122 protein-coding genes and 1 other annotated feature (2 of these 123 cut by a window edge) are annotated in these 115,343 nt (G+C 45.9%); of the genes, 105 read left to right on the top strand and 17 right to left on the bottom strand.

What is annotated here, in order from left to right; genetic code table 11:
- From J7I83_RS06925 to J7I83_RS06915, 3 genes are all read left to right on the top strand, one after another.
- Positions 1–876, top strand: partial view of a dihydrolipoamide acetyltransferase family protein gene (locus J7I83_RS06925; RefSeq protein WP_215099956.1) — the 3' portion only. 507 nt of this gene lie to the left of the window's left edge; the window shows 876 of its 1,383 coding nt (coding positions 508–1,383); its start codon lies beyond the left edge, outside the window; the stop codon is at positions 874–876.
- A 5-nt stretch (positions 877–881) separates the two neighbouring features.
- Positions 882–2,291, top strand: a complete 1,410-nt coding sequence (gene lpdA / locus J7I83_RS06920; protein WP_215099955.1) for a dihydrolipoyl dehydrogenase — start codon at positions 882–884, stop codon at positions 2,289–2,291.
- Positions 2,292–2,379: 88 nt separating this feature from the next.
- Positions 2,380–3,216, top strand: a complete 837-nt coding sequence (locus J7I83_RS06915; RefSeq protein ID WP_251047497.1) for a polysaccharide deacetylase family protein — start codon at positions 2,380–2,382, stop codon at positions 3,214–3,216.
- 40 nt (positions 3,217–3,256) lie between these two features.
- Here the strand turns inward: J7I83_RS06915 and J7I83_RS06910 are convergent, their stop codons facing one another.
- Positions 3,257–4,726: an aminotransferase class I/II-fold pyridoxal phosphate-dependent enzyme gene (locus tag J7I83_RS06910; RefSeq protein WP_215099954.1), complete on the bottom strand. Its 1,470-nt coding sequence runs from the start codon at positions 4,724–4,726 to the stop codon at positions 3,257–3,259.
- Between the two features lie 135 nt (positions 4,727–4,861).
- On the opposite strand from J7I83_RS06910, the gene J7I83_RS06905 reads away from it, so the two are divergent.
- On the top strand, positions 4,862–5,827 hold the full coding sequence (locus J7I83_RS06905; RefSeq protein WP_215099953.1) for an NAD(P)H-dependent flavin oxidoreductase: 966 nt from the start codon (positions 4,862–4,864) through the stop codon (positions 5,825–5,827).
- Positions 5,828–5,843: 16 nt separating this feature from the next.
- Entirely contained in the window at positions 5,844–6,122 is a 279-nt protein-coding gene (locus tag J7I83_RS06900) for a UPF0223 family protein (RefSeq protein ID WP_215099952.1), read from the top strand.
- Between the two features lie 21 nt (positions 6,123–6,143).
- On the opposite strand, the gene J7I83_RS06895 is transcribed toward J7I83_RS06900, so the two are convergent.
- On the bottom strand, positions 6,144–6,785 hold the full coding sequence (locus tag J7I83_RS06895) for a YktB family protein (protein ID WP_215099951.1): 642 nt from the start codon (positions 6,783–6,785) through the stop codon (positions 6,144–6,146).
- Between the two features lie 171 nt (positions 6,786–6,956).
- Between J7I83_RS06895 and J7I83_RS06890 the strand changes: the two genes are divergently transcribed.
- Both J7I83_RS06890 and J7I83_RS06885 read left to right on the top strand, forming a co-directional pair.
- Positions 6,957–7,151, top strand: coding sequence for a hypothetical protein (locus J7I83_RS06890; RefSeq protein ID WP_215099950.1), 195 nt, complete (start codon positions 6,957–6,959; stop codon positions 7,149–7,151).
- A gap of 86 nt (positions 7,152–7,237) precedes the next feature.
- Positions 7,238–8,029, top strand: coding sequence for an inositol monophosphatase family protein (locus tag J7I83_RS06885; protein WP_215099949.1), 792 nt, complete (start codon positions 7,238–7,240; stop codon positions 8,027–8,029).
- A gap of 34 nt (positions 8,030–8,063) precedes the next feature.
- Here the strand turns inward: J7I83_RS06885 and J7I83_RS06880 are convergent, their stop codons facing one another.
- Positions 8,064–8,261, bottom strand: coding sequence for a YlaF family protein (locus J7I83_RS06880; protein ID WP_251047496.1), 198 nt, complete (start codon positions 8,259–8,261; stop codon positions 8,064–8,066).
- Positions 8,262–8,372: 111 nt separating this feature from the next.
- On the opposite strand from J7I83_RS06880, the gene typA reads away from it, so the two are divergent.
- The gene (typA, locus tag J7I83_RS06875; protein WP_215099948.1) at positions 8,373–10,220 is read left to right on the top strand and encodes a translational GTPase TypA; all 1,848 of its coding nucleotides are present in this window, start codon (positions 8,373–8,375) and stop codon (positions 10,218–10,220) included.
- A gap of 24 nt (positions 10,221–10,244) precedes the next feature.
- On the top strand, positions 10,245–10,574 hold the full coding sequence (locus J7I83_RS06870; RefSeq protein ID WP_215099947.1) for a YlaH-like family protein: 330 nt from the start codon (positions 10,245–10,247) through the stop codon (positions 10,572–10,574).
- Here J7I83_RS06870 and J7I83_RS06865 read toward each other — a convergent pair.
- The 3 genes from J7I83_RS06865 to J7I83_RS06855 are packed head-to-tail and all read right to left on the bottom strand — an operon-like array spanning position 10,568 to position 11,739.
- Positions 10,568–11,017, bottom strand: coding sequence for a hypothetical protein (locus J7I83_RS06865; RefSeq protein WP_215099946.1), 450 nt, complete (start codon positions 11,015–11,017; stop codon positions 10,568–10,570). The genes J7I83_RS06870 and J7I83_RS06865 overlap by 7 nt on opposite strands.
- Positions 11,017–11,220 (bottom strand): YlaI family protein, encoded by a 204-nt coding sequence (locus J7I83_RS06860; RefSeq protein WP_215099945.1) that lies wholly within the window; start codon positions 11,218–11,220, stop codon positions 11,017–11,019. The genes J7I83_RS06865 and J7I83_RS06860 overlap by 1 nt, the downstream gene beginning before the upstream one ends.
- Before the next feature lie 12 nt (positions 11,221–11,232).
- Positions 11,233–11,739 carry a peptidyl-prolyl cis-trans isomerase gene (locus J7I83_RS06855; RefSeq protein WP_215099944.1) on the bottom strand — a complete coding sequence of 169 codons (507 nt, stop codon included), beginning with the start codon at positions 11,737–11,739 and terminating at the stop codon, positions 11,233–11,235.
- A 169-nt stretch (positions 11,740–11,908) separates the two neighbouring features.
- Here J7I83_RS06855 and J7I83_RS06850 point away from each other — a divergent pair, with 169 nt between their 5' ends.
- From J7I83_RS06850 to pyc, 3 genes are all read left to right on the top strand, one after another.
- Positions 11,909–12,190, top strand: a complete 282-nt coding sequence (locus tag J7I83_RS06850; protein ID WP_058384833.1) for an Fpa/YlaN family protein — start codon at positions 11,909–11,911, stop codon at positions 12,188–12,190.
- A gap of 73 nt (positions 12,191–12,263) precedes the next feature.
- Positions 12,264–13,430 (top strand): FtsW/RodA/SpoVE family cell cycle protein, encoded by a 1,167-nt coding sequence (locus tag J7I83_RS06845; protein WP_215099943.1) that lies wholly within the window; start codon positions 12,264–12,266, stop codon positions 13,428–13,430.
- Positions 13,431–13,445: 15 nt separating this feature from the next.
- Positions 13,446–16,886, top strand: coding sequence for a pyruvate carboxylase (pyc, locus tag J7I83_RS06840; RefSeq protein ID WP_215099942.1), 3,441 nt, complete (start codon positions 13,446–13,448; stop codon positions 16,884–16,886).
- 32 nt (positions 16,887–16,918) lie between these two features.
- Here the strand turns inward: pyc and J7I83_RS06835 are convergent, their stop codons facing one another.
- Positions 16,919–17,836 carry a COX15/CtaA family protein gene (locus J7I83_RS06835; RefSeq protein ID WP_215099941.1) on the bottom strand — a complete coding sequence of 306 codons (918 nt, stop codon included), beginning with the start codon at positions 17,834–17,836 and terminating at the stop codon, positions 16,919–16,921.
- Between the two features lie 347 nt (positions 17,837–18,183).
- On the opposite strand from J7I83_RS06835, the gene cyoE reads away from it, so the two are divergent.
- The 7 genes from cyoE (at position 18,184) to J7I83_RS06800 (ending at position 24,772) form a co-directional block, all read left to right on the top strand.
- Positions 18,184–19,101 carry a heme o synthase gene (cyoE, locus tag J7I83_RS06830; protein ID WP_215099940.1) on the top strand — a complete coding sequence of 306 codons (918 nt, stop codon included), beginning with the start codon at positions 18,184–18,186 and terminating at the stop codon, positions 19,099–19,101.
- A 49-nt stretch (positions 19,102–19,150) separates the two neighbouring features.
- The gene (gene coxB, locus J7I83_RS06825) at positions 19,151–20,248 is read left to right on the top strand and encodes a cytochrome c oxidase subunit II (protein ID WP_215099939.1); all 1,098 of its coding nucleotides are present in this window, start codon (positions 19,151–19,153) and stop codon (positions 20,246–20,248) included.
- A gap of 31 nt (positions 20,249–20,279) precedes the next feature.
- Complete coding sequence (locus J7I83_RS06820) at positions 20,280–22,163, top strand: cytochrome c oxidase subunit I (protein ID WP_215099938.1); 1,884 nt, start codon at positions 20,280–20,282, stop codon at positions 22,161–22,163.
- Entirely contained in the window at positions 22,153–22,779 is a 627-nt protein-coding gene (locus J7I83_RS06815) for a cytochrome (ubi)quinol oxidase subunit III (protein ID WP_215099937.1), read from the top strand. Before J7I83_RS06820 ends, J7I83_RS06815 begins: the two co-directional genes overlap by 11 nt.
- Positions 22,779–23,111, top strand: a complete 333-nt coding sequence (ctaF, locus tag J7I83_RS06810; RefSeq protein ID WP_215099936.1) for a cytochrome c oxidase subunit IVB — start codon at positions 22,779–22,781, stop codon at positions 23,109–23,111. Before J7I83_RS06815 ends, ctaF begins: the two co-directional genes overlap by 1 nt.
- Before the next feature lie 250 nt (positions 23,112–23,361).
- On the top strand, positions 23,362–24,285 hold the full coding sequence (gene ctaG, locus J7I83_RS06805; RefSeq protein WP_215099935.1) for a cytochrome c oxidase assembly factor CtaG: 924 nt from the start codon (positions 23,362–23,364) through the stop codon (positions 24,283–24,285).
- 25 nt (positions 24,286–24,310) lie between these two features.
- Positions 24,311–24,772, top strand: a complete 462-nt coding sequence (locus J7I83_RS06800) for a DUF420 domain-containing protein (protein WP_215099934.1) — start codon at positions 24,311–24,313, stop codon at positions 24,770–24,772.
- A gap of 87 nt (positions 24,773–24,859) precedes the next feature.
- Here the strand turns inward: J7I83_RS06800 and ytvI are convergent, their stop codons facing one another.
- Entirely contained in the window at positions 24,860–25,915 is a 1,056-nt protein-coding gene (gene ytvI / locus J7I83_RS06795; RefSeq protein ID WP_215099933.1) for a sporulation integral membrane protein YtvI, read from the bottom strand.
- 80 nt (positions 25,916–25,995) lie between these two features.
- Entirely contained in the window at positions 25,996–26,361 is a 366-nt protein-coding gene (locus J7I83_RS06790; RefSeq protein ID WP_215099932.1) for a YugN family protein, read from the bottom strand.
- Positions 26,362–26,505: 144 nt separating this feature from the next.
- Between J7I83_RS06790 and J7I83_RS06785 the strand changes: the two genes are divergently transcribed.
- Entirely contained in the window at positions 26,506–27,567 is a 1,062-nt protein-coding gene (locus tag J7I83_RS06785) for a CAP domain-containing protein (RefSeq protein WP_215099931.1), read from the top strand.
- Between the two features lie 6 nt (positions 27,568–27,573).
- On the opposite strand, the gene J7I83_RS06780 is transcribed toward J7I83_RS06785, so the two are convergent.
- On the bottom strand, positions 27,574–28,056 hold the full coding sequence (locus tag J7I83_RS06780; RefSeq protein WP_215099930.1) for a PaaI family thioesterase: 483 nt from the start codon (positions 28,054–28,056) through the stop codon (positions 27,574–27,576).
- 75 nt (positions 28,057–28,131) lie between these two features.
- Here J7I83_RS06780 and J7I83_RS06775 point away from each other — a divergent pair, with 75 nt between their 5' ends.
- Positions 28,132–28,578 (top strand): YlbF/YmcA family competence regulator, encoded by a 447-nt coding sequence (locus tag J7I83_RS06775; RefSeq protein ID WP_215099929.1) that lies wholly within the window; start codon positions 28,132–28,134, stop codon positions 28,576–28,578.
- Between the two features lie 65 nt (positions 28,579–28,643).
- Here J7I83_RS06775 and J7I83_RS06770 read toward each other — a convergent pair whose 3' ends face one another.
- Positions 28,644–29,552: a glycerophosphodiester phosphodiesterase family protein gene (locus J7I83_RS06770; protein ID WP_215099928.1), complete on the bottom strand. Its 909-nt coding sequence runs from the start codon at positions 29,550–29,552 to the stop codon at positions 28,644–28,646.
- Between the two features lie 259 nt (positions 29,553–29,811).
- Between J7I83_RS06770 and J7I83_RS06765 the strand changes: the two genes are divergently transcribed.
- Complete coding sequence (locus J7I83_RS06765) at positions 29,812–30,084, top strand: YlbG family protein (RefSeq protein ID WP_215099927.1); 273 nt, start codon at positions 29,812–29,814, stop codon at positions 30,082–30,084.
- Here J7I83_RS06765 and J7I83_RS06760 read toward each other — a convergent pair whose 3' ends face one another.
- Positions 30,085–30,465 (bottom strand): DUF7147 family protein, encoded by a 381-nt coding sequence (locus tag J7I83_RS06760; protein ID WP_215099926.1) that lies wholly within the window; start codon positions 30,463–30,465, stop codon positions 30,085–30,087.
- 83 nt (positions 30,466–30,548) lie between these two features.
- On the opposite strand from J7I83_RS06760, the gene rsmD reads away from it, so the two are divergent.
- From rsmD to J7I83_RS06745, 3 genes are all read left to right on the top strand, one after another.
- On the top strand, positions 30,549–31,124 hold the full coding sequence (rsmD, locus tag J7I83_RS06755; RefSeq protein ID WP_215099925.1) for a 16S rRNA (guanine(966)-N(2))-methyltransferase RsmD: 576 nt from the start codon (positions 30,549–30,551) through the stop codon (positions 31,122–31,124).
- Complete coding sequence (coaD, locus tag J7I83_RS06750) at positions 31,117–31,596, top strand: pantetheine-phosphate adenylyltransferase (RefSeq protein WP_215099924.1); 480 nt, start codon at positions 31,117–31,119, stop codon at positions 31,594–31,596. Before rsmD ends, coaD begins: the two co-directional genes overlap by 8 nt.
- 75 nt (positions 31,597–31,671) lie before the next feature.
- A complete protein-coding gene (locus J7I83_RS06745) occupies positions 31,672–32,697 on the top strand; it encodes a SepM family pheromone-processing serine protease (RefSeq protein WP_215099923.1) in 1,026 nt (341 codons plus the stop codon).
- On the opposite strand, the gene J7I83_RS06740 is transcribed toward J7I83_RS06745, so the two are convergent.
- Complete coding sequence (locus J7I83_RS06740; RefSeq protein ID WP_215099922.1) at positions 32,685–33,884, bottom strand: nucleotidyltransferase; 1,200 nt, start codon at positions 33,882–33,884, stop codon at positions 32,685–32,687. The genes J7I83_RS06745 and J7I83_RS06740 overlap by 13 nt on opposite strands.
- 126 nt (positions 33,885–34,010) lie before the next feature.
- Here J7I83_RS06740 and J7I83_RS06735 point away from each other — a divergent pair, with 126 nt between their 5' ends.
- The 43 genes from J7I83_RS06735 (at position 34,011) to J7I83_RS06525 (ending at position 75,811) form a co-directional block, all read left to right on the top strand.
- The gene (locus tag J7I83_RS06735) at positions 34,011–34,544 is read left to right on the top strand and encodes a YceD family protein (protein WP_215099921.1); all 534 of its coding nucleotides are present in this window, start codon (positions 34,011–34,013) and stop codon (positions 34,542–34,544) included.
- A gap of 24 nt (positions 34,545–34,568) precedes the next feature.
- On the top strand, positions 34,569–34,745 hold the full coding sequence (gene rpmF, locus J7I83_RS06730; protein ID WP_006828847.1) for a 50S ribosomal protein L32: 177 nt from the start codon (positions 34,569–34,571) through the stop codon (positions 34,743–34,745).
- Positions 34,746–34,867: 122 nt separating this feature from the next.
- Positions 34,868–35,620: an enoyl-CoA hydratase/isomerase family protein gene (locus tag J7I83_RS06725; protein WP_215099920.1), complete on the top strand. Its 753-nt coding sequence runs from the start codon at positions 34,868–34,870 to the stop codon at positions 35,618–35,620.
- Positions 35,621–35,954: 334 nt separating this feature from the next.
- Positions 35,955–37,304 carry an acetyl-CoA carboxylase biotin carboxylase subunit gene (locus J7I83_RS06720; RefSeq protein WP_215099919.1) on the top strand — a complete coding sequence of 450 codons (1,350 nt, stop codon included), beginning with the start codon at positions 35,955–35,957 and terminating at the stop codon, positions 37,302–37,304.
- Positions 37,301–37,516, top strand: a complete 216-nt coding sequence (locus tag J7I83_RS06715) for a biotin/lipoyl-containing protein (RefSeq protein WP_215099918.1) — start codon at positions 37,301–37,303, stop codon at positions 37,514–37,516. Before J7I83_RS06720 ends, J7I83_RS06715 begins: the two co-directional genes overlap by 4 nt.
- Positions 37,517–37,543: 27 nt before the next feature.
- Positions 37,544–39,094, top strand: a complete 1,551-nt coding sequence (locus J7I83_RS06710; RefSeq protein ID WP_215099917.1) for an acyl-CoA carboxylase subunit beta — start codon at positions 37,544–37,546, stop codon at positions 39,092–39,094.
- 81 nt (positions 39,095–39,175) lie between these two features.
- Entirely contained in the window at positions 39,176–40,039 is an 864-nt protein-coding gene (locus tag J7I83_RS06705; protein WP_215099916.1) for a ketopantoate reductase family protein, read from the top strand.
- Positions 40,036–40,413 (top strand): DUF3397 domain-containing protein, encoded by a 378-nt coding sequence (locus J7I83_RS06700; protein WP_215099915.1) that lies wholly within the window; start codon positions 40,036–40,038, stop codon positions 40,411–40,413. Before J7I83_RS06705 ends, J7I83_RS06700 begins: the two co-directional genes overlap by 4 nt.
- A 78-nt stretch (positions 40,414–40,491) precedes the next feature.
- The gene (gene bshC, locus J7I83_RS06695; protein WP_215099914.1) at positions 40,492–42,114 is read left to right on the top strand and encodes a bacillithiol biosynthesis cysteine-adding enzyme BshC; all 1,623 of its coding nucleotides are present in this window, start codon (positions 40,492–40,494) and stop codon (positions 42,112–42,114) included.
- Positions 42,115–42,261: 147 nt separating this feature from the next.
- The gene (gene mraZ, locus J7I83_RS06690) at positions 42,262–42,693 is read left to right on the top strand and encodes a division/cell wall cluster transcriptional repressor MraZ (protein WP_215099913.1); all 432 of its coding nucleotides are present in this window, start codon (positions 42,262–42,264) and stop codon (positions 42,691–42,693) included.
- Between the two features lie 20 nt (positions 42,694–42,713).
- Positions 42,714–43,652, top strand: coding sequence for a 16S rRNA (cytosine(1402)-N(4))-methyltransferase RsmH (rsmH, locus tag J7I83_RS06685; RefSeq protein ID WP_215099912.1), 939 nt, complete (start codon positions 42,714–42,716; stop codon positions 43,650–43,652).
- 12 nt (positions 43,653–43,664) lie between these two features.
- On the top strand, positions 43,665–44,024 hold the full coding sequence (gene ftsL, locus J7I83_RS06680; protein ID WP_215099911.1) for a cell division protein FtsL: 360 nt from the start codon (positions 43,665–43,667) through the stop codon (positions 44,022–44,024).
- Positions 44,021–46,309: a penicillin-binding protein gene (locus J7I83_RS06675; protein ID WP_215099910.1), complete on the top strand. Its 2,289-nt coding sequence runs from the start codon at positions 44,021–44,023 to the stop codon at positions 46,307–46,309. Before ftsL ends, J7I83_RS06675 begins: the two co-directional genes overlap by 4 nt.
- Before the next feature lie 25 nt (positions 46,310–46,334).
- Positions 46,335–47,303 carry a phospho-N-acetylmuramoyl-pentapeptide-transferase gene (gene mraY, locus J7I83_RS06670; protein ID WP_215099909.1) on the top strand — a complete coding sequence of 323 codons (969 nt, stop codon included), beginning with the start codon at positions 46,335–46,337 and terminating at the stop codon, positions 47,301–47,303.
- A complete protein-coding gene (murD, locus tag J7I83_RS06665; protein ID WP_215099908.1) occupies positions 47,304–48,668 on the top strand; it encodes a UDP-N-acetylmuramoyl-L-alanine--D-glutamate ligase in 1,365 nt (454 codons plus the stop codon). It begins immediately after the preceding gene.
- Positions 48,669–48,687: 19 nt separating this feature from the next.
- Positions 48,688–49,473 (top strand): cell division protein FtsQ/DivIB, encoded by a 786-nt coding sequence (locus tag J7I83_RS06660; protein WP_215099907.1) that lies wholly within the window; start codon positions 48,688–48,690, stop codon positions 49,471–49,473.
- Entirely contained in the window at positions 49,451–50,176 is a 726-nt protein-coding gene (locus J7I83_RS06655; protein WP_215099906.1) for a DUF881 domain-containing protein, read from the top strand. Before J7I83_RS06660 ends, J7I83_RS06655 begins: the two co-directional genes overlap by 23 nt.
- A 16-nt stretch (positions 50,177–50,192) precedes the next feature.
- On the top strand, positions 50,193–50,909 hold the full coding sequence (locus tag J7I83_RS06650) for a DUF881 domain-containing protein (protein WP_215099905.1): 717 nt from the start codon (positions 50,193–50,195) through the stop codon (positions 50,907–50,909).
- Positions 50,910–50,911: 2 nt separating this feature from the next.
- Positions 50,912–51,274 (top strand): small basic family protein, encoded by a 363-nt coding sequence (locus J7I83_RS06645; protein ID WP_146556527.1) that lies wholly within the window; start codon positions 50,912–50,914, stop codon positions 51,272–51,274.
- A 102-nt stretch (positions 51,275–51,376) separates the two neighbouring features.
- Positions 51,377–52,660: a cell division protein FtsA gene (ftsA, locus tag J7I83_RS06640; protein WP_215099904.1), complete on the top strand. Its 1,284-nt coding sequence runs from the start codon at positions 51,377–51,379 to the stop codon at positions 52,658–52,660.
- 59 nt (positions 52,661–52,719) lie between these two features.
- Positions 52,720–53,913, top strand: a complete 1,194-nt coding sequence (ftsZ, locus tag J7I83_RS06635; protein ID WP_215099903.1) for a cell division protein FtsZ — start codon at positions 52,720–52,722, stop codon at positions 53,911–53,913.
- A gap of 111 nt (positions 53,914–54,024) precedes the next feature.
- Positions 54,025–54,696, top strand: coding sequence for a YggS family pyridoxal phosphate-dependent enzyme (locus J7I83_RS06630; protein ID WP_215099902.1), 672 nt, complete (start codon positions 54,025–54,027; stop codon positions 54,694–54,696).
- Positions 54,693–55,172, top strand: a complete 480-nt coding sequence (locus J7I83_RS06625; RefSeq protein ID WP_215099901.1) for a cell division protein SepF — start codon at positions 54,693–54,695, stop codon at positions 55,170–55,172. Before J7I83_RS06630 ends, J7I83_RS06625 begins: the two co-directional genes overlap by 4 nt.
- Before the next feature lie 20 nt (positions 55,173–55,192).
- On the top strand, positions 55,193–55,456 hold the full coding sequence (locus J7I83_RS06620) for a YggT family protein (protein WP_215099900.1): 264 nt from the start codon (positions 55,193–55,195) through the stop codon (positions 55,454–55,456).
- 66 nt (positions 55,457–55,522) lie between these two features.
- Entirely contained in the window at positions 55,523–56,308 is a 786-nt protein-coding gene (locus J7I83_RS06615; protein WP_215099899.1) for a YlmH family RNA-binding protein, read from the top strand.
- A 94-nt stretch (positions 56,309–56,402) separates the two neighbouring features.
- Entirely contained in the window at positions 56,403–56,924 is a 522-nt protein-coding gene (locus J7I83_RS06610; RefSeq protein ID WP_215099898.1) for a DivIVA domain-containing protein, read from the top strand.
- A gap of 37 nt (positions 56,925–56,961) precedes the next feature.
- Positions 56,962–57,174 (top strand) — a binding site (T-box leader).
- Positions 57,175–57,216: 42 nt separating this feature from the next.
- Entirely contained in the window at positions 57,217–59,979 is a 2,763-nt protein-coding gene (gene ileS / locus J7I83_RS06605) for an isoleucine--tRNA ligase (RefSeq protein ID WP_215099897.1), read from the top strand.
- A gap of 125 nt (positions 59,980–60,104) precedes the next feature.
- Complete coding sequence (lspA, locus tag J7I83_RS06600; RefSeq protein WP_215099896.1) at positions 60,105–60,581, top strand: signal peptidase II; 477 nt, start codon at positions 60,105–60,107, stop codon at positions 60,579–60,581.
- Complete coding sequence (locus tag J7I83_RS06595; protein WP_215099895.1) at positions 60,581–61,492, top strand: RluA family pseudouridine synthase; 912 nt, start codon at positions 60,581–60,583, stop codon at positions 61,490–61,492. Before lspA ends, J7I83_RS06595 begins: the two co-directional genes overlap by 1 nt.
- Positions 61,493–61,685: 193 nt before the next feature.
- Positions 61,686–62,222 (top strand): bifunctional pyr operon transcriptional regulator/uracil phosphoribosyltransferase PyrR, encoded by a 537-nt coding sequence (gene pyrR, locus J7I83_RS06590; protein WP_353048238.1) that lies wholly within the window; start codon positions 61,686–61,688, stop codon positions 62,220–62,222.
- A gap of 27 nt (positions 62,223–62,249) precedes the next feature.
- Positions 62,250–63,536, top strand: coding sequence for a solute carrier family 23 protein (locus J7I83_RS06585; protein ID WP_215099893.1), 1,287 nt, complete (start codon positions 62,250–62,252; stop codon positions 63,534–63,536).
- 132 nt (positions 63,537–63,668) lie between these two features.
- Positions 63,669–64,538, top strand: a complete 870-nt coding sequence (locus tag J7I83_RS06580) for an aspartate carbamoyltransferase catalytic subunit (protein ID WP_215099892.1) — start codon at positions 63,669–63,671, stop codon at positions 64,536–64,538.
- A gap of 1 nt (position 64,539) precedes the next feature.
- On the top strand, positions 64,540–65,817 hold the full coding sequence (locus J7I83_RS06575; RefSeq protein ID WP_215099891.1) for a dihydroorotase: 1,278 nt from the start codon (positions 64,540–64,542) through the stop codon (positions 65,815–65,817).
- The gene (locus tag J7I83_RS06570; RefSeq protein ID WP_215099890.1) at positions 65,814–66,911 is read left to right on the top strand and encodes a carbamoyl phosphate synthase small subunit; all 1,098 of its coding nucleotides are present in this window, start codon (positions 65,814–65,816) and stop codon (positions 66,909–66,911) included. The genes J7I83_RS06575 and J7I83_RS06570 overlap by 4 nt, the downstream gene beginning before the upstream one ends.
- Entirely contained in the window at positions 66,904–70,092 is a 3,189-nt protein-coding gene (gene carB / locus J7I83_RS06565; protein WP_215099889.1) for a carbamoyl-phosphate synthase large subunit, read from the top strand. Before J7I83_RS06570 ends, carB begins: the two co-directional genes overlap by 8 nt.
- Positions 70,089–70,856: a dihydroorotate dehydrogenase electron transfer subunit gene (locus J7I83_RS06560; protein ID WP_215099888.1), complete on the top strand. Its 768-nt coding sequence runs from the start codon at positions 70,089–70,091 to the stop codon at positions 70,854–70,856. The genes carB and J7I83_RS06560 overlap by 4 nt, the downstream gene beginning before the upstream one ends.
- Positions 70,853–71,767, top strand: coding sequence for a dihydroorotate dehydrogenase (locus J7I83_RS06555; RefSeq protein ID WP_215099887.1), 915 nt, complete (start codon positions 70,853–70,855; stop codon positions 71,765–71,767). The genes J7I83_RS06560 and J7I83_RS06555 overlap by 4 nt, the downstream gene beginning before the upstream one ends.
- Positions 71,764–72,453: an orotidine-5'-phosphate decarboxylase gene (gene pyrF / locus J7I83_RS06550; RefSeq protein ID WP_215099886.1), complete on the top strand. Its 690-nt coding sequence runs from the start codon at positions 71,764–71,766 to the stop codon at positions 72,451–72,453. The genes J7I83_RS06555 and pyrF overlap by 4 nt, the downstream gene beginning before the upstream one ends.
- Positions 72,450–73,073 carry an orotate phosphoribosyltransferase gene (gene pyrE / locus J7I83_RS06545; RefSeq protein WP_215099885.1) on the top strand — a complete coding sequence of 208 codons (624 nt, stop codon included), beginning with the start codon at positions 72,450–72,452 and terminating at the stop codon, positions 73,071–73,073. Before pyrF ends, pyrE begins: the two co-directional genes overlap by 4 nt.
- Positions 73,074–73,387: 314 nt before the next feature.
- The gene (locus J7I83_RS06540; RefSeq protein ID WP_215099884.1) at positions 73,388–74,722 is read left to right on the top strand and encodes a D-serine ammonia-lyase; all 1,335 of its coding nucleotides are present in this window, start codon (positions 73,388–73,390) and stop codon (positions 74,720–74,722) included.
- Between the two features lie 4 nt (positions 74,723–74,726).
- Positions 74,727–75,023: a hypothetical protein gene (locus J7I83_RS06535; protein WP_215099883.1), complete on the top strand. Its 297-nt coding sequence runs from the start codon at positions 74,727–74,729 to the stop codon at positions 75,021–75,023.
- Positions 75,023–75,304, top strand: coding sequence for a TIGR04104 family putative zinc finger protein (locus J7I83_RS06530; protein ID WP_215099882.1), 282 nt, complete (start codon positions 75,023–75,025; stop codon positions 75,302–75,304). Before J7I83_RS06535 ends, J7I83_RS06530 begins: the two co-directional genes overlap by 1 nt.
- A 96-nt stretch (positions 75,305–75,400) precedes the next feature.
- A complete protein-coding gene (locus J7I83_RS06525) occupies positions 75,401–75,811 on the top strand; it encodes a VOC family protein (RefSeq protein WP_215099881.1) in 411 nt (136 codons plus the stop codon).
- A 46-nt stretch (positions 75,812–75,857) separates the two neighbouring features.
- On the opposite strand, the gene J7I83_RS06520 is transcribed toward J7I83_RS06525, so the two are convergent.
- The 3 genes from J7I83_RS06520 to J7I83_RS06510 form a co-directional block, all read right to left on the bottom strand.
- Positions 75,858–76,538, bottom strand: a complete 681-nt coding sequence (locus tag J7I83_RS06520; protein ID WP_251047510.1) for an amino acid ABC transporter permease — start codon at positions 76,536–76,538, stop codon at positions 75,858–75,860.
- Positions 76,539–76,550: 12 nt separating this feature from the next.
- A complete protein-coding gene (locus J7I83_RS06515) occupies positions 76,551–77,366 on the bottom strand; it encodes a transporter substrate-binding domain-containing protein (RefSeq protein WP_215100116.1) in 816 nt (271 codons plus the stop codon).
- A gap of 348 nt (positions 77,367–77,714) precedes the next feature.
- Entirely contained in the window at positions 77,715–79,379 is a 1,665-nt protein-coding gene (locus tag J7I83_RS06510; RefSeq protein ID WP_215100115.1) for an Rqc2 family fibronectin-binding protein, read from the bottom strand.
- 122 nt (positions 79,380–79,501) lie between these two features.
- Here J7I83_RS06510 and J7I83_RS06505 point away from each other — a divergent pair, with 122 nt between their 5' ends.
- The 13 genes from J7I83_RS06505 (at position 79,502) to J7I83_RS06445 (ending at position 92,063) form a co-directional block, all read left to right on the top strand.
- A complete protein-coding gene (locus J7I83_RS06505; RefSeq protein WP_251047495.1) occupies positions 79,502–79,771 on the top strand; it encodes an extracellular matrix/biofilm biosynthesis regulator RemA family protein in 270 nt (89 codons plus the stop codon).
- A 1-nt stretch (position 79,772) separates the two neighbouring features.
- Positions 79,773–80,393, top strand: a complete 621-nt coding sequence (gmk, locus tag J7I83_RS06500) for a guanylate kinase (protein WP_215099878.1) — start codon at positions 79,773–79,775, stop codon at positions 80,391–80,393.
- On the top strand, positions 80,393–80,617 hold the full coding sequence (gene rpoZ, locus J7I83_RS06495) for a DNA-directed RNA polymerase subunit omega (RefSeq protein WP_215099877.1): 225 nt from the start codon (positions 80,393–80,395) through the stop codon (positions 80,615–80,617). The genes gmk and rpoZ overlap by 1 nt, the downstream gene beginning before the upstream one ends.
- Positions 80,618–80,691: 74 nt before the next feature.
- Complete coding sequence (gene coaBC, locus J7I83_RS06490; protein ID WP_215099876.1) at positions 80,692–81,897, top strand: bifunctional phosphopantothenoylcysteine decarboxylase/phosphopantothenate--cysteine ligase CoaBC; 1,206 nt, start codon at positions 80,692–80,694, stop codon at positions 81,895–81,897.
- The gene (gene priA, locus J7I83_RS06485; RefSeq protein WP_215099875.1) at positions 81,887–84,283 is read left to right on the top strand and encodes a primosomal protein N'; all 2,397 of its coding nucleotides are present in this window, start codon (positions 81,887–81,889) and stop codon (positions 84,281–84,283) included. Before coaBC ends, priA begins: the two co-directional genes overlap by 11 nt.
- A gap of 19 nt (positions 84,284–84,302) precedes the next feature.
- The gene (gene def / locus J7I83_RS06480; RefSeq protein ID WP_215099874.1) at positions 84,303–84,812 is read left to right on the top strand and encodes a peptide deformylase; all 510 of its coding nucleotides are present in this window, start codon (positions 84,303–84,305) and stop codon (positions 84,810–84,812) included.
- Complete coding sequence (fmt, locus tag J7I83_RS06475) at positions 84,809–85,741, top strand: methionyl-tRNA formyltransferase (protein ID WP_215099873.1); 933 nt, start codon at positions 84,809–84,811, stop codon at positions 85,739–85,741. Before def ends, fmt begins: the two co-directional genes overlap by 4 nt.
- Entirely contained in the window at positions 85,738–87,090 is a 1,353-nt protein-coding gene (gene rsmB / locus J7I83_RS06470; protein WP_215099872.1) for a 16S rRNA (cytosine(967)-C(5))-methyltransferase RsmB, read from the top strand. Before fmt ends, rsmB begins: the two co-directional genes overlap by 4 nt.
- A gap of 33 nt (positions 87,091–87,123) precedes the next feature.
- Positions 87,124–87,873, top strand: coding sequence for a Stp1/IreP family PP2C-type Ser/Thr phosphatase (locus J7I83_RS06465; RefSeq protein ID WP_215099871.1), 750 nt, complete (start codon positions 87,124–87,126; stop codon positions 87,871–87,873).
- A 2-nt stretch (positions 87,874–87,875) separates the two neighbouring features.
- Positions 87,876–89,846, top strand: coding sequence for a Stk1 family PASTA domain-containing Ser/Thr kinase (gene pknB, locus J7I83_RS06460; RefSeq protein WP_215099870.1), 1,971 nt, complete (start codon positions 87,876–87,878; stop codon positions 89,844–89,846).
- A gap of 24 nt (positions 89,847–89,870) precedes the next feature.
- Complete coding sequence (gene rsgA / locus J7I83_RS06455) at positions 89,871–90,767, top strand: ribosome small subunit-dependent GTPase A (RefSeq protein WP_215099869.1); 897 nt, start codon at positions 89,871–89,873, stop codon at positions 90,765–90,767.
- The gene (rpe, locus tag J7I83_RS06450) at positions 90,760–91,425 is read left to right on the top strand and encodes a ribulose-phosphate 3-epimerase (RefSeq protein ID WP_215099868.1); all 666 of its coding nucleotides are present in this window, start codon (positions 90,760–90,762) and stop codon (positions 91,423–91,425) included. The genes rsgA and rpe overlap by 8 nt, the downstream gene beginning before the upstream one ends.
- Complete coding sequence (locus tag J7I83_RS06445; protein ID WP_215099867.1) at positions 91,422–92,063, top strand: thiamine diphosphokinase; 642 nt, start codon at positions 91,422–91,424, stop codon at positions 92,061–92,063. The genes rpe and J7I83_RS06445 overlap by 4 nt, the downstream gene beginning before the upstream one ends.
- Before the next feature lie 159 nt (positions 92,064–92,222).
- On the opposite strand, the gene rpmB is transcribed toward J7I83_RS06445, so the two are convergent.
- Complete coding sequence (gene rpmB, locus J7I83_RS06440; protein ID WP_006828787.1) at positions 92,223–92,411, bottom strand: 50S ribosomal protein L28; 189 nt, start codon at positions 92,409–92,411, stop codon at positions 92,223–92,225.
- 220 nt (positions 92,412–92,631) lie between these two features.
- On the opposite strand from rpmB, the gene J7I83_RS06435 reads away from it, so the two are divergent.
- From J7I83_RS06435 to sucC, 24 genes are all read left to right on the top strand, one after another.
- Entirely contained in the window at positions 92,632–92,994 is a 363-nt protein-coding gene (locus J7I83_RS06435) for an Asp23/Gls24 family envelope stress response protein (RefSeq protein ID WP_215099866.1), read from the top strand.
- An 18-nt stretch (positions 92,995–93,012) separates the two neighbouring features.
- Entirely contained in the window at positions 93,013–94,665 is a 1,653-nt protein-coding gene (locus tag J7I83_RS06430) for a DAK2 domain-containing protein (protein WP_215099865.1), read from the top strand.
- Between the two features lie 419 nt (positions 94,666–95,084).
- Positions 95,085–95,747 carry an L-serine ammonia-lyase, iron-sulfur-dependent subunit beta gene (gene sdaAB, locus J7I83_RS06425; RefSeq protein ID WP_215099864.1) on the top strand — a complete coding sequence of 221 codons (663 nt, stop codon included), beginning with the start codon at positions 95,085–95,087 and terminating at the stop codon, positions 95,745–95,747.
- A gap of 16 nt (positions 95,748–95,763) precedes the next feature.
- Complete coding sequence (gene sdaAA / locus J7I83_RS06420) at positions 95,764–96,663, top strand: L-serine ammonia-lyase, iron-sulfur-dependent, subunit alpha (RefSeq protein ID WP_215099863.1); 900 nt, start codon at positions 95,764–95,766, stop codon at positions 96,661–96,663.
- Complete coding sequence (gene recG / locus J7I83_RS06415; protein WP_215100114.1) at positions 96,653–98,695, top strand: ATP-dependent DNA helicase RecG; 2,043 nt, start codon at positions 96,653–96,655, stop codon at positions 98,693–98,695. The genes sdaAA and recG overlap by 11 nt, the downstream gene beginning before the upstream one ends.
- A 90-nt stretch (positions 98,696–98,785) precedes the next feature.
- Entirely contained in the window at positions 98,786–99,370 is a 585-nt protein-coding gene (fapR, locus tag J7I83_RS06410; RefSeq protein WP_215099862.1) for a transcription factor FapR, read from the top strand.
- Positions 99,367–100,365 (top strand): phosphate acyltransferase PlsX, encoded by a 999-nt coding sequence (plsX, locus tag J7I83_RS06405; protein ID WP_215099861.1) that lies wholly within the window; start codon positions 99,367–99,369, stop codon positions 100,363–100,365. Before fapR ends, plsX begins: the two co-directional genes overlap by 4 nt.
- Positions 100,355–101,293, top strand: a complete 939-nt coding sequence (gene fabD, locus J7I83_RS06400; RefSeq protein ID WP_215099860.1) for an ACP S-malonyltransferase — start codon at positions 100,355–100,357, stop codon at positions 101,291–101,293. Before plsX ends, fabD begins: the two co-directional genes overlap by 11 nt.
- The gene (gene fabG / locus J7I83_RS06395; RefSeq protein WP_215099859.1) at positions 101,290–102,036 is read left to right on the top strand and encodes a 3-oxoacyl-[acyl-carrier-protein] reductase; all 747 of its coding nucleotides are present in this window, start codon (positions 101,290–101,292) and stop codon (positions 102,034–102,036) included. Before fabD ends, fabG begins: the two co-directional genes overlap by 4 nt.
- Positions 102,037–102,076: 40 nt before the next feature.
- The gene (locus tag J7I83_RS06390) at positions 102,077–102,313 is read left to right on the top strand and encodes an acyl carrier protein (protein ID WP_215099858.1); all 237 of its coding nucleotides are present in this window, start codon (positions 102,077–102,079) and stop codon (positions 102,311–102,313) included.
- 296 nt (positions 102,314–102,609) lie between these two features.
- Positions 102,610–103,365, top strand: coding sequence for a ribonuclease III (gene rnc / locus J7I83_RS06385; RefSeq protein WP_285228676.1), 756 nt, complete (start codon positions 102,610–102,612; stop codon positions 103,363–103,365).
- Positions 103,366–103,367: 2 nt separating this feature from the next.
- Positions 103,368–106,916 carry a chromosome segregation protein SMC gene (smc, locus tag J7I83_RS06380; RefSeq protein ID WP_215099857.1) on the top strand — a complete coding sequence of 1,183 codons (3,549 nt, stop codon included), beginning with the start codon at positions 103,368–103,370 and terminating at the stop codon, positions 106,914–106,916.
- Positions 106,917–106,931: 15 nt separating this feature from the next.
- Positions 106,932–107,948, top strand: a complete 1,017-nt coding sequence (ftsY, locus tag J7I83_RS06375; RefSeq protein WP_215099856.1) for a signal recognition particle-docking protein FtsY — start codon at positions 106,932–106,934, stop codon at positions 107,946–107,948.
- A 66-nt stretch (positions 107,949–108,014) separates the two neighbouring features.
- Positions 108,015–108,338, top strand: coding sequence for a putative DNA-binding protein (locus J7I83_RS06370; RefSeq protein WP_215100112.1), 324 nt, complete (start codon positions 108,015–108,017; stop codon positions 108,336–108,338).
- Positions 108,339–108,350: 12 nt separating this feature from the next.
- Positions 108,351–109,709: a signal recognition particle protein gene (gene ffh, locus J7I83_RS06365; protein WP_215099855.1), complete on the top strand. Its 1,359-nt coding sequence runs from the start codon at positions 108,351–108,353 to the stop codon at positions 109,707–109,709.
- Positions 109,710–109,802: 93 nt separating this feature from the next.
- Complete coding sequence (gene rpsP / locus J7I83_RS06360) at positions 109,803–110,075, top strand: 30S ribosomal protein S16 (RefSeq protein ID WP_215099854.1); 273 nt, start codon at positions 109,803–109,805, stop codon at positions 110,073–110,075.
- A 13-nt stretch (positions 110,076–110,088) separates the two neighbouring features.
- Complete coding sequence (locus tag J7I83_RS06355) at positions 110,089–110,322, top strand: KH domain-containing protein (protein WP_215099853.1); 234 nt, start codon at positions 110,089–110,091, stop codon at positions 110,320–110,322.
- A gap of 67 nt (positions 110,323–110,389) precedes the next feature.
- Positions 110,390–110,905 carry a ribosome maturation factor RimM gene (gene rimM, locus J7I83_RS06350; protein WP_215099852.1) on the top strand — a complete coding sequence of 172 codons (516 nt, stop codon included), beginning with the start codon at positions 110,390–110,392 and terminating at the stop codon, positions 110,903–110,905.
- Positions 110,905–111,630, top strand: coding sequence for a tRNA (guanosine(37)-N1)-methyltransferase TrmD (gene trmD / locus J7I83_RS06345; protein WP_215100111.1), 726 nt, complete (start codon positions 110,905–110,907; stop codon positions 111,628–111,630). The genes rimM and trmD overlap by 1 nt, the downstream gene beginning before the upstream one ends.
- Positions 111,631–111,767: 137 nt before the next feature.
- Positions 111,768–112,112, top strand: a complete 345-nt coding sequence (gene rplS, locus J7I83_RS06340; protein WP_215099851.1) for a 50S ribosomal protein L19 — start codon at positions 111,768–111,770, stop codon at positions 112,110–112,112.
- A 99-nt stretch (positions 112,113–112,211) separates the two neighbouring features.
- Positions 112,212–112,769, top strand: coding sequence for a signal peptidase I (gene lepB / locus J7I83_RS06335; protein ID WP_215099850.1), 558 nt, complete (start codon positions 112,212–112,214; stop codon positions 112,767–112,769).
- Between the two features lie 11 nt (positions 112,770–112,780).
- The gene (ylqF, locus tag J7I83_RS06330; RefSeq protein ID WP_215099849.1) at positions 112,781–113,650 is read left to right on the top strand and encodes a ribosome biogenesis GTPase YlqF; all 870 of its coding nucleotides are present in this window, start codon (positions 112,781–112,783) and stop codon (positions 113,648–113,650) included.
- A 187-nt stretch (positions 113,651–113,837) separates the two neighbouring features.
- Positions 113,838–114,617 (top strand): ribonuclease HII, encoded by a 780-nt coding sequence (locus J7I83_RS06325; protein ID WP_215099848.1) that lies wholly within the window; start codon positions 113,838–113,840, stop codon positions 114,615–114,617.
- A 112-nt stretch (positions 114,618–114,729) separates the two neighbouring features.
- Positions 114,730–115,343, top strand: the 5' portion of a protein-coding gene (gene sucC / locus J7I83_RS06320; RefSeq protein WP_215099847.1) for an ADP-forming succinate--CoA ligase subunit beta. It continues 547 nt past the right edge of the window; 614 of the gene's 1,161 nt are visible here — the first part of the coding sequence; the start codon lies at positions 114,730–114,732; the stop codon falls past the right edge of the window.

Raw genomic sequence — 115,343 nt, 5'->3', positions numbered from 1 at the left:
AAACAAGTCTCAGGCTCCGGCAATAATGGCCGTGTATTAAGAGAAGATGTGGAAGCCTTCATGAACGGCGACCAGAAAGCGGCAACACCAGCGGCTTCTGAAGCACCGCAAGAAGCGGCAGCAGAAAGCACTGAAAAAGCTGCACCTAAAGCACCAGCAACTCCTGAAGGTGAATTCCCTGAAACTCGTGAGAAGATGTCCGGTATACGCAAAGCAATCGCTAAAGCGATGGTTTATTCAAAACAGACCGCTCCTCACGTAACCTTGATGGACGAAGTGGATGTTACTGAATTGGTTGCACACCGCAAGAAATTCAAGGACATTGCAGCAGAAAAAGAAATCAAACTGACTTATTTGCCGTATGTGGTAAAAGCGTTGGTCAGCACATTGCGTGAATTCCCAGCCCTGAACACATCATTTGATGATGAAACAAGCGAGATTATCCAGAAGCATTATTTCAATATCGGCATTGCAGCTGATACAGGAAAAGGATTAATGGTTCCAGTTATCAAAAACGCAGACCGCAAGTCGGTATTCGCGATTTCTGATGAAATCAACGGCTTAGCGACTAAAGCGCGTGATGGTAAATTATCCGCTGCTGAAATGAAAGGCGCGTCATGCTCAATCACAAACATCGGTTCTGCTGGCGGGCAATGGTTCACACCTGTCATCAACCATCCGGAAGTGGCAATTCTCGGAATTGGCCGCATTGCGGAAAAGCCTGTAATTAAAAATGGTGAAATTGTAGCAGCACCTGTGTTAGCATTGTCATTGAGCTTCGATCACAGAATGATCGATGGTGCAACAGCACAGCACGCATTAAATCATATTAAACGTTTATTAAGTCAACCTGAATTACTATTAATGGAGGCGTAAAACTTATGGTAGTAGGAGATTTTCCGATCGAAACAGACACGCTCGTAATTGGCTCAGGCCCTGGCGGTTATGTTGCAGCAATCCGTGCAGCACAAACTGGCCAGAAAGTAACAATCGTGGAGAAAGAATACATTGGCGGCGTTTGCTTGAATGTCGGCTGTATCCCTTCAAAAGCGATGATTTCTGTTGGGCACCGTTTTGAGGAAGCTCAGCATTCAGAAGACATGGGAATTGTCGCAAAAGAAGTTTCACTCAACTTTGAAAAAGCGCAAGCATTCAAAGACGGCGTCGTGAAGAAATTGACTGGCGGCGTTGAGTCTCTTCTAAAGGGCAATAAAGTCGAAATCCTGCGTGGCGAAGCTTATTTCGTTGATGAAAACACTGTTCGCATCATGGATGAGAATTCAGCACAAACTTATAAGTTTAAGAATGCGATTATCGCAACTGGATCTCGTCCGGTTGAAATCCCAACTTTTAAATTTACAAAACGCGTGATTAATTCAACTGGAGCTTTGGCACTCTCTGAGCTTCCGAAAAAACTTGTCGTTATCGGCGGCGGGTATATCGGTACAGAGCTTGGTACTGCATTTGCAAACATGGGTTCTGAAGTAACAATCCTTGAAGGCGCACCGGACATCCTTGCTGGGTTTGAAAAGCAAATGACAGCCATCGTCAAAAAAGGATTGAAGAAAAAAGGCGTTGAAGTGATCACTAAAGCATCTGCTAAAGGTGTAGAAGAAACTGATTCTGGCGTTACAGTATCATACGAAGCAGGCGGAGAAGAAAAAACGCTTGAAGCTGACTATGTTCTTGTAACTGTTGGCCGTCGTCCAAATACAGACGAAATGGGTCTTGAAGAATTGAACTTGAACATGTCTGACCGCGGCTTGATCGAAGTCGACAAACAATGCCGCACAAACATCTCCAACATTTATGCAATCGGTGATGTGGTAGCTGGCCTTCAATTGGCGCATAAAGCTTCATATGAAGGTAAAGTTGCTGCAGAAGCTATTGCAGGCGAGAAGTCTGAAGTTGATTATATGGCTATTCCCGCGGTCTGCTTTACAGATCCGGAACTTGCAAGCGTTGGCTTGTCTGAAGAACAGGCAAAAGAAGAAGGATTCGAAGCTGCGGCTGCGAAATTCCCATTCGCTGCAAACGGCCGTGCTCTTTCGTTAAACGCAACTGAAGGATTCGTGAAACTGGTTTCACGTAAATCTGACGGCTTGCTGTTAGGTGCACAAATTGTTGGAGCAGGCGCATCAGATATGATCGCCGAGCTTGGTCTTGCTATCGAAGCTGGAATGACAGTGGAAGATATCGCAATGACGATCCATGCTCACCCAACACTTTCTGAAATCACAATGGAAGCTGCAGAAGTAGCTCTTGGAACGCCAATTCATATCATCAAATAAACAATGGAAGCCGCATTTGCGGCTTCTTTTTTTTTTGGAATGAATCTACTTTCCGTGGTAAGATTTGTTTAGAAAAGGGGTGTTTGGATTGGTACATAGAAAATGGACGGTTCTTGTAGCTGTGATGTTATTACTGGCAGCGTGCGGAGAAAAAAGCGATACTTCTGCTGTTGATGAAAAAGAACCGGCTGTAACCCAGACGGCGAGTAAAGAAGAAAAAGAAACTGAAAAAGCGGTTGAACCGAAAGAAGAGACAGCGATAGAAGAAGAGGCGGAAAAAGTGGCTGTGGCTGAACCGCAATACCGGATCAATTCGGCTAACTGGTCTGTCCAGCCGATTGCGGATGCTGACGAAAAAGTCGTGTTGTTGACAATTGATGATGCGCCGGACAAGCGCGCGATGGAAATGGCAGAAACATTGAAAAGCCAGAATATCCCGGCAATCTTTTTCGTCAATGGCCACTTCTTGGATACGGATGAAGAAAAACAACAGCTGAAAAAACTCCATGAAATGGGATTCGCCATCGGTAATCATACCAATGGCCATCCGAACTTAAGGAATTTGACTGAACAGCAGCAAAGGGAAGAAATTCTGCAACTGAGTGATACGATCGAACAGATCATTGGTGAAAAGCCAAAGTTTTTCCGGGCACCCCACGGAGCCAATACCGATTTCAGCAAACAGCTCGTCCAGGAGCAGAAAATGGTTCTTATGAACTGGACATACGGCTATGACTGGGAACAGCAGTACCAGAACGCTCAATCCTTGACAGATATCATGATCAATACGGAGTTCTTGAACAATGGCGCCAACTTGTTGATGCACGACCGTGAATGGACTTCAGAAGCCCTTCCAGGCATCATTCAAGGCTTGAAAGATAAGGGCTATGGCTTTGTAGATCCTGCAGCTATAGAAGGCATTTAAAAAAGATCCAAGAGCCCCTGCTCTTGGATCTTTTTTGCTTTTATCTGATTGCCTGCTGCTCCTTGATGACGCGCAGCATCTGCAGCGTATCATCTTCCGGTCCCTGTACAGGCAAACCGGCAGCTACGTTCATGTGGATGTAGTTGATGTTTTCTTCCGTGATGATTTCACCGGGAATGAAAATCGGGATGCCCGGCGGGTAAACCATGATGAATTCTGCAGAAATGCGTCCTACAGCCTCATTGATCGAAATGACTTCCGTCGTCGCATAAAAAGCGTCGCGCGGTGTCATGGCAAGCCGCGGAATATCGGGCAGCAGCACAACCGGTTCAATGACAGCAGCCTCACTGTCCAACGCCTCACTCATGCGCTGCAAAGCATTGACCAGCAGATTCAATTCTTTGCGGGTGTCGCCGATAGTGACCAAGCAGAGAATATTATATAGATCGGAAAGCTCGATTTCGATATTGGCGTTTTCTCTCAGCCATTCCTCCGCCTGATGGCCTGTGATGCCCAGATTCTTGACGCTGATCAACAGCTTCGTCGGATCGATATCAAAAGTTGCGGACGAGTTCAGCACTTCTTTGCCGACGCAATATAAGTGAGGAATCTTATTGATGCGCTTACGTGCGTCCTGAGCCAGGCGGATTGCCTGGTCGATCAGGTCGTACCCATGAATCGCCAATTGACGGCGCGCCGTGTCAAGGGATGCCAGAATCGGATAGGAAGTCGATGTTGTTGTCAGCATCGATAGGGTAGACTGTACGCGCTTTGGCGACACTAGGCCTTCCCGGACATTGAGCACAGAACTTTGCGTCATGGATCCACCGAGTTTATGGACCGAAGTCGCCGCCATATCCGCTCCTGCTGCCATTGCTGATACAGGAAGGGATTTGTGGAAGTGGATATGGACACCGTGTGCTTCATCGACAAGAACCGGCACATTGCGTGCATGCGCAATGTCGACAATCCGTTTTAAATCAGCAGCTATGCCAAAGTACGTCGGATTGATGACCAGAACAGCTTTAGCATCCGGGTATTCAATCATCGCTTTTTCTACAGCTTCTGCAGAAATGCCGTGGGAGATGCCGAGTTCGGGATCTACTTCAGGGTGGATGAAAATCGGGATGGCTCCAGCAAAGACGATGGCCGACATAATGGATTTATGGACATTCCGCGGCACAAGAATTTTGTCGTTGGGACCGACCACACTCAGAATCATAGTCATGATGGCGCCGCTTGTACCTTGTACCGAAAAGAATGTATGATCTGCGCCGAATGCTTTGGCAGCCAATTCCTGCGCGTCTTTAATGACGCCTTTTGGAGCATGCAAATCGTCCAGAGGGGCGATATTAATCAAATCAATGGATAAAATATTATCACCGACAAATTCCCGGAATGCGGGATCGACGCCCTGGCCTTTTTTATGGCCGGGAATATGAAATTGGATCGGGTGCCGGTTTCGATGCTTTAAAAGCGCATCAAATAACGGGGTTTCTAATTGAGACAATGATAAGCCCACCTCACTTAATAAAATGAAAACAAAAAGAATTATAGCATGATGCCACCCCCTATAGTAAAAAATAAGAGGATTTCCTGCTGCAGAAGCGAATACATGACATACAGAGAGAAAAGGAGTGAGTGTATGGAATTCAAAACGAGAGTGACAGAGCTGTTGGGAATCCGCTATCCCATCATTCAGGGAGGCTTGGCATATTTAGCTTACGCAGAATTAGCGGCCTCGGTTTCGAATGCTGGAGGTCTTGGACAAATAACGGCAATGAGTCTTTCTACGCCTGAAGAGCTGCGGAAAGAAATTAGGAAAGTGAGAAGATTGACGGACAAGCCTTTTGGTGTTAATTTTGCGATTGGCGATCATGGCCGTGCATTTTCTCATATGCTGGCTGTGGCGATTGAAGAAAAAGTGCCGGTCGTTTCGATGACGGGTGGAAATCCGACGCCGATATTTGAACAGCTGAAAGGAACGGATATCAAAAAGCTGGTCCTGGTGGCTGCCAGAAGACAGGCTGAAAAAGCTGAAAGTCTGGGTGCAGATGCTGTGATGGTCGTCGGCCAGGAGGGCGGCGGACATTTGGGTCGTGACGATATCGGGACAATGGTGTTGATTCCGCAAGTGGTTGATGCCGTGAAAATTCCAGTAATTGCATCGGGTGGAATTGGCGATGGTCGAGGATGGATGGCCGCTCACGCACTTGGGGCTGAAGGAATTGAAATGGGTACGCGCTTTATTGCCACGAAAGAATGTGTACATGCTTCAGCAGCCTATAAAGAGCAGCTGATCAATAGCTCCGAGAATGATACGGTCATCATCAAACGCAGCATCGGTGCTCCGGCGCGGACCTTGCGAAGCGGCTGGACTGACAGGATTCTGGAAATCGAAAGCCAGACACCTACATACGAGGCCTTAAAAGAATATATCAGCGGTGAAGCCAATAAGCGCTTTATCTACGATGGTAAAAAAGATCAGGGCTTTGGCTGGGCCGGGCAAGTCACAGGGCTGATCAAAGATGTTCCGACGGTTCAGGAACTGTTTGAGGACATGGTCAGACAGGCTGGCGAAATCCGCAGAAAATGGGCAATCACTGAATGAAAAGAGGGATGAAAGGATGGATTATTCCTATCCATTTTCAATTGAATGGTCAACAGAAGAAATCATTGATGTCGTAAGTTTTTTCGAGGGCATTGAACTGGCTTATGAAAAAGGCATCAACAGAGAGGATCTGCTGACGCGTTACCGCAAATTCAAGCAGGTAGTTCCTGCGATATCGGAAGAAAAAACTTATTTCCGTGAATTTGAGGAAGAAAGCGGCTATGCCAGTTTCCCGGTTATAAAAGAAATGAAAGCAGGGAATGGCAGCGAAGTCATCAAGATAAAAAAGAAGTGACAGCAAAAAGAACCTGCAGCCTCAGCGGCTGACAGGTTCTTTTATTGGTTGAAGCAAGGCATTATAGACAGGAAGCAGGGCCTCGAAGGTTTCTCCGGCAAATTGGAGAAACTGCTCTTTATTTAAAGAAGCGGCCTGTTCTTTTGTTAAATGGCGGCCGATCACAAATTCGCCTTTTTTAACATCGCGCAGACGGATCAGCAATTTTTCAATTCCTTCATCACCCAATTGGATCAAGGTATCAGACTGCGGCTTCATATGGTCTCCGGAAGCGACAAAGTCATCCGGAAGAAGATCCAATACATCCGAATGCATCAGGTTTTCAGCCATCGCCGGTTTATTCGGCGCTTCATAAATCACCGCAAGGATGACGAATACATGGCTTCCCCACATGCCGATTTGAAAATGGGGAACGGCTTTATATCCTCTTTTGTAAGGGGCGAATGCCACCCAGCTGTCGTTTGGTGGATTGACGGTTCTTCGCATGTGCTTGGCGACATGAGGGAAAAACTCATCTCCGGTGGTTCCGGAGAAGAACGATGAGAACTCAGTGCCAAGCTCTTCGAACTTCGGGCGGATATATTTTTTTAATGCAGCCATCCTGGCATCCAGTCCTGGGGTATTGAAAACTTCAAAATCCTGTTCATTCCAATAAGATTTCAAGTAAATATCCTCCTTATAATTAGGTAATCAGGTTTCATTTTAACGAAGTTCGGGAAAAAAGAATATAAATACGATTCTGCCAATGGATTTCATTTGAATAAGGTGGTATTATAATAATAGTAACAAGACTAGTCAGAATTTTCGGAGTATGATGAGAAAGGGGTGCTCATTATGAAACAGATGATTCAGATAATCCGCAAAGCGGATGTAGAGAAGGAATATGTACACGTGCTGAAACTGGAACTGGACTATGAACTTGCTTCATTGTTTGATGCAATGCAGCAGAAAGACGAACATCAAATGTCAAAAAGCAAGCAACGGCTTCAAGAGATTCACGTAGAACTGGAGGCCCTCCATGCGCTCTAATCCATCTATACATTAAAGGCATCTGCTGAAGTAAGACAGCGGATGCCTTTTTCGTTATACTGGAACAAATGAGGAGGGATACATACATGGATTTGCATGCTATGGACAAATACATAAAATCGCTGATCAAAGAAGCGGGACATCGGATCCGCAATTCATTTTTGTCTGACATCACCATTGAGTCGAAATCGAATGCCAATGATCTGGTGACGAATATCGACAAGGAAATTGAACAGTTTTTCATCGGACGTATCCGCAGAGATTTCCCGGGCCACCGAATTTTCGGAGAAGAAGGCTTTGGAGATGATATCCAAAGTTCGGAAGGCGTTATCTGGCTGCTCGACCCGATTGATGGCACTATGAATTTTGTTCACCAAAAACGGAATTTCGCTATTTCACTGGGCATCTATGAAGATGGGGTCGGCAAGCTAGGCTATATCTACGATGTCGTCAATGATGATTTATATCACGGCGCAAAAGACGGTGGCGCATACTACAACGATGAGCAGCTGCGGCCTCTTATGGAAACGGTGATAACCGAATCAATCGTAGCCATGAATGCCACTTGGGCGGTGCCGAATCGTTATCTTGACCATGAAGCGACTATCCAGTTGATTCGTGATGTCCGGGGAATGCGTTCTTACGGTTCCGCCGCACTCGAACTCGCTTATTTGGCAAGTGGACGTGTTGATGCCTATATCTCTATGAGGTTGTCGCCATGGGATATTGCAGGCGGCATGGTCATTGCGCAGGAAGTAGGCGCAGTAACGACGAATTTCAAGGGCGATCCGGCAAATTTGCTGAAACAGGATACGTTCATCGCTGCCAATCCGGCCATTCACAAGGAGCTGTTAAAAAAATATATCAAAATCAAGTAAAAAAAGATGCGGATTTCCGCATCTTTTTTTATACTTATAGTAAGCCGGCTTCCCGCATTTCTTTTTTCTTTTTGAAACCCATGCCCATGATCAGAATCAGCATCAAGATCGCTGCCAATATCCCCAGTACACTGCGCAGGCCAACAGCTAAGCCGATTCCGACCATCGCCAATATTGCTGCCAGGGAATACAAAACAAAGATCCATTTCGTATTTTTAATTAAGCTTTTCAATCGATTATCCTCCTGTAGCTTACTGCCTGAAATAAAATCTTAGGGTTTTACACCTATATGTGCTATACTAGCACAGTTATAGGCATGAAAAAAGAATATTGGAGTGAAAATATGACTAACTTACGTAACGACTTAAGAAACATTGCAATTATTGCCCACGTTGACCATGGTAAAACAACTTTGGTGGATCAGCTTCTACAACAATCTGGAATTTTCCGTTCAAACGAACATCACGAAGAACGTGCGATGGATTCTAACGATATAGAGAGAGAACGTGGAATTACGATTCTTGCAAAAAACACTGCTATCGAGTACAAAGATGCAAAAATCAACATTTTAGATACTCCTGGACACGCCGATTTTGGCGGAGAAGTTGAACGTATCATGAAAATGGTTGACGGTGTTCTACTAGTAGTAGACGCTTATGAAGGCTGTATGCCACAAACACGATTCGTTTTGAAAAAAGCTCTCGAGCAAAACTTGAAACCAATTGTAGTTGTCAACAAAATTGACCGCGACTTTGCACGTCCTGAAGAAGTAGTTGATGAAGTTATCGAATTGTTCATTGAACTTGAAGCAAATGACGAGCAATTGGAATTCCCTGTTATCTTTGCATCAGCTATGAATGGTACAGCAAGCCTTTCTGCTGATCCTGCGGACCAAGAAGAAACTATGCAGGTTCTTTATGAAGCGATTTTGGAACATGTACCAGCGCCAATCGATAACAGAGATGAGCCACTTCAATTCCAGGTTGCTCTTCTTGATTACAATGACTATGTTGGACGTATCGGTATCGGCCGCGTATTCCGCGGAACGATCGAAGTTGGACAATCGGTTTCTTTAATGAAGCTTGACGGTTCTTTCAAAAACTTCCGAGTCACAAAAATTCATGGTTTCATGGGACTTAAACGCGTTGAAATCCAAAAAGCTGAAGCTGGCGACTTGATTGCCATTTCGGGTATGGAAGATATCAACGTAGGGGAAACGGTTTGTCCTGCAGATCATCAGGAAGCATTGCCGATCCTGCGCATCGATGAGCCGACTTTGCAAATGACTTTCCTTGTCAACAACAGCCCATTTGCAGGTAAAGAAGGTAAATGGATCACTTCAAGAAAAATTCAGGAACGTTTGGATGCTCAGTTACAGACTGATGTATCATTGCGTGTAGATCCTACAGATTCACCTGATGCATGGGTTGTTTCTGGACGCGGAGAATTGCATTTGTCGATCTTGATCGAAAACATGCGCCGTGAAGGATTTGAAATTCAAGTTTCAAAACCTGAAGTTATTGTACGTATGGTCGACGGAGTTCGCTGTGAACCAGTAGAACGCGTTCAAGTGGACGTGCCTGAAGAATATACAGGAAATATCATCGAGTCATTGGGTGAACGTAAAGGCGAAATGTTGGATATGATAAACAACGGCAGCGGACAAGTCCGTCTGGTGTTTAACGTACCGGCTCGTGGATTGATCGGTTACACAACCGAATTCCTGACACATACTCGCGGATACGGAATCATCAACCATACATTCGACAGCTACCAGCCAGTTGCTTCTGGTCGTGTGGGTGGACGTCGACAAGGTGTATTGGTTTCTATGGAGCGCGGAAAAGTTTCAACTTACGGCTTGATGGGAATCGAAGACCGCGGAACTTCATTTGTTGAAGTCGGCGCGGAAATCTACGAAGGCATGATCGTCGGAGAACACAACCGCGACAGCGATTTGACAGTTAACATCGTAAAAATCAAAGCTGCAACAAACATCCGTTCAGCTAACAAAGACCAAACAACAACAATGAAAAAAGCACGTTTGATGAGTCTTGAAGAAGCACTTGAATACTTGAATGATGATGAGTTTTGTGAAATTACACCACAAACGATTCGTTTGCGCAAAAAAATTCTTGATAAAGCTGAACGTGAACGTATGGCTAAGAAAAAGAAAGTTGCCATCGAAGAATAAGTGAATTGGAAGGATGTATAGCCCGTGGACGATCAAGCTTTTGTCTATGAAAATATGTATCCGGTAGCCCGAATTCTATACCAGAGTCTGCCGAGTTATGAAATGGCGGGATACGCATTGTTTGCGGTAATTTTTCTGCTTTCGGCATTCGTTTATAAATTAGGGTTTGCTAAAAAATTACCAATCGGTAAAAATGTATTAATTGGCTTGTTTCTGGCAGTCGGGGGATTGGGGCTTACATTTCTTGCCTTTTTCCTGCCGGTTGTGGAAGGGCTCGTTATTGCAGCGCTCATACTGATTCTCTATAAAATCCGCCTATGGCGCGAAAAACGCGAAAACGCTGTATCTCATTGAGATACAGCGTTTTTGCGTTCAAAGGTTTTGTATAGGATCGGCAATAATAAAGCGTATGTCAAATGGGCAAAGATCCAATACAGAAATGCTCCCCAATCCGTGGCTGACGGCACGTCGGCTTCTACAGCAAGCCAAGACAACAGAAAATAGAGGAATGGAAAAGGTGCGGACATAAGTAAACTGATGATCACCAATTGGCCAAACGAATAGTTGCGCCGTTTCGCGATAAAAACAAATACCACACCGATGATCAGCGCAATGATCATATGGAAAATGAATTCTGTAATCTCGGACCATTGCACATCTCCGATCACCGGAATAAAATCAACGTTCAATAGGAGGGTATATACTTGTTCGCCAGTGACGGACTGAATCCATTTCAGTAAAAGCCCTAAAATCAACCCACTCCAGAAACCAATCCAGATGCCTTTTAAGACCTTCATCAGAAGTCATCCTCGATGCTGCGCGAACTGCGGTAAAAGCGGAAAGAACCGGTTGCTAAGCGCTCTTTGGTTCTTTTGGTGATGCGGTCATGGCATTCATTGCACATGTGGGTGTGGATGGGTCTGTTGCGCAGGCGTTTAGCCTGAAGAGTATCATCCACTAATTCTTCAATTTTATCGCAGATTACGCATTGTACACGCATGCTGAATCACTCCTATTCGACTCGGATGGCTTGGATATCAGTAATCGGATTTTCCTGATTGGAACCATCTGGAAGAAGAACATGGACAGGGCCATTTTCTTTCAGTGGCTTGCCGTGGTCGCTGAACTTGAAGATTAATTGTTTGGCGTGTTCAATCGGAAAATCGAACTCTCCGTGTGCTGTTTCAAAAACAACATGTTTTGCATGTTCATAAGGTTCTGCGTTCAGCAAGAAGGGCTTGAACAGAATGCCGAAAGTTCCTGTCAGCATCTCTTTCTTTTCTTTGCTCTTATAAGTTTTCTCTGAATTCAAGGTCGGCGGCACAGTACTGCCTTCCATGATTTCACGTGACCAGTGTTCGCCCATTCCGCGTTTGTAATCTTCTAGCTCATCTTTTTCGATCCGCTCTTCTTGGAAATATGTTTCCAGATTCAATTTGCGGTCGTCAAAAATCCATACGGTTGGATCCAATATCAGTTTAAATTTTACTTCACCTTTAAAAGGTATGATAAATTCCATGGTAAACCCTCCATTTAAGATAGTCACTCTTTTAACAGTATACCTTTTTATGTCAAGTTCCCAAAGGGATTCGTCTCTTTCAGTATAGAGGCTTGCATTTTCCCTTCTTAAAAGATACACTTTAAACAGGAAAATAGAGAAGAAAACTCATATTAATGGGGGAGTCCTCATGGAACATACAGAAGAACAAACATACCATTTAAAGGCTTTAGAACTCCTTAAGGCCGACGCAGAAAAAATTGAGCAGTTAATCAAGGTGCAAATGGATCATTTGACATTGCCATCTTGTCCTTTATATGAAGAGGTGCTTGACACCCAAATGTTCGGTCTTTCACGTGAAATCGATTTTGCGGTTAAACTGGGGCTCATCGAACGCGAGGCTGGAAAAAATTTAATGGATACGCTGGAAAAGAAACTTTCCATCCTGCACGAAGCGTATACAAATAAATGATCTAAAACTCAAACGATTTCTGTTTGAGTTTTTTTACTAATCCATCATCCATCAAATTAAAAGAGGTATAAAAATGAAATCTTACATCACGAAATACGCAAAGTTCTTCGACTACCCTTTATTTTTCACTTACTTGGCCTTAACGTTATTCGGCTTGATCATGATTTACAGTTCAAGCATGGCTTGGTCTGTCAATTACTACGGCTCAGAACCAGATCGATTTTACATACAGCAATTAATAAATTTGGCAATTGCGTTTCCTGTCTTCGCAGTTGCGGCGGTTTTTCCGTATAAGCATTTTAAAAAGCGATGGATGATGGTAACGATCCTGGCAGTGATCTTTGCAGGTTTGATTGCTGTCCACTTTGTCGGATTTGCAGCCGGAGGCGCCAAAAGCTGGATCAGCCTCGGCTTTGCCAATGTACAGCCTTCTGAAGTGGCAAAAGTCGGTATAATCCTTTATTTAGCTGGTGTTTTTTCCAACAAATACAATAACGGGACAATCAATAAATTGAATGAATCCATCATACCACCGGTCATTATTTTGACGCTGGTTCTGTTTTCCGTATTTCTTGAACCGGATCTTGGCTCTATGCTGATCATCGGTGCAGTCGGTTTGTCCGTCATGTCAGCCAGCGGCGTCCGTCTTAAGCCATTTATCCGGCTTGCCGGCGTTTTTGTGGCAGCAGCATCGATCATTATCGTGCCTTTTGTCATTTTTGCGGGCGACATGATTTTTACTGAAAAGCGTCTTGGCCGCTTGGATGCCTTTTTTAATCCTTTTTCGGACGAATTGGGATTCGGTTTTCAGATCGTTAACGGCTATCTGGCAATCGGTTCCGGCGGATTGAGCGGACTTGGGCTCGGGCAGTCTATTCAGAAGCTCGGTTATCTGCCTGAACCCCATACCGATTTCATCATGTCGGTCATTGCTGAGGAGCTTGGCGTGTTTGGAGTCGTATTTGTTCTTGGCGGTTTAGGATTTATCGTATTGCGGGGGCTTTGGATTGCCATGACCACCCATGATCCGCTGGCCAGAATGCTTGCAGCGGGTGTTGCCAGCATGATCGGAATTCAATCTTTTGTGAATTTAGGCGGCCTGACCGGCATTATTCCATTGACTGGAGTCACACTTCCTTTTATCAGCTATGGCGGAACCTCGGTAATTTTGTTATCTTTAGCTATGGGAGTATTAATGAATGTTTCCATGTTCAATAAATACGAAAAAACGAAAAAGTAAAGGGTGTGCTGTGGTGTGAAGGAGATTAACAAAATCTTGGTGGCCAACCGCGGAGAAATCGCTATTCGGGTTTTCCGCGCTTGTACAGAACTGAAAATTCAAACAGTGGCAATTTACTCACAGGAAGACAGTGGTTCATATCACCGTTACAAAGCGGATGAATCCTATCTCGTGGGCAAAGGGAAAAAACCGATCGATGCTTACTTGGACATTGAAGACATTATCCGCATCGCGAAAGATTCCAATGTGGATGCTATCCATCCTGGATATGGATTTTTGTCTGAAAACGTTCATTTTGCGAGACGTTGTGAAGAAGAAGACATTGTCTTTATCGGTCCGACTTCGCAGCATTTGGATATGTTCGGGGATAAAGTTAAAGCGCGTACGCAGGCAATTGCTGCGGGGATCCCAGTCATTCCAGGCACAGACGGTCCTGTAGAGTCGTTGCAGGAAGTTGAAGAGTTCAGCAAAAAAGCAGGATTTCCGTTAATGATCAAAGCTTCTCTTGGTGGTGGAGGACGAGGAATGCGAATCGTCAAATCACATGAAGAACTAGCATCTTCCTATGAACGAGCTAAGTCTGAGGCAAAAGCGGCTTTTGGTTCCGACGAAATGTATGTCGAAAAATTTGTCGATAAGCCAAAGCACATCGAAGTCCAGATTCTGGGCGATTCAGAAGGCAATGTTATTCACCTCTATGAAAGAGATTGTTCGATTCAGCGCCGTCACCAAAAAGTCGTGGAAATCGCACCTTCCAACTCAATCAGCAACGAATTGCGCAATGAAATTTGTGATGCCGCCGTCAAATTGATGAAAAACATTAACTACATAAATGCGGGCACAGTCGAATTTCTTGTCGCAAACGACGAATTTTACTTTATCGAAGTAAATCCACGTATCCAGGTGGAACATACGATTACAGAAATGATCACTGGAATTGATATTGTCCACGCGCAGATCCATATTGCCAGAGGACATATGATACACAGTGAGGAAATAGGTATTCCAAAGCAGGATAAAATTCCATTATTCGGCTATGCCATCCAATCACGTGTAACGACCGAAGACCCATTGAATGATTTCATGCCGGATGCCGGTAAATTGATGGTTTACCGCTCAGGCGGCGGGTTTGGCGTACGTCTTGATGCAGGCAACGGCTTCCAGGGTGCGGTCATTTCACCTTATTATGATTCACTTCTGGTTAAAGTCTCCACTTGGGCAGTAACATTCAAAGAAGCAGCTGCTAAAATGGACCGCAACTTGCAGGAATTCCGGATTCGCGGAATCAAAACCAATATCCCTTTCCTGGAAAATGTTGTTAAACATGAAAACTTCATTAAAGGCGACTTTGATACCAGCTTTATCGACACGACTCCGGAATTATTCATCTTCCCGGTGCGTCAAGATCGCGGGACAAAGTTACTCAGCTATATTGGCAATGTAACAATCAACGGCTTTCCGGGCATCGAAAAGAAAAAGAAACCGATCTTCGCAGCTCCGCGGAAACCGGAAGTGGACTTGCTGGCTCCGGCGCCAAGCGGCACGAAGCAAATTTTTGACCTGCAAGGCGCTGAAGGATTGACTAAATGGATTCACGAGCAGAAAGATGTCTTAATAACGGACACTACTTTCCGTGATGCGCATCAATCGCTATTGGCTACGCGCGTCCGTTCACATGATCTGTTCGAGATCGCCAAGGAAACGGCGCGTCTGCAAAACGATCTGTTTTCATTGGAAATGTGGGGAGGCGCCACTTTTGACGTATCCTACCGATTCCTGAAAGAAGATCCATGGGAACGCCTTATTAAGCTCCGTGAGGAAATTCCGAATGTTTTGTTCCAAATGCTGTTCCGTGGCGCCAATGCCGTCGGATACAAAAATTATCCGGATAATGTCATTCGTGAGTTTGTTCGAAAATCGGGAGACGCAGGAATCGATGTATTCCGCATCTTTGACAGCCTGAACTGGATCAAAGGAATGGAAGTCGCGATTGATGAAGTTCGCCAATCCGGTAAAATCGCAGAAGCGGCGATTTGCTACACTGGGGATATTTTAGACCCAAGCCGTGACAAATATACGGTTCAGTATTACAAAGAGATGGCAAAAGAATTGGAAGCGGCAGGTGCCCATATCCTGGCAATCAAAGATATGGCCGGTCTTTTGAAGCCGGAAGCGGCCTACCGTTTAGTGTCCGAATTAAAAGATACGGTTTCGCTGCCGATTCACCTTCACACACATGATACAAGCGGCAACGGCATCTATCTCTACTCGAAAGCTATCGAAGCTGGTGTGGACATTGTGGATACGGCTCTTGGATCCATGGCAGGGCTGACATCACAACCAAGCGCCAACTCACTTTATTACGCGACAAGCGGCAGTGGGCGTCAAGTCAGAGCAGATGTCAACGGACTCGAAAAAATGTCCCATTACTGGGAAGATGTCCGCAAATACTATGGCGACTTTGAAAGCGGTATGAACAGCCCGCATTCAGAAGTGTATGTACATGAAATGCCAGGCGGACAATACAGCAATCTCCAGCAGCAGGCAAAAGCGGTAGGGCTAGGCATGCGATGGGAAGAAGTCAAAGCTATGTATTCACGCGTCAACTTATTGTTCGGAGATGTGGTGAAAGTGACGCCTTCCTCTAAAGTTGTAGGAGATATGGCCTTATTCATGGTGCAAAATGAGCTGAATGAAGAAACTGTTATATCCCGCGGGAAAACGATCGATTTCCCAGAATCAGTCATTGAATTTTTTGAAGGCTATATCGGCCAGCCGCATGGCGGATTCCCGAAGGAGCTTCAGAAAGTCATCTTGAAAGAGCGCGAGCCGATTACAGTTCGCCCAGGAGAACTTCTGGAGCCTGCAGACTTCGATGAAATCCAAAAGACTTTGTTTGATAAGCTGGGCCGCCCTGTTACAAGCCACGAGATTTTGGCCCATGCGCTTTATCCGAAAGTATTTGAAGAATATACAACAACCAATATCCAGTTTGGAAAAGTTTCTGTGCTCGACACCTTGACATTCCTATATGGAATGAGATTGGGCGAGGAAATCGAAGTGGAAATTGAAAAAGGCAAAACACTGATGATTAAACTGGTCTCAATTGGCGAGCCGCAAAAAGACGGTACGCGCATCATTTATTTTGAATTGAATGGCCAGCCTCGTGAAGTCAGCATTCAGGATATGACGGTGGAAGCGGACAGCACAGCCAAACCAAAAGCAAATCCAACAAATGAAAGCCATATTGCGGCAACTATGCCCGGCACTGTATTAAAGGTGCTTACGGAAAAAGGGGTCAAAGTGAAACGCGGTGATCATTTGCTGGTGACCGAAGCGATGAAGATGGAGACGACGGTCCAAGCTCCATTTGATGGAACAGTCCAGGACATCCATGTAGTTGCCAATGATGGTATTTCTACAGGTGACCTTTTGATCGAAATGGAGAAAAAATAAAAAATGGCTGGCGCATCTGCGCCAGCCATTTTTTATGAAGTTTTTTTGATTCGGCTGCGTGAAACAAGCAGCACCATATAACATAACAAACCGAAAAGCATGGAAATTAAGAGCGAGTGAAGAAGCGCGATAAACAAGTTCAATTTTGTCAGAACGACCAACATTCCGGTCGTTGCCTGGAGAAGGACGATAATGAAAGCGATGGTCCATCCCCAGTAGATAACACGCTGGTCTTTGTATTGCTTAATAGCATGCCAGGCAATATACCCCAGCCATATTACAATCAAGCCAGCCGCAGCACGGTGTCCCATTTGAACCCATTCATACATATTGTCCGGTAATGCGAACTCTTCGTTTCGGCACAGCGGCCAATCTGAACAAATCAGACTGGACTCGGTGTGGCGGACCAAAGCGCCGGTATAAACTACAATATAGGAGTACAAAGTGACGCCTAAAGTATGGAAGCGCAACTTTTTGCCGATCCGTAAACGTTCTGTATCAAACTTCCGGTCCACTTCGAAAATCAGCAGGGTCAGCAGCAATATGGAAGCGAAAGACAGGAGGGAAATTCCAAAATGAAGAGCAAGGATAAAATCACCTTGTCCCCATAGTACCTGTGCTGCTCCAATCAATGCCTGAAGAACTAAAAAGAAAACGGCCATGATCGCCAAAAATTTTGTTTCTCGTACATGTCCAAATTTTCTCCATGCCCAAATTGCCAGGATGACAATTAGTATGCCGACAACTCCAGTGACAAGGCGGTGGGAAAATTCAATCAGTACTTCAGCTGTAATATTATCGGGAATCAGCTTACCATTGCAATCCGGCCAATTTCGGCCACAGCCCAAACCGCTGTCGGTCTTAGTAACCAGGGCACCACCCAAAAGAATCAATAACATGCCTATGGTAGACGCAACGGCCAACCATTTAATATATCTATTTTGCTTCAAAATACCACCTACTTTTTCTATAGAAAACTTTTCAATGTCTATCTACCTGCATACTCGATAATAGCGAATGTTTCTCCAAAACACAACGAGAAATCAGCAATAGTGGAAAATTTCAAGATTTGGACATATATAAATCGTGATTCACAAACTGTTCAAAAACTATTGATTTTCTATCTTAAAATAGTGTGAAAGTTGATGTATGATTAGAGATGGATATTTGTGAGACCAATTACGTGTAAATCATCTCTTTTATCAGGAAATTTCAGTTATATGTAGAAAAGTGACTGGATTTTAGATATAGTTATGGTTAGCGGAATATGCTTACAACTTTGAAAGGAGGGACTTATATGTCAAACGGTCGGGCAATGTCTGCAGAGACAAATGATGCACCGGAAGCGACTACATTTCTGAAAGACTTTCTGGCACTTATAAAAATTGGAATCGTAAATTCTAATTTGATTACCGTCTTCACAGGTTTGTGGCTCGCCTTCCAGTTTTCTGACAGGCATTTTCTGAATGAACTGGATATTCTTGTCTACACTATTGTCGGTTCAGCACTGATCATTGCGGGTTCTGCAGCTATGAATAACTACATTGACACGGATATAGACCCTTTGATGGAAAGTAAAAAAACGCGTCCGACAGTGACAGGAAGATTCAAGCCATCAGCTGTATTGGCACTAGCTGTTTCTTTCATCGTTATAGGCGAATTATTTCTGTTTTCCGCTTCTGTATCTGCAGGGGTATTTGGAATTGCCGGAGTTTTGGCTTATGTCGTCCTATACTCTATGTGGTCAAAAAGACGCCATGTCAGCAATACGATTGTGGGGAGCATCTCTGGTGCAATTCCGCCACTTATTGGATGGGCTGCTGTGGAACCGACACTCGGTATGGGTGCTTGGGCATTATTTTTGATCATGTTCATTTGGCAGCCACCGCATTTCTATGCGTTGGCTATGAAACGGACAGAAGAGTATCGGGCAGCGAACATTCCTATGCTGCCGGTAATTAAAGGTTTTCACCGAACAAAAAAATCGATGCTTGCATGGGTTGTAATGCTTTTCCCTCTCCCATTCCTATTAATGGAACTTGGGACAGGCTTCATCATCTTAGCGACACTTTTGAATATCGGCTGGCTTGTATTAGCCATTCGTGGATTTAAAGTAGCGGATGACTTGAAATGGGCGAAGACAATGTTTATTTATTCATTGAACTATATGACCATCTTATTTGTCTCAATGATCATTTTTGCTGTCTTCATCTAACGACCATTTCTAAAAAGAAACTATTTAAATGAGAGGGGTATGAAAAGCTATGATGAAAGGAATTAAAAAGTGGCGGCTTTTCGCATTGATGGCCACATTATTGGTTTTTCTTGCGGGATGTGGACGCGAAGAAATTTCGACCTTAATACCAGCGGGCGAAGTTGCACAAGATCAATTTAATCTATTGATCTTATCATCCATCATTATGCTATTTGTAATCATTGTTGTATCGATTATTTTCGTTTTAGCAATCGTTAAGTTCCGCCGTTCTAAAATGGGGGAAGACATGATTCCTGAGCAAGTTGAAGGAAGTGCAAGATTAGAGTTTTTATGGACAGCTGTTCCGATTGTTCTCCTATTGATTCTTGCTGTTCCAACAGTTTACTCAACATTCGATTTGGCTGACGTTTCCACAATGGACGTCCAGGCAGAAGATGGCACTTCATCTAATCTTACAGTCAATGTAACCGCAAAACTTTACTGGTGGGAATTTGAATACCCAGAACAGGGAATTGTAACTTCACAGGAACTGGTCGTACCGACCGATGAACGCGTTTACTTTAACCTGATTTCTGCGGACATCAAACACTCATTCTGGATTCCATCTATTGGCGGTAAATTGGACGTCAACCCTGAAAACGTCAATACCTTCTATCTAACATTCGACCAGCAGTCATCAGAACTTGAAGATGGCGTATTTTATGGTAAATGTGCTGAACTTTGTGGGCCTTCTCACGCATTGATGGATTTCAAAGTGAAATCTGTGGACCGCGAAGAATTTGACCAATGGGTAACTGCAATGCAATCAGAAGAACCTGCTGCTGTCGAAGGCGACCTTGCACTACAAGGTGAAGAATTATTCGGAGCAGATGGTTTGAGCTGTATCGCTTGCCACGCAACTTCAGGTGTTGGCGAAGGCAACATCATGCAAGGGCCTAACATGGCTACATTCGGCGACCGCAACCGGGTTGCAGGATATTTAGAGCACAACGAAGAGAATCTTAAAAACTGGATTGCAGATCCACAGGAATACAAGCCAGGCAACTTGATGCCAGCGGCAGCTTCATTGAATAATGGAGAAGAATTAACTGAACAAGAACTCGATGCTCTTGCAGCCTATTTAATGGGCTTAACAGTTGAAGAGTAGTAATAAAGCTTAAAAAAGGGAGGTATACAGTGTGAGTTCTATTGCTCAAAAAAAGGGCTTCGGCGCTACGATTTGGGACTTCATGACAACGGTCGACCATAAGAAAATCGCGATCCTTTATCTCATCTCAGGTGGTTTCTTCTTCCTGGTTGGTGGTATAGAAGCGATGTTGATCCGTATCCAGCTGGCTAAAGCAGGAAATGATTTCCTAAGTGCTGGACTATATAACGAAATTATTACAATGCACGGTACTACCATGATTTTCTTGGCGTCAATGCCACTATTACTGGCTTTCATGAACGCCATTATGCCTTTGCAAATCGGCGCGCGTGATGTAGCTTTCCCATTCTTGAACTCACTTGGTTTCTGGTTATTTTTCTTTGGTGGTATTTTCTTGAACCTTTCTTGGTTCATGGGAGGCGCACCGGATGCAGGTTGGACGAACTATGCTTCGTTGGCGCTTGCATCAGAAGGACACGGAATTGACTTCTATACACTGGGATTGACGATATCCGGTTTTGGTACGTTGATCGCAGGGATTAACTTCCTGGTTACGATTATCAATATGCGTGCTCCGGGTATGACGTATATGAGAATGCCATTGTTCACTTGGACAACTTTTGTTGCTTCCGCATTGATCTTATTGGCATTCCCACCGCTTACAGTCGGTCTTTTCTTTATGATCTTCGACCGTTTGTTCAACTCAAGTTTCTTTGTAGTTGAAATGGGCGGTAACACGATTATCTGGGAGCATTTATTCTGGATCTTCGGCCACCCTGAGGTTTACATCTTGATTTTGCCGGCTTTCGGTATTTTCTCCGAAATCTTTGCAATCTTCTCCCGTAAACGCCTTTTCGGATACACGGCACTTGTTTTTGCTACGATCCTGATCGGTTTCTACGGATTCATGGTATGGGCTCACCATATGTTCACGGTCGGCTTAGGACCAACAGCTAATGCTGTCTTCGCCTTGGCGACAATGATCATCGCTGTCCCAACCGGAATCAAGATCTTTAACTGGCTATTAACAATTTGGGGAGGAAGCATTTCCTTCACAGTTCCAATGATTTACGCTGTAGCGTTTATTCCTTCATTCGTAGCGGGTGGGGTTACAGGAGTTATGCAAGCAATCGCGCCATTGGATTATCAGCTGCATGATTCTTACTTTATCGTAGCCCACTTCCACTATGTTATTGTCGGTGGTGTTGTACTGGGGATCCTCGCAGGTACACATTTATACTGGCCAAAAATGTTCGGAACAATGCTTAGTGAAAAACTTGGGAAGTGGACTTTCTGGTTCTTCTTCATCGGATTCCACTTAACATTCTTCATCCAGCATTTCTTAGGCTTGATGGGTATGCCTCGCCGTGTTTACACGTTCGGAGCAGACCAGGGCTGGGATTTGTTTAATGCAATCAGTTCAGCGGGCGCTGTATTCATGGCGATCGGCGTTATCATTCTTCTAGTCAATGTTGTGATGACTACGATTAAAAACGAGCGCGTCGGCAATGACCCATGGGGCGATGGCCGTACATTAGAATGGGCAATCCCATCTCCACCGCCATTCTATAACTTTGCTCAAACTCCATTAGTTCGTGGTCTTGATACATTCTGGATCGAAAAAATGGATGGCAACAAAAAAGGAATGATTTTCGCTGAACCTCTCGGCGATATCCATATGCCGAACAATTCAATCATTCCTTTCGTAATTTCACTTGGAATGTTCATCGCTTCATTCGGAGCTTTGTACTTCCTAGATGGTGACAAGCCTTGGGCATTGGCAGTCTTGATCATCGGCCTGTTGATCACATTTGGTTCAATGCTCGTCCGTTCGTTGAAAGATGATCTAGGCTTCTATATTACAAAAGAAGAATTACTGGAAGACGCGAAGGGAGGCAAAACCGATGGACATTAATCAAAAGTACACTCCTCAATCTTGGCCGGATCATCCTGAAACGGCTACGATGGAAGGTAAAAATAAGTTTATTGGTTTCTGGTTGCTTCTTGCTGCGGAGACAGTAACGTTTGCTACACTTTTCGCAACTTACCTTGCATTAAAAGATAAAGGGCCAAGCGGCATGGAATTTTCTGCCGCTGGACTTTTTGAACTGCCGCTGGTCTTTGCGATGACAATGATTCTTTTGACATCTTCATTGACGAGTGTCTATGCTATGTACCATATGAAAAACCATAATTTCAAAGCGATGCAGGCCTGGTTGGGTATTACAGTCCTTCTTGGCGCAACGTTCCTTGGATTGGAGATCTATGAGTTTAACCATTATCTCCATTTAGGATTTGGATTTACGAATAGTGCTTTCAGTTCTGCATTTTATGTTTTGGTCGGAACACATGGTGCCCACGTTCTATTCGGTCTTAGCTGGTTTATCGCCTTAATGCTTCGCAATGCTAAACGTGGGTTGAATATGTACAATGCACCTAAATTCTATCTTGCTTCGTTATACTGGCATTTTATTGACGTCGTATGGGTATTCATCTTTACTGTCGTCTATTTGATGGGAGTGATCGGATAATGGCACACGATACACATATTCATGTTAGAACGCAGTCAGAATTCGAATACGCGAAGAAAAAAAGAGCAGATGAAATGAAAGGCCACTTAGCGACTTTCGCAATAATGATCTTCTTAACATTAATTGCTTTTACAATGGTTGCTGCTGGGTTCTCAACTTATCTGATTGTCCCGATTATTCTTTTAATGGCGGGCATTCAAGTTATTCTTCAACTTTACTATTTCATGCACTTGAGCGGTAAAGGACACGGCATGGTCGCGTTCTTTCTGTTCTGTGGAATATTCGTAGCCTTCATCACAGTTCTTGCTTTAGTAACAATTGTTTGGTGGTAAGCTCATTTTAAACCCCCTTGCCTTTCGAGGTAAGGGGGTTTTCTGTGGTCAACGGGGTTTTTGTAAGCTGAAGACCAAAAAGTCTTAGAGCGCAGTGTGAAGAGAATTTTGGCTATGCTTGTAATCGAGAGCAAGTAGAGGAGTCAAATCGTACATTGACGCATTTTGTATTGTTCATAGTTCGTTCATTGATATAGTTTGCATGCCACTATATAATGAGGATACTTAAGAAAAAAGGAGGTCCCATTACATGCCAATCAGTATTTTCGGGTTTCAAGCTTTGTGGAGTCCCGTTTACTTAGCAGTCCTCGTTTTTGTGACGATTCTATATTTTTTGGCCACTACCAAATGGCGTGGAAAGTTTAAAGGAAATCAGCCGCTTAGCATGAGAGAAGCTGCACTTTTTGTATCAGGCATCGTCCTGCTTTATATTATCAAAGGCTCACCCATGGATTTATATGGTCATATCCTGTTTACAATGCATATGGTTCAGATGGCCTTATTGCTGCTGCTGATTCCGCCTTTGTTAATCATGGGGATACCTACTTATATCTGGAGAGCGTTTATTAGTCTGCCAGTAATCAAACCTCTGTTTAACTTTTTGACTAAACCGATGTTGGCATTGATCTTGTTCGGAATGGTCTTTTCGTTCTATCACATTCCGATGGTTTTTGATTTCGTTAAACAGGATGTATGGATTCATGGAGCTGTGAATGTTGTTTTGTTCACCTCTGCCATATTTTACTGGTGGCCGGTTGTCAATAACCTGGAAGGCATGCATAAGTTTCACGGGTTGAGTAAACTGGCGTATTTATTTGGATTGAGCGTCTTAATGACACCCGCATGCGCATTGATCATCTTCAGTGGCACTCCTTTTTATGCGACTTATACTGATGGAGAGGCTTGGCTCCAGGCAATGGCGTTGTGTGTGCCTGCCGGGACACTGTCGCAATTGAATTTATCGGGTCCTGAGCTATTCTCTACGATGTCAGCGATTGAAGATCAGCGTACGGGTGGAATCACAATGAAAGTACTTCAGGAACTCGTATTTACTGTATTCCTATGGCTTGTATTCTACGAATGGCTGCGTAATGAAACAGAACAGGCAGATGAGATTACAGCAAAAGTTTTAAAGGATCGCGAAGATATGGCTTATCACAGACATAATGCTTAATGAAGCATAAAGGAGAATAACTTAAATGAATTTGCCGCTATTGCCGACTATCAGTACATTTTTTATCGTATTAAGCGCAATTTTGGTAGCGATTGGCTGGAACTTGATCCTTCGCCGCAAAATTGAAGCGCATAAGAAAGTGATGGTGGGAGCGGGTGCTGCGGCACTGACTTTCTTCATCATTTACATGTCCCGTACCATATTCGTCGGAAATACCGCTTTTGGCGGGCCCGATGAATTAAAAATCTTTTATACGGTGTTCTTAATTTTCCATATTACGTTAGCAACAACAGGCGGCGTTATGGGCTTGATCACCATGTATTGGGGATGGAAAAATCAGCTGGCAAAACACCGTAAAATCGGACCGATTACCAGTGTTGTCTGGTTTTCAACGGCGATAACAGGTGTAATGGTTTATTTGCTGCTTTATGTATTTTATGAAGGCGGCCACACAACTTCAGTATTCAAAGCCATTTTAGGCGGATAAAAAAAGGAACCCTCGCTGGGTTCCTTTTTTTTACGATTAGTAGGACGAACCAAGGCATTGGTTTGTCCTACTAATCTTAGTATGTTTTTATACTTTAAAATCAACTTTTATCATGCCGGCTTCACGTGCTGATGTAAAGAGGATGACAATTAGCGGTCCAACAAAGAAGCCAAGGAAACCGATAAGCTGCAGTCCGATGAACATCGCAATTAAAGTCGCTAATGGAGAAAGTCCGATTTGCGTGCCCATGACTTTCGGTTCCACTGTCCGTCGGATGATCAGCAACACCAATGCCAAGATAGCCAATTGTGTTCCTTGAACAATATCTCCAGTAATAAATTGGTAAATGAACCAGGGCGTTAAAACGATAATCGATCCCAAAATAGGAATAAAATCAATCAGCCATATAAGCAGTGACATGACGATGGCATACTCAGGCGTAATAAATGCCAGAGAAACCAGTGAAACGACAAAAATGATGCAGCTCACAAGTAATTGTGCTTTTAAGAAACCGAAAATTACTTTGTTCAATCGTGCAAACATGAAACGGACTTTTTCCGCTGTGGAATCTTTTAAACGTTTGAATAGCATGATTTTCAAATCGGGCAAATCCAGCATGAATAAGAATAAGGCGATGAGAAACACGATAAAACTGACGAGAAAAGAAGGAATGCCAGTCAACAGGTTGGATACAGTATCGTAATTGACGATCGTCAACACCCAATTGCGTATTCCTTCCATAAAGCCTGCCAGTTCGGTTTCAAATGAAGAAACCACTTCGACTGGCATGTCTTCTGTCGAACGGAAAAAGAACCGTTGAAATTCATCCCACATTATGGATAAGGAGTTAGTGTATTCGGGTACCATTTTTGAAAATTGGATAATCTGGCCAACTAACTGTGTAATGATCCAGTAGAGAAGACTGGAAACAACTACCAGAAAAAGGATGAAAACCGATATGACCGAAGATTTTCTATGCCATTTAAACCTTTTATGTATAAAATTCACAAGTGGTTCCAAAAAAATAGCAGTGATCAAAGCGATGATCAACGGAATGGACACTGGCAGTATGTAAATTGAAATTAAAATCAGAGCCGCTAGGACAACCGCGATTGTTACAGTTTTTTTCGTCAACCACTTCACTAGTTAAATCCTCCTTATGAAGTTGAAATATTCAATAGCGTTTAAAAAAACCGCAGTTCAATTGCTGAACTGCGGGATTTTTATACGTTGATCTCGAAAGCCTGAACATCCTTTTTGATGGAGTCCAGTATTCCGATACAAGTTTTGATCAAATGTTCCGGAAATTCTTCATCTTCACCGTATTCAATACCATGCGGATAGTAATGCTTGCCAAGTACTGGCTTCAAAATGCGCATAGTCGCATCGTTTGAATCAACATCTCCGTCAGTAGCATAAGCGAATACGCGCAAATAATAAGTGCCTTCGCGAATGATGAATTTGCGGTCATAAGTGACGCGCTCGTAATCCCACTGACCTTCTTTAGTCATGCCATGTTTGTTCATCATGCTTTCCAGTAATGAGATATCTACGTGAATGTTTTCAAGTCCTGTATTTTCAAAATACATAGGATCTTTCCTCCTCTATAACAAAAAAGACTAAATGCTTCTTTAATAATAGATCATATTTTGGGATGTTGCAATGGCTAGATTGTGTCAGTGTAGAGGCGGCTGTTATAATAATGAAGATATAATAGTAAAGGGGCTGTTCGATTGAAAGACTTGCTGAGAATAATGATTTTTCTATCGATAGTTCTAATCGGTTTATTTTATTTGGATCCTTCAATAAATGAGAATGACGTTCTGGAAGCACCGCGGACAGTAGATCCTTTGCCAAGAGAAAACATTACAGATGAGTCTTTGGATATCGCCCGTCCTTCCACGGGGATTTCAAGCTATGTAGGCGAGTCCAGCGATAAATGGGTCGAACAGTATGGAGAACCAGACCGGAAGGACCCCTCGGCCTATGGATACGAGTGGTGGGTCTATAACGCCAGCTATTCCCACTTCGTCATGACAGGGGTAAAAGACGGTAAGGTGGTTCAGGTCTATACTGCCGGGTCTGCAGTGGATGCGACTCCTTACAAGGTAGGTCAGAATCTGGATGAATTATATCGCTTTACCATACTCGAGAACGAAGTGACGGTTAAATACGGGACGAATATTTATACGTTTAATGTCACTGCAGAGGACATGGACAAACGCATCCTGGTAAAATTTGATGGCGTTTACGCCCAGCTGTATATTGACTCAAAAGATCGGGCTTTAGAGGCTATCCGTTTCATGGACGCAGAAACCTTAATTCGCCACCAGCCATACGATTTCATGTATTCTGGTGAATTATTGCCGGTGCAGACGCCATCCTCTAAACTGCAACAATCAATAGACGAAGCAAATGCTGAACAAACAATCGATTTGGTAAATGTCTACCGGCTGCATCATCAAACAAAGCCTGTGGCTGTCAATCCGCTGGCAACGATGGTTGCGAAAAAAAATAGTGAGGACATGGCAAAGCAGAATTTCTCTTCTGAAGAGATGGAGATCAAAGACTTGCATGGCCGGCTGCAAGAGGCCAATATCGTTTTCGAACAGGCAGCTGTTAATACAGCCACCCGCTATTATGACGCGGCCGAGACCGTGCACGGCTGGATCAACTCAGATGCCCACCGCAATACGCTGCTCAGCGGTGAACACAACCAAACTGGAGTCGGGGTATTCGGAAAATATTATACTCAGATTTTTCTCGAAAAAGAACCTGCTGCTGTAAAGCAATAGCAGGTTTTATTTTTTGGGAATGATAAAAAAAGATCCAGTAGCGGTTGCTATATGCTTTCCGTTTTGTTGGAAGATGTTTCCTTCAAGCACCAATGTGTGCCTGCCCTTGCGGATGATGTGAGCCTGTGCGCTTATGTTGTCTTCATCCGCCACAGCCAGGTAATGGATTGTCAAGTTCGTCGTAACAGCACTGAATCCAGGCGGGCATTTCCGGTTGGCTAGAGTGCCCATTGCTGTATCGAGGAGAACGGCAAGAATTCCACCATGCGGGATACCCACGTTATTATGGATAAAAGCGGTATTTGGTATGGTGACAACAGACGATTGGTCGTCTGTGACACGTGTCATGTTCAGACCGGCACTCAAATAAGTAGTGAATTCACCCTGCTGTTTTTTCTCGAAATTAGTCAGGTAATCGGATAAAATTTTGATGTCTTCAGTACTGCTGTTTTCTAAAATACGGGCAAATTGATCGGTTAGTGGAGTCATGCTGACAATCCTTTCCTGTCTATAGTGAAATACAATAATATCTGCTATGATTAAAGTTCAAAGGAGGAACATGCTATGATTATGACCTATGAATGGGCTGAAATAACGGATTTTGCAGACGAACTAAGCCAAATGATCCTACAATCAGAGCAAGCTGACCTTTACCGGGAAGCTTATAACTCTGTCTATGACGATAAAAATCTTGCGGATGAAATCCATGCCTTCGCCAGATTAAAAGAACAATATGAAGAAGTACAACGTTTTGGCAAATATCATCCGGAATACTCGCGGGTGATGAAGCAGATCCGTGTAGACAAACGGCGATTGGATCTCAATGAAAAAGTTGGGGATCTGCGGTTGGCTGAAAACGAGCTGCAGGATCTGATGGATCAGGTAAGCTTCATCATTGGAAGATCTGTTTCAGAGGCAGTGAAAATCCCATCCTCCAATCCGTTTTTCTCATCGGAATCTTCCTGTGGGACAAGCTGCGGTACAGGCGGTGGCTGTTCTTGTTCAGCATAACTGTATAACAACAAATAGTTCCATAAAAAAAGTGCAACGCTTGCGTTGCACTTTTTTTATATAGGTTATTCTTCCAGTTCTGAAATGAATGACACGGCAAGGTCAGGGCGGTCGGTGATGATGCCTTTTGCTCCTGCACCTATTAATATGTGCATAGCCTCTGGTTCATCGATGATCCAATAATGTACCGGTATATTTAAATTCTCCAGGAATGCAATAAAGCGGGGAGAATCCAACCGGAACACGGATGATTTGACGGGGATCTGGAAAACATCCGCACGCGGCTGATACAAATGGCCAAATTGGCTGTTGTAGGACGCATAGGCTTTTCTGACCTCGTTTTCACCTGCACCGATAGCGACACGGTTTTGTGCATACAAATTGAAACGGTCGATTTGTTCATCGTAGAAAGAAGTCACGGCCACCCGGTCCTTTACCCCGAGTGAATCGATCAGACGCCATAGCTTTGAAGGCACTAAGCTGCCTTCGTATGTTTCAGGGTCATCCTTAATATCGATATTGATATACATCTGCGGGAATTTTTCAATCAGTTCACGGAGCAGCACGACACGTTCATTTTTGCCGCGGTATGAATGCTGTCCGTCTAAATCGATGAAATGATAGCCAAGGTCAAATGCTTTTAACTGGGCAAGGGACATATCCGCCACTCTGCCTGCACCATCTGTCGTGCGATCGACGAATTCGTCGTGAAAAACAAGGATTTCTTCATCTTTAGTCATCCGAATGTCAATTTCAAAACCGTGGACTCCCAGGTCAGCTGAGCGGTTAAACGCTGCTAAGGTATTTTCCGGTGCCAATTTGGCGCCGCCGCGGTGTGCAAGGACGATTGGGCGTTCATAATTCAATACTTCTTTGGCAGGGCGCTGCACTGGATTCGCCAAAGCTTTAGAGCCTGCCCAAGCGGCTGCCCCAACAGCAACGGCCGCTAAGCTGATTTTTGTCTTTTTTCCCATACTTTGTATTACCTCCCTGGAATTCTGTAATAAAAACAGTATAGCGAATTGAGTACTGCACTGTCAGTTTATCCTGCTTTACCGGTCAGTAAAATCCTCACTTCTGCAAGTGGGGAGATCCACTGACAGTTAAAGTCCAATTAAATCAATTAACAATCAGCGGCGGATGAACCCTCCCACTGGATGATGTTTCTCTTTATTCGGTTGCGGCTTTTTTCTTTCCTATGGTATTCTAGAAGCTAAGAAAAGAGGGATACTTATGCATGATCGCCAAGGCCTCATTGTCTATGTGCATCATTTGAAACAAGCTAAATCGCTGCGGAAGTTCGGGCATGTTCACTACATTTCCCGTAAATTGAAATATGTAGTCCTTTATATGGATCAGGATACCATCGAAGCGACCAAAACAAAATTAAATAAATTGCCATATGTAAAACAGGTGCTCGAATCCTACCGTCCATTTCTGAAAACAGAGTATGAAAACGCCAAGCCTGATAAAGCAAAGGAATATGATTATAAAATCGGCCTGTAATTATTGCATCGGCGGAATATAATGGTTTAACCGCAAAACCGAAATCAAATGGTTATGATGAAAATTTTTATTTGCATATACGGATGAATGCTTAACGTCCATTTTAATCGGGGTATGCCCGAGATTTGCAACGGCCTGTTCAAAAACGTCTAAACGTTTGGAATCGACTGGAATTCCTTCGCGGCAAATATAGATCGGCATGAAGTTGCCTTCTGAAGCCGGTTTGAATGCAGCCGCAACCGATAAGACATCCTGCCCTTGTGGATTCTTGGAAACAAAGACAAATCCATGCATAAAGCGTTGTTGATTGCTTGTGATGAGTTCGCGGAGCTCATAAATATCTCCGTACCCTTCTCCGAGTTCAATAAAACGTTGAATCATCATTTCACGTCCTTTCCAGTCTTCATTTTACCATTATGCAATTAAAATGCATCAAGAAAATCATTTAAGTTAGAGGCGATAGTATGCGTGTTGTAGCAGGCTCAGTTAAAGGGATTCCATTGAAGGCGGTGCCGGGCAACTCGACCAGACCGACGACAGACAAAGTCAAGGAATCCATTTTCAATATGATCGGCCCGTTTTTTGACGGAGGGGTGGCTCTGGATTTATTTGCAGGAAGCGGGGGTTTGGGCATTGAAGCCCTTAGCCGCGGAATCGACCAGGTCATTTTCACCGATAAAGACAAGCGGGCTGTAGAAACGATTCAAGCCAATCTGGAAAAAACACGCCTATCCGACCGGGCAGAGGTTTACCGGGCAGATGCAGAGCGTGCAGTCAAGGCGATTAAGAAAAATGGAATACAAGCGAGACTGCTGTTCCTGGATCCGCCTTATCATATGAAAAAATCCTACGACCTCATGGACAAAGCGGGAGAATTGGAAATTGTCACAAAAGATGCCATTATTGTCTGCGAACATGATCGGGAGGTGGAACTTCCGGATCGGACCAGATATTTTGAGCGCTACAAAAAAGAACTATATGGAAGCACCATCATTTCAATTTACCGTTATCAGGGGGAAGAAGGAGAACGTATTGAATAAAATTGCTGTAGTTCCAGGAAGTTTTGACCCAATCACTATGGGGCATCTGGATATCATTAAAAGAGCCTCGAAGATTTTTGATGAAGTGAAAGTGGTCGTCATGAATAACTCTTCGAAAAATCCATTATTCGATGTAAATGAACGCATGGAGTTGATAGCGGAAGTGACGCAGTCGATTCCAAACGTCAAAGTGGATTCATTTTCCGGATTGCTGATCGATTATTCAGTGGAAGTCGAGGCAAATGCTATTATCCGCGGATTACGCGCGGTCAGTGATTTTGAATACGAGATGCAGATAACATCCATGAACCGATTTCTAAATGAAGACATTGAGACTTTGTTTATGGTCTCGAATAATCAGTATTCATTCCTCAGCTCAAGCATTGTCAAAGAAGTGGCAAAATACAAAGGGAATATTACCGGCCTCGTTCCGGAAGTGGTTGAAAAAGCTCTTCACGTAAAATTTCAATAAGTCCCGAATTTCGTGGCTTTTTGCTCACGTGAATCCGGGAAAGCCAAGATCTCATCCGACGAAAGGAAGAACTGCATGAAACACAAACGATTATTTATTTTTGTCATCATGATGGCTCTTGTAGTCTTTCTGTCCTCTTATCAATTAGACGCCTATATTACAAGGCCGGGGGGCGCTTATGAGCTGTCGCCATTGGTTGAAGTAGTCGGCGGCGATAAAGATGACGCGGGAAGCCTCAGCCTGATGACAATTTCGATGCTGACCGCCACCCCTGCTCTCTACTTCTGGTCGCAATTTCAGGATGGCTATAAAATCTTGCCGCCAGAACAGGTCCGAAGCCCTCACGAAAACGATGAAGAATACAATGTACGCCAGTTGAAGCTGATGTCCGACTCACAGGTGAATGCCCTGCAGATTGCATTCGAACAAGCAGAGCTGCCATACGAAATCAGCAATGATGGCGTTTTTGTCCTAAATGTCCTAATGGGAGGAGCGGTGGATGGCGTTTTGGCGCCAGGCGACCGCGTACTTAAGGTCGATGGCAATAACTTTGCTGAAATGCAGGAGCTTATCGATTATTTAAGCGATAAAGAAGATGGAGAAACAGTTGAGGTGCTTTATGAGCGGAAAGATCGTGAAATCAGCACCGAGGTTGAATTAGCTCCATTGCCGACTGATCCGGAGCGGGTCGGCCTTGGAATTTCCTTTGTTGAAGACAAAAGCATTGAAACGACGCCTGAGGTGGAAATCGATTCCGATACAATTGGCGGCCCTTCAGCTGGACTGATGTTCACACTAGAAATCCTCAACCAACTGGTGGATGAGGACATTACGAAAGGCTATGACATCGCCGGCACCGGAACCATGGAAAGCGATGGCTCTGTCGGAAGGATCGGTGGCATCGACCAAAAAATCATGGCGGCCGACTCTGCAGACATCGACATTTTCTTTGCTCCGAATGAACCGGTGGAGGGCGGTGGAGACAGCAATTACACAATTGCTGTTGAAACTGCGGAAAAGATCGGAACAGCGATGGAAATCGTTCCGGTGGATACCGTTGAAGACGCCCTGGCGTTTTTGGAAGAGCTTCAGCCCCGGTAAATCGGTGGTGTCGTAAATTCTTTTTTCATATCAATTGAACCCAGTCCCTGCAGATACATGGCAGTGGCATGAATATCAAGTTTTCCCATCAGACCGTTCAGATCAGCTGCGCGGCTCACCAGGGGAAGCGCGATATTCTTTTTTTTATGGTTTAAATACAGTCTCCCAGTGCGAGACATGCCAAGAAGCCTGATATACTCAGGACGATCAAATGAGCGCAGCAGTTGCCACGTAAAGCCTGTATAAATATGCGTCAGCATCCGCTGGATCCGGGTTCGCGTAAAGCGTTTTGACTTGACAAGTGTAATAAAAGATTCAAAGCTGTCCGCAGTTTTCGCAGACTGGTAGATCAGGTTCTCAATGCCTTCGGTTACTTCAGCATAATGTTTGAGGCGGTCCGGGCCTTCACGCAACACAGTAAAGCGCAGCAAAGGATAAAATGCTTCCCAGCTGCCGAATTTTCCATACTCTTTTTCCACTTTTTTTAATGATACGATTGAAGTTTCCGGCATATAAACCGACAATTGCTCGACCGAATCGCCTTTAAAGAAAGCTTCGCGGATTCCGGTAGCGCTCGCAATCGGCATCCCTGCTTGAATAGGGTCATGGTAATTGGCACCGATTCGTTGAATGGTCAGCGGCTTCATAGCAGAGCCCATATTTTGGGCAGCTTCCAAATAATGGAACCCTAAAATATTATTCGGCTGCGTCAGATCGGCAAAACCTGGTCGAGTGCCGGTCAGCGATAGATAAGCATTGTTCAGGGCTTTCGGGTAGCTGATGCCGGTTTGTACAGCCTCATGGATAAGGTGCTGGTATTCCACCCAATGCTGGGACAGCAGGTGTCGGGAATTCAGGAAAGGAGCAATCTTGCCCTGTTCACTGCCGAAGCAAAAAGAAGAGCAGCCAATCGCATCAAGCAAGGCAATCCCACCTTTGGCAAAATCGGAGGCCTGTGCCGTCGCATAAGCATAAGGAAGCTCAATCACCAAATCGATGCCGGCATCGAGCGCCATTTGTGTCCGGACCCATTTATCGGCAAACGCCGGTTCACCGCGCTGCAGAAACTGTCCACTCATGACTGCAATGACGAGGTCCGCACCTGATTCTGCCCGTGCCTGCTGTGCATGGTGAAGGTGGCCATTATGAAAAGGGTTGTACTCAACAATAATTCCTACAGCTTTCAATCCGCTCACCTCTTTGGTAGAATTAACTTTAGTATACCGATGTTTGAAATAGAGTGACAAGATTTTTTCTTGACATCTTTTTCTGTGCATTATATAATCAACTTTGTTGTCTTGAGGTGATTAATTATGAAAATAGCGATTCAACAGCTTCAAAAGCATCGCAGAGACGGACTGCCAATTGACCAAATGGTCTATTTGGAAGCAGTGAAATCACGGAATAGCGATATTCGGGAAATTTCACCTGTACATGTTACAGGACATTGCACAATTGGTTCGCAACAATTAACGTGCCAACTCCATCTCGAAGGCATGCTCACGCTGCCTTGTGCCAGAACTTGGGAGGATGTTGAGTTTCCGATAAACGTCGATTCGGTTGAAATATTCGATTGGTCTGAAAAAGGCCAGGAGGATAAGCATAGCGAGATTCATGCAGTAGAGACTGAGGTCATTGATCTTCAGCCTATACTGGAAGAACTTGTTTTGCTGGAGATTCCGATTCAAGTGTTTAAGGAAGGCGCCGATCAGGACGTCATAAAAGGCGGAAATGATTGGTCATATTCAACAGACGAAGAGTACGAAGCCGAGAAAGAAGCGGCACCACCAAAACCAGATCCAAGACTTGCTGATTTAGCAAAGTATTTTGATCAGTCAGATGAATAGAATTAGTGTAAGGAGGTGTCACCAATGGCTGTACCAGCTAGAAGAACGTCCAAAACCGCTAAAAGAAAGCGCCGTACACATTTTAAATTGTCAGTGCCGGGCATGGTAATTTGCCCAAGCTGTGGCGAAAGTAAATTGGCTCACCACGTCTGCAAAGCATGTGGATCATACAAAGGGAAAGAAGTAGTAGCAAGCAAATAAAACAGTATTTGCTGCTGAAAGGCTATTGAGAGGCCATGGCTCTCGATAGCCTTTTTCTCTATACATAAGCAAGTGGAGGATTAGTGCCCTTATAGGGAAATTGGCTGAAAAGAGGGATTTTATTGTCTTATACAATCAACCTTAGGGATGGCATCATGACATTTACGATTGACCGGCCCCATGTCCGCAACGCCGTCAATGACGAAGTGACAGCGGGGCTTGAGGAACTAGCCCTCAAAGCACAAGACCCTTCTGTTCGGTTGGTCATCATTACAGCATCCGGCAAACAAGCTTTTTGTTCAGGCGGCGATCTTTCGGTATTCCATGCCCTTCGGACCGAAGAACAGGCCTATGGCATGCTGAAGCGAATGAGCGATGTGCTTTATTCAATCAAAACACTGCCTGTACCGGTAGTGGCGGTCGTTAATGGCACTGCTGTCGGTGGAGGTTGTGAAATTGCTACAGCGTGTGATTACAGGCTTGTGTGGGATCATGCGAAATGCGGCTTTATCCAAGGCACCCTCGCTATTACAAGTGGCTGGGGAGGCGGGACCTACCTGTTGGAAATCTTGCAGCACGACAAAGCCTTAAAAATGCTCAGTGAAGCCAAAGTCTATCCCGCAGCCGAGCTAAAAGAAATGGGCTGGGCATCGGCTGTCATTCACGATGAACAGGACCTTGAAGCATTTTTTGAATCTATGAAAAAAATCCATCCCGACGTCCACCATGCCTATAAGGAAATGGCCATCCGCAAATGGCGGAAGACCGACCTGAAGGAACGCGTCGAACAGGAAGTCAGAAGATGCGCCATCTTGTGGGAGAAAGATGCCCACCACGATGCGGTCGATGGCTTTCTCAATAAAACAAAAAAATGAAATCCCTTTCTTAAGAGGGGTTTCATTTTTTTGTATAAATGGAGTTTAACTAAAAAATTTCTTTTTAAATACAGAAATTTTGAATGGTTTCTCAAATCACTTCGGCCGCTTTGGGTATGGCTCCCATTTCTTAGTGAGCTTCTATTTTCAGTTGTTACATAAGAGATAGGGAACAAAAGAGATAGGGAACAAAATCGAGGAGATTCCCGTGGTATTGCAAAGTGATAACTATTCGATCAACTTAAATAAAAGAAATATTTCAACGAATAGTTGAAATCGCTTACAAAATTCGTATATGCTATAGAAGGGAGAAAACATAGGGGGTATTTCAAATATGAAAAAAATCCTGATCGCGAACCGGGGAGAAATTGCACGCCGAATTATTCGGACATGTGAGCGCCTCGGAATCGAAACGGTCGCCATTCATTCTGAGGCAGATGGGGATCTGCCTTACGTCAGTGAAGCGACCCACGCTGTACTGATCGGTCCGAATCCGGTCGTACAGTCTTACCTGAAAATCGAAAAAATTATTGAAGAAGCCAAGAAACACGAAGTGGATGCCATTCATCCTGGATATGGCTTGCTATCGGAAAATGCTGATTTTGCACGCAAAGTGGCAGAAGCCGGAATGGTCTTTATTGGACCTTCGAGTGATATTATCGAAAAGATGGGGGACAAGATTGAATCCCGCAGAACCATGATACAGGCTGGGGTGCCTGTGGTTCCCGGTACGGAATCCGGCGTAGCGACACTTGAAGAAGCGCTGAAGGAAGCTGAGAAGATGGACTATCCACTGATGCTGAAAGCAAGTGCAGGCGGCGGTGGGATCGGTATGGTGCGCTGTGAAAGCGAGCAAGCGCTCACTCAACAGTTTGCTTCAGTCAAAAACCGCGCCAAGGCCTATTTTGGGGATGATGTCGTCTATCTGGAGAAATTTATTGCCGATGCCCGCCACATTGAAGTTCAGATTTTTGGTGACAATCATGGCAATCTGGTTCATTTGTATGAACGGAATTGTTCGGTCCAGCGCCGCAACCAGAAAGTGATTGAAGAATCGCCTTCACCGAATCTGCCGCAGGATGTGCGTGAGCGCCTGTGTGAAGCAGCATTGCAGGCAGGAAGAGCGGTTGGTTACACGAATGCTGGAACCGTGGAATTTATCATAGATCCAAACAACAATTTTTATTTCCTGGAAATGAATACGCGCCTGCAGGTAGAGCATCCGGTTACCGAAGCAGTGACCGGACTGGATCTGGTCGAATGGCAGTTGACTGTAGCTGACGGGGGAAAACTGCCGGCTCAGGACAGCATAGAAACCAAGGGCCATGCCATTGAGTACCGTGTATACGCCGAAGATCCAAAAACCTTTTTACCTTCTCCTGGAAAGCTTGAAAAGCTTCAATGGGGAGAAGGTGCACGCATTGAAACCGGTTATGAAGAAGGCAATCTAGTGACGCCTTTCTACGACCCGATGATTTCGAAAATCATCATTCACGGAAGCGATCGTGTCGATGCACTTTCAAAATCACAGACTTTTTTCAATCGGGTTACAATCGAAGGCGTGAAAACCAATATTCCGTTATTTAAGGAATTTATCAGGTCAGAAGAATTTATATCAGGCGATTATGCAACGGCAGTATTGCCGCGATGGATGGAAAAATCAAAGGAGGAACACAGGTTATGAAAGAATTAAAAGCATCAATGGCAGGAACTGTATTGAATGTACTGGCAGCAGAAGGGGAAGCAGTAACACCCGGACAGGCTGTTTTGACAATCGAATCGATGAAAATGGAAATTCCTATAGAAGCTGAATTTGGCGGCAAAGTGGAAAAAATTCATGTGGAAGTCGGCGGTTTTGTCAACGAGGGCGATCTGCTGCTGACAGTCGGCGAATAATCGATTCTAAGCAAAGGGGACAGTGAAATGACAAAAACGACTGAAACAACGGGGTACAATGAACGTCTGGAACAAAAGCTGGCGAAGATTTTTGCTGGGGGGCAGCAAAAATACCACGAAAAAATGAAAGAAAGCAATAAATTATTTGTCCGTGACCGCTTGAAACTATTGTTTGACGATGAAAACTACGCGGAAGATGGGCGTTTTGCCAATGTTGAAGCGGAAGATCTGCCTGCTGACGGCGTTGTCACAGCTATCGGCAAAGTGAACGGGGAAACGGTTTGTGTGATGGCCAATGATTCAACGGTCAAAGCAGGATCATGGGGCTCGCGCACGGTTGAAAAAATTATCCGTATCCAGGAAACTGCTGAAAAAATGCAGGTGCCGATGCTGTACCTGGTGGATTCTGCGGGAGCCCGTATCACGGACCAGCTTGATATGTTCCCGAACCGTCGTGGAGCAGGCAAGATTTTTCATAATCAGGTAAGGATGTCTGGAATGGTGCCGCAAGTATGTCTACTGTTTGGTCCATCTGCTGCAGGAGGCGCTTATATTCCTGCTTTCTGTGACATCGTCATCATGGTTGATGGCAATGCCTCGATGTACCTCGGTTCACCGCGCATGGCGGAAAAAGTCATCGGTGAAAAAGTGACGCTTGAAGAAATGGGCGGAGCCCGTATGCATTGCACCGTCAGCGGTGTTGGTGACGTGTTGGTCGCGACAGAAGAAAAAGCCATTTCGGAAGCACGCCGCTATTTGTTGAATTTCCCAGCCAACTTTGCCATCAAGCCTGAAAAGGTTGAGGCAAAAGCGGCGAAAGCAGGACGTTCGCTGGAAGCGATTATTCCAGAAAACCAGAATGCTCCTTTTGATATGTATGAACTGATCGATCAATTGGTCGACGAAGGCAGCTTTTTTGATATCAAAAAGCTGTTCGCGGGAGAATTGATTACAGGAATTGCACGCATTGACGGCCAAGTGGTCGGTATTCTTGCCAATCAGCCAAAGGTTAAGGGCGGAGTACTGTTCGGTGATTCAGCCGATAAAGGCGCGAAGTTCATCAATCTCTGTGATGCCTTCTCAATTCCATTGCTGTTCCTTGCCGACGTGCCGGGCTTCATGATTGGAACAAAAGTTGAACGTGCCGGCATTATCCGCCACGGTGCGAAGTTTATTGCAGCGATGAGTTCGGCAACCGTACCGAAAATTTCTGTCATTGTCCGCAAGGCATATGGAGCCGGACTATACGCCATGGCAGGCCCGGCATTTGAACCGGATGTCTGTATCGCTCTGCCGACAGCGCAAATCGCGGTGATGGGTCCTGAAGCGGCAGTCAATGCCGTTTATTCAAATAAAATTGAAGCAATTGAAGATCCGAAAGAACGTCTTCAATATGTCCAGCAGAAACATCAGGAATACAAAGAGGAAATCGATATTTACCGTCTGGCATCTGAATTGATCGTCGATGAAATTGTGGCACCTCATCAATTGCGTTCAGTGCTTTCCCAGCGCCTATCTTTTTACGAAACAAAAGATTTGCCACTGCCATATCGAAAACATCCGATTTATCCTGTATAATGAAAATTATTGTTGGAAGTCTGCCTAATATGGGCAGGCTTCTTTTTTAAGAAAAATTGTGGCACTGTAAGGAGTGATTCCGTGAATTACGCAATTATCGGAGCTGGAGCAACTGGACTGCTGACAGCTTATCTATTGAAAAAAGCGGGCCATGATGTGCAAGTGATTGCGCAGTATGAAAAACAAGCCGCATTAATTAACAAGCAGGGAATCATACATGGTGAAAATCGCTTGAAAGTTGAAGCCTATACGGATGTTGAACAGATTTCTCCGGAAGCTTTTGTCGTTCTGACGATAAATTATGAAGAACTGCAGCCGATTTTAAGGCTCTTGAAAATCCGCTGTCCCAGCAACAGAATTATTTTTCTGCAGCAAGGCATGCTATTTTTAGAGAAAGCTAGAAACCTATCGCATCGCCACATTGCCGCAGCTATATTGGAAACGGATTGTGTCAAGCTGAGTGACAATGAAATCAGCTTCAGCCGAGCGGCCCAAGTGACGTTGGGGTCGGTCAAGGGAGATTTCGGGGAATTTCAGCCGCTTCTTGAAACTACTGCATGGAAAAGCTCATGGGTGAATAATATTGAAGAACAGCTTTTTGAAAGATTGCTGTTCAGCAGTCTGATCGATCCCTTGACGGCTATAATGAAAATCCGCAATGGTGAACTGATCGTCAATCCGCATGCCTATGAATTGTTCAGAATGCTGTACAATGAATTGTATCTGGCCTTTCCTGAAATTGAGTGGCTGCAGCCGATTGAAAAGGTGGCTGCAATATGTGCAGCAGAGCCCGACAGAGTGTCCGCCATGTTTGCAGACAGACTGGCCGGCGATACGATGGAGGTCGAAGGATTGATGCTGTATGTGTTGAACCACTCTAAACTTGAATTGCCTTTATTTAAATCGTTTTATCATCTTCTAAAAACTGTTGAGGTAGAAAAATGACGCTATTACAAACAATTGGAGCTGTTTTCCTTTACATCCCTTTCCTCCTTTTTATCTTTGTTTATTTTATCTCACTGAAAAGGAGAAAAAAGAAAGCACTGGGACTGGCATCGGATATTACCACATTCCTGCTGTTTTTTTCTGTGCCGGCATCAGTGGACATCCTTTGGGGTTATTCAGTTTCAGCTTTTATTTATTTTATCGCGTTGGTATTGGCGATCATCTTCTTGATCATTGAATGGAGAACCGCCAAAGAAATCGAAATCATTCCGTTTTTCCGGAAACTATGGAGAACCTACTTTCTGCTATTGTCCTCCGTTTATGCCCTTGTGTGGCTGATCGGCCTGGTGATTGTCGTAATTAAATCAATTTAGCAGGCGTATTTTTTTTCTTTAAGAGATGCGTTTGATATAGTAGATTTTAAATGTAAAGGGAAAAGGGGACTTTTTTTCATGAAGGTAGAGGAACAATACGTAGAACCAGCCAGTAAATTGATGAGTGATTATATAAATAGCAGACCGGCTATCCGCCAGTATTTTTCATACGATCCGCAGATGCAGTCTTTCGGAGAGAGATTAAAGAAGCTTCAAAATCATTCTGTCAATCGCCGAAAAGTGGCTGGCATTGTCCGTGATTATATGCGGCACAACGGATTGTCAAAAGCAGCAGAACTGAATTTAGAGAGCTTTGAAAAAGGAGCGCCGGTGGTTGTGACTGGCCAGCAGGCCGGCCTCCTGACAGGTCCCTTATATACGGTACATAAAGCGATATCAGTCATTATTCTGGCAAAGCAGGCTTCTGAACGATTACAGACCAAAGTGGTGCCGGTTTTCTGGATTGCCGGTGAAGACCATGATTTGGCTGAAATCAGCCACCTTTTTCGTGAAGTCAATGGACGGGTGGATAAACTGAATATCCCGCATGCCGAATATGGTAAAAACTCTGCTTCTTCAGCAACGCTCAATAAGCCGAAAATCGCCTCTTTCCTGGAAGAGTATTTTCGCAGTTTGCCTGAAACTGAGCATTCCAAGGAAATTCACGGTTTGGCTTTCAGCCTGCTGGAACGATCTCTTTCTTTTACCGATTTCTTTGCTTCACTTCTTCATTATTTCTTTCAAGAAGAAGGATTGCTGTATATTGATGCGGCAGATGCAGAATTCCGCAAATACGAGTCGCCTTATTTCGCAGAAATGATCGAACGTGCAGAAGAAATTGCAGATACCGTGGCAAATGCCGAGGAGTCACTGATGAAGGATGGCTACGCTGCCGTGATCGGAGCGGAGAAAACTGCAGCTAATCTTTTCATTACGGTAAAAGGCGAGCGTTTATTGCTGGAACGCCAAGGCACCGATTTTGTGGTAAATAACGGCGCTGCTATACGCTACACCAAATCGCAGCTCCTTGAAATTGCCGAGAAAAACCCGGAACTCTTGAGCAATAATGTGGTGACGCGCCCGTTAATGCAGGAAATGGTATTCCCGGTCCTGGCCTTTGTCGGAGGTCCCGGTGAAATCGCTTATTGGGCGGCGTTGAAAGGTGCTTTCGAGTTATTCGGCATGGAGCTTCCGGTCATTATGCCGCGCTTAAGCCTGACATTGGTGAACCGCCAAACCCAGCGTTTGTTGGATAAATACAATCTGGATTTTTCAGCTGTAGTGAACAGCCGGCAAATCATGGGGATGAGAAATGAATTGATGGAGTCGATCCGTGAGCAGGAAGCTGAGGCTTTGATTGATGGACTCCAGCGCCAGATAGAAGAAGCGTATGAGGAGATACAACAGCAATTTTCTTCTATCAGCAAAGGACTGTTGCCGCTTGCCGAAAAAAACCTGCAGTTGCACATCAAGCAATTGAACTTTTTAAAGAATAAGCTGGAAGATGAAGTAGTGCTGCAAAACAGCGTCGAGTTCGGCCACTATGCGGCCATTGAAAACGAATTGCTGCCGAACGGAGGCTTCCAGGAACGTGTCTATAGTCCATTTATCTATATGAATCAATACGGGACAGGACTTGTAAAAGACCTTTTAGCGCTTCCGCTGCAATATGACAAAAATCATAAAATTATTGGGTTGTAATTGTTGAAAGTCTGCATATGCAGGCTTTTTTTATGTCAAAATAACTTGCTGAGATATTTTATTGTAACAAACATGAAATATTTCAAAAACAAGTGGTGACAAGTGGGGGATTGTGGTACATTTATTACAATAAGTGGGGTGAAGGGTATGTTCATGGGCGAATATCAACATAGCGTTGATGCAAAGGGACGGTTGATTGTTCCAGCAAAGTTTCGTGAACTGCTTGGTGAAAATTTCGTTATTACCAGAGGCCTGGATCATTGCTTGTTTGGCTACACGATAGAAGAATGGAAAAAAATTGAAGAAAAGCTGAAAGAGCTTCCGGTTACTAAGAAAGACGCTCGTGCTTTTACACGCTTCTTTTTTTCAGGGGCCACAGAAGTGGAACTTGATAAGCAGGGACGCGTCAATATACCGACGACCTTAATTTCTTATGCGAAACTTGAAAAAGAATGCATCATCTTGGGTGTGTCCAACCGTTTTGAAATATGGGCAAAAGATTCATGGGAAAGCTATTTTGCAGCATCTGAAAATTCCTTTAATGAAATTGCGGAAAATTTAACTGATTTTGACTTTTAAAAGTGAACGGGGGGAATGGATTGTTCAATCACACCACGGTTTTACTGCATGAAACTGTCGATGGTCTGAACGTTCGTCCTGACGGCATATATGTGGATTGTACGCTGGGCGGAGCAGGGCACAGCGAATATTTGGTTCAGCAATTATCTGACCAAGGTCATTTATATTGTTTTGATCAAGACGCGACGGCAATAGCTCATGCAAAAGAAGAACTACACGATTATTTACATAGAATTACATTTATACATGCTAACTTTAAATTCTTGAAAGAAGAATTGGAAATGCACGGAGTGGAGAAAGTCGACGGCATTCTATATGACTTGGGCGTTTCGTCTCCTCAACTGGATACACCAGAACGCGGTTTTAGTTACCACAATGATGCTCCTTTGGATATGCGGATGGATCAAAGTGCTGAGTTAAGCGCTTATCATGTCGTGAATGAATGGTCATTTGAAGATTTAGTCAGGATCTTTTACCGTTATGGCGAAGAAAAATTCTCCAAACAAATCGTTCGGAAAATCGAAGCTGCTAGAGATAAACATCCTATTGAAACGACAGGCCAGTTGGTCGAATGCATTAAAGACGGCATTCCTGCTTTTGCCCGCAGAAAAGGCGGCCATCCGGCGAAACGGGTGTTTCAAGCCATTCGAATCGCAGTAAATGATGAACTTGGTGCAGCTGAGACATCCTTGCAGGATGCAATTGGTCTCTTGGCAATCGGAGGAAGAATTAGTGTCATCACCTTCCACTCACTTGAAGACCGGCTTTGTAAAGCGATATTCAAAGAAGCTTCATCGCTTCCGGAATTGCCACCAAATTTCCCGGTAATACCTGAAGGGATGAAACCTATCCTAAAACTGATTACAAGAAAACCTATCCTGCCATCAGAAGAAGAACTGGAACATAATAATCGGTCAAGATCCGCTAAGCTGCGGATTGCAGAGAAAATAAACGAGTAAGGACGTGTTCAGATGGCGTTGAATGCAAGAACTGAAACCTACATCCAACAGCCGGCCGTTCCTCGAAATCCGAGTCAGCAGCCGGCAAGAAAAAAAGGCTTAATCACTAAAGGCGAGAAAATATTGTATTTAACTTTTGTAGCAGTCTGCATCATGTGCGCTTTACTGGTTCTCCAGAACCAATCTACGATTCAGGCATCTACACAGGAAATCCAAACAATTGAACAATCAGTCAATGAAAAAACGAAGCAAAATACAGACTTGTCGGTACAGGTGAGCGAACTGTCTTCATATGAGCGCATTTGGTCAAAAGCAAAAGAACTTGGCCTAAAATTAAATGAGCAAAATGTAAAGGTAGTGCCTGGACAATGAAAAAAAAGTTTCGATTTCAAGGGGGAGCCTTTCTGCTGTTTTTGTTATTTGCAGGGCTCTTTTTCCTTTTATTGACTAGAATTGTGATGATTCAAGCAACGGGAGAAGTGGAAGGGCAGGAACTTGCGGCCAGAGCGGCTGCTAAGTACAGTCAGGAAGAAGTGCTGACTGCTGAGCGTGGACGTATCATCGACCGTAGTGGAGAAGTGATCGCTGAAGATACTTTAACCTATAAACTGGTGGCGGTGCTTGATGAATCAGCCACCCAAAAGGCCGGCGATCCCCGTCATGTAGTGGATATCGAAGAAGCCGCTGAGAAGTTGGCGGGTTATTTGGATGTTTCCGAAGAAAGCATTCTGGAGACACTGCAGGTAGGTGTGGAAAATGACCGCTATCAGGTGGAATTCGGTTCTGCCGGGCGTGAAATCAGCCATACGCAAATGCTGGAAATGAAGGAAACCGAAATACCTGGTCTTTTATTTGTGCGCGATTTAAAGCGATTATACCCGAATGGCGTATTTGCTTCCCATCTGGTCGGCTATGCTATGAAAGAAGAATTGGAAGACGGCGAAACAAGGACAACGGGAAGAATGGGGCTTGAATCCATACACAACGAAGTTTTGACTGGCCAAAACGGTAAAATAGAGTTTGATACGGATAAATGGGGCTTCCTGCTGCCGAACAGAGAGTCTGCAGTCACTCCGGCTGTAAATGGCTCAGATGTTCAGCTGACCTTGGACAAGACCTTGCAGAACTTTCTGGAAGACGCGATGTCCAGTGTTCAAGAAGAGTATGACCCGACACGGATGATTGCCGTAGTTGCAGATCCGAAAACTGGAGAAATCCTCGCGATGTCACAGCGGCCGACATTCAATCCGAATACGCGTGAAGGCCTGTCTGATAATTGGCTGAACGAAAGTATACAACTGACGATCGAACCGGGCTCTCCGATGAAAATGTTTACATTGGCGGCAGCAATTGAGGAAGGCAAATGGGATCCGAATGCTACCTATAAGTCCGGTACCTATACCTTGCTGGATAGTACGATTGGCGACCATAATAGCGGACGCGGCTGGGGAACCATCTCGTTTCTGGAAGGTTTTCAGCGGTCCTCCAATGTCTCAATGGCATATTTGCTAGAGCGCCTTGGGGCCGACACGTTTATGACTTATGTTGATGCTTTTGGATTCGGCGAGCAGACAGGAATCGATTTGCCGAAAGAGGCATCCGGCACCATACTCGATGAATACCCAATCAATAAATTAACCACAGCATACGGACAAGGATCGACAGTTACACCTATTCAAATGATCCAGGCTGCCTCTGCGATTGCAAATGGCGGCGTCATGATGAAGCCTTATGTCATCGACCAAATCAAGAATGCCGATACAGGAGAAGTCACTGTTAAAAGTGAGCCTGAAAGAGCAGGACAACCTATTTCAGCAGAAACTGCTGAAAAAGTAAAAGAACTATTGGCTTCGACTGTCACGTCCGAAGTTGGTTCGGCCCAAGGATTTGCGCTGCAGGATTATACGGCAGCTGGAAAGACAGGTACTGCTCAAGTTCCGAAAGAAGGCGGCGGCTACCTGGAAGGCAAAAGCAATTATTTGTTTTCTTTCCTTGGGATGGCTCCTGCCGATGATCCCGAACTGCTGATTTATATTGGCGTACAACAGCCTAATTTGCCAACTGATGAATACGGGTCAGTGCCAGTTTCGAAAATTTTCACTTCCGTCATGGAAAATGGGTTGAAGCATATGAACATCCAACCGGAAAACATGGCGGAAGCAACTACCATGCCTGTTGAGGATTACAATGGTCAGCCGGCAACTGATGCAGCTGAAGCATTGCAGGAATTGGGGCTTGAAGCTGTGGTTACGGGAGATTCTGAACAAGTTATCTCCCAATATCCAGAGGCAGGCAACACCGTACTGGACGGTGGGCGGGTTATCCTGAAGACTGCTGGAAAAACAACCTTGCCTGATTTTACAGGATGGTCCAAGCGTGAATTACTCGCTTATCAATCTTTAAGCGGCTTATCACTGGAAATTGCAGGTCAAGGCTATGTTTTGACACAAAGCATTGCAGAAGGCGAAGCAGTAACGGATAATGAGCCTGTGGTAATCGAACTTCATCCTCCTGAAATCTACTATCCTGCTCGGGCGAAAGCCGAAGAGAAAGAAGAGCAGGAGCAGACCGAACAGGGGGCTTTGGAAGACACTGTGCCTGAAACCAACAATGAAGAAGCGGAACTGCAAATACAAACAGACGAAACAACCGAGTAATCTCGGGTTTAAAGGAGCTCTCTAAATGAACGTTTATATATTAATGGGTCTTGGAATTGCTTTATTATTAACAGTGGCACTGATGCCGATTTTCATTCCGTTGTTGAAACGGATGAAGTTCGGCCAAAGCATCCGCGAAGAAGGACCCCAATCACACATGAAGAAAACAGGTACTCCTACTATGGGCGGACTGGTTTTCTTAATCTCCATCATTATCACCGTTCTGCTGGTTGCATGGTTTGCCGGGTTATTGTCTGCAAAAGTCCTGATTTTATTGCTGGTGCTTTTCGGGTACGGCTTGATCGGCTTTCTGGACGACTTTATCAAAGTTGTATTAAAACGGAACCTGGGATTGACTTCGTTGCAGAAGTTGATCGCCCAAATTGTCATCGCGGTCATTTCGTTCTTTGTCCTGAGCGGAATTGATTTTGAAACAGGAGTCACTATTCCTTTTACAAATGTTTCACTTGAATTGTCGTGGCTCTATGTATTCTTTATTGTCTTTTGGCTGGTTGGATTTTCCAACGCAGTCAATTTAACGGATGGACTTGATGGCTTGGTAGCCGGAACAGCATCTATCGCATTTGCGGCGTTTGGTGCGCTTGCGATTTATCAGGATGAAATTGGAATTGCAATTTTCACTTTTTCCGTTACTGGTGGTTTGCTCGGATTTTTGATTTTTAATAAATACCCTGCAAAAGTCTTTATGGGCGATACGGGCTCACTGGCTTTAGGTGGTGCATTGGCAATGGTGTCGATTCTATTAAAGCAGGAGTTATTGCTGCTGCTGATCGGACTGGTATTTGTCATCGAAACAGCTTCGGTTATTTTGCAGGTAGGCAGTTTTAAACTGCGTCAAAAACGAATTTTTAAAATGAGCCCGATTCACCATCATTTCGAATTGAGCGGATGGTCAGAATGGAAAGTGGTACTTGTTTTCTGGTCAGTCGGTCTTATCAGTGCGGCAATCGCAGTCTTTTTGGAGGTAATGTAAATGAAGAAGGCGCCACAATTATATCAAAAGAAAATTCTGGTTCTCGGGCTGGCAAAAAGCGGTTTTACAGCTGCCCGAATCCTTCATAAGCTCGGAGCATTTGTTACCGTCAATGATTCCAAACCTTTTGAACAAAATCCAGAGGCACAGGAATTGTTGAACATAGGTGTTACCGTTATTTGTGGCAGACACCCTGAAGATTTATTGGAAGAAGGTTTTGAACTGGTTGTTAAAAACCCGGGAATTCCATATACTAACGTGCTTATTGAGTCAGCGTTAGAGAAAAACATTCCGGTATGGACTGAAATTGAGCTGGCCTACTTGATCAGCGAAGCACCATTTATCGGAATCACCGGTTCAAACGGAAAAACGACAACCACAACTTTATTGTTCCATATGCTTAACCAAGACAATAAAAACCCGTTGATTGCCGGAAATATCGGAACGGTGGCAAGTGGAGTCGCGGAAAAAGCGAAAGCGGAAAATGTCATCGTGACCGAATTGTCTTCATTCCAACTGAAAGGCACTGTCGCTTTCCGTCCTGAAATCGCAATCATCACAAATTTATATGAAGCACATTTGGATTATCACGGGTCGATCGAAGACTATCGTGCTTCTAAAATGAAACTTACTGAAAATCAGACAGCAGCAGATTATTTCATCTACAATGCAGATCAGCCATTATTGGTAGAACATGCGAAGAACTGCAAAGCCCAACTGGTGCCTTTTACATTGAAAGGCCGGACAACAACCAGCATCAGTGCAGACAATGAATTTGTCTACTGGCAAGGCGAGAAATTGATCGAACGCTCCCAAATTATATTGGGCGGCCAGCATAACCTGGAAAATATCTTAGCCGCTACTGCAGCAACTTTGCTTTTAGGTGGAACAAAAGAAACCATTATACGGGTTCTGACTTCATTTACTGGCGTTAAGCACCGTTCCCAATTTATTGTTGAGTGGCAAGGACGAAGATTTTACAACGATTCAAAGGCAACAAATGCTTTGGCAACAAAGAGCGCGCTGGAAGCTTTTCCTGAAAATATCATATTATTGGCCGGCGGTTTGGAGCGCAGCCATTCCTTAGAGGAAATCCGTCCATACATGGACCGTGTCAAGGCTTTAGTCACCTTTGGGGAGACTGCACAACGTTTTACAGCTTTTGCGGAAGACTGCGGCGTACCGACAATTATCCAAGCGGGAAGAATGGACGATGCCGTTGAGAAGGCCATCAAGCAATCTGACAGCGGAGATACTATTCTATTGTCCCCAGCTTGCGCGAGCTGGGATCAATACGACAGTTTTGAGATTCGTGGGGATGCTTTTATTACCGCGGTCCAACAGATGACGGAAGCGAACGAATAAAAGATAAGGAGCAGCAATTATGGACAAAGTGATTGACATCGAAGAACGCATCCCGACGCTCCGTGAGCGCCGGAAAAAAAGAACCAATCGCAAGTTCGTGGCACTGCTGTTCATTTTTCTCACTTTGCTTGCCGTACTTTTATACAGTCAGTCGAAGTACAGTGAAATCCAGGATATTACCATTGAAGGGGCTGTTCTTTTTGACCAGGAAAGCTACCAGGCAGCAAGTGGATTGAACATCGGAGATTCGATGTGGTCTTTCGATGCTGGAGCTGTGGCACAACAACTGGAAAAGCTGGAATGGATTGAAGAAGCATCGGTCAAAAAAAATTGGTTGACCGGTGTGGAGATCAGTTTGGTGGAATATGTTCAAATGGGTTACTTGGACCGGGGCAACAGTTACCAAATTGTCCTGTCCAATAACCTGGCGCTGGATCAGCCAGTCGCTAATGTTGATGGCCCGATTTATTCGAATTTTGAAAATGATGATAAAAGAAAAAAGTTGATCGACCAATTGACACTGATTGACTCTGAAGTTCTTCAGTTGATTTCACAGGTGATTCTGGATCCAGAGGAAGAAGATGCAGATTACGTGACTTTATATATGAATGATGGAAATGAAATTCGGGGGATTTTAAGCACCTTAGCCGAAAAAATGAATTATTACCCATCAGTCATTGCTCAATTAGAAGACGGGCAACAAGGGGTAATCGACATGGAAGTGGGTATTTTCTTCCGTTCCTATGCAGATGTTTACGGTTTCGCGAAGGAAGGTGCCGAAGATGAAGACCCCGAAGAAGAATAACCGCAAAAGTTTCAGCAAATCGATCGTGTTTTCTCTGGTCTTTCTAGTGTTGGGCTTTATCATGGCCTATTCCTATAGTTTGTCGAGCGCCAACAAAGAAACAAAAGGATTTACAGGAGGCGCATTTTTCGAACAGGAAGAACAGTATCGGGAAGAGCTGATCGATCAGCAGGAACGAAATAAAGACCTGCGCGACGAACTGCAGGAAAAGCAAAGCGGTGTTCAAGAATACGAAAGATCCTTTGCAGATGGGGAAGACCGCTATACGGAATATGCAGCTGAAGCAGAAGAACTGCGAAGATTTTTGGGGCTTGTACCAGTCCAGGGAAACGGTTTAAAAGTGACGCTGCAGGATGGCGACTATAACCCTGATTCAGTTAACCCCAATGATTATATTGTTCACGAAAGCCATGTTTTCCAAGTGATTAATGAGTTGTATATTTCAGGTGCTCAAGCCATCTCTATCAATGGCCAGCGTATCCATGGAAATTCGTATATCGTCTGCACAGGACCGGTCATTACTGTAGATGGCGTGCAATATCCTGCTCCTTTTGTTATTGAAGCCATTGGCGAGCCGGAAGTTTTGACATCTTCAATAGAATTGACCGGCGGTATTATGGATCAATTGATCAATGACAACATCATCGTTACATTAGATGGGGGGCAGGTTATCGAAATGCCTGCTTTGCTGACGGAATCATGAGTAAGGGGGGAGCTGTTTGAAGAAAAGGATCCTTACCCGATTTACAGTAATCATGTTTATCATCGGCTTAATGACAGCCATTCAATACAATACGATCAATGAACCTAATGTCCGTGATACACAGGATGCAGGGAAAATCAGGCAGGAATTGGCAAGAGAAAAGCAACTTCATTCTGATCTGCTGTCGGAAATCGGTTCTTTGGATGATACTTTGGGGAAATACGAAGCGGCTGCAGATGCGAGTCCGGAACAAGCTTTGAGGGAAACCGCAGGCAAGCTAAGAAATGCTGCGGGGCTATCAGAGACAACAGGTCCCGGAATCGAAGTTTTTGTTGAACCTTCATTGGAAGCGGTTGCTATGGGACTTGAGATTGAAAGGATTTCACCAGATCTGCTTATCCGTCTGGTCAACGAAATCAACCGCTATAACGGGCTGTATGTCTCCATTGATGGCAAACGAATTATTAATACAACAGCCATTAGGGATATAAACGGCCAAACGACTGTCAATACAAAAACGGTGGAAACACCGCCATTTTCCATTAAAATTATCTCTGAGTCGATGGAAGACTCGGAAAAGCTGTATAATCATTTATTAGCGTCTCGGATACTGGATGACTTTTACATCGATAACTTGACTTTGACGGTTTCAGAACCAAAAAGTGATCTGGTCATTGAGGCATACGACGGCGCTATAGACACCAAATATTTACAGGCGTCAGAGGGGGAATAGCGATGTGGCTGTCCATTTTAGGTTTAATACTCGGAATATCGCTTGGGCTTCTCACAGACATCCAAATTCCACCGGAATATGCCAATTACTTGTCAATAGCTGTCCTAGCATCTCTCGATACGCTGTTTGGTGGAATCCGTGCTCATTTGCAGCAAGTGTACGATGACAAGGTGTTTGTCTCAGGATTTTTCTTCAATATCGCTTTGGCAGCTGGTCTTGCTTTTCTGGGTGTTCATTTAGGAGTAGATTTATACTTGGCCGCGATTTTTGCGTTCGGTGTCCGACTATTTCAGAATATTGCGGTCATCCGCCGCATCATTTTGGCAAAATGGGCTGAAAAGAAAGAAGTTAGAGAAACAATTTGAATAATCAAAGGAAATTTTTCTAAGTTTTGCGATTTTCTTAGACAAGGTGCACAATTTACAATAGAATATAAGTACAGCAGTTTAATAAGGAGGTGCCACGAATTGAGTCAATCAGAATTATACGTTAGTCTAGATATCGGTTCGTCATCCGTTAAAGTTTTAATCGGGGAAATGGCCAACAAGTCGCTGAATGTAATCGGCGTCGGAAATGTAAAATCTAATGGGATTAAAAAAGGTGCGATTGTTGACATAGATGCGACGGTGCAGTCCATTAAAAAAGCAGTTGATCAGGCAGAACGCATGATCGGCAAGTCAATCCATGAAGTTGTTCTCGGTATTCCGGCCAATAAAGCGGTGTTGCAACCTGTCAAAGGGATCGTAGCAGTGAACAGTGAAAATCGAGAAATCACCGATGATGACCTGGACCGTGTATTGGAAGCCGCTCAAGTTATGTCGATTCCACCGGAACGGGAATTAGTGAACATCATTCCTGAGCAATACATTGTCGATCATTTGGGTGAAATCAAAGATCCACGGGGCATGATTGGTATCCGCCTTGAAATGGATGGTACAATGGTGACAACTTCAAAAACAATTTTGCACAACGTTCTACGCTGTGTGGAAAGAGCTGGGCTTGAAATTCGTGATATTTACGTACAGCCGCTTGCAGCAGGAAGCTACGCATTGACTGAAGACGAGAAAAATCACGGCACAGCGTGTATCGATATCGGTGGAGGTTCTACTTCTATTGCCATCTTCCAAGAAGGCCACTTGACCGCTTCTTCTGTAATTCCAGTTGGAGGCGACCACGTTACAAAAGATTTGTCCATCATTTTAAAGACACCGACGGATCAAGCTGAAAAAATTAAACTTGAACATGGCCATGCATTTTTTGAAGATGCTTCAGAAGATGAAGTCTTTGAAGTTCCGGTCATTGGATCGGATTCAACAGAACAATATAACCAAAAATACATATCTGAAATAATCGGGGTTCGCCTGGAAGAACTTTTCGAACTGATTTTAGATGAATTTTACCGCCTGGGTGTCCAAGACCTTCCAGGAGGAGTCGTTTTAACCGGTGGTATGGCTAAATTGGATGGTTTGCCTGAACTTGCACGTAATATTCTGCAGACGCGTGTCCGTTTGTTTACTCCGGAATTTATCGGAGTCCGTGAACCTCAGTACACGACGGCAGTTGGCCTGATTCAATATGCGTATATGGAAGATGTCTTCTATGGCCGTGTAGGGAATGGCGGAGCTGTTTCAGGAACTGCGAAAATCGAGCACCAAGAAGTACAGCAACCTAAGAAACAAAAACAGCCAAAACAAAATTCTGAAAGTGTCGTAACTAAAGCCAAGAAGATGTTTGATCGATTCTTTGAATAAAATCAACATTGTATCTAGCTTGCAACTACAAAAGCTAAGCAATTTTAGGAGGAAAAAGAATGTTGGAATTTGATACAAATATTGACGCACTGGCCGTAATAAAAGTTATCGGTGTAGGCGGTGGCGGAAATAATGCTGTAAACCGCATGATTGAGCACGGAGTTCAAGGTGTAGAATTTATTGCTGTAAATACCGATGCACAGGCTTTAAACTTATCCAAAGCAGAAGTACGCCTTCAAATTGGCGGAAAATTAACGCGTGGACTTGGTGCCGGAGCTAACCCTGATGTAGGGAAAAAAGCGGCAGAAGAAAGCAAAGAACAGATCGAAGAAGCTCTTCGTGGAGCGGATATGGTTTTTGTAACAGCTGGAATGGGCGGCGGTACTGGTACTGGTGCAGCACCGGTCATTGCTGGAATCGCTAAAGAGCTTGGCGCCTTGACTGTAGGTGTTGTTACACGTCCATTTACTTTTGAAGGCCGTAAACGTTCGACACAGGCAATCGGCGGTATTTCAACTATGAAAGAATCTGTCGATACACTGATCGTCATCCCTAATGACCGTCTTCTTGAAATCGTTGATAAAAACACACCGATGCTTGAAGCTTTCCGCGAAGCGGACAATGTCCTTCGCCAGGGTGTATCCGGTATTTCAGATTTGATCGCTGTTCCTGGATTGATCAATCTTGATTTTGCCGATGTAAAAACAATCATGTCCAATAAAGGATCTGCGTTGATGGGAATCGGAGTCTCTTCTGGAGAAAACCGTGCTTCAGAAGCTGCTAAAAAAGCTGTTTCAAGCCCATTACTTGAAGTTTCTGTTGATGGAGCAAAAGGTGTTCTGATGAATATCACAGGCGGCTCAAATCTTAGTCTTTATGAAGTACAGGAAGCAGCTGATATCGTAGCTTCAGCTTCTGACGAAGAAGTGAACATGATTTTCGGTTCTGTTATCAACGATAACCTGAAGGACGAAATCATTGTGACGGTTATTGCTACCGGCTTTAATGAAGAACAGCTGCAGCCAAGAACACCTAGAGGATCTGGTTTGAATTCAAGCCGTGTGCAATCAATTCAACAACAGTCTCCGACACCTTCAATCCGTGATGCGCGCCGCGAAGATCAACGCCGCGACGAACAGCGCCGTGAAGAGCAGCCACCTCATTACAATCAGGAACCGCAAAGACAGGAAAAAAATAACGATGATGCATTGGACATCCCAACGTTTTTACGCAATCGTCAAAAGAGACGTTAATCCGAACAGCTGCCGGTTGGGCAGCTGTTTTTTTTAGCGAAAGGGCTCGATTGATAAATCAGCCAAATCTTGATACAATATATTGGACTTCTATAGAAAAGTTGTGAGTGCATGAAACCTATTAAACCAGTCTTTGAAGAAATCACTGAGCAGTTGAATGCTGTGAAGGATGGCATACAAGTTATTGCGGTTACCAAACAAGTGGGCGTGGAAAGAACGAAAGAAGCGATTCAGGCGGGTATTCGCCATTTAGGTGAAAATCGTCCGGAAGGATTAGCTCAAAAACTTGAAGCAATTGATGAAGATGTGTCCTGGCATTATATCGGCAATCTGCAAACTAGAAAAGTAAAAGATGTCATCAATGAAATTGATTACTTACATTCTTTGGATCGCCTCAGCTTGGCTAAAGAAATACAAAAACGTGCAGACAATCAAGTGAAATGTTTTGTTCAGGTAAATGTTTCCGGGGAAGAGTCAAAAAGTGGAATTGCACCTGAAGAAATAGTAGATTTCATCAAATCGTTGGAGGTCTATGATAAGATCCAAGTAGTTGGATTGATGACGATGGCACCAAATACAACAGATGAAAGCGTTATTCGTGAAGCATTTAAAGGATTAAAATTACTCCAACTCCAAGTATCAGAAGAACACTGGGCCCATGCACCATGTACAGAATGCTCTATGGGCATGTCCAATGATTACTTAATCGCTGCTGAAGAAGGGGCAAGTTTTGTCCGGATTGGAACAGCGTTAGTCGGGTCGGAAAGTGAGGCAAAGCGATGAGCATGAAAAACAAATTTAAAAATTTCTTTTATTTAGATGAATATGAAGAAGAACAAGTGCGGGAACAACCTGCAACACAACAAAAGCCAACTCCCAGGTATGAAAAACCGGCTGCAATGCAAGAGCCGAAAAAAGCACCGAAAGAACGGCGCCAGAAAGCGGAGGAAACCATTGTGCCTAATTTAGTCAGTTTGCAGAGTGCTTCAAAATCTTCGAAAGTCAGCTTGGCGGAACCAAGGGTTTATGCTGAAGCACAGGATATTGCAGAAAGTCTGAAAAGCAAGCAGGCTGTAGTTGTCAATCTTCAGCGCATCGAAAAAGACCAGGGTCTTCGGATCATCGACTTTTTGAGCGGGACAGTCTATGCCCTTGGCGGAGATATTCAACGCATTGGAACTGACATCTTCCTGTGTGTACCAGACACTGTCGAAGTGGATGGCGCCATATCAGATTATTATTACGATGATCAACAATAAGAGGGGTGCCATAAAATAATATGATAGTTCTTGTAAACCTATTACTTTCGGCCATTAACATCTATTTTTACATCTTGATTGTCAGCGTCTTCATGAGCTGGGTCCCAAGCATTAAAGAATCGGGCTTTGGCCAGATGATTTCCAAAATCACGGATCCGTACTTGGATATATTCAGACGCTTTATTCCACCAATCGGCATGATTGATATTTCACCAATTGTAGCGATTTTCACTTTAAGCTTAGCAAGTCAGGGAATCGTTGTTCTGGCTGGTTATCTCATTTAACTCAAAACCTCACGTGATGTGAGGTTTTTTTCTTGAAGAACTGATCACATGTGAAGGAGCATCTGTATGGAAGAGATATTTCAGCATTTCAGAAAAGAAGAGCAGCAGTTTATTGAACAGGTATCAGGATGGCTTCGTGAAGTGGAAGATCGCTATTCACCGAAGCTGACGGATTTCCTGGATCCTCGCCAGCGTTTTATCGTGGAAGCGGTTATGGGTTCCAGTGATGTGAAAATGATGTCTTCCGGGTCTTTTAAAGATGCGGAAAGACAGCGGATTTTTCTTTATCCTTCCTATTTTGAGCCACAGCAGGAAGATTTCAATATTACGGTCTTTGAATTGAAATACCCGTCGAAGTTCGTCAATTTACGCCATCCGGATATTTTGGGATCCTTAATGTCAATAGGTCTCGACCGCAGCAAATTCGGGGATATCCGAATCGACAATGAACGTGTCCAGTTGGCCGTCATGAAGGAAATCAGCCCGTATCTGCAAAGCAATTTTGTCAGCGCCGCAAAAGTGAAGGTTCAGTTGAATGAAGTAACAGATGCAGCGGAATTGATCGAGATGGGTGAAGAATGGACAGAAGAATCGTATACGGTCAGCTCGATGAGGCTCGATACGGTCATGAGCTCTGTTTATAACATTTCCCGCCAGAAAGCGTCAGCGCTGATCCATGGAGGAAAAGTCAAAGTCAACTGGACCCTCCAGGAGCAGCCATCATTTGAGTTGCACGAATCGGATATGATTTCTTCAAGAGGCTATGGTCGTGTCCGTCTAATCATGATCGAAGGCCGCACCAAAAAGGACAAAGTCCGGATACAGGTCGGCCGCCTGGAAGCAAAAAAATAGGCGGCTTTGAAAAAATACGAAATAATACTGAAATTTAACGTCATGAACTGTATAATAGGAAGATAAGATGACAAGTTAAGGAGAGGTTTACTCAATGCCATTATCCCCGTTAGATATACATAACAAAGAATTCAGCCGAGCATTCCGAGGATATCAGGAAGATGAAGTAAATGAATTCCTGGAACAGATCATGAGAGATTATGAAATCCTGTTAAAAGACAAGTCAACGCTTGAAGAGCGGTTAAAAACAACTGATGAGCGGGTTGGCCATTTCAACACAATTGAATCGACCTTGCAGAAATCAATTTTTGTGGCTCAGGAAGCTTCAGAAGAAGTTCGCCGCAACTCTCAGAAAGAAGCAGAGTTGATCATCAAAGAAGCTGAGAAAAATGCGGACCGCATCGTCAATGAATCATTGACTAAAGCCCGCCGCATCGCGACAGAAATTGAAGAGCTGAAAAAGCAATCCCGCATTTTCAAAAACCGCTTTAAAATGCTGGTCGAAGCCCAATTGGATTTAATCGAAACAGATGATTGGGAGACCTTGCTGGAATACGATATCGATACACAGAATCTGGAAAAGATTGAGAAGGATAAAGAAGAGTCGAACTCTTGACTCTAAGACTTTCTGCTTCTATAATTACGACATACAAAAAAACGCGCTGATAGAGACAGTAGGCTATGCAGGACGGCAAAGCGAACCAGGGGCAGTGGGAGCCTGGTACGAACGCATGGACGAAAATCACTCTTGAGCAGAGTTGGTGAACGATAGTATCCAATTCCGTCTACGCCACGTTACGGTGATCGAGTGGCAGCTTCGGCTGCAACAAGGGTGGTACCGCGAGTCTAAGCTTCTCGTCCCTTTCCAGGGATGGGGGCTTTTTATTATGCCTACAGGAGGAATAGAAATGGAATACAAAGATACCTTATTGATGCCGAAAACAGAGTTTCCGATGCGCGGCAATTTGCCGAACCGGGAACCGGAAATGCAACAGAAATGGGAAGAGATGGATATTTACAAGAAGGTATTGGATCGGACAAAAGGCCGGCCATTCTTCATTCTTCATGATGGGCCACCTTATGCGAACGGCGATTTGCATATGGGCCATGCATTGAACAAAGTATTAAAAGATATGATCGTCCGTTCACGCTCCATGATGGGCTTCCACGCCCCATATGTTCCGGGCTGGGATACACACGGATTGCCGATTGAACAGGCTTTGACGAATAAAGGCGTAAACCGCAAAGAAATGTCATTGGCCGAATTCCGTAAACTATGCGAAGAATATGCCTATCAGCAAATCGACAGCCAGCGTTCTCAATTCAAACGCATCGGCGTCCGCGGCGATTGGGAAAATCCTTACGTAACTTTAGATCCAGCATACGAAGCACGCCAAATTGAAGTATTCGGTAAAATGGCCAACAAAGGTTATATCTATAAAGGGCTGAAGCCAGTTTATTGGTCCCCATCAAGTGAATCATCACTGGCTGAAGCAGAAATCGAATACCACGATAAAAAATCACCATCTATTTACGTATCTTTCCCTGTTACTGACGGCAAAGGCGTATTGGCTGAAGGCACGAACCTGGTGATCTGGACAACAACCCCTTGGACAATCCCAGCAAATCTTGGAATTTCCGTTCATGCCAAATTGGATTACGCGGAAGTTTCCGCAAATGGATCCCTGTACATCATTGCACAGGAGCTACTGAAAGAAGTTGCAGAAGAATTAGGCTGGTCAGATTATGAGCTCGTCCGCGTATTGAAGGGTGAAGAAATGGAACATATCCTGGCGAAGCATCCATTATATGACCGGACTTCATTGGTTATGCTTGGCGATCATGTAACGACTGATTCCGGTACAGGCTGCGTCCATACGGCACCTGGCCATGGTGAAGATGACTTCCTGATAGGCAAGAAATATGGATTGGATGTTCTTTGTCCAGTCGATGAGCGTGGAATCATGACAGATGAAGCTCCTGGATTTGAAGGAGAATTTTATGATAAAGCCAATAAGTCCATCACGGAAGCGCTGGATAATGCTGGTTCACTTGAGAAACTTTCATTTATCACACACTCTTATCCGCATGATTGGCGGACGAAAAAGCCGGTAATTTACCGTGCAACGGCTCAGTGGTTTGTATCGATCGATGCATTCCGCGACCAGATCCTGAAAGCCATCGGAGAAACTTCATTCACACCGGCATGGGGAGAAACGCGCCTGTTCAATATGCTGCGCGACCGCGGGGATTGGAACATTTCACGCCAACGCGTATGGGGTGTTCCGATTCCAGTATTCTACGCTGAAAATGGCGATCCGGTCATCACAGAAGAAACGATTGCGCATATTGCAGATTTGTTCCGTGAAAACGGTTCGAATATCTGGTTTGAACGTCCGGCTGCAGAATTAATGCCTGCAGGATTCACCCATCCGAGCAGTCCGAACGGCCTGTTCACAAAAGAGATGGACATCATGGATGTTTGGTTCGATTCAGGATCTTCTCATCAGGGTGTACTTGTTGAGCGTGAAGATCTGCAGTACCCGGCTGATCTGTATCTGGAAGGATCTGACCAATACCGTGGCTGGTTCAACTCTTCGTTGACGACAAGTGTTGCAATCAACGGCATTGCACCTTATAAAGGCATCTTGAGCCATGGCTTTACGCTGGACGGCAATGGCCGCAAGATGAGTAAGTCGCTAGGAAATGTCATTGTACCGTCGAAAGTGATGAATCAAATGGGAGCGGACATTTTGCGTCTATGGGTTGCTTCTGTAGACTATACTGCAGACGTTCGAGTTTCTGACGAGAATTTCAAGCAGGTATCGGAAGTTTACCGCAAAATCCGCAATACGCTGAAATTCCTACACGGAAACTTAGCCGATTTCAATGAAAAAGAGCATCGCGTCGCATTTGAAGACATGCGCGAAATGGATCAATACATGGCGATGAAACTGCAGAAGATGGTGGAGACAGTTCGCAAATCGTACGAAACCTACGAATTTTCAACTATCTATCATGCATTGAATAATTACTGTGCCAACGACTTGAGCTCTTTCTACTTGGATGTGGCGAAGGATGTCGTCTATATCGAAAGCGCTGATAATCTGCATCGCCGTGCGATGCAGACAGTCATGTTTGATTCGTTGATGGCGATTCTCAAGCTATCGGCACCGATCATTCCGCATACGGCTGATGAGTTGTGGTCATACTTGAGCTTTGTTGAGGAAGAAAGTGTTCAATTGACCGACTTCCCAGAAGCAATTTTGAATCCGGCGTTTGAAGGCCTGGACGAAAAGTGGAGCCGTTTCATGGATGTACGCGACGATGTCTTGAAAGCATTGGAAGAAGCGCGTGCAGCTAAAACAATCGGTAAATCGCTGGAAGCGAAAGTGACCGTTTACGGGAACAATGAGCTGGCGTCTCTGCTGGCATCAACTGATGATAATCTTGCTCAACTGTTCATCGTATCCAAGTATGAATACGGTGGCACTCAAGACCAGGCACCGGAACATGCAGTAAAGCTTAACGAGGTTTCGGTAACAGTTGAAAAAGCTGAAGGCGAAAAATGTGAACGCTGCTGGACAATTTCTCAAGAAATTGGCCAAAGTGAAGCGCATCCGGCACTATGCCCTCGCTGCGCAAGTGTCGTAGAAACACAGTACGCTTAAGCGGAACCTTTGGATAAATATGCAGAAGAGGTCTGGAGAACCGGAATCCCGGTTTTTCAGACCTTTACTTTTTTCCCTGACATTGTGTTAAAATAGATTGACTGATGAATTGACGGAGGATATGGATGTTTATTTATTATGGAATTGCATTATTGATAATCGCAGTAGACCAATGGACAAAATGGCTGGTCCTGAAAAATATGGAACTGGGTGAACGGATTCCGGTCATTGAACCTTATCTTGGCTGGCTGTCGCATCGTAACCGTGGCGCTGCCTGGGGAATGCTTGAGGGACAGATGTGGCTGTTTGGCATCATTACCGTGGCAGTCATCATTGGAATTCTTTACTATTTTCATAAACACGCAAAAGGGCAGCCTTTGCTTCAGCTAAGCCTGATGGTTCTGTTGGGCGGAGCTATTGGCAATTTTATCGATCGGATGCTGCGCGGGGAAGTCGTCGATTTTGTCGATGTGCTGATTCCAGTGATAAATTACGATTTTCCGATATTTAATGTTGCAGATGCTGCTTTGACAATCGGTGTCATATTGATGATTATCTTTATTATTTATGACGAAAAACAACAAAAGAAAAAGGTGTCTTAATGGAAGATTTAACGATTGAAATTACAAAAGAAATGGCCGGCGAACGAGTAGATAAAGCCGTGTCGTCGATAGATGAAGAATGGTCACGTTCACAGATCGGCAATTGGGTCAAAGAAGGTGCCGTAAAAGTTAATGGCATTACCGTAAAACCGAATTACAAAGTACGTTTGCAGGACATCATCATAGTCACGCCTCCAGAGCTTGTAGAACTGGATGTTGTACCTGAAGACCTGAATTTGGAAATCGTCTATGAAGACGAAGATGTACTGGTTGTCAACAAACCGAAAGGGATGGTTGTCCATCCGGCTCCAGGACATGCTAAAGGCACATTGGTCAACGGCTTGATGCATCAATGCAAGGACCTTTCAGGAATCAATGGCGTGGTGCGTCCAGGCATTGTCCATAGAATCGACAAGGACACTTCTGGTTTATTGATGGTCGCAAAAAATGACGCTTCCCATACATCATTGGTCGATCAATTGGTGAAAAAGACCGTCACCCGTAAATACGTAGCATTGGTACACGGCCATATTCCTCACGACAAAGGAACAATCCAGGCGCCGATTGCACGCGATCCGAAAGAACGCCAGAACATGGCAATCGTTGATAGAGGAAAGCATGCAGTGACGCATTTCCGCGTATTGGAACGTTTCGGCAATTTCACGCTTGTGGAGTGCCGCCTGGAAACAGGAAGAACTCACCAAATCCGTGTACACATGAAGTATATCGGCTACCCGCTTGTCGGAGATCCGAAATACGGACCGAAGAAAACAATGGATGTTGGCGGACAGGCTCTGCACGCGGAAGTTATTGGATTTGTTCATCCAAAAACTGCTGAGTATATGGAGTTTTCTGCAGAACCACCAGCTGAATTTGCAGAACTTCTGGAATCTCTTCGCGACAAGGATTGACAAACCCAATCACCTTTCTTTATACTTGAAAAAACGAATCGAATAATGAACACCTTTAATAACAGTCCAGAGAGGCTGAGAAGGTATTTACGCAAGCCGGAAGTTTGTCTTCCGTGCTGAATTTTCTGCGCATCTATCCTCTTGCCTCTTGGGCAAGAGGTTTTTTATTTGCAAAAAAGGAGCGGATCCCATGGTGGAAAAAGCAGATATTCTGGACGAACAGGCGATTGCTCGTGCTATCACCCGTATTGCACACGAAATCATTGAGCGAAACAAAGGCATCGATGACTGCATACTGGTCGGCATCAAAACGCGTGGAGCTTTTATCGCGAAACGGCTGGCAGAAAAAATAGAGAAAATCGAAGGGCGTCCGATCATGAAAGGCGAACTCGACATTACCCTTTACAGAGATGACTTAAGCATCAAAACGAAAAATCAGGAGCCGCTGGTCCAGCAAGTAGATATCGAACATAGCATACTCGATAAAAAAGTCATTCTTGTAGATGATGTGCTTTACACAGGGCGGACAGTGCGGGCTGCAATGGACGCCGTCATGGATCTTGGCCGGCCGGCACAGATTCAACTGGCAGTGCTGATTGACCGGGGCCACCGGGAATTGCCGATCCGCGCAGACTTTGTCGGCAAAAATATTCCAACTTCAAGCGATGAACGGATTGTCGTGCAAATGCTTGAAAGCGACCAGGTGGACCGGGTAGCCATTCACGAATAGAGAGATAGAGACAGGGGAGAACGGAAATTGAGCGAAGCAATATTGGATGTACATGATAAACCGAAAGCCGGGCAATGGATCTCACTAAGCCTGCAGCATATGTTTGCGATGTTTGGAGCGACTATCCTGGTACCGCAGCTAGTCGGCTTAAGTCCTGCCATAGCGTTATTGACAAGCGGTATCGCCACTATTATTTTCATACTGATTACACAATTTAAAGTACCGGCGTATCTGGGATCTTCATTCGCCTTTATCGTACCAATCACGATTGCCACTGAAACCGGTGGCATCGGCTCTGCAATGATCGGCGCCATGTTCGTTTCATTGGTCTACGCCATTGTCGCTTTGGTCATCTGGAAGACCGGCTACCAATGGCTGATGAAGTTGCTTCCACCGATTGTGGTGGGACCTGTCATCATCGTTATCGGCCTGGCATTGTCAGGCACCGCGGTGGATATGGCCATGACCATTCCAGTGGGCAACGGTTCGGAATACAGCCTGCTGCATTTCTCGGCAGCCATCGTCACTTTACTGACAGCGATTATCTGCAACATTTATTTCAAGAACATCATTTCGTTGATGCCCATCCTGATCGGCATCATCGTGGGCTATGCTTACTCAGCCGCCATCGGCATTATCGACTTTACGGCAATCGGCGAAGCAAGCTGGTTCGCAGTGCCGGAATTTCTGATTCCTGGTGTGGATTATTCGTTCCAGGTCACACCGACCTTGCTGTTCGTTATGGTCCCGATCGCCATCGTCACGATTTCAGAACACATCGGACATCAACTGGTACTTGGAAAAATCGTAAATCGCAATTACATAAAAGACCCGGGCTTGCATCGCTCGATTCTGGGCGACGGCATCGGAACCTTTATTTCTTCACTGGTCGGTGGTCCGCCAAAGACCACATACGGTGAAAACATCGGCGTCCTGGCCATTACGAAAGTATTCTCAGTTTATGTGATCATGGGAGCCGCAGTATTCGCCATCGCCTTTTCTTTTCTCGGCAAACTGATGGCGGTCATTGAGACCATTCCGACAGCTGTTCTTGGCGGAATTTCCATCCTGTTGTTCGGCATCATCGCTTCTTCAGGATTGCGCATGCTGGTAGACAATAACATCGACTTTGGCAATAACCGGAACTTGGTCATTTCCTCAGTCATCCTGGTCATCGGCATCGGCGGAGCTAAACTGGAATTCAGCGAATCCTTCTCGATCGAGGGAATGGCGCTCGCCGCTATTGTTGGGGTCATCCTCAATATGGTGCTGCCGGGCTTGAATAAGAACGAATTAGACGAGGGAACTGAATAATCACCTTTTAATGAATGTCCAGAGAGGCATGGAAAGGGTTGAAGAACAGGGTGGACTCTACCCTTTTTTCCTCACACCTTCCTGCCCCTGGGAAGGTGTTTTTTGTCTAGCGAATGAAAGGATGAGATGATTTTGCCGAACTTACTATCCATGAACAACTTGGAAAACAAAACAATCATGAGTTTGTTGGAGCGTGCAGAAAATTTCCGGCAAGGTGAAAAAGCGCCGATTGACGGCACAGTCGTCAACTTGTTTTTCGAACCGAGCACACGGACCAAGATGAGTTTTGAAATGGCCGAGCACAAGATGGGGCTGGCCGTGCTGCCGTTTGAAACAGCCTTTTCCAGCATCCTGAAGGGGGAAACGCTGTACGACACGGTCAAGACGATGGAAGCGATCGGTGTGGGTGCAGTCATCATCCGACACGAGGAAGAGGAATACTACCAGCAGCTTGAAGGCTGCAAAGTAGCGGTCATCAACGGCGGAGACGGCTCTGGGCAGCATCCGACGCAGTCTCTACTGGACTTGCTGACAATCTACCAGGAATTTGGCCGAGTGGAAGGCATCCACGTCACCATCGTCGGGGACATTGCACACAGCCGCGTAGCGAAATCGAATGCGGCGGCACTCAAGCAGCTGGGTGCTAGAGTGACCTTTATCTGTCCAGAAGAATGGAGCGGAGAGTATGACTCTTCGGAGCACTTGGACGATTTTATCGAAAAGACCGATGTGGTGATGATGCTCCGTGTCCAGCATGAACGGCATGCGGTATCGGCCTTGTTTTCGAAAGAAAACTACCACGAGCAATACGGTTTGACGATTGAACGGGAAAAAAGGATGAAAGACGGCGCCATCATCATGCATCCGGCACCGATCAACCGCGGTGTGGAAATTGCAGACTGCCTGGTTGAATGCGAACGCTCACGAATCTTCAAACAAATGGCAAACGGAGTATTTGTCCGGATGGCAGTACTTGAATACGCATTGAAAGGGAGAGATTAACTTGAATTTATTCATTAAAAACGTAAACATGCTGCAAAATGGAGAATTGGCATCAACTAATATCCGCATCGCGGATGGCAAGGTCAATGAAATCGGCAAAGACTTAAAAGTGAAAGACGAAATGGAAATTGACGGCAAAGGCCGGATGATCGCACCAGGATTTGTTGATGTCCACGTGCATTTGCGTGAACCGGGCGGCGAGCAGAAAGAAACTATCGAAAGTGGGACAAAATCAGCAGCAAAAGGTGGTTTCACAACCATCTGTGCAATGCCGAACACGCGGCCTGTTCCCGATACGAAAGAAAACCTGCAGCTGGTCAACGGATTGATCGAGAAAAATGCGCTTATCCGGGTTTTGCCGTATGCTTCTATCACCATAAGAGAAGCTGGAAAAGAACGCACGAACTTGCAGGAGCTGAAAGAAAACGGCGCTTTCGCTTTCACCGATGACGGAGTCGGCATCCAGCAAGCGGGAATGATGTACGAAACGATGCAGGATGCAGCAAAAATCGATATGGCGGTCGTTGCCCATTGTGAAGACAACAGCTTAATTTATGACGGCGTCATGCACGAAGGTAAGCGCAGCAAAGAGCTAGGGCTGAAAGGGATACCATCCATCGCAGAATCGGTGCATATTGCACGCGACATACTGCTGGCCGAAGCGGCAGGCGCACATTACCATGTTTGCCACGTCAGCACGAAAGAATCGGTGCGCGTCATCCGTGACGCAAAACGGGCCGGCATCCGCGTAACGGCTGAAGTGACTCCACACCATCTGTTGTTGACTGAAGACGACATTCCGGCAGACGACGCGAACTACAAGATGAACCCGCCGCTCCGTGCCAAGGAAGATTGGCAAGCTTTGCACGAGGGCTTGCTTGACGGCACACTGGACTTTATTGCCACGGATCATGCGCCGCATACAGCGGCAGAAAAAACCAACGGCATGAACGGTTCGATGTTCGGCATTGTTGGATTTGAAACAGCATTCCCGTTGCTCTACAGCAAATTCGTTAAAACAGGGACATGGACGCTGCAGCAGTTGATCGACTGGCTGACCATCAAACCGAGTGAAGCGTTCAACTTGCCATATGGCACAGTGGAACCCGGCAACACCGCCGACTTGGTGCTGCTGGATCTGGAAAAAGAACAGCCGATACAGGCAGAAGCGTTTTTATCGAAAGGCAGAAATACACCATTTGATGGCTGGAGTTGTACAGGGTGGCCGGTAATGACCATTTTTGGTGGAGAAATCGTATGGCAGGAGGAGAAAAATTGATGAAACGTTACTTGATCTTAGAAGACGGTACGGTATTTGAAGGAACAGCATTTGGAGGCGACGCTGCCTCAGTTGGAGAAATTGTTTTTAATACGAGCATGACCGGTTACCAGGAAATTTTGTCAGACCCTTCCTACTGCGGACAGATTGTCACAATGACTTATCCGCTGATCGGCAATTACGGCATCAACAGTGATGACTTCGAATCGATCGAACCGGCAGTCAAAGGAATGGTGGTCCGTGAAATCGCTGAATTCCCATCCAACTTCAGAAATAAAGCAACGCTTGATGAACTTTTTAAAATCAAAGACATTCCCGGAATCTCCGGTATCGACACACGTAAATTAACGCGCTTGATCCGCTCGAAAGGTGCCATCAAAGGCGTTTTAACTGCAGCAGGAGAAGACGTCCAAGTCGATGAAGTCGTCAAGACACTTCAGGCGACAGTACTGCCAAGAAACCAGGTGGCACAGGTTTCAACAGTACGCCCTTATCCAAGCCCAGGCCGAGGCAAACGTGTAGTGCTGATCGATTATGGCATGAAGCACGGCATCTTGCGCGAGCTCAACAACCGTGACTGCGATGTGATTGTAGTACCTTACAACACTTCTTCAAAAGAAATTCTGGCCTGGGGACCAGATGGCGTTATGCTGTCAAACGGCCCTGGAGATCCGAAAGATGTAGAGGAATGTGTAGAAGTCGTACGCGAACTGCTCGGCAACGTTCCGATTTTCGGCATCTGCCTGGGGCACCAATTGTTTGCAAGAGCCTGCGGAGCGGACACCTTCAAACTGAAGTTTGGCCACCGCGGCGGCAACCATCCGGTCCGTGACTTGATTACCGGGAAAATCGAAATCACTTCCCAGAACCATGGCTACGCAGTAGATGAAGAAACACTGCAAGGTACACGGTTGAAAGTGACGCACAGTGCATTGAACGACGGAACAAACGAAGGTCTGGCACACCTGGATTATCCAGCTTTCACCGTTCAGTACCATCCGGAATCTTCACCGGGACCAGAAGACTCAAACTACTTATTTGACCGCTTTATAGATGTAATGAACGCAACTCGAAAGGAGCAACAACATGCCTAAAAGACAAGACATCCAAAGTATACTCGTCATCGGTTCCGGACCTATCGTCATCGGACAAGCAGCAGAATTCGACTATGCCGGCACACAAGCCTGCCTGGCATTGAGGGAAGAAGGCTACCGAGTCATCTTGATCAACTCGAATCCGGCGACCATCATGACAGATACTGAAATTGCAGATAAAGTCTATATCGAACCAATTACCCTTGAATTCGTCAGCCGTATCCTGCGCAAAGAACGTCCGGACGCGCTTCTTCCGACACTCGGCGGCCAGACAGGGCTGAACATGGCGATCGAACTCGACGAATCGGGCATTTTGGACGAATTGGATATCGAAATTTTAGGGACAAAGCTCGAAGCCATTCATAAAGCGGAAGACCGCGACTTGTTCAGAACTTTGATGAACGAACTCGGAGAACCGGTTCCGGATTCGGATATCATCCACAACATGGCGGAAGCGGAAAAATTCATTGCGCGTGTCGGCTATCCCGTTATCGTCCGTCCTGCCTTTACATTAGGCGGCACTGGCGGCGGCATTTGCCATGACTACGAGCAACTGAAGGAAATTGTAGCCAGCGGTTTGAAATACAGCCCTGTGACACAATGTCTGCTCGAAAAATCGATTGCAGGCTTCAAGGAAATCGAGTACGAAGTGATGCGCGATAAAAACGATACGGCGATTGTCGTCTGCAACATGGAGAATATTGATCCGGTTGGCATCCATACGGGCGATTCGATTGTTGTGGCCCCAAGCCAAACTTTGTCTGACCGTGAATACCAGATGCTGCGCAATGTATCGCTGAAAATTATCCGTGCTTTGAAAATCGAAGGCGGCTGCAACGTGCAGTTGGCGTTGGACCCATTCAGCTTTAATTACTACATCATCGAAGTAAATCCGCGTGTTAGCCGTTCTTCAGCCTTGGCTTCAAAAGCGACGGGTTATCCGATCGCTAAACTGGCTGCCAAAATTGCGGTCGGTTTGACATTGGATGAAATGATGAACCCGGTCACTGGCCGGACCTACGCCGCTTTTGAACCGGCACTGGATTATGTGGTCACCAAAATTCCACGCTGGCCATTTGATAAATTCGAATCGGCAAAACGCAATTTGGGAACGCAAATGAAAGCGACAGGCGAAGTAATGGCTATGGGCCGCACGTTCGAAGAATCAATCCTGAAAGCAGTGCGTTCATTGGAAACAGGCCAGTTCCACTTAGAACTGAAAAATGCCGACGCCATGAGCGACGAATGGATTCAAAAACGCATCTGCCGGGCCGGGGACGAGCGCCTGTTCTTTATCGGCGAAGCACTTCGCCGCGGGGTGACGATTGAAACCATCAACGAATGGAGTCAAATTGATTTATTCTTCCTGAAGAAATTCGAAAACATCGTTCAATATGAAGAAGTATTGAAAAAGGCTTCTTTTGATTACGAGACAGCCAAACACGCGAAACGCCTGGGCTTTGCTGACCGGACGATTGCAAAACTATGGAACACGACCGAGCAGCAAGTCTATAACTGGCGCAAAGAACAAAAGTTGATGCCGGTCTACAAAATGGTCGATACCTGTGCGGCTGAATTCGAATCCGAAACCCCTTATTTCTACGGCACATACGAAGATGAAAACGAATCGGTGAAAACAGACAAAGAATCCGTCATTGTCCTCGGTTCGGGACCGATACGCATCGGCCAAGGAGTGGAGTTCGACTACGCAACCGTACATTCTGTCTGGGCCATCAAAGAAGCGGGCTATGAAGCGATCATCGTCAACAACAATCCGGAAACTGTCTCGACAGATTTCTCGATTTCGGATAAATTGTATTTTGAACCGCTGACAATCGAAGATGTCATGCACATTGTCGATTTGGAGCAGCCAAAAGGCGTTGTCGTCCAGTTCGGCGGGCAGACAGCCATCAATCTGGCTGAAAAACTGGAACAAAACGGTGTCAAAATTCTCGGGACTTCCCTTGAAGATACGGACAGAGCGGAAAATCGCAATAAATTCGAAGCAGCCCTGCACGAAATCGGCATTCCACAGCCTTTAGGCAAAACGGCTGTCAACGCAGAAGAAGCGATCATCATCGCTGCGGACATCGGCTATCCGGTATTGGTCCGTCCTTCTTATGTACTCGGCGGACGCGCCATGGAAATCGTCTACAACCAAGAAGACCTGAAGCATTATATGGAACATGCGGTAGAAGCAAGTCCGGAACATCCGGTTCTGGTCGACCGTTACCTGACAGGAATCGAAATCGAAGTGGATGCCATATCGGATGGGGAAAACGTACTGATTCCGGGAATCATGGAGCATATTGAACGTGCGGGTGTCCACTCGGGCGACTCGATTGCGGTTTATCCGACGCAAAACATTTCGACCGAATTATTGGACACTCTGGTCGATTACACGACGCGCCTGGCCAAAGGGCTGAACATTGTCGGCTTGCTGAATATCCAGTACGTCATTTCTAAAGGCGAAGTTTTTGTCATCGAAGTCAACCCACGGTCAAGCCGGACGGTGCCGTTCATGAGCAAAATCACTTCAATCCCGATGGCCAATATCGCAACAAAAGCGATCTTGGGCCAAAGCATCGTCGAGCAGGGCTTTACACCTGGCCTTGCGCCAATCTCGAAAGGCGTCTTTGTCAAAGTACCGGTCTTCTCCTTCGCGAAGCTTCGCCGTGTCGACATCACGCTTGGACCGGAAATGAAATCCACCGGAGAAGTCATGGGCAAAGACACGACACTTGAAAAAGCTTTGTATAAAGGCCTGGCAGCAGCCGGCATGGAAGTCAAAGATCATGGCACAGTGCTGCTGACGGTAGCGGACAAAGACAAAGAAGAAGCGGTTGGCTTAGCAAAGCGTTTTAAAGCGATCGGCTACCAGATCATGGCGACCGGCGGTACAGCCAAAGCCTTCGAAGAAGCGGGCATTGTAGTGGCGCCAATCGGCAAAATCGGTTCAGCAGGCAAAACCTTGCTAGATGTTATCCAAACTGGCGACACGCAAATCGTCATCAACACATTGACGAAAGGCAAGCAGCCACAGCGCGACGGCTTCCGTATTCGCCGCGAATCAGTCGAAAACGGCATTCCGTGCCTGACTTCTCTGGATACGGCAGAAGCGATGCTGCGTGTCATCGAATCAATGACCTTCTCAGCTGAAGAAATGGGGGCAGGTGTATGATCAAACAAGAACGTATGCAAGTCATCAAACAGCAGGAAATCGCCAAGCATATTTTTGAGCTGACATTACAAGGCGAGCTGGCCAATGAAATGGCAGAGCCGGGGCAATTTGTCCATATCCGTGTAGCAGATAGCTTTGAACCGCTGCTGCGCCGTCCGATTTCAGTGGCTTCCATTGATTTGGAAGCTTCGCAATTCACGATGATTTACCGGGCAGAAGGCCGTGGCACAGGATTGCTGGCAGAAAAAAAGCCCGGTGATATGCTGGATGTCCTCGGGCCTCTAGGGCACGGCTTTCCAGTAGAAGAAGCACAGAAAAAAGCATATTTGATCGGCGGAGGAATTGGTGTTCCGCCCCTATACGAACTCGCCAAACAACTGAACGCACGCAGCATTGAAACCGTCCATATCCTCGGATTTGAAAGCAAACAGGCAGTCTTCTACGAGGACAAGTTCCGCGAACTTGGCGATACCCATATTGCCACAGTTGATGGCTCGCACGGAACACAGGGTTTTGTGACGCATATCCTCAATGAACTGCCGAGTGATTTTGATACGTATTACAGCTGTGGACCGACAGCAATGCTTGAGGCGGTGCAATGGGCTTATCCGCAGAAAAAAGGCTTCCTGTCTTATGAACAGCGAATGGGCTGCGGCATCGGGGCATGCTTTGCCTGTGTCTGCCGGACAACCAAAAGCGAGACTGATTATATCAAAGTGTGTTCAGACGGACCGGTATTTCCAGCAGGAGTGGTGATTTCATGACAGATTTAACAGTAAAACTTCCAGGACTCAATTTGAAAAATCCGATTATGCCAGCTTCCGGCTGCTTTGGTTTTGGTAAAGAGTATGCGCAATTGTATGACTTGTCGCAGCTCGGTGCCATCATGATCAAAGCGACGACCGTTGAAACGCGCCTCGGCAATCCGACGCCACGTGTGGCGGAAACGGCATCCGGTATGCTGAATGCCATCGGCCTGCAGAACCCGGGCCTTGAAAAGGTGTCAGGGCAGGAGTTGCCATGGCTGGAGCAATATGATGTGCCGATCATCGCCAATGTGGCCGGAACGACGACCGAGGATTATGTAGAGGTCGCGAAAGCCATTTCACAGGCACCGAACGTCCATGCGCTGGAAATCAACATTTCCTGCCCGAACGTCAAACTCGGCGGCATTACATTTGGTACAGATCCAGACGTTGCCCGTGAGTTGACGCGCGCAGTGAAGGAAGTTTCTTCAGTGCCTGTGTATATCAAATTGTCGCCGAATGTCACGGACATCGTTTCAATCGCCAAAGCGGTCGAAGCGGGCGGAGCGGATGGCATTACCATGATCAATACGCTGCTTGGCATGCGGATGGACACGAAAACAGGACGTCCGATCATCGCCAATATAACAGGTGGTTTGTCTGGTCCTGCCATCAAACCGGTGGCTTTGCGGATGGTCTACGAAGTCAGTAAGCATACCAAACTGCCGATCATCGGTATGGGCGGCATCACCAATGTGGATGATGTCATCGATTTTCTGTCTGCCGGTGCCAGTGCCGTTGCAGTTGGAACAGCCAACTTCGTCAATCCTTTTGTCTGTCCCGAAATCATCGGACAATTGCCGGAACGCCTGCATGAACTTGGTTTTGATTCAGTAGAACAACTTGTCGGAAGGAGCCACCGTCTGTGAATAAACCCATCATCGCTTTGGACTTTGCATCGAAACAGCAAGTAGAAGAATTTTTAGCACAGTTTTCTGAGCCGCTTTTTGTCAAAGTAGGCATGGAGCTTTATTTTCAGGAAGGCCCGGAACTGGTCCGTTCTATTAAATTGCAGGGCCATGAAGTCTTTTTGGACCTGAAATTGCACGATATCCCGAACACGGTTGAATCCGCTATGCGGGGCTTGGCCAAATTGGAAGTAGATATGGTCAACGTCCATGCCGCAGGCGGGCTTGAGATGATGAAGGCAGCAAAGCGGGGACTGTCAGGCAGCAATACAAAACTCATCGCTGTGACGCAATTGACCTCGACGAGTGAAGAAGATATGCATGAAGATCAATTGGTTTATGTCAGCCTGGAAGAGTCTGTTTTGCATTACGCGAAGCGGGCCATGCAGGCAGGTTTGGACGGCGTAGTCTGTTCAGTGCTTGAGGCTGGATCCATTGGAGAAGCGTGCGGCCCGGATTTCCTGCGTGTCACGCCAGGCATACGGCCGGCAGCGGTTTCTGCTGATGACCAGAAACGGGTCGCAACACCAGCGGAAGCACAGGCAAAAGGTTCTACCCATATTGTCGTCGGACGAGCCATTACGAAGGCGGGCAATCCGTCAGAAAGTTATGCACAGATTGCAGCAGAATGGAGTGGACAATCTTGAAATACAAAATAGCAAACCATTTACTGGCCATTGGTGCGGTCGAGCTTCGCCCCCAGGAACCGTTTACGTGGGCATCAGGCGTCAAATCGCCGATATACTGCGACAACCGCTTGACCATGTCTTATCCGGCTGTGCGAAAAGACATTGCCGCGAGTTTAGCGGACACCATCAAAGAGTTTTATCCGGACTGCCAAGTGGTGGCAGGAACAGCGACTGCCGGCATTCCTCATGCAGCATGGGTCAGCGATCTGCTTGAACTGCCGATGGTTTATGTTCGTTCAAAAGCCAAAGAACATGGCCAGACGAATATGATTGAAGGCAAAGTCGAGCCAGGCAAAAAAGTGGTTGTCGTGGAAGATTTGATTTCGAAAGGCGGATCTGTGCTGCAGGCAGCTCAAGCACTCGAGGCAGCAGGCTTTGACGTACTAGGTATCGTCGCCATCTTTACCTACGATTTGCCGCAGTCGATTGAAGCAATCACTGGAGCGGGCTATACTTTCCATACGCTGACGGACTTTCCGGCGCTTGTCGAACAGGCATTGAGCACAGGAGCCATCGGTGAAGAAGATATGCCAATGCTCGCGGATTGGCATGAAAAACTGAAAGCAGGAAATTTGTGAAACCGGCCTTTTGGCCGGTTTTTTTGTTTCAGAGCTTTCTATATTTGGAATTTGATTGAGGAAAACAACCATAAAAGGGGTTGCCTGAATCATGAAAACGGCAAGAATTCAGTAGACCTATTTAAGGATTTGGCACAGGTCTATGCAGATATATTAATCGCGAATCTTCCCAGCCAAAACGACGAAATGTTTATTGGCTATCAGCGAGAGCTTTTTTACGTGCAATGAAACATCCTGGCCGAGGATAGGATGAATTTTTTAGGACGGTCCTGTATGATGAAGCTAATAGGCCAATTGAACGAAAGGGGATTTGTATGACCATTTCGCAGCAGCAATTGAACAGCTGGATTAAAAAATATCCATTGTTAAAGAACATCATTGAGTTAGAGCCGGTTGTCTGGCTGAACCCGAACCACCAAAAGATGGCTGATATGTCCGGGCTGCCGGTAAACCTCGTGGATATGGAACGGGCAGAAGGGCTTTGGCAGCGGTTCGCACCGTATTTAGCAGCGGAGTTTCCGGATACGGCAGCAGCAAACGGCATTGTGGAATCGCCGCTGTGCGAGATTCCCAACATGAAGCAACAACTTAATGCTCGTGGGGCTGGAGAAATTACAGGCGGGCTATACCTGAAATGCGATAACCAATTGCCGATCGCTGGATCCATTAAAGCTCGCGGTGGCGTTTACGAAGTGCTGCACCATGCAGAAAAACTGGCCATTGAAGCGAACTTGCTGACAACAGAACAGTCTTACAAACAGTTTTCATCCGAACGGTTAAAGCAGTTTTTCAGCCCGTATTCTATTGGCGTAGGCTCTACAGGAAACCTGGGCCTCAGCATAGGCATCATCAGCGCCAAGCTAGGTTTTGAGGTATCCGTTTATATGTCTTCAGACGCCAAACAGTGGAAAAAAGACCTGTTGCGCGAAAAAGGTGTGACTGTGGTGGAATTCGAAGGAGATTTCAGCGAAGCCATTTCGGCGGGACGCAAGAGAACGCTTGCCAAGCCAGAAGCTTATTTTGTGGATGATGAAAAGTCAAAACACTTGTTTTTAGGCTATAGCGTCGCTGCTTTCCGCCTCAAAAAACAATTGGAGAGCGCAAACATCCAGGTGGATGCCGACCATCCGCTTTTTGTCTACCTGCCCTGCGGAGTAGGAGGGGCACCAGGCGGCATTGCATTCGGGCTGCGGCAGGTTTTCGGCGATGCGGTCCATTGCTTTTTTGTGGAACCTACCCATTCTCCTGCTGTGTTGGTCGGCTTGATGACTGGCGAAAAAGAAAAACTTTGCGTCCAGGATCTCGGCATTGACAATGTTACAGAAGGTGATGGGCTCGCAGTCGGCAGGCCTTCCAGCTTTGCTTCGGGCATCAGCGAAAAAACGATCAGCGGCATCTATACAGTAGAAGACCGGGAGCTGTTTGAATTACTGGCTCTTCTGGCGGACAGCGAAGAAATTTTCGTCGAGCCTTCTGCTACAGCAGGCTTGCTGGGCCCCTTGAAAGTTCAAAAGACCGAATATGCCGAAGCGAATGGAATTAGGATGTCTGCTGTTAATCACATTGTTTGGGCAACCGGCGGCGCTTTGGTGCCGAAAGAAGAAATGGACGAATTTTATCAACGCGGAAAAACTTATTTGGGAGGCTGATAGAGTGGATTTGTCATGGATGATCATCATCGTTGGAGCCTTTTTGGCAGCTGGCTATTTTTTCTATAGCGCTTCTGAAAAACGCATTGAAGCGCTTGAAAACAGAGTCAGGCAAGTCGAGAAGCTGCTCAAACAATCGATTCAGGGGATGGAGTTGAAAGAACCTGACGTCAATGATGAACTTCGGGAACTTCTGCATAAAGGGAAAATGGTTAAAGCCGTCAATCGTACACGACAGGAATTCGGCTGGTCTCTGCTGGAAGCCAAGCAATATGTAGATGAATTGAAGGCTGGCAAATAATGCAACAATGTGAAGGATGCCATACGCCATTTACCTGGAAACAGGTCAGCAAATCACTTTTGATGGCCTACAAACCGATTGCTTGCCCAAATTGCGGCAAGCGCCATAAAGTTCAGTTTTTGTCGCGAATTCTTGCTTCTTCAGTTATGGTAGGCTCCCTTTATGCAGGGTATTTTTTTACTGCTTTAACCGGTCCCGGAACGCTTTTATTCAGCATGCTGGTCACTATACCGGCTGTATTACTGGTACTGCCCTACTTGATGAGGTACCGGCTGGCCTAAAGATTCTTTCTCGGGATCTTTTTTAATTTGCGAAGGATATGAGCATCATGCGGCGAATAATTGTGGAAACAGATAAAATGGAAGGTGGCAGAAAGCATGAGTGTCCAAGCGAGCCATATTTTTGTCAATTTGCCGGTCAAGAACCTGGAACGTTCCAAAGCTTTTTTTGAAGAAATCGGATTTGAATTTGAAGAAGAGATGACAGACCAGAATGCAGCCTGCATGATCATCGGTCCGACAATTTACGCGATGCTGTTGACGGAGGACTATTTCAAGAGCTTTACAAAAAGGAAAATCACAGACACGGCAACCAGTGCGGAAGTGATTACAGCCATTTCCGCCACCAGTAAAGCGGATGTGGATGAACTCGTAAGCAATGCGTTCAAGGCAGGTGGCCAGACAGCCAATGAAAAAATGGACGATGAATATATGTACGTCTGGAGTTTTAAGGACCTGGATGGCCATATGTGGGAAGTTCTCTACATGCCGGAGGAAGAAGCAGAATAAACACAAAAAGACATCCGGAAGTTTTTTCTTCTGGATGTCTTTTATCTTATAGATAATTTGCATAGCGCTTTTCAAGGTAGTTTTGTAAAATGGTCATCGCTGAACAGATGGCCCAATAAATCAGCGCCACCAAAATCAGCATGGTCAACAAATCATATTCACGGGCGCCGACAATGCGTGCCTTTTGGAAAATCTCCGGAACGGTGATCATCGCAGCCAAAGAAGAAGCTTTGATCAGATCCAGGTAGACATTCGATAAAGGCGGCACCGCAATCCGCACCGATTGCGGAAGGATGATGCGGCGCATGGCCTGCCAGTAGGTCATTCCCAGTGCAGTGGATGATTCCCATTGCCCTTTATCAACAGATGCCAGCGAAGAACGGAAGACCTCTGCAATATAAGCGGCACTGTTGATGGTAAAGCCGATCAAAGCCGCCTGCACAGCTGTAAATTCGATGCCGACGACCGGCAGTGCAAAATACAGCAGGAACAGGATAACCAGGATCGGTACGCCCCGCATAAAGGAAATGTAGAGGCGTGCCGGAAATTGCAGGATCTTCAACGGGGACGTACGGGCAAGAGACAGGAAAAAGCCGATGACTATTCCGATGATCATACTGACGACAGATATCAGCAAAGTATAGCCGATGCCTTCCAGTACATAGGGCAGGGATTTGATAGCTAAGGCAGGGTCAAACAGCAGTCCCCATTCAATGTCATTCATCAGACAACCTCCTGCTTAGTTTTCTTCAATGTCAGGCTTGACAGAGACATCTGCACCGCCGAAAAATTCTTCGGAGATTCCAGTGATCGTGCCGTCTTCAAGCATTTCTTCCAGAGCGCTATTGACGTTGTCCGCAAGCTTGGTATTGTCTTTGTTCATGACGAGGCCGACTTCGGACGGTGCATATTTGATATCCGGGTGAATGGTGATGTTCAGCTCAGGAAAAGCCGCTACACCGAATGTCGATAAATAATAATCGTTGAGGATGACATCTGTGCGCCCGATTGAAACATCACGCAAATACACTTCGTTCGTAGCATTGTCATACGTCACTTCTTCTGCGCCGTAATCACGTGCGATTTCCATGTAAATGGACGTAGAGGCACCGGCTGCTTTTTTGCCCGCCAAGTCATCCATAGTCGCGATACCGGATAAATCATCCTTTCGGACAACTGCTGTTCCATAGGAATGTTTGATTGGTGTTGAGAAAATAAACTGCTCTGCCCGGTCTTCGGTTATTTCAATATCATTGGCGGCAATATCAATCTGGCCGGTATTGACACTAGTCAGCATTTCGTCAAATCCTATCTCTGTAAACTCGATGTCCAGATCCAGGCGTTCACCAAGTTCCCGCACAACTTCCACTTCAAAGCCTGTCAGCTCATCAGAATCTTCATCACGGAAAGAAGTAGCAAGCAAGGTTCCGGAAGTAGCAACAGTCATGGAACCCTGCTCCTGAATCTCATCCCAAGCTGTTTTTGTCTCCTCGGTGCCGCTTTCTTCATTGCCGCATCCTGCCAGCAATGCCACAGCGATGGCCCCGTTGGCCATAAGGATTTTGTTTTTTGTAGAATATGTATACACGTGTAAAGCCCCCTTAAAATTAAGTCCTTTAAGAACATAGCATTTACTGATGGGCAGGGCAACGGGTTGAGCTTAACTCATGTGAAAACTCATCTATTAAAAATATTATTATTATGTAAACAAAAATCGGGTTTTTATGAGGAAATGAAGAAAGTGGAAACTGCCTGATTTGAATCTTTGCCACAGTGAAAAAATAACTTAAGGTTCCAGACTGATGGAAAAATCAGAAAATTTATCAAAGCAACTTCTTTCATTAAAATTTCTTCATTTATCCGCAAAAAAACCGGAAAGCGGGAAGCTTTCCGGTGCCTGTAACTATTTCTTTAATTTGATCACAAGTTCTTCATCCGGAGTCACAAATACCGTTTTCTGTTCAAAATAAATGACGAACCCTGGCTTCGAACCGTTTGGTTTTTTCACTTGCCGCACCTCAGTATAGTCAACGGGAACAGAAGATGACTCACGGGCTTTGCTGAAATAAGCCGCGATGGTGGCCGCTTCGAGTATGGTCGTTTCATCCGGATCATTGTCATGAATAATGACATGGGAGCCTGGAATATCTTTGGTGTGAAGCCACGTATCGGATTTGGCCGCTACTTTAAAGGTCACATAATCGTTCTGCTTGTTGTTTTTGCCGACAGAAATCGGTGTGCCAGTAGAAGATACATAAGGTTCGACAGAAGGCTTTGTCGGTTTTTTCTTTTTCTTCGACTTTTGTACCTTCATAAAGCCTTGCTCAGCCAGTTCTTCACGGATTTCTTCGATATCGGAGATGCCGGCCTGCTGAACCTGTGACATCAAGGTCTCAAAATACTCAATATCTTCTTCTGTTTTATCGATCTGTTCCTGCGTTTTCACCACCGCTGTTTTCGCTTTTTGATACCGCGAGTAATAACGCTGCGAATTGTCGATCGGTGTTTTGCGTGGGTCCAATGTGATGGTCACTTTTTCATCGTTGTAATAATTGTCGACTTCGATTTGCTTCATGCCTTTGGTGATGCGGTGAAGGTTGGCCATGATCAATTCACCGTTTAATTGAAGCAAATCGCGTTTCTCTGCCTGGTCCTGCTCTTTTTTCAATTTCTTCAGTTTGAGTTTGAGCTTGGAAATCTCGTTTTGCAGCCATCTTTCCAAGTCACCGGCCTGCTGTTTAACGCGGTCTCGTTCGGCCTTTGCGTAATACATCCGGTCGAGCAGCTCGCCGAGCGTCGGAAATTCCAGCCCATCTTCTTCAATATGGGTCAGAGGGGTAGCAGAAAAGAAACTTTTCCCGTCATGCTCGACATAATAGCCGGTCGGCTGCGGCTTCTGGAAATCTTCCAAAAATGCATGGGTGGTTTCGGTTTTATTATCGGCCGTCTGCAAACGAAACGCGAGTTCACGGGCGTTCAGTGGAGAAAAGCCGGAAAACTGGCCGACAATTTCTTTGGATTCTGTTTTGGCCAACTCATCGACCGCCTCGAACGGATCTTTTTTCTCCTGGGACGGTGGGAAGATATAGGGCTGTCCAGGAAGGATCGTCCGGAACGAATTGACGCTCGGCGGCAGATGCTTTAGGCTGTCAAGAATCATTGTCCGCTCGGCATCGATCAGGATGACATTCGAATGCCGTCCCATCATCTCAACATGCAACTCGCGTTCGATGTCATCGCCGATTTCATTTTTTGCTTTGATCTTCAGCATGATCAGGCGGTCCATCCCGTATTGCGAAATTTCCGTGATGACGCCGCCCTCGATATGCTTGCGCAGCAGCATGCAGAACATCGGCGGCTCGGAAGGGTTGACGTTTGCTGCTGCCGTCAAATGAATCCGTGAATACGACGGGTGGATGGAGATCAACAGTTTATGGTTTTTTCCTTGGGCACGTATGTGTAGAAGCAGTTCAAGCTGGTTGGGCTGATGAACTTTTGAAATCCTGCCGGTGATCAGTTGTTGAAGTTCGCCAGTCATCGATTTTGTGAATAATCCATCAAATGCCATTAAATATCCCTCTTTCAAATCGTTTTGTTCCATCTTATCATTTTCCCGGTGTATTATGATATAATAAGACAGTTAGTTAGAAAACGAAGGATAGCAATCAGCAGCGAATGGCGGTGAAGAGTTTGGCGAAAAACGTAAAGTTTATTTCCATCGGCGGAGGCAATACCATTTCGGTCAGCCGAATTGTGGCAGTTGTCACACCGGATTCTGCACCGGCAAAGCGGCTGATTCAGGAATCGCGCAGCAAAGGGCTGCTTGTTGATGCCACCAGCGGGAAAAAAACAAGGTCGATTTTCATTATGGACAGCGACCATGTTGTGATTTCTGCGGTATCTGCAGAGACCGTGCTCCCGCGATTAGAAGAAAATGATGACGAGGCAAATGAGGGATAAAATGAGAAACCAACGTGGACTGCTGATAGTCCTATCAGGGCCTTCGGGTGTTGGCAAAGGCACGGTACGAAAAGAGCTGTTCTCACAGCCGGATACGAATTACGAATACTCCATCTCGATGACGACCCGTTCGCCACGGGAAGGGGAAGTTGATGAAGTCGATTATTTCTTCAAGACCCGTAGTGCGTTTGAAGAACTGATCGAACAGGATCAGCTGCTTGAATACGCGGAATTTGTCGGGAATTATTACGGCACACCGCTTGCGTATGTCAACAAGATGCGCGATGCGGGCCGTGATGTATTCCTTGAAATTGAAGTGCAGGGCGCTGCGCAGGTCCGTTCGAAAGTTCCGGATGGCCTGTTCATCTTCCTGGCACCGCCGAGTTTATCGGAGTTGGAAGAACGGCTGGTCGGCCGCGGAACCGAGTCGGATGAAGTGATTGCTTCCCGCCTGCAGGCCGCCCGCCAAGAGCTGGAAATGATGAACTTGTACGATTATGTTGTGGAAAATGACGAAGTTGAAAATGCCTGTGACCGGATCAATGCCATCATCATTGCAGAACATTGCAAGCGTGAACGTGTTGAAAAGAGATATTTTGATATGCTAAAGGAGAATGTCTGATGTTATACCCATCTGTTGATAAATTAAAAAGCCGAATCGATTCAAAATACTCACTAGTGGCGCTTGCTTCTAAACGCGCCCGCCAACTGCACGAACACGGTGATGAGAAATTGGATTCATACGTTTCCACTAAATCGGTCGGAAAAGCACTTGAAGAAGTGGCAGCCGGCGTTTTAACACAGGAAAAACAAGATGAATTTGCAGTGTACGAAGACGAAATTTAACCATTAATCGCAACAGACGACTCCCAGAGCAAATTTGTTCTTTGGGAGTTTGTTGTTTAGAAAGGGTGTTTGAGTTGTTGGAGAATCGTAAAATCCTATTATGTGTCAGCGGAGGGATCGCTGTCTATAAAGCTGTTGCACTCGTCAGCAAGCTGTCACAGGCAGGCGCTTCCGTAAAAGTGATCATGACCCGATCTGCGCAGCAATTCGTGCAGCCGCTGACATTTCAGGTTATGTCCAGAAACGATGTCTACACGGATACATTTGATGAGAAGGATTCTTCTGTCATTGCGCATATCGACCTTGCGGATTGGGCAGACCTGATCATTGTAGCGCCGGGAACCGCCAATGTGATCGGTAAGCTGGCAGGCGGTATCGGCGATGATATGGTTACGACAACTTTGCTGGCGGCAACAGCTCCTATTTGGATAGCTCCGGCAATGAATGTCCATATGTACGATCATCCTGCGGTGAAACGCAATATCCAGCAGCTCCATGAAGACGGAATCCGTTTTATCGAACCATCCGAAGGCTTCCTGGCTTGCGGCTATGTCGGCAAAGGCCGATTGGAAGAACCGGAAAAAATCACGGAGCTGGTCAAGGGCTATTTTTCGCGGGAGCATAAACTGGCCGGCAAAAAAGTAATTGTAACGGCTGGTCCGACACGCGAGCGAATTGATCCGGTCCGTTTTCTGACCAATTTTTCGAGCGGCAAAATGGGCTATGCCATGGCCGGTGCAGCAGCAGAGATGGGTGCTGAAACCATTTTGATCAGCGGCCCCGTGTCGCTGCCGGTTCCAAGCGGTGTGACACGGATTGTGGTGGAAAGCGCAGAAGACATGCTGCAGGCAGTCGAAGCGCATTACGACACGGCGAACTATGTCATCAAGACGGCAGCGGTTGCCGATTACAGACCCAAAACGATTGCTGACAAGAAGATGAAAAAACAGGAAGGCGGTTCGACCATCGTTCTTGAACGGACGGTCGATATCCTTCAGTATCTGGGCCAACATAAAAAAGGTCAGGTATTGATTGGTTTCGCAGCTGAAACCAATGATGTCGGACAATATGCTAAAGACAAGCTGGAACGCAAAAATGCGGATTACATCATAGCCAATGATGTGACAGAAGCACAGGCGGGTTTTGAATCAGATACTAACCGGGTGACCGTTTACGGCAAAAATGGCTTTGAGCAGGCTTTTGAAATGATGCCCAAACAGCAATTGGCACGCCAGTTGCTCGAGTTGATCACGGATAAGGAAGAGCCGCATGATAGCTGAAGTGATTGTGGACGTTGCAGCACATCCGATTGACCGTCCTTTTGATTACGCCATTCCGAAAAGCGTGGCAGTATTGGCAGAGCCGGGAATGCGTGTCAAAGTGCCCTTTGGCAACCGCAAAGTGCTTGGATTCATCACCAAAATCAAAGAGACCTCAGAGTTTGACCCGAAACGCCTGAAACCGATCCATGAGTTGATGGACGTCGTGCCTGTTTTAAATGAAGAGTTATTGAAAATGGCTCAATGGATGAAAGAGCAGACAGTGTGCTTTGAAATTGACGCACTGCAGGTCATGGTGCCGGCAGCATTGCGTGCAAAATACGAAAAACGCTTTGTGTTGAATGCAGAGCTTGATGAAATTGCAGGCCCTTTGCGCCCCTATTTCGAAAACCGCCCATTTATCCGGCTGCAGGACGCAGTTGATGTATATGGTTTGTTGAAAAAAGAAATGGAAAAAGGCACTATCCTGGCTGATACCGACATTCAGCAGCAAACGGCTGTGAAAAAAGTACGGATGATCCATATTGCTGACAGCATCGAACAGCTGGAGGCCTTGGATATCCGTGCCAACGCCAAGCAACAGCTGAAGCTGATGGAGTATTTCCTGAAGCATGCAGGACGTTCGATTGAGTCTTCTCAACTGCAGAAAGAAGCAGGCGTTTCACTGCCCACCATCTACAGTCTGGTGGAAAAAGGGGCGGCTCAGATTTCCAATATGGAATCTTACCGGGATCCGAAACTGCTGACAGCGATTGAACAGAAATCGTCCTTGAAATTGACGGGGGCGCAGCAGATTGCTTTTGATTCGATCGAAAGCGCATTAAATACACCGAAAACCTTCCTGTTGCATGGCATCACAGGCAGCGGAAAAACGGAAATCTACCTGCAGACGATTGATCAGGTGCTGAAGCAAGGCAAAGAAGCGATTATGCTTGTGCCGGAAATTTCACTGACGCCTCAAATGACGATCCGTTTTAAAGAGCGTTTTGGCGATCAGGTTGCAGTTCTGCACAGTGGATTGTCGGCTGGTGAAAAATACGATGAATGGCGAAAAATCCAGCGGGCAGAAGTGAAAGTCGTCGTTGGGGCGCGATCTGCTATTTTTGCGCCATTTCAGAATTTGGGCTTGATCATCCTTGATGAAGAGCATGAATCGAGCTATAAACAGGACGACTCCCCGCGCTACCATGCACGCGACATGGCCATCTGGCGAAGCGAGTACCATAATTGTCCGGTCATCCTGGGCAGTGCGACGCCTTCACTGGAATCATACGCGCGTGCTCAAAAAGGCGTCTACGAATTGCTGGTGCTGGAAAAACGCGCAAAAAACCAACCTTTGCCGGATGTCCATATTGTCGATATGCGGGAAGAGCTGCGGACCGGCAACCGGTCCATGTTCTCGGTGCAGTTGGCGGATGCCATCCGCGACCGGCTGGAGAAAAAACAGCAAACGGTGCTGTTCCTCAACAAACGCGGCTATTCATCGTTTGTGCTGTGCCGTGATTGCGGAACGGTCATGCAATGTCCGAACTGTGATATTTCACTGACTTACCACCGATCAAGCGAAACGATGAAATGCCATTATTGCGGCTACGACGAACGTGTACCGACAACGTGTCCGGAATGTGAAAGTGAGCATATCCGGTTTTTCGGAACCGGTACACAAAAAGTCGAAGAAGAGCTGGCGAAAGTGGTGCCCGAAGCTCGCGTGCTGCGGATGGATGTCGATACAACGCGCAATAAAGGCGCACATGAAAAAATCCTATCTGCTTTTGGGGAAGGCAAGGCCGATATCCTGCTTGGCACTCAAATGATTGCCAAAGGATTGGATTTTCCGAACATTACATTAGTTGGCGTGTTGTCTGCGGATACGACGCTTCATTTGCCTGATTTCCGGGCAGCAGAAAAAACTTATCAGCTCCTGACGCAGGTCAGCGGCCGTGCGGGAAGGGATATTCTTCCAGGGATGGTATTTGTGCAGTCGTATACTCCGGAGCATTACGCCATCACATTGGCAAAAGACCAATTGTATGAGCCGTTTTATGAACAGGAAATGGCCATGCGCAGAGCAAGCGGCTATCCGCCGTATTATTACGTGGTCAACATCCAATTCACGCATGAAGATTTGATAGAGGTTGCTGAATACGCGGATCAAACAGTCCGTTATCTGAAGAGCCATCTATCTCCGAATACCTTGATCATCGGGCCTTCGGCATCGCTCATTGCCCGTGTCAACAATAGATATCGCTATCAATGTTTGATAAAATACAAAAAAGAACCGAAACTGACCGATACGATGCAGCAGTTGATCAAAATCCATCGCACCGAGTGGCTGAAAAAAGGCGCTACATTGTCGATTGATATGAATCCGACATCGGTCATGTAAGAGAAAAGAGGAATATTATATGACAATTCGAATGGTAATAAAGCACCCGAACGAAGTATTGGAGACAAAATGTCTGCCTGTGACCACTTTTGATCAGAACTTATCAGTTCTTTTAGACGACATGCATGAAACGATGGTTGAATCGGATGGCGTCGGCATTGCCGCGCCTCAAGTAGGCGTCGCAGTCCGTGCAGCAATCGTCGATTTCCGGGAAGGCCAGGACCCGATTGAACTGATCAATCCAGAATTGGTGCTGTTTGAAGGCGCTGAAACCGATATTGAAGGCTGCTTGAGTTTTCCTGGAATCTTCGGTGAGGTTGAACGCTGGGACCACATCAAAATCAAAGCGCAGGAGCGCGACGGTTCCTGGTACGAATTGGAAGCGGAAGGCTACGAAGCCCGTGCGATCCAGCATGAAATAGATCATTTGGACGGAATCCTGTTCACCAGCAAAATCACCAAATACGTCTCGCAGGAAGAATTGGACGAAATGATCCGCCAGCAGGAAGAAGAGGAGGAAGAGGTTTGACCAAAATTGTATTCATGGGAACCCCCGCCTTTTCCGCACCGATCCTGCGCATGCTTGTCGAAGAAGGCTACAGAGTCATTTCCGTCGTGACGCAGCCGGACCGGCCAGTCGGACGCAAAAAAGTGATGACGGCGACACCGGTCAAAGAAGAGGCAATGCGCCTTGGCTTGCCGGTGTACCAGCCGGAAAAACTGAAAAATCCGGAAGAGCTTCAGCATGTACTTGATCTGGAGGCCGATTTGATTGTCACAGCAGCTTTTGGGCAGATTTTGCCGAGTGAACTGCTGGAGACACCAAAACTGGGCGCCATCAATGTCCATGCTTCGCTTTTGCCAGCATACCGCGGAGGTGCACCGATCCATCAAGCTATTATGGATGGCCAGCCTGAAACGGGAGTCACCATCATGTACATGGTAGACCGTCTGGATGCAGGCGATATCATCTCGCAGGTAAGGGTGCCAATCGAAGAGCAGGATCACACGGGCAGCATGTTTGATAAATTGAGCATTGCCGGACGTGATTTATTAAAGCAAACCTTACCCTCAATCATTGCAGGTACGAACGAACGCATTCCACAGGACGAACAGGCCGTAACATATGCGCGGAATATCTCGCGCGAGCAGGAACACATTGACTGGTCAAAATCAGCCGCGGCCATTTACAATCAAGTTCGCGGACTGCATCCATGGCCGGTTGCGTATACAACTTTCAACGGCGCCAATATGAAAATCTGGTGGACGGAAAAAACTTCGTCCAATGCCAGCGGCCAGGCTGGGCAAGTGGTCGGGCTGACTGATGATTCTATTTTGGTGAAAACAGGCGAAGGCGTTATAGCCATCACTGAACTGCAGCCATCGGGCAAGAAACGCATGACGGCAAAAGAGTATTTAAAAGGACCTAAAATCCAGGCAGGAGATTTATTCGAATGAAAAACAAAAAACTTCAAGGCAATGTCCGGGACGCAGCATTCTCGATTCTTTGGGCAGTGGAAAACAAGCAGGCCTACAGCAACCTTCTTCTTCACCAAACCATCGAAAGCTATGGCATCGCAGCCAAAAACAGAGGCTTGCTGACAGAAATCACCTACGGCACTTTACAGCATCAGATGACATTGGATTACTACCTGGAACCTTATTTGAAAGGGAAAATCGAACCATGGGTCAAAACCTTGCTGAGGTTGTCTCTGTATCAGATTGTTTATCTGGACCGGATTCCGGCACACGCAGTTGTCCACGAAGCGGTTGAAATTGCCAAACGCCGCGGCCATGGAGGAGTTGCTTCAGTTGTCAACGGCGTACTGCGTTCAGTTCAGCGCAATGGTGTCCGTTCGTTCAATACGATCAGTGACCCATACGAAAAGATTTCCATCGAAACAAGCCATCCAATCTGGATGATCAAACGCTGGGCAGAGCAGTTTGGCTTGGAAAAAACACGCGAAATGGCATTGGAAAACAACAAAACACCGTCACAAACAGTGCGGGTCAACACATCCCGTGCAACTGTCGAAGAAGTGATTGAGATGCTCCAGTCTGAAGAGTTGGAAGCGGTACCGAGTAAATTGATCCCTGAATGTTTGATTGTCACGAATGGCCAGCCTGCAAGAACGGTGACATTTGAAAAAGGCTTTATCACCATCCAGGACGAGAGCTCGATGCTTCCAGCCTACGCCCTGCAGGTCGAACCGGACATGACAGTGCTTGACATGTGTGCAGCGCCGGGTGGGAAAACTACTCATATCGCTGAGAAAATGAATAATAGCGGGACTTTGTATGCGCTTGATTTGCATCAGCATAAAGTAAAGCTGATCGACGAAACAGCCGAGCGGCTTGGCCATACGGTCATCGAAACTTTAGTGGGGGACGGCAAGCAAAGCGTTGAACGCTTTGGTGAAGAAAAGTTCGACCGCATTCTCGTGGATGCACCCTGCAGCGGATTGGGTGTCATCAAACGGAAACCCGATATTAAATATACGAAAAAAGAAGAGGATTTCGCCCGTTTGCAGGAAATCCAAATTGAATTGCTGGACCAGGCCGCTCGTTTATTGAAGCAAGATGGCATTTTGGTCTACAGCACCTGCACAGTGGATGCAGTCGAAAACAGAGGCACCGCTGAACGGTTCCTGAAAGAGCATCCTGAAATGGAAAAAATCCAGGCGGCATTGCCGGCGGCTATGGGCATTAAACATACAGGGTTTGTTCAGGTGTTTCCACAGGATTACGGAAGCGACGGCTTTTTTATCGCGGCTTTTAAAAAGACACAAAAGACAGTAACTGCTTAAAGCAGTAAAAGATCAGAATCGGGGTGTCATGATTTGTTTGAGTATGTGGTAGAAAGTGATACAGGAAAAATCCGTGAAGTGAACGAAGATAGCGTGGCTGTCCTGAAACGTCCGAACGGCCTCCTTCTGGCCATAGTTGCAGATGGAATGGGCGGGCACAAAGCTGGGGATGTCGCCAGTAAAATGACCGTCGACCGGCTGAGCCGTTATTTTTTGGAAGACGGGGAAGAGTCATTTTCGACACTCGACAATAAGAAAAAATGGCTTTCCGAACGCGTACAGACAATCAATCGTTTGGTGTTTGACCATTCGATGGAAAACCTGGAGTGCAAAGGCATGGGCACTACCTTGGTTGCAGCGTTGATTGAAGAAAATGAAGGTATTTTATGCCATATCGGGGACAGCCGTGCGTATCTCATAAACGGCAGCATCGACCAGATTACACGGGACCACTCTTATGTCAACGTGCTGGTGGACAGCGGGGAAATCAGCCAGGAAGAAGCGGAAGCGCATCCCAAGAAAAATTGGATCGTCCGTGCGCTCGGCACCGAAGCTGATATTGAAAGAGAATTGATCCGTTTTTCATTCGTAGGGGCTTCTTATCTACTGATTTGTTCAGACGGCCTAAGCAATAAAATTCCGAAAGAAGAACTTGCCTCCATCGTTCGCTCAGCGGTTCCTTTATCTCAAAAGGGCCAGGAGCTGGTAACCTTGGCCAATGATCTTGGAGGAGAAGACAATATTTCATTGGTTCTTCTGTCCTCTGTGGATGAGGAGGTATAAGTATGCTGATTGGCAAAAGCATTAACGGCCGCTATAAGATTAAGGAATTGATCGGCGGCGGTGGAATGTCCAATGTGTATTTGGCACATGATATGATTCTGGACCGGGATATCGCCATCAAGATTTTGCGCTATGATTTTTCAAATGAAGAAGAATTGCGCAGGCGCTTCCAAAGAGAAGCTTTGTCCACAACCAGTTTGGCGCATCCGAACATCGTCAATATTTTTGATGTAGGCGAAGACGGCTCTATACATTACTTGGTGATGGAATATGTTCCGGGGAAAACCTTGAAAGATTACATAATCGAACATTCACCAGTATCCCCTGAGCGGGCTGTTGAGATTATGAAACAACTGGCATCGGCTTTGGCGCACGCCCACCATAACCAGATTGTCCACCGAGACATCAAACCGCAAAACATTTTGATGGATGCGGAAGGCAATGTGAAAATATCCGATTTCGGCATCGCGATGGCATTAAGTGCGACTTCCTACACCCAGACGAATTCCGTGCTGGGAACTGTCCATTATTTATCACCGGAGCAGGCACGCGGGGGCACTGCCAATAAAAAATCCGATATCTATTCACTTGGAATCGTCATGTACGAATTGATTACAGGCAAGCTGCCGTTTTCCGGTGAATCGGCCGTGTCCATCGCATTAAAGCATTTGCAGACAGAAACCCCTTCTTTGCGGGAAACGGTCCCAGACCTGCCGCAAAGCTTGGAAAATGTCGTTTTGAAGGCGACTGCGAAAAATATTCAGCACCGATACCAGTCTGCTGATGAAATGGAAGCAGACCTGGCCACGGTATTATTGCCGGAACGGTTAAATGAACCGAAATTCAAGGTGCCTGTTGACCAGGATGAAACACGCGCTATGCCCGCTATTAAAGATTCAGCAGCTTATACCAGCGCCGCAGAAACCAAAACAATGCCTCTTCCGCTGAATCAAGCGAAAAAAGAAACGAAAGCTCCTGGAAAAAAGAAAAAGAAATGGCCATGGATACTAGCGATACTGGCTTTCTTATTGATTGGTGGACTGGTTCTGGCAATTGCTTTTCCAGGAGTGTTTGAACCAAGGCAAATCGCTGTACCGGATGTTTCCGAGATGGAACGCAACGAAGCGCTTGAAGAACTTCAGGCAGCTGGCTTTATTGCAGGTGAAGAAACCGAAGAATACTCCGAGCAGATAGAAGCGAATTACATTATCCGGACCATACCGGAAGCTGGAAAAATGAGGGATCGTGAAACGGAAATTCAATTGTTTGTCAGCATGGGCAAAGAAATGATCGAAATGGACGACTTTGTCGGCAGCACCATTGAAGAAGCGTCTGGAGCCTTAGCAGACAAGAATTTCGCATCGGTGGAGTCTGCTGAAGAATTTTCCGAAGAACCGATTGGCACCATCTTGAACCAGGAACCGTCAGCTGGAGAAAATGTGATCATCAGTGAAACCGATGTGGAGTTTATTGTCAGCAAAGGGAAAGATATGCGCGAAGTAGAAGACCTGTCAGGCTTTACGGAGGAGAACCTCAACGATTATGCCCGTTCTTCCGGATTTAATATCCGCATCGTTTCGGAGCAGGCATCAGACGAAGTCGAGGACGGACGAGTCATGTCCCAAACCCCTGCTGCAGGAGAGCAGCTCGTAGCCGGCAGCACGATTGAAGTAACCTTGTCGTCTGGAGTGGCCGAGCAGCCGATGAAGACTTATATTCATACGGTGGAGATTCCGTATGAACCTGCTGAACCGGCTGCAGAAGGCGAAGATCCTGTTGAACAGACCATCCAAATCTATATTCAGGATAATTCACAGACAATGGTGGAACCGGTTGAGGAGTTTACGATCACCGAGGACCAGTCGCATCGCATTGAATTGCAGATTGCAGAAGGTGAAAGCGCATCATACCGGATTGTCCGCGATTCCACGGTGATTCTGGAAGAAACTTTTAATTATTCAAATGTAGAATAAAACAGCAGCGAAAGGAGTGAAAAGATGCCGAAAGGTCAAATCAGAAAAGCATTGAGCGGATTTTATTATGTATTAGATGAAGATGGTAAGCGTTACACTCAATGCCGTGGGCGTGGGGTTTTCCGCAATCGCCAAATAACACCATTGGTCGGAGATTACGTCGATTATAAAGCCGATAATGACCTGGAAGGAACGATCCTGCACGTCTATGAACGGAAAAACGAATTGGTGCGTCCGCCGATTACGAATGTTGACCAGGCCATCCTCGTTTTTTCAGCCAAGCAGCCCGACTTTCACCCCTTGCTATTGGATCGCTTTTTAACGGCAATCGAATCCCATTCGATTAAACCGATCATTTGCCTGACAAAAATGGATCTGCTGAAAGAGTCAGAGAAAGAGAAAATTCAACATTATATTGAGGATTATGAAAAAATCGGTTACGAAGTAATTCCGACATTCATTGGCGATCCAGCCTTAAAAGAACGTCTGATGCCTGTACTGGAAGGCAAAATCAGTGTTCTTGCAGGACAGTCCGGTGTCGGGAAATCAACTTTGCTGAATACCATCTTGCCGTCGCTTGAGCTGAAGACAGATGATATCTCCAAAGCGTTGAACCGGGGCAAACATACGACGCGTCATGTGGAACTGATTGCCGTGAACAATGGACTGCTCGCAGACACGCCGGGCTTTAGTTCGTTTGACTTCGAAACCATGGAGCGGGAAGAATTGTCCGCATGCTTCCCTGAATTTGCTGCACGCTCCAACGCCTGCAAATTCAGGGAATGCCTGCACATGAACGAACCGAAATGTGCCATCAAAGCTGCCGTCGAGGCAAATGAAATACCGGAATATCGTTACAAGCATTACTTGAAATTTTTGGAAGAAATTATGAGCCGAAAGCCGAGGTATTCAAATGATTAAAATTGCACCGTCTATTCTAGCAGCAGATTTTGCGAAACTTGGAGAAGAAGTTTTGGAAGTGGAAAAAGCAGGAGCCGATTGGATCCATGTTGATGTCATGGACGGCCATTTTGTGCCAAACATTTCGTTTGGGCCGATTGTTTTAAATGCCATACGGCCGTTAACCAAATTGCCAATGGATGTCCATTTGATGATTGAAAACCCAGATCAATATATTGAAGAGTTTGCAAAAGCCGGCGCTGATTTCATTACTGTTCACGTAGAGGCCTGTCCTCATTTGCACCGGACCATTCAATTAATCCGGTCGCTTGGCGTCAAGCCGGGTGTCGTTCTGAATCCGCATACACCGCTTGAAACCATCCAGCATGTCCTGGAAGACATCGATCTTGTACTGTTCATGACGGTCAACCCTGGATTTGGCGGTCAGAAGTTTATTCGTTCAGTTGTGCCGAAAGTCAAACAGCTGTCTGACATCATCAAAGAAAAAGGGCTGTCCATTGAAATTGAAATTGATGGCGGCATCAACGAAGAAACAATCGTGGCCTGTGCAGAAGCAGGAGCGACTGTCTTTGTAGCCGGTTCAGCCATTTACAGTAAAAAAGACCGGGCACAGGCTCTTCAAGCAATCAGGAAAGCAGGAGAAGAGGCGATTTCTTGAACATCATTCTAATCGCGGGAGGTCCGGCAGGGGAACTGCCGGATTTCTCTTTTTTTCCGGAAGCTTTGTATATTGGAATCGATTCCGGGACACTGGTGCTGCTGGAAAAGGGGATTCAGCCAGCTGCCGCTGTCGGAGATTTCGATTCGGTGACCTTTGAGGACTACAAGAAAATACGTGCGGCATTGCCCGAACTGGAACGGTCTCCATCTGAAAAAGACCAGTCCGATACAGAACTGGGGCTTGAGAGGGCGATGAGCCATCAGCCGGTGCAAGTTATACTTGCTGGAGTGACAGGCGGGCGGCTGGACCATTACATGAGTGTGCTTCATATCATGTATCAGTACCAGCAGAAATTTCCGGCAACCCAGTTTGTCCTGTTGAATAACCAGAACCGCATCCGTTTCCTTAGCCCGGGCACTCATGCTGTTGAAAAAGATCAGCATTTCAGCTATGTTTCATTTTATCCTTTTGCGGAAGAAGTCAAAGGATTGACGCTCTCCGGATTTAAATACCCGGTCACCAATGAAACTGTCCCATTCGGAACGACGCGCTTTGTCAGCAACGAACTGTTAGGCCATGGAAGTGTAACCATCCACAGCGGACATTGTCTTATGGTGGAAAGCTCGGACGTGTGAAAGCATTGCTATAAAGAATAAAAACAGGCACCGAAAAGGGGAATCCTTTTCGGTGCCTGTTTTATATTTCATTTTGACCTATATTAAGTCTAATACATACTTTAACAAAGAAAAAATGCCGGGCTGATTAGATCAGCACCGGCATTATCGATGAGCGATTTATACGCGCTCAACTTTTCCTGATTTCATTGCTCTTGCAGAAACCCATACACGTTTCGGTTTACCGTCTACAAGGATGCGAACTTTTTGAAGGTTTGCTCCCCATGTACGTTTTGTCGAATTCATTGCGTGCGAACGGGCATTTCCCGCGCGAGCTTTACGTCCACTAACTGCACATACTTTAGGCATGTAAGTCCCTCCTCACAAGTGAAGCTGAAAATTATAATAGAATTCCAGTTCGTTTTTCGTTTCACATACTTTAATAATTTACCACAGACATATCGCCTTTGCAACTAAATTTAGAGGTCTTTAAAGAAAAAAACCTTTACACCCCAATACGGTGGCTTTTCTTCTATAAGGCTTTAAGGTAGAATGGTAAGAGTGAAATAGGACTCAAGGAGGAATTTCAATGTCGATTGAATTAAATAACGAATATGGTCAAATCGATATTTCCAATGATGTTATTGCTCAAATAGCAGGCGGCGCAGCAATTGAATGCTACGGCATCGTAGGCATGGCAACGAAACATCAAATACGCGACGGCTTGACGGATATTCTACGCAAAGAAAATTTCGCCAAAGGGGTTCTTGTGCGCCAGGAAGGTGAAAATTTGGTTGTGGATATGTATGTCATCATCAGCTATGGAACAAAAATTTCCGAAGTGGCTTATCAAGTCCAGTCCAAAGTAAAATATACTATCACCAAAACATTGGGTATGTCAGTAAAAGCGGTAAATATTTTTGTCCAGGGAGTTCGTGTAACGAACCCGTAGGAGGAGGAAGAATCGGTTATGAAGTCATTAAATGGAGTAAAGTTCGCGGAAATGGTGCAGATGGGATCTCATCATCTTTTTCAAAATGCGGATTACGTTGATGCATTAAATGTTTTCCCGGTGCCTGATGGCGATACGGGAACGAATATGAATTTATCGATGACTTCCGGAGCGAAAGAAACAACCGCTCAAGCAGAAGAGCATATCGGCAAAACAGCAGGCGCCTTATCTAAAGGGCTATTGATGGGCGCACGCGGAAATTCTGGTGTTATTCTCTCGCAGCTTTTCAGAGGCTTTGGCAAATCCATTGCATCAGAATCGGAATTGACAGCGCTTAAGTTTGCGGAAGCTCTTCAGCATGGAGTCGAAACAGCCTATAAGGCCGTCATGAAACCGGTTGAAGGAACAATTTTGACAGTTGCGAAAGACGCTGCTGCCAAAGGCATGGAAGTTTCAAAAACCGAAACGGACATCATCGTTTGGTTCGAAGCTGTTGTCACAGAAGCGCAGGCTTCTTTGGAACGGACACCAGACCTATTGCCAGTCTTAAAAGAAGTAGGGGTTGTCGACAGTGGCGGGCAGGGCCTCGTTTATGTCTACGAAGGATTCCTGGCTTCATTAAAAGGTGAAGAACTGCCGGCAAAACACGCGCATAATACAATGACCGATCTTGTCAGTGCGGAACATCATAAAAATATTGCCAGCTTTATGGACACGGCCGATATTGAATTTGGCTATTGCACAGAATTCATGGTGAAGTTTGAAAAAGGCAAAAAAGAGTTTAACGAAGCTTTATTCCGTTCTGATCTGAGTGAATATGGAGATTCGCTATTGGTCATCGCGGATGATGAAGTTGCGAAAATCCATATCCATTCGGAAGATCCAGGAAAAGTGCTTACATATGGCCAGGATTACGGAAGCTTGATCAGCATGAAAATAGAAAATATGCGTCAGCAGCATATCGATATTGTAGGCGAAGACTTCCAGAAAAATGCGTTGAAACAGGAAGCTGTACACCCTTATGCCGTTGTGACGGTTGCAATGGGTGAAGGTATTGCTGAATTGCTGCGCAGCATCGGCGCTTCTTACGTCATTGAAGGCGGACAGACGATGAACCCGTCGACAGAGGATATCGTCAATGCAGTCAAATCGATCGGCGCAGAACGTGTGCTGATCCTTCCGAATAACAAGAACATCATCATGGCAGCGGAGCAGGCAGCGGAGCTTCTGGATATCGAAGCGGCTGTTGTTCCGACAAAAGACGTACCTCAAGGCATGTCAGCATTGTTGGCCTTTAATCCGGGTGCTTCCGTGGAAGACAATCAGAAAGCCATGGCGAGCGCATCAAAGCACGTGAAATCAGGATCTGTGACATTTGCAGTCCGCGATACATCGATCGATGGCATTGCCATCAAAAAAGATGATTTCATGGGCATTTCCGAAGGGAAGATTGTTGTCTCCAACAGCAGCCTGGAAAACGTAACGGAAGAATTGGCTAAAAAGCTGGTGGACAGCGAAGCTGAAATTGTTACGATTCTATTTGGAGAAGATGTGACAGCGGTGGATGCTGAAAAGTTGGGCGAATTTATCGAGTCGCTGAACAGCGAAGTCGAAGTCGAAATCCACAACGGCAAGCAGCCTTTGTATCCATTTATAATCGCTGTCGAATAGTATTTTCATTTCAATCACCAATACGGTAATAAAGCAAGCGAATACGGATGTATGCGCTCAGACTGTAGACAAAGTCTAATCAAAACGAATAGCGGTGTATAACCCCAACAAACCTAGTAATCCCTTCACTCAAGGATCTGGAGCGCAAGGCGGCGACTCCTGCGGAAGAACGAAGTGATGAGACCCCGCAGGAGCTTGCGACGAGGAGGCTCAGCGCTTCGTCCGCGGAAAGCGTCCGCCTGGAGCGGAGGATCCAGTATAAACGAGATAAAATGAGTATTCATCCTTTGAATATCACAAATATTCTTTTGTCTACAAGCTCAGCGCATACGGATGTATGCGCTTTTTTTATTTTTGTTTAATATGTCGAAATCATGTAAACTAATGGTATACGTAACCGAAAGTGAGGGGTTTGAGCCATGAAGTTCAAATCTGTTTTTGATATAATCGGCCCGGTCATGATCGGGCCTTCTTCTTCGCACACTGCGGGAGCAGCCCGCATCGGAAGAGTGGCGAGGGATTTGTTTGGCAGACAGCCGCAATGGGCGAAGGTTCATCTCTATGGCTCATTTGCAGAAACCTATAAAGGACACAGCACGGATGTCGCCATCATCGGTGGATTATTAGATTACGATACCTTTGATGAACGCATCAAAACCTCTTTCGAGGAGGCGCAAAAAGCGGGAATGTCTTATGAATTTATTCCGGAGACAGGCCATGTTGACCACCCGAATACAGCTCGCATCGTCATTGGCGACCAAGAATCTGAGATGTCGATGATGGGCATTTCGATCGGCGGCGGCAAAATTGAAATTACAGAGTTGAACGGCTTTCCGCTCCGTTTATCGGGTAACCACCCGGCGATTCTGGTTGTCCATGAAGACCGTTCGGGCTGCATCGCAAATGTCGCGAACGCCCTGTACAAATACGACATCAATATCGGCCACATGGAAGTATCCCGGAAAGAAAAAGGGCATATGGCATTGATGGTCATCGAAGTAGATCAAAATGTGGACAGAGAAGTGATGGACGAATTGAAAAAACTTCCGAATATCACGCAGGTGACAAGAATCGCCGATTAAATTGGAGGGTATAACGATGGAAGCTTTATTCCGTAATGTTAGAGAATTGGTTGAACGGGCTGAAAAAGAGCAGAAATTGATTTCTGAAATTATGATTGAGCAGGAAATGCTCATGACAGACCGCTCACGTGAAGATATTATGATCCAAATGGACCGTAATTTAACGGTCATGGAAGAAGCGGTGGAAAAAGGGCTGAAAGGCGTTCATTCAGTTTCTGGCCTAACTGGCGGTGATGCCGTGCTGCTTCAGGCCTACCGGGAAAAAGGCAATACGCTTTCCGGAGATCTGCTGCTTGATGCAGTCAGCAAGGCGGTAGCGACCAACGAGGTCAACGCAGCAATGGGAACCATCTGTGCAACGCCGACAGCAGGATCTGCAGGCGTTGTGCCAGGTACATTATTTGCTGTTAAAAATAAGTTGGACCCCACACGGGAGCAAATGATCCGTTATTTATTCACGGCAGGGGCTTTCGGTTTTGTTGTGGCCAATAATGCATCAATTTCAGGCGCAGCCGGCGGTTGCCAGGCAGAAGTCGGATCGGCAGCTGGAATGGCGTCAGCAGCTATTATCGAAATGGCCGGTGGCACGCCTCAGCAAAGTTCGGAAGCGTTCGCAATTACGATGAAGAATATGCTTGGTTTGGTCTGCGATCCAGTGGCGGGACTAGTGGAAGTGCCTTGCGTAAAGCGTAATGCGATGGGAGCAGCCAATGCAGTAGTGGCTGCAGATATGGCGTTAGCCGGTGTCACCAGCCGCATTCCGTGTGATGAAGTCATCGGTGCGATGTTTGAAATCGGCCAATCCATGCCGAGTGCGTTAAGGGAAACCGCAAAAGGCGGACTTGCCGCAACTCCTACCGGAAAGTGGCTTGAGTCCAAAATCTTCGGGGGAGCAGTTGTTGGCAGTGGGCAGTAGAGATTCTGTCGCCACATTAAAAGGGGTAGGCAAGCAAGCGGCCGAAACCCTCCGGGAAATGAGAATCGAAACCATACATGACCTGATCATGACATTTCCGTATCGCCACGAAGATTTTCAATTGAAAGATCTGGCGGATACACCCCATAATGAACGCGTAACCGTGGAGGGAAGGGTCGAAAGTGAGCCTTCCGTCCTTTTTTTAGGCAAGAAAAAATCGCGGACCCAAGTTCAGGTTTTGGTCGGCCGCCATTTGGTCAAAGCGATTTTCTTCAACCAGCCTTATGTCAAAGCGAAACTGCATTTGGGAGAAATCATCACCTTAACTGGCAAATGGGACCGCGGGCGGCAGGTCATTACGGTATCGAGCCATTCGATTGGGCCGCGTACCGATGGGGCAGATTTTGAACCCGTCTACAGCCTGAAAGGCAGCATCCACCAAAAAACGTTCCGCAAGCTGATGAGGCAGGCACTCGATTTGGCAAAAGAGGACGTGGAAGACTGCCTGCCAAAAAGTTTGGTTGAGGCCTATCAATTGGCTCCATTCCAAGACGCATTGGAATGGGTTCATTTTCCTCCAGACGGTGAAGCGGTAAAACAGGCCCGCCGGCGGTTTGTCTATGAAGAGTTATTGGTATTCCAATTGAAGATGCAGGCACTGCGCAAAAAGAACCGCGAGGAAGAAGGCGGCTCTTTCATCGATTACAATCTGGAGCGCTTGAAGGCATTTATTGAAGATCTGCCCTTTGATCTGACAGCCGCACAAAAGCGGGTAGTCAATGAAATCTGCAAGGACATGAAAGAGCCATTTCGCATGAACCGTCTGCTGCAAGGAGATGTAGGTTCCGGCAAAACGGTGGTAGCAGCGATTGCCTTGTATGCAGCCCATACGGCTGGATTGCAGGGAGCTTTGATGGCGCCGACTGAAATCCTGGCAGAACAGCATGCCAATACATTGGAGCAGTGGTTCCGTCCGTTTTCCTTGAATATCGCGCTGTTGACCGGTTCGGTTAAAGGGAAAAAACGTCAATTGATCCTGCAGCAGTTGGCCGCTGGAGAAATTGACCTCTTAATCGGAACCCATGCATTGATCCAGCCCGAAGTGAAGTTCCATAAACTGGGGCTCGTCATTACGGACGAGCAGCATCGCTTTGGAGTAGACCAGCGACGCGTCCTGAAAGACAAGGGTTATAATCCCGATGTGCTGTTCATGACGGCGACGCCGATTCCTCGGACCCTGGCAATTTCGGCATTCGGGGAAATGGATGTGTCGGTCATCGACGAGATGCCGGTTGGACGCAAGGAAATTGAAACCTATTGGATGAAAAAAGACATGTTCGGCAAAATTGTCGGACGGATGGAAAAAGAACTGGCTGCTGGACGTCAGGCATATGTCATTTGTCCACTGATCGAAGAATCGGATAAACTCGATTACCAGAATGCGGTCGATCTGTTTCAGCAACTGTCGATGTATTTCAAGGACCGCTTTACGGTCGGATTGATGCATGGCCGTCTGCATTCAGATGAAAAAGAGCAGACCATGCGTAAATTCACAGAAGGCAAGGTCGATGTATTGGTGTCCACGACGGTTGTAGAGGTAGGTGTCAATGTGCCGAATGCGTCGTTTATGCTCATTTATGATGCCGAGCGTTTCGGTTTGTCCCAACTGCATCAATTGCGGGGGCGTGTCGGACGGGGCAGCGAACAGTCCTATTGCGTCCTGCTGGCGGATCCGAAAACGGAAATCGGCAAAGAACGCATGGCGACGATGACCGAAACCAATGATGGCTTTGTGCTGGCAGAAAAGGATCTGCAACTGAGAGGTCCGGGCGATTTTTTTGGCCGCAAGCAAAGCGGCATCCCGGAATTTAAAATGGCCGATCTGGTCCACGATTACCGGGCGCTTGAGACGGCCAGAAAAGACGCTGAGAAACTGATCGGCAGCGAAGAATTTTGGCGGGCGGAAGATATGCGCTGCTTGCGCCAGCAAATCGAACAATCGGGTGTATTATCCGGTGGCAGGCTGGATTAAGAATGCAGGGATCATGATTTTCCTTGCATTCTTTTTTTGTTATTTATATACTCATATTAGTACCAAGTGCTAATAGCGGGCGGTGACATAGTGAAAAGACCGAAAAAACAGCGGCAACAGGCGTTGAAAGACTCTATAAATAACAATCCATTCGTAACGGACGAAGAACTGTCGGTTGAATTTAATGTCAGTGTGCAGACAATCCGGTTAGATCGGATGGAGCTTGCCATTCCGGAACTGCGGGAACGCATTAAACACGTCGCCGTGAAAACTTTTGAAGACGAAGTGAAATCTTTGCCGATCGACGAAGTGATCGGAGAGATTATCGATATTGAACTGGACAAAAAAGCGATTTCGATTTTCGATGTAAAACCAGAGCATGTTTTTCAGCGCAACAAGATCGCCAGAGGCCATCATCTATTCGCGCAGGCCAATTCTTTGGCGGTTGCGGTGATGAATGAAGAACTGGCGTTGACCGTGAAGTCAGAGCTGCAATTTTTGCGTCCGGTCACAGCAGGCCAGCGTGTTGTTGCAAAAGCGGAAGTGATCGACAGGCATCCTGAAAAAAACAGGGCGTTTGTAAAAGTGGTTTCTTCTGTCGAACAGCAAACGGTTTTTATCGGCACATTTGAAATGTACCGTATGACAGAGCAAAGTGAAGGTGAAGCAACATGAAAATAGCTGTAGATGCGATGGGCGGAGACAACGCCCCGAAAGAAATTATCGCAGGTGTTTATAAAGCATTGGACGAATTTACGGATATCGAAATTCAGCTTTTTGGCCACCAGGAAAAGATGGAGAAATTCCTGAAGGAACATGAACGCCTGACAATCGTCCATTGTGAAGAAGTCATCGAATCAGAAGATGATCCTGTGCGGTCAGTCAAACGTAAAAAAGATGCTTCAATGGTCCGGATGGCACAAGCCGTAAAAGATGGCGGCGCAGATGCTTGTGTCTCTGCAGGCAATACAGGAGCGCTTATGTCAGCGGGATTGTTCATTGTGGGCCGCATCGATGGTGTGGATCGGCCGGCACTGGCTCCAACTTTGCCGACTATTGACGGCAAAGGATTCGTTATGCTGGATATGGGCGCCAACGCGGAAGCACGGCCAGAACACCTTGTTCAGTACGCCATCATGGGAAGCATTTATGCTGAAAAAGTCCGAGGCATTCAAAATCCGACGGTCGGGTTGCTGAATATCGGAACCGAAGAGAAAAAAGGCAATGACTTGACGAAAGCTGCTTTTCCTTTATTAAAAGAAGCGCCAGTCAATTTTATCGGCAATGTAGAATCGCGTGATTTGCTAAACGGTGTAGCCGATGTGGTCGTCACTGACGGCTTTACCGGGAACATGGTATTGAAAACAATCGAAGGCACAGCAATGAATGTCTTCGCGATGATCAAAGATGTTTTTATGACCTCTGCAAAAACAAAAGTTGCGGCTTTTCTGGTTAAAGACGATATCAAAGGCCTCAAAGGCATGTTGGATTACAGTGAATACGGCGGTGCTGGACTGTTTGGCTTGAAGGCACCGGTCATAAAAGCGCACGGTTCGTCAAATGCGACGGCCTTATTCAATGCCATACGCCAAACGCGCACGATGGTGGAATACGATGTAACGGGCACAATTTACAGTACGCTGAAAAAGGAGACAATACATGAAGACTAAGATTGCATTTATTTATCCAGGGCAGGGGTCGCAAACAGTCGGAATGGGCGAAAGCTTTTTAGCAGATGACACGAGCCGCAATTTTTTCGAAAGCGCCGATCAGGCACTCGATCTGAAATTGTCTAAGCTTATGCTCGAAGGGCCTCAGGAAGAGCTGACACTGACCTATCATGCCCAACCGGCTTTATTGACAGTCAGTTCAATGATTACGGAACGGTTGATCCGTGCGGGCATCAGACCAGATTATACAGCGGGTCACAGCCTTGGCGAGTACAGCGCGCTTGTGACTTCAAATGTGATGGAATTTCCGACGGCGGTCAATATTGTACATAAACGTGGATTGTTCATGAACACCGCTTTTCCAGCAGGAGAAGGTACGATGGCAGCCATTCTTGGCATGGAGAGTGATGAGCTGGAGAAAGTGACGAACGAAGTCACGGACACAACGGGCGTCGTTCAGCTGGCCAACTTGAACTGCCCGGGACAAATTGTTATTTCCGGGACAAAAGCAGGGGTGGAGCAAGCTTGCTTGCTTGCCAAAGAGCGCGGTGCCAAACGGGCCATCCCGCTTGATGTCAGCGGTCCCTTCCACTCGGAATTGATGCGTCCGGCGTCACAGGATTTAGCAAGAGAGTTGAGCAGTTCTTTCCTGCTGGACGCCAAAGTGCCAGTGGTTTCAAATGTCACAGCAAAAGCGGAAACAAATGCTACGCAAATCCAGGATCTTCTCGTTCGCCAATTATATTCACCGGTTCTTTGGGAACAGTCAGTGCGCGAAATGATTGATCTTGGTGTCACAGTGTTTATTGAAATCGGTCCAGGAAAAGTATTGAGCGGACTGGTGAAAAAAATTGACCGTTCAGTTAAAACTTTGCCGGTCTATGACCTGGAGTCATTTGAAAAAGCGGTAGAGGAGTTGGCGAAATGAGTAAACTTGCAGGGAAAACAGCCATTATTACAGGCGCATCACGTGGAATCGGAGCGGAGATCGCCCGCAAATTTGCAGCTGATGGCGCCAAAGTGGTCGTCAATTACAGCGGCAGCCAGGAAAAAGCAGAGGCAGTTGTTGCTGGAATCCAGGCAGATGGTGGAGAAGCGATTGCAGTCAAAGCCAATGTCTCGGATTCTGAATCTGTCAAAGCGATGGTCGAGGAAACGATGAAAACTTTCGGATCAGTGGATATTTTGGTGAACAACGCTGGAATTACCCGTGATAACCTGATGATGCGCATGAAAGACGATGAATGGGACGACGTCATCAATACCAACTTAAAAGGCGTTTTTGTCTGCACCAAAGCGGTAACGCGGCAAATGATGAAACAGCGCGCCGGGAGGATCATCAACATTGCGTCAATCGTCGGAGTCATGGGCAATGCCGGACAAGCCAACTACGTTGCATCCAAAGCGGGCGTTATCGGTTTGACCAAAACGACAGCCCGTGAATTGGCAAGCCGAGGCATTACAGCAAACGCCGTAGCACCTGGATTCATTACGACGGATATGACTGACCAATTGACTGAGGAAGTTCAAAAAGCTATGCTGGGACAAATTCCTTTAGGACGTTTCGGAGCACCTGAAGATGTCGCAAAAGCGGCGTTGTTCCTGGCTTCTGATGATGCATCCTATATGACAGGCCAAACGCTTCACCTTGATGGCGGCATGGTCATGTAAGAAAGATTTTTGTATACTGATTTGAGGGGAGGTGACGACATTGTCAACAGTATTAGATAGAGTAACTAAAGTAATCGTGGATCGTCTAGGTGTAGAAGAAAGCGAAGTGAAAATTGAAGCTTCATTTACCGGTGACCTAGGTGCAGATTCATTGGACGTAGTAGAATTGGTTATGGAACTTGAAGATGAATTTGATATGGAGATTTCTGACGAAGACGCTGAGAACATGGCTACAGTAGGCGACGCAGTAACGTATATCGAAAAGAAACAAGCTTAAGCAAGAAATGTGGAAGTGCCTGTTCAGCTCTGACAGGTGTAAGGCGCGCTGGCGAAGCGGCATGTTTTCAGCCGCACAGCCAGCGTGACTTATGACCCCAAGGGTCTGATCGCTAGAGCTGGACACCAAGAAAAGCGGAAGCGGCCATCTAGGTCCGTCTGCTAAACAACAATACTCAACCACCCATTGACGCACAATTGCTGTTATACTAAGCAGTTGTGCGTCAATTCTCTTTTTGCACAACAGCTGAAAAAAAGGTAAAATTGATGGAAGTACACAAAGAAAGGCAGATAAAAATGGCAATGAACAAAAAACCGAATCACCAAAAGCCGGGCGTCATAAAAGATAGCGCCAAAGCGGCATTTGAACAACTGCAAAAAGAGCTGAATGTTTCATTCAACAAGCCTGCATTGCTGTATCAAGCTTTTACTCATTCATCTTATGTGAATGAGCATCGAAGAAAACAATTTACCGACAACGAACGCTTGGAATTTCTAGGGGATGCGGTATTGGAATTATCCGTTTCGCATTACCTGTATATGAAATACCCTGAAATGAGCGAAGGCGAATTGACGAAGCTGCGTGCAGCGATCGTTTGTGAACCATCACTGGTTTTATTTGCCAATGAACTTGGATTCGGCAGATACATCCTTTTGGGCAAAGGGGAAGAACTGACGGGCGGAAGAACACGTCCAGCATTGCTGGCTGATGTTTTCGAATCGTATATCGGTGCCCTCTACCTTGACCAAGGGTTGGAGCCTGTTGTCGCATTTTTGGAAATGGTATTATTTCCAAAAGTGGAAATCGGTGCTTTTTCGCATGTGATGGATTATAAGAGCCAACTGCAGGAATTGATCCAGCAAAAGAATACTGGAGCATTGAGTTATGAAATCATTGATGAAATCGGTCCGGCCCACAGCCGAGTATTTGTGACTCGTGTGTCCCTGGCGGAGAAGGAACTGGGAGTTGGCAATGGCCGGTCGAAAAAAGAGGCGGAACAGCAGGCAGCTCAGCTGGCAATCCGTAAATTGCAGGAAGCAGCGGAGGAGTAACAATGTTTTTGAAAAGATTGGAAGTCATGGGGTTCAAATCTTTTGCCGATCGCATCGGCATTGACTTTGTGCCTGGAGTAACAGCTGTTGTCGGACCGAATGGCAGCGGCAAAAGCAACGTCACCGATGCCATCCGTTGGGTGCTCGGAGAACAATCAGCAAAATCACTGCGCGGAGCCAAAATGGAAGATGTTATTTTTGCTGGCAGCGATTCCCGAAAGCCGCTGAATTTTGCGGAAGTCACTTTAATCTTAGACAATACAGATGGCCGCGTCCCTCTTGATTACAGCGAAATCAGCGTAACAAGAAGGGTTTTTCGCAGTGGCGAAAGCGCTTATCTGTTGAATAAACAAAATTGCCGCTTAAAGGATATCACGGACCTGTTTATGGATTCTGGGCTTGGCAAAGAAGCTTTTTCCATCATTTCGCAGGGGCGCGTGGATGAGATCCTCAATTCAAAAGCCGAAGAGCGCCGGTCGATTTTCGAAGAAGCTGCAGGTGTCCTTAAATACAAGCAGCGCAAGAAAAAAGCCGAAGTGAAATTAAATGAAACCGATGAGAACCTAAACCGTGTGCTTGATATCCTGCATGAATTGGATGGCCGTATGGAGCCGCTGCAAATTCAGGCTTCCACTGCTCGGGATTATTTGGATATGAACGAACAGCTGAAAGATGCCGACATCGCTTTGTTGGCTTATGATGCAGGTAACTTGGAAAGGGAGTTGGCCCAGCTGACGCATGATGCTGCAGCCCATTCCGAAAAGGAACTGCAATTGTCGGCAGAGATCAATAAGAAGGAGCACACAGTGGGCAGCATACGCCGCACGCTTACTGGTTTGGACAATAAAATAGACCAAGCGCAAAACGCTTTGGTGGAAGCCAGTGCCGAGACCGAGAAATGGCAAGGGCGCAAGTTGCTGATGTCCGAGAAAAAGAGCAATGCCCACCGGCAGGCGCAGCAGCTGCAAGACAACCTCAATACAGAAAAACTGGAAAATGATTTCCTGAAGCAAAAGCACAGCGAACAACTGACATTGCTGGAAGAACGCAAAGCTGAGCAGCAGACGATCCGGACAGCCATCAAAGGGCTCGAAGATCAGCTGAACCGGACGCCAGCGGATATCGATAATGAAATTGAAAACGGCAAGTCGGTTTATATCGATTTGATGAATGAGCAGGCCACAGTCAAAAATGAACTAAAGAATATCGGTTTGCAGGCGCAGCAATTGTCAGAGTCAACCGGGCGCATAGCGTCGCAGCGGACAGACTTTATAGAGGAATTGTCCAGGTTGGAAAAAGAAAAAGCGCAGGCGGAAAAGGATGTCCAAGAAATCCGTACGCTGTTGGAAGACAAGCGCCAGCAATATAAAGACAGTGAAGCTTCCTACCAGCTGCAGAAGCAGGCTTTCGACCAGAAGCAATCCATGCTGTTCCAAGCGTATCAGTCGCAAAAGCAACTAAGTGCACGGATCGACACGCTGCAGGAATTGGAAGCCGATTTTTCCGGCTTTTTCCAAGGTGTCCGTGAAGTATTAGTGGCGCGCGAAAAAGGTTATTTATCAGGAATCAGGGGAGCTGTCGCTGAACTTGCCCAGGTCGAGAAAAATTACGCCAAAGCGATTGAAACGGCTTTAGGTGCTTCCAGCCAGCACATCGTTACAGAAAACGAACAGCATGCACGGGAAGCGATTGATTTCCTGCGCAAAAAAAGAGCTGGCCGTTCCACTTTCCTGCCGATGACTGTCATGAAGCCGAGAAAAATTCCAGAGCATACTTTGGCCACAGTGAGCCAGCACCCTGCCTACATCAATATGGCATTTGAACTGGTCAATTACGATCCTCAATACGCGATGATCATTGAAAATCTGTTAGGCAATGTCATTATCGCCGAGGATCTGAAAGGCGCGACAGCGATCGCTAAAGCAACAGGCAACCGCTTCCGTGTCGTGACACTCGAAGGCGATATCGTCAATGCGGGGGGATCAATGACCGGTGGAGCCAATAAAACACAAGCCTCCTTCTTTTCACGAAAAGCCGAGCTTGAGCAATTACTTGTACAGGCGGGCGAATTAGAAGATACGATCCTAAATGCCGAGAAAACGGTCCAAAAAGAACAAGCAGAAGTTAGTGCAGCTGAAGAGTCAATTCAGGTTCTGCGGGCCGAAGGTGAAAAATATCGGGATATGGAAGCGGAAAGCTCCATTATCCTGCGTGAAATTGAAGCGGTGTTAAAGACCACATTAGAGCGATTCCAGCTTTTCGAAGCCGAACAAAAGAACAAGGCCTACGATTTGACGGCAATCACCGGACGGAAAGAAACGTCTGTTGCGCGGCTCGAAAGCATCGTTGGCGAACTAGACGCCATCACAGTGAAAATCGATGAACTGACTTTATTCAAGCAGCAAAACGAATCGGCACGCGATCAGGTGCTGGAGAAATTGGCAGAACAGAAATCACTGTATGCCGTGACGAAAGAACGTGTCATCCAATTGACTGCCAGCGAAGCTGAACTTTTTGAACGCCTGGAGAAAAGTAACCGCAAGCTGCAGGAGCATCAAAAAGAGCTGCAGTGGATTCATTCAGAAGAAGCGGCTAAGGTCTATTCAGACGAAGAAATCCTTGAGGAAATCGATTCCTGGTCAGCGAAAAAATCGCAGATGCTGCAAACGGTCGACCAGACGAAAGAACAGCGTGGAGAGCAGCAGGGCGATTTGAACGAACTCGAAGAGGAACTGAAAGAACAACAGCGCGTCTACAAAGGGTATGTAGAGGCGATTCGAATCTGCGAAGTCAAATCGACACGCTTAGAGGTTCAAATCCAAAGCTTTATCACCCAGCTTGAAACCAATTACCAGCTGACACTCGAGCAGGCCAAGCAGTTTGATATGGTGGACGAGGAAGTGGCTGTCCGCAGAAAAGTCAAACTGCTGAAGCAGTCCATCGAGGAATTGGGACCAGTCCATATCGGAGCCCTCGAAGAGTTTGAGCATGTCTCGGATCGCCATGCCTTTTTGACAGAGCAGCGCAATGATTTGAACGAAGCAAAAGAAACTTTGCGGACGTTAATCCGGGAAATGGATGGGGAAATGACCAGCCGTTTTGATGACACCTTCCATGCCATCCGGAAGCAATTCCAGTTGGCCTTTAAAGAACTGTTCGGCGGTGGCTCTGCGGATCTGGTACTCACCGATCCGCAGGACATGTTGCGGACAGGCATCGAGATCATTGCCCAGCCGCCTGGCAAAAAGCTGCAGAACTTGAGTCTTTTGTCTGGAGGGGAACGTGCACTAACCGCCATCGCTTTATTGTTCGCGATTTTGAATGTGCGCCCTGTGCCGTTCTGTGTACTCGACGAAGTTGAAGCGGCTCTTGATGAATCGAATGTCGTGCGTTACAGTCAATACCTGAAGAAGTTCAGTGAAGACACCCAATTCATCGTCATTACCCACCGCAAAGGAACGATGGAAGGTGCAGATGTCCTGTATGGCATCACCATGCAGGAATCGGGGATTTCGAAATTGGTTTCAGTTAAGCTTGAAGAAAAAATTTAAAAGAGGAGTGGTCACGTGAGTTTCTTTAAAAAATTAAAAGATAAATTTGCCGGAAACGCCGAGGCTGAAGAATCAACTGAAAAATACAAAGAGGGATTAACCAAAACCCGTACCGGCTTTACATCGAAGATCAATGATCTGGTAGCGAAATACCGCAAGGTCGATGAAGATTTTTTCGAGGAATTGGAAGAAATCCTGCTGCAGGCGGATGTTGGCTTTGAAACGGTCATTGAATTGATGGATGAACTGCGCTATGAGGTGCAGCGGAAAAATGTACGGGACACTTCCAACGTCCAGTCTGTCATTTCAGAAAAATTGGTGGATATTTACCAGGCAGGCGAAGCTGAAACAAATGAAATCAATTTTGTAGACGGACTGACGGTAATTTTGATGGTTGGCGTCAACGGTGTCGGCAAAACAACAACTATCGGAAAATTGGCTCACCGTTTCAAGAACGAAGGCAAAACCGTCATGCTGGCTGCTGGCGATACATTCCGTGCCGGAGCAATCGAGCAATTGGATGTCTGGGGCCAGCGCGTAGGCGTTGACGTCATCAAGCAAAGCGAGGGCTCAGATCCGGCTGCGGTCATGTACGACGCTGTCCGTTCGGCCAAATCCCGCGGAGTGGATGTGCTGATCTGCGATACAGCAGGACGCCTGCAAAACAAAGTCAATTTGATGAATGAATTGCAGAAGGTGCACCGTGTCATTTCACGCGAAATTCCAGGGGCGCCGCATGAGGTTCTGCTGGCTCTTGATGCGACAACCGGACAAAATGCCATGTTACAGGCACAAACATTTAAAGAAGTCACAGACGTCACAGGGATTGTCCTGACGAAATTAGACGGAACGGCAAAAGGCGGCATCGTTCTGGCGATTCGCAATAAGTTGAAGATTCCCGTGAAATTTGTCGGACTTGGCGAAAAACTGGATGACTTGCAGCCATTCGATGCACAAAAATATGTTTATGGTTTATTTGCTGAAGGCTTGGATAAAGAACAGCAATTGGAAGATGCTGAAGCAGACAAGTAAAATTACTTGACAGCTTTAGCTGTTTTCAGTATTCTAAGCAGAGAATGAGTGGGGTGAGCGTCAATGATGGGACTGGAAAAAACAACACGCATGAATTATTTGTTTGATTTCTATCAGGAGCTACTGACACCTAAACAGCGGAGCTATATGATGCTGTATTATTTAGATGACCATTCACTGGGCGAAATTGCTGAAGAATATAACATCACCCGCCAGGCGGTTTATGACAATATCCGCCGGACGGAAGCGATGCTGGAAGAATATGAACGCAAATTGCAGCTGTTTGAGAAATTCCAGAAACGGCAGCAATTGGTTTCGTCATTTGAAAAACAGCCATTCACAGAAGAGAATGTCCAGCAATTTTTGGGCGAACTGAAGGAATGGGACTAGGAGGCGGAAAGAATGGCATTTGAAGGATTATCCGAACGCCTGCAAGGCACCATGACAAAGATCAAGGGCAAAGGAAAAGTCAACGAAGCAGACGTTAAGGAAATGATGCGCGAAGTTCGTTTTGCCTTAATCGAAGCGGATGTCAACTTGAAAGTCGTCAAGGAATTTGTCAAGAAAGTCAGCGAACGGGCAATTGGCCAGGATGTCATGGACAGCCTGACACCAGGCCAGCAGGTCGTTAAAATCGTTAAAGATGAGCTGACTGAATTGATGGGCGGCGAAGAGCGGAAAATCGAGTTTTCCTCAAAGCAGCCGACGGTCATTATGATGGTCGGTCTGCAAGGTGCCGGTAAAACGACCACTTCGGGGAAACTTGCCAACCTGCTGCGCAGAAAACACAACCGCAAGCCGTTATTGGTGGCGGCCGACGTATACCGTCCGGCAGCTATTCAACAGCTTGAAACGATTGGCAAGCAGCTGTCCCTGCCGGTTTTTTCCAAAGGGACAGATATGTCTCCTGTGGAAATTGCACGGCAGGCGATTGAGCATGCAAAGACTGAGCATTTGGATACGGTCATCATCGATACCGCAGGCCGCCTGCACGTCGATGAGGCATTGATGCAGGAATTGAAGGATATCCGCGCCCTCAAAGAGCCGGATGAAATATTCCTTGTGGTTGATTCCATGACAGGCCAGGATGCGGTCAACGTAGCTCAGAACTTCGATGAAGCCATCGGCATTACAGGCGTCGTTCTGACGAAGCTTGATGGCGATACACGAGGCGGTGCAGCCCTGTCGATCCGTACCGTTACCCAAAAACCGATTAAATTTGTCGGGATGGGCGAAAAATTGGATGCACTTGAAGCTTTCCATCCGGAACGCATGGCGTCACGGATTCTCGGCATGGGCGATATGATGTCGCTGATTGAAAAAGCGCAGTCGAGCGTCGATGAAGAAAAAGCGAAAGAACTGGAAGAAAAGTTCAGAACCTCGACATTTACTTTTGATGATTTCCTTGAACAGATGTCACAGGTCAAACAGATGGGCCCATTGGATGAAATTCTGAAAATGCTCCCGGGCGCCAATAAAATCAAAGGACTTGAAAACGCAAAAGTGGATGAGGGCCAAATGGATCGCGTGGAAGCCATTATCTATTCCATGACGAAAAAAGAAAAAACCACCCCTGAAATCATCAATGCAAACCGCAAAAAGCGGATTGCCAAAGGTTCTGGAACGAGCATTCAGGACGTCAACCGACTCTTGAAACAGTTCGAGGACATGAAAAAAATGATGAAGCAAATGTCCGGCATGAACACGAAAAAAGGCAAAAAGAAAATGGGGATGCCAGGCCTGGACTCACTTTTCAAGTAAAATTTTAAGGTGTTAAGAAAAAATACTTTACAAACTATTTAAAGCTTGCTAATATAATATCTTGTGTGAAACTATTCGGAGGTGCTTTAAGAAATGGCAGTAAAAATTCGCTTGAAACGTATGGGAGCAAAAAAATCTCCTTTTTACCGTATTGTAGTAGCTGACTCACGTGCTCCACGTGACGGCCGTCAAATCAAGACAGTAGGTACTTACAACCCGCTGACAGTTCCAGCTGAAGTTAAAATCGACGAAGAATTAGTGTTGAAATGGCTTCATGATGGTGCAAAACCATCTGACACTGTACGCAACTTGTTTTCTCAAAAAGGCATTATGGAGAAATTCCATAACGAAAAACTAAACAAGTAAGGGAGATTTTCTTATGAAGCAGCTGATCGAGACCATTGTGAAACCGTTAGTTGATTATCCGGAAGAAGTTCGTGTCGAAACCGACGAAAACGCAAGCCGTATTGTCTACAAGCTTTCCGTGCATCCAGAAGATACAGGGAAAGTGATCGGGAAGCAGGGGCGTGTAGCGAAAGCTATTCGTTCAATTGTGTACTCAGCAGCAGGCGGTTATCATAAGAAGAAAACTTACCTCGATATTGTGGATTAAGGAAGAAGAAGGAGCCTAGGTTCCTTCTTTTTTTTTCAGAAAAATAGCAGTGGAAGGATGTTTGCTTGTGCAATGGTTTAATGTAGGAAAAATTGTCAATACCCACGGAATCCGGGGTGAAGTGCGCGTCTTGTCACGTACCGATTTTCCGGAAGAACGATTTGCTGTAGGTGTAAAGCTTGGCCTTTTCACACCGGATGCGAAAAAGCCGATCATGGTGAAAATCGCCAGCCATCGCCAACATAAAAACTTCGAGTTGCTGACTTTTGAAGGTTATCCGAACATCAGTGACGTAGAGCCATTCAAAGAGTCCTATTTGAAGATTGCTGAACATGACTTGACTGAACTGGAGGACAATGCGTTCTACCATCATGAAATTCTTGGATGTACAGTCTTTTCAACCGAAGGACAGGAGCTTGGGACCATCAGTGAGATTTTGGAGACGGGCGCCAATGATGTCTGGGAAGTTACACCCAAAACCGGGAAGAAGCATTACATTCCATATATTGAAGACATCGTCAAAGAAATCGACATAGATGAAAAGAAAGTGGTCATCGAAGTGATGGAAGGTTTGTTGTCTTGATGAACATAAATGTCCTGTCGCTGTTCCCGCCAATGTTTGAGGGTGTTTTTCAGCACTCAATCATGAAAAAAGCACAAGAAAAAGGTGCAGTCAGCCTGAATGTTGTGGATATCCGGGAATTTGCCGACAATAAGCGGCAGGTGGATGATTATCCATTCGGCGGAGGTGCCGGCATGGTGCTAAAACCGGAACCGATTTTCAATGCCGTAGAAAGCTTGATCCAAGACAGCAAGCCTCGCGTCATCTTGATGTGTCCGCAAGGAGAGCGTTTTACGCAGCAAAAAGCGGAAGAGCTTGCAGCTGAAAAGGAACTGGTATTTATCTGTGGCCATTATGAAGGCTACGATGAACGGATCCGTGAGCATTTGGTGACGGATGAGATATCCATTGGAGATTTTGTGCTGACCGGAGGAGAGCTGGCAGCCATGACCGTCATTGACAGTGTCGTCAGACTGCTTCCAGGGGTCCTTGGCAACGCCGACTCACCAGTTCGTGATTCGTTCTCCACCGGACTCCTTGAACACCCGCAGTACACGCGTCCGGCTGATTTTAGAGGCTGGAAGGTGCCGGATGTCCTAACTTCCGGCAATCATGGAAAAGTCGATCAATGGCGCGAGGAACAGACCTTGAAACGGACGCTCGAGCGGCGACCGGATCTGCTCGATAAAATCGACTTGAGCGACCATCAGAAAAAAACAATTGCCCATTTGAAAGAAAAAAAATAGAACGCAGGTTGCTCTTGCGCACACAACTGATCAATGGTATTATGGACACTGTACTTTTATGTAAAGTACAGGATCACGATGTTCCGCTGCAACAGTCTATTTGGGTGTAAGAGCGTCTGTAGAAGGAGAGAAAAATAATGCAAAACATTATTACAGAAATCACTAAAGAACAGCTTCGTACGGATCTTCCAAAGTTCCGTCCTGGAGACACTGTCCGCGTCCACGTTAAAGTTGTCGAGGGTACACGCGAACGTGTTCAGGTATACGAAGGAGTCGTAATCGGCCGTCGCGGAGGCGGAATCAGTGAATCATTCACTGTTCGCAAAATCTCTTACGGTGTTGGTGTTGAGCGTACATTCCCTGTACACACACCAAAAATTGCACAGCTTGAAGTTACCCGTCGTGGTAAAGTTCGCCGTGCGAAATTGTACTACTTGCGTGACCTACGCGGTAAAGCAGCTCGTATCAAAGAAATTCGATAAGATCGCATTAATGAGAGAGGGCGCTTGCGCCCTCTTTCTTTTTGCTAAAAAGTTTGATTCCTTGTACAATTAAGCCAGCAAGCATGGGGAGGAACGCGCATGGAGACTGAAGTGAAAAAGAAGAATGAGATGTGGGAATGGTCTAAAGCTTTGTTGATCGCCTTCGGTTTGGCTGCAATTATCCGTTTCTTTTTATTCACGCCGATTGTCGTAGATGGAGAATCGATGATGCCGACTTTGGAGCATGGGGATCGCATGATCGTCAACAAAATCGGTTATACAGTCGGAGAACCTGATCGATTTGACATCATTGTTTTTCATGCGCCTGAACAAAAAGATTATATCAAGCGCATCATCGGCTTGCCGGGTGATCACGTAGCCTATGAAGACGACCAGTTATATATAAATGGAGAAGCAGTGGAAGAGCCTTACCTGGATATTTATAAGCAAGGAATCACCGGTACCCTGACAGAGGACTTTGTTCTGGAGGATGTAACCGGTGAAAGAATCGTACCGGATGGCTCTGTTTTTGTAATGGGCGATAATCGCCGTGCCAGCAAAGACAGCCGCCATATCGGATTGGTCCCGACCGAAGAAGTGATCGGGGACACAAGTTTCGTTTTCTGGCCATTGCCTGAAGCGGGAATTGTAAAATAAGGAGTGGTTTTATGACGATACAATGGTTTCCTGGACACATGGCAAAAGCACGGAGACAAGTTACCGAAAAGCTGAAATTGGTGGATATCATTTTTGAACTTGTTGACGCCAGGTTACCTTTATCTTCACGGAATCCGATGATCGATCAAGTGATTCAGCAAAAACCGCGTCTCATTATTTTAAACAAAATGGACATGGCCGATGAAGTTGAAACGAAAAAATGGATTCGTTATTTCGAGGATCAAGGTACCCGGGCAGTAGCCATCAATTCGCTTGAAGGCAGAGGGCTACAGCTGGTGACAAAAGTATCAAAAGAAATACTGACAGACAAATGGGATCGGATGATTGCCAAAGGCATCAACCCCCGTGCCATTCGCGCTATGATTGTCGGCATCCCAAACGTCGGGAAGTCGACCCTCATCAACCGCTTATCGAAAAAGAGCCTGGCCAAGACCGGTAACATGCCAGGTGTCACGAAAGCGCAGCAATGGATCAAAGTCGGCAAAGAAATTGAATTATTGGATACGCCAGGTATTTTATGGCCGAAGTTTGAAGACCCGGAAACCGGATTGAAACTAGCGGTAACGGGAGCGATCAAGGATTCGGTCATCCAAATGCAGGAGTTGGCCATCTATTCCCTGAAATTCCTGGAAGAACGCTATCCAGAACGCATGATGGAACGTTATGGCATTGATCATGTTGACGAAGAAATAGTCAATACCTTTGACCATATTGGTAAAAAGCGCGGTTGTTATGACCAGCATGGCGAAGTCGACTATGAAACGACCGCAGAAGTGATTGTCCGGGATATCCGGAACCAGTATCTCGGCAAAGTGACATTCGATTACAGAGATGAAATGATTGTGGAAGAAGAGGCGTAAAGGTTCGCCCTGTCCCATAACCAGCTGTTCCTCGATTTTGAGGAACAGCTTTTTTGATAGGGTCGATAGTGGATAAACTATTTATCGTCTGCTTTGGTTCAAACAAAGATGACTGCTCTAATTGGAAAGTCTAGTTTACAAAATCATTATTATTTTAAAGAGGTCATAAAAGAAAGAAGTTGAAAAGATGGAAACAACCGCTCAGATAAAAGAAAAACTAGATGGGGTGACGGAATGGCAGCCGTGGATGGATGCGCTGAAGAGCGACTCACGAAAAAGTGTCCAGACTTTATTGGCATCCTGGAAGCGAAAACAGGGGTTGCGTGACAAGCAGCTTCAGAACCATGGCCTGAAGCTGCAATTTGATGCTGAATTCAGAACCGGCAAAGGCGATTTTGTGGCCGGCATCGATGAAGCGGGCAGGGGGCCGCTTGCCGGTCCGGTCGTTACTGCCGCAGTGATTTTGCCGGAGGATTGCTCGAGCCTTGTCGGATTGGACGATTCGAAGCAATTGAGCAAAGCGAAACGTGATCAGTTTGCCGAAATCATCAAGCAGATTGCTGTTAGTTATGCAGTTCATGTCCAGCCCCCTGAAGAAATAGATCGTTTGAATATCTACCAGGCGACAAGAAGCTCCATGACAGAAGCCGCGTTGTCGTTGTCTCCAGAGCCTTCCATCGTGCTGGCTGACGCCATGATGCTGAAGTTGCCGATGGCGTGTGAGTCCATCATTAAAGGTGATGCCAAGAGTTTAAGCATTGCTGCAGCTTCAATTTTGGCAAAGACAGGAAGAGATGCCATTATGGCTGAATATGCCATTGAGTATCCGCAATATGGTTTCGACAAGCATGCCGGCTACGGAACGAAAGAACATGTCGCAGCGCTTGAAAAATACGGCCCTTGCGAAATTCACCGGACAACATTCGAACCGGTCAAATCTCTTTTGACGCAAAATTCACTGTTTTAAGCAAGTGAAGTTTTCTCGGAACAGCTATCAACGGTGGACATTTTATGACAACTTTAATACAATGGTAGAGGTAATAAAATTACGATAGAGATGTTTGATTGGAGGATGACAGATGAATATCCATGAATATCAAGGGAAAGAACTCCTCAGACAATATGGCGTAGCAGTTTCTTACGGCACCGTTGCTTTTTCTCCGGAAGAAGCAGTAAAGGCAGCTAAAGAACTGAGTACGGATATTGTCGTGGTAAAAGCACAAATCCACGCAGGTGGACGAGGCAAGGCCGGCGGTGTTAAAATCGCTAAAAACCTGGATGAAGTCCGTGCATACGCCAAAGAACTATTAGGCAAAGTTCTTGTGACTCACCAGACAGGTCCAGAAGGCAAAGAAATCAAACGCTTGTTGATCGAAGAAGGATCTGATATCAAAAAGGAATATTATATCGGATTGGTGCTTGACCGCCAAACTTCACGCGTCACTCTTATGGGTTCTGAAGAAGGCGGAGTTGATATCGAGGAAGTTTCTGAAAACAATCCTGAAAAAATCTTCAAGGAAATTATCGATCCAGTGATCGGTTTGACTGGTTTCCAGGCACGCCGTATGGCTTTCAACATGAACATTCCGCCTAAGCTTGTAAACAAAGCAGCAAAATTCATGCTTGGCCTTTACACTGTATTCATCGAAAAAGACGCTTCAATCGTTGAAATCAATCCGTTGGTTGAAACTGG

The sequence above is a fragment of the Planococcus sp. ISL-110 genome (genome assembly GCF_018613575.1).
In the GTDB taxonomy this organism is placed as follows: Bacteria; Bacillota; Bacilli; order Bacillales_A; family Planococcaceae; genus Planococcus.
The sequence above is the reverse complement of the archived record's forward strand: the minus strand, read 5'-3'. Positions and strand labels throughout refer to the sequence as shown.

Bases quoted from the DNA above. Each gene is read 5' to 3' on its own strand.
- lpdA (WP_215099955.1), top strand. From the start codon at position 882: ATGGTAGTAGGAGATTTTCCGATCGAAACAGACACGCTCGTAATTGGC.
- J7I83_RS06905 (WP_215099953.1), top strand. From the start codon at position 4,862: ATGGAATTCAAAACGAGAGTGACAGAGCTGTTGGGAATCCGCTATCCC.
- J7I83_RS06900 (WP_215099952.1), top strand. From the start codon at position 5,844: ATGGATTATTCCTATCCATTTTCAATTGAATGGTCAACAGAAGAAATC.
- J7I83_RS06890 (WP_215099950.1), top strand. From the start codon at position 6,957: ATGAAACAGATGATTCAGATAATCCGCAAAGCGGATGTAGAGAAGGAA.
- J7I83_RS06885 (WP_215099949.1), top strand. From the start codon at position 7,238: ATGGATTTGCATGCTATGGACAAATACATAAAATCGCTGATCAAAGAA.
- typA (WP_215099948.1), top strand. From the start codon at position 8,373: ATGACTAACTTACGTAACGACTTAAGAAACATTGCAATTATTGCCCAC.
- J7I83_RS06865 (WP_215099946.1), bottom strand. From the start codon at position 11,017: ATGAAGGTCTTAAAAGGCATCTGGATTGGTTTCTGGAGTGGGTTGATT.
- J7I83_RS06860 (WP_215099945.1), bottom strand. From the start codon at position 11,220: ATGCGTGTACAATGCGTAATCTGCGATAAAATTGAAGAATTAGTGGAT.
- J7I83_RS06855 (WP_215099944.1), bottom strand. From the start codon at position 11,739: ATGGAATTTATCATACCTTTTAAAGGTGAAGTAAAATTTAAACTGATA.
- J7I83_RS06850 (WP_058384833.1), top strand. From the start codon at position 11,909: ATGGAACATACAGAAGAACAAACATACCATTTAAAGGCTTTAGAACTC.
- J7I83_RS06845 (WP_215099943.1), top strand. From the start codon at position 12,264: ATGAAATCTTACATCACGAAATACGCAAAGTTCTTCGACTACCCTTTA.
- cyoE (WP_215099940.1), top strand. From the start codon at position 18,184: ATGTCAAACGGTCGGGCAATGTCTGCAGAGACAAATGATGCACCGGAA.
- coxB (WP_215099939.1), top strand. From the start codon at position 19,151: ATGATGAAAGGAATTAAAAAGTGGCGGCTTTTCGCATTGATGGCCACA.
- J7I83_RS06815 (WP_215099937.1), top strand. From the start codon at position 22,153: ATGGACATTAATCAAAAGTACACTCCTCAATCTTGGCCGGATCATCCT.
- ctaF (WP_215099936.1), top strand. From the start codon at position 22,779: ATGGCACACGATACACATATTCATGTTAGAACGCAGTCAGAATTCGAA.
- ctaG (WP_215099935.1), top strand. From the start codon at position 23,362: ATGCCAATCAGTATTTTCGGGTTTCAAGCTTTGTGGAGTCCCGTTTAC.
- J7I83_RS06800 (WP_215099934.1), top strand. From the start codon at position 24,311: ATGAATTTGCCGCTATTGCCGACTATCAGTACATTTTTTATCGTATTA.
- J7I83_RS06790 (WP_215099932.1), bottom strand. From the start codon at position 26,361: ATGTATTTTGAAAATACAGGACTTGAAAACATTCACGTAGATATCTCA.
- J7I83_RS06780 (WP_215099930.1), bottom strand. From the start codon at position 28,056: ATGACTCCACTAACCGATCAATTTGCCCGTATTTTAGAAAACAGCAGT.
- J7I83_RS06775 (WP_215099929.1), top strand. From the start codon at position 28,132: ATGATTATGACCTATGAATGGGCTGAAATAACGGATTTTGCAGACGAA.
- J7I83_RS06770 (WP_215099928.1), bottom strand. From the start codon at position 29,552: ATGGGAAAAAAGACAAAAATCAGCTTAGCGGCCGTTGCTGTTGGGGCA.
- J7I83_RS06765 (WP_215099927.1), top strand. From the start codon at position 29,812: ATGCATGATCGCCAAGGCCTCATTGTCTATGTGCATCATTTGAAACAA.
- J7I83_RS06760 (WP_215099926.1), bottom strand. From the start codon at position 30,465: ATGATTCAACGTTTTATTGAACTCGGAGAAGGGTACGGAGATATTTAT.
- rsmD (WP_215099925.1), top strand. From the start codon at position 30,549: ATGCGTGTTGTAGCAGGCTCAGTTAAAGGGATTCCATTGAAGGCGGTG.
- J7I83_RS06745 (WP_215099923.1), top strand. From the start codon at position 31,672: ATGAAACACAAACGATTATTTATTTTTGTCATCATGATGGCTCTTGTA.
- J7I83_RS06735 (WP_215099921.1), top strand. From the start codon at position 34,011: ATGAAAATAGCGATTCAACAGCTTCAAAAGCATCGCAGAGACGGACTG.
- rpmF (WP_006828847.1), top strand. From the start codon at position 34,569: ATGGCTGTACCAGCTAGAAGAACGTCCAAAACCGCTAAAAGAAAGCGC.
- J7I83_RS06720 (WP_215099919.1), top strand. From the start codon at position 35,955: ATGAAAAAAATCCTGATCGCGAACCGGGGAGAAATTGCACGCCGAATT.
- J7I83_RS06715 (WP_215099918.1), top strand. From the start codon at position 37,301: ATGAAAGAATTAAAAGCATCAATGGCAGGAACTGTATTGAATGTACTG.
- J7I83_RS06710 (WP_215099917.1), top strand. From the start codon at position 37,544: ATGACAAAAACGACTGAAACAACGGGGTACAATGAACGTCTGGAACAA.
- J7I83_RS06700 (WP_215099915.1), top strand. From the start codon at position 40,036: ATGACGCTATTACAAACAATTGGAGCTGTTTTCCTTTACATCCCTTTC.
- bshC (WP_215099914.1), top strand. From the start codon at position 40,492: ATGAAGGTAGAGGAACAATACGTAGAACCAGCCAGTAAATTGATGAGT.
- mraZ (WP_215099913.1), top strand. From the start codon at position 42,262: ATGTTCATGGGCGAATATCAACATAGCGTTGATGCAAAGGGACGGTTG.
- ftsL (WP_215099911.1), top strand. From the start codon at position 43,665: ATGGCGTTGAATGCAAGAACTGAAACCTACATCCAACAGCCGGCCGTT.
- J7I83_RS06675 (WP_215099910.1), top strand. From the start codon at position 44,021: ATGAAAAAAAAGTTTCGATTTCAAGGGGGAGCCTTTCTGCTGTTTTTG.
- mraY (WP_215099909.1), top strand. From the start codon at position 46,335: ATGAACGTTTATATATTAATGGGTCTTGGAATTGCTTTATTATTAACA.
- murD (WP_215099908.1), top strand. From the start codon at position 47,304: ATGAAGAAGGCGCCACAATTATATCAAAAGAAAATTCTGGTTCTCGGG.
- J7I83_RS06660 (WP_215099907.1), top strand. From the start codon at position 48,688: ATGGACAAAGTGATTGACATCGAAGAACGCATCCCGACGCTCCGTGAG.
- J7I83_RS06655 (WP_215099906.1), top strand. From the start codon at position 49,451: ATGAAGACCCCGAAGAAGAATAACCGCAAAAGTTTCAGCAAATCGATC.
- J7I83_RS06645 (WP_146556527.1), top strand. From the start codon at position 50,912: ATGTGGCTGTCCATTTTAGGTTTAATACTCGGAATATCGCTTGGGCTT.
- ftsZ (WP_215099903.1), top strand. From the start codon at position 52,720: ATGTTGGAATTTGATACAAATATTGACGCACTGGCCGTAATAAAAGTT.
- J7I83_RS06630 (WP_215099902.1), top strand. From the start codon at position 54,025: ATGAAACCTATTAAACCAGTCTTTGAAGAAATCACTGAGCAGTTGAAT.
- J7I83_RS06625 (WP_215099901.1), top strand. From the start codon at position 54,693: ATGAGCATGAAAAACAAATTTAAAAATTTCTTTTATTTAGATGAATAT.
- J7I83_RS06620 (WP_215099900.1), top strand. From the start codon at position 55,193: ATGATAGTTCTTGTAAACCTATTACTTTCGGCCATTAACATCTATTTT.
- J7I83_RS06615 (WP_215099899.1), top strand. From the start codon at position 55,523: ATGGAAGAGATATTTCAGCATTTCAGAAAAGAAGAGCAGCAGTTTATT.
- J7I83_RS06610 (WP_215099898.1), top strand. From the start codon at position 56,403: ATGCCATTATCCCCGTTAGATATACATAACAAAGAATTCAGCCGAGCA.
- ileS (WP_215099897.1), top strand. From the start codon at position 57,217: ATGGAATACAAAGATACCTTATTGATGCCGAAAACAGAGTTTCCGATG.
- lspA (WP_215099896.1), top strand. From the start codon at position 60,105: ATGTTTATTTATTATGGAATTGCATTATTGATAATCGCAGTAGACCAA.
- J7I83_RS06595 (WP_215099895.1), top strand. From the start codon at position 60,581: ATGGAAGATTTAACGATTGAAATTACAAAAGAAATGGCCGGCGAACGA.
- carB (WP_215099889.1), top strand. From the start codon at position 66,904: ATGCCTAAAAGACAAGACATCCAAAGTATACTCGTCATCGGTTCCGGA.
- J7I83_RS06560 (WP_215099888.1), top strand. From the start codon at position 70,089: ATGATCAAACAAGAACGTATGCAAGTCATCAAACAGCAGGAAATCGCC.
- J7I83_RS06555 (WP_215099887.1), top strand. From the start codon at position 70,853: ATGACAGATTTAACAGTAAAACTTCCAGGACTCAATTTGAAAAATCCG.
- J7I83_RS06540 (WP_215099884.1), top strand. From the start codon at position 73,388: ATGACCATTTCGCAGCAGCAATTGAACAGCTGGATTAAAAAATATCCA.
- J7I83_RS06530 (WP_215099882.1), top strand. From the start codon at position 75,023: ATGCAACAATGTGAAGGATGCCATACGCCATTTACCTGGAAACAGGTC.
- J7I83_RS06525 (WP_215099881.1), top strand. From the start codon at position 75,401: ATGAGTGTCCAAGCGAGCCATATTTTTGTCAATTTGCCGGTCAAGAAC.
- J7I83_RS06515 (WP_215100116.1), bottom strand. From the start codon at position 77,366: ATGGCCAACGGGGCCATCGCTGTGGCATTGCTGGCAGGATGCGGCAAT.
- J7I83_RS06510 (WP_215100115.1), bottom strand. From the start codon at position 79,379: ATGGCATTTGATGGATTATTCACAAAATCGATGACTGGCGAACTTCAA.
- gmk (WP_215099878.1), top strand. From the start codon at position 79,773: ATGAGAAACCAACGTGGACTGCTGATAGTCCTATCAGGGCCTTCGGGT.
- rpoZ (WP_215099877.1), top strand. From the start codon at position 80,393: ATGTTATACCCATCTGTTGATAAATTAAAAAGCCGAATCGATTCAAAA.
- priA (WP_215099875.1), top strand. From the start codon at position 81,887: ATGATAGCTGAAGTGATTGTGGACGTTGCAGCACATCCGATTGACCGT.
- def (WP_215099874.1), top strand. From the start codon at position 84,303: ATGACAATTCGAATGGTAATAAAGCACCCGAACGAAGTATTGGAGACA.
- rsmB (WP_215099872.1), top strand. From the start codon at position 85,738: ATGAAAAACAAAAAACTTCAAGGCAATGTCCGGGACGCAGCATTCTCG.
- pknB (WP_215099870.1), top strand. From the start codon at position 87,876: ATGCTGATTGGCAAAAGCATTAACGGCCGCTATAAGATTAAGGAATTG.
- rsgA (WP_215099869.1), top strand. From the start codon at position 89,871: ATGCCGAAAGGTCAAATCAGAAAAGCATTGAGCGGATTTTATTATGTA.
- rpe (WP_215099868.1), top strand. From the start codon at position 90,760: ATGATTAAAATTGCACCGTCTATTCTAGCAGCAGATTTTGCGAAACTT.
- rpmB (WP_006828787.1), bottom strand. From the start codon at position 92,411: ATGCCTAAAGTATGTGCAGTTAGTGGACGTAAAGCTCGCGCGGGAAAT.
- J7I83_RS06435 (WP_215099866.1), top strand. From the start codon at position 92,632: ATGTCGATTGAATTAAATAACGAATATGGTCAAATCGATATTTCCAAT.
- J7I83_RS06430 (WP_215099865.1), top strand. From the start codon at position 93,013: ATGAAGTCATTAAATGGAGTAAAGTTCGCGGAAATGGTGCAGATGGGA.
- sdaAB (WP_215099864.1), top strand. From the start codon at position 95,085: ATGAAGTTCAAATCTGTTTTTGATATAATCGGCCCGGTCATGATCGGG.
- sdaAA (WP_215099863.1), top strand. From the start codon at position 95,764: ATGGAAGCTTTATTCCGTAATGTTAGAGAATTGGTTGAACGGGCTGAA.
- plsX (WP_215099861.1), top strand. From the start codon at position 99,367: ATGAAAATAGCTGTAGATGCGATGGGCGGAGACAACGCCCCGAAAGAA.
- fabD (WP_215099860.1), top strand. From the start codon at position 100,355: ATGAAGACTAAGATTGCATTTATTTATCCAGGGCAGGGGTCGCAAACA.
- fabG (WP_215099859.1), top strand. From the start codon at position 101,290: ATGAGTAAACTTGCAGGGAAAACAGCCATTATTACAGGCGCATCACGT.
- rnc (WP_285228676.1), top strand. From the start codon at position 102,610: ATGGCAATGAACAAAAAACCGAATCACCAAAAGCCGGGCGTCATAAAA.
- smc (WP_215099857.1), top strand. From the start codon at position 103,368: ATGTTTTTGAAAAGATTGGAAGTCATGGGGTTCAAATCTTTTGCCGAT.
- J7I83_RS06370 (WP_215100112.1), top strand. From the start codon at position 108,015: ATGGGACTGGAAAAAACAACACGCATGAATTATTTGTTTGATTTCTAT.
- ffh (WP_215099855.1), top strand. From the start codon at position 108,351: ATGGCATTTGAAGGATTATCCGAACGCCTGCAAGGCACCATGACAAAG.
- rpsP (WP_215099854.1), top strand. From the start codon at position 109,803: ATGGCAGTAAAAATTCGCTTGAAACGTATGGGAGCAAAAAAATCTCCT.
- J7I83_RS06355 (WP_215099853.1), top strand. From the start codon at position 110,089: ATGAAGCAGCTGATCGAGACCATTGTGAAACCGTTAGTTGATTATCCG.
- trmD (WP_215100111.1), top strand. From the start codon at position 110,905: ATGAACATAAATGTCCTGTCGCTGTTCCCGCCAATGTTTGAGGGTGTT.
- rplS (WP_215099851.1), top strand. From the start codon at position 111,768: ATGCAAAACATTATTACAGAAATCACTAAAGAACAGCTTCGTACGGAT.
- lepB (WP_215099850.1), top strand. From the start codon at position 112,212: ATGGAGACTGAAGTGAAAAAGAAGAATGAGATGTGGGAATGGTCTAAA.
- ylqF (WP_215099849.1), top strand. From the start codon at position 112,781: ATGACGATACAATGGTTTCCTGGACACATGGCAAAAGCACGGAGACAA.
- J7I83_RS06325 (WP_215099848.1), top strand. From the start codon at position 113,838: ATGGAAACAACCGCTCAGATAAAAGAAAAACTAGATGGGGTGACGGAA.